Genomic DNA, 114,887 nt, shown 5'->3' with positions numbered 1-114,887 from the left:
GCCGGCCTTCGCCGCGTACTGCTCGTCGATGGCGGCGCTGTTCGGCGGCATCGGCCAGTTCGACTACGCCGCCGCCAACGGCCTGCTGGACGGCTTCGCCCGCCACCGGACCGACGCCGCCGAGACGACCCTGCGCATCGGCATCGACTGGGACATCTGGAGCGAGGTCGGCATGGCGCGGGACGCCTTGCGGACGGACGCCCGCCACCAGGCCCACCTCGCCGTCGGCCTGGCGGTCAAGGAAGGCCAGGAACTCTTCGCCCGCGCCCTGCGGCTCCAGCTTCCGCACCTGCTGGTCTCCACGACACCCCTCCAGGAGGCCCGCGCCTTCTACGAGGCCCCGGCGCACGCCGCCGCGGAACCCGCCCCGGCCCCCTCCGACTCGGCCGCCACCGAACTCGCCGACTGGCTCGGCCGCTGGCTGGGCCTGGACGAGCTGGACCGGGACGCGTCGCTCTACGACCAGGGCGCCGACTCCCTGACCATGCTCGACCTGATCGGCAAGGTGGAGGAGCACTTCGGCGTCGACCTGGAACTGTCCCAGCTCAGCCACCAGGTCAGCCTGAACGAGGTACTGGAGAAGGTGGGCGCGAATCCGGGCGCCGAGGCACCGTACGGGCCGTACGCGGCCACCGGGCAGGCCGATGACGATCCGGTGGTGCTGGAAGTCTGGCAGCAGGGCACCGGACACGACCTGCTGTGCCTGGTCCACCCGGTCGGCGGTGACATCCAGGCTTACCGGGCGCTGGTGTCGGCAGTCGGTCCGCGCTTCACCGTGTGCCTGATCGCGGACCCCGCGCTGCGCCTGCCCGGCCTCCCGGCCTGGTCGCTGACCGAACGCGCCCGCCGCTACCACGCCGCCCTCCAGGCCCGCTTCCCGGACCCCGCGTGGCGACGGCAGCTGGCCGGCTGGTCCTTCGGCGCCTGGGTGGCGCAGGCGATGGCGGCCGAAGCGGAGGCGGCGGGCCGCCCGGCCACCGCGCTCCACCTGCTCGACCCGCCGCCGCCGGACGCCGGGCCGCACTTCAGGGCGTACGACGAGACGCAGCTCGAAGCCGTCTTCGCCCACGAGCTGGGGCAGGGCGGCCCGGGCGCGCCGGCGAGCCGGGAGGCGCAGGCGTACGCCGAGCGGCTGGCGCGCTGCTGCCGGGCCAACGTGGCCGGCATGGCGCACCACGAAGTGCCCCGGCTGGCCGGCACACCCAGCCGCCTGTGGCTGGCGAGCCGGCCGGTCGAGGGGCTGCCGAACCTGGGCTCGCCGGAGGCGCAGCAGCGCGCGTGGCGGGACCGGCTGCCCGACCTGCGCGACTGGCAGAGCCTGGACACCACGCACTACGGCATCGTCCGGTCCCCGTACGTACAGGCGGTGGCCGAAGCGGTCGACGCCGCCGCACCGGCCGAATCCGGGCGCGGCTGATGCCGCACCCGACAGGAGGGGGCATTCCGGGCGCCCCCGCTTCTCCGGACGCCCCCTCCGCCGCCCCGCAACCGCCCGCCCACCGAGCCGAGGCCACGACCATGAACCCGTACCAATCCCTGCCGCCGCGCTCGTTCTGGCGCTCCGCCGTGGCCGAGCCGGACCCGATGGACATCGGCGGACTGTGGACCCCCAAGTTCGCCGTCGGCCAGGACGACGTCGTCCTCACCGCCGGTTCCTGCTTCGCCCGCCACATCGGCCGGGCGCTGCTCGAACGCGGCATGAACTGGCGGGACGCCGAACCCGCCCCGCCGGGGCTGACCGAGGAGGAGCGGCGGGCCCGCCACTACGGGGTGTTCTCGTTCCGTACGGGCAACATCTACACCGCCGCGATGCTGCGGCAGTGGCTGTCCTGGGCCCACGGCGAGACCACGCCGCCCGACGAGGTCTGGAGCGAGGGCGGCCGCTGGTACGACCCGTTCCGCCCCGCCGTCGATCCGGAGGGGCACGCCTCGGCCGACGCCGTACGGGCCGCGCGAGAAGGGACGCTGGCGGCGCTGCGCGGCGCCGTGGCAGAGGCGGACTGCCTCGTCTTCACCCTCGGCCTGACCGAGGCGTGGGTGGACCGCCGCGACGGCACCGTCCAGCCGGTCTGCCCCGGCACGGTACGGGGCACCTTCGACGCCGAGCGGTACGCGTTCCACAACTTCACCTTCGCCGAGGTCCACCGCGACCTGTCCCACGCCATCGGGCTGGCCCGCACCGCCAACCCGGGACTGCGCGTACTGCTCACCGTCTCGCCGGTCCCGCTGACGGCGACGGCCACCGGCGGCCACGCCCTGACCGCCACCACGTACTCGAAGTCCGTACTGCGTGCCGTGGCCGGGCAGCTGGCCCAGGAACACGAGGACGTCGACTACTTCCCCGCATACGAGATCGTCACCGGCTTCCCCTTCAAGGCGAAGTTCTTCGAGCCGAACCTGCGCACCGTCACTCCGGACGGCGTCGCCTTCGTCATGCGGCAGTTCTTCGACGCGCTCGCACAGGTCCCGGACGCGCAGCCGCCCGCCGTTCCTGCCCAGCCCACCACGACCGGAGAGGACTTCTGGTGTGACGACGCCGTACTCGACTACTACAACCAGGCCTGAGCCCGCGACGGCGTCCCCCGCCAGGTTCCTGCTGCTCGGCGACTCGCACGCCGGGCCCGTCGGGCGGGCGGCGAAGGCCGCCGGCATCGCGTTCAGCGGTGGCCCGGTCGGCGCGGGACGCGACTTCAACGCGGGCTTCTTCGACCTGCGCGGCACCGACGTCGCCTTCCGCAAGCCCGAGGCGGACACGTACTACCGCCGCTTCCTGGACGAACTGGGCATCTCCGGCCTGGGCGAGCTCACCGTCCCGCTGGTGTGCACCTTCGGCTTCAGCGCCCACTTCGTCGCGACCACCGAGAACTGGCAGATCTACCGGGTCGGCGGCGGCTTCGCCCCGGGCTTCCTGGCGAGCCGGCTCTTCGACGACCTCGTACGCGCCACGGTCCGCGACGCCCTCGCCTTCTACGAGCACGCGCGCGGTCTGGGCCTGCGGGTGCTGGCCGTGATGCCGCCGCAGCGGGTGCCGGGCCTGTCCGACCCGGACGTCTTCATGGCCGCGCAGGAGTCCGTACGGCGCGCCGTCACCGCGCTCGGCGTCGAGGTCGTGGACCTGCGCGACCGCGTCACCGACGCGTCGGGGCGCCAGCGCCCCGAACTCTGCGAACCCAACGACGTCATCCACGGCAACCTGGCCTTCGGCCGGCTCATCCTGGCCGACCTGCTGGCCCGGGGCCTGTGACATCCCGTTCCCCCGAACCATCCCGTACCACCCCAGGAGGGGCGCAATGGAGCAGCACGCACTGGACGCCATCGAACGCGTCACGACCCGGAAGCCGGAGGTCTACGACACGATCTCGGTGGACCCGATCACCCCGCTCACCGGCGCCGAGATCTCCGGTCTCGACCTGTCGAAGGAGCTGACGGACGGCCAGGTGGACGAGCTGCGGCGCGCCTTCCTCGCCCACCACGTGCTGGTCTTCCGCGACCAGACGATGACGCCCGAGGACCACAAGCGGCTGGCCGCCCACTTCGGTGAGCTGCACCCGGTGGCGGCCCCGGCCGAGGACTCCGACCCGTACGTCCTGGAACTGAGCACCACCAAGGAGTCGCGCGCCGTGGCCGGCAACGGCTGGCACGCCGACGGCACCGCCGACGCCGAGCCCTCGCTCGGCTCGATGCTGCACATCATCCGCCCGCCGGAGGGCGGCAGCGGCGGCGACACCCTCTTCGCCAACATGCACCTGGCGTACGAGCTGCTGTCGCCCGCCATGAAGGAGTTCCTGGACGGGCTGACCGCCGTACACGACGGCATCCTCCCCTGGCAGGGCCAGACACCGCCGGCCGACTACGTCGTCCCCGTGAACGAACACCCCGTCGTGCCCCGCCACCCCGACACGGGCCGCAAGCTGCTGTTCGTCAACGGCGCCTACACCTCGCACATCCCGCAGCTCACGCGCGGCGAGAGCAAGGCCGTACTGGAGATGCTCTTCGACCACATCGCCCGGACACCGCTGCTGAACTGCCGGGTGCGCTGGACCCCCGGGACGCTGGTGTTCTGGGACAACCGCTGCCTCCAGCACCACGCGACGTGGGACTACTACCCGCAGACCCGGTACGGGCGCCGGGTCGCCATCAAGGGGCACCGTCCCCAGGCGTGACGCGCACGGCGACCGCCCCGGGTCCGGGGACCCGGGGCGGTGCGCACCGGCCGAGGTGCGGCGCAGGACCGTTGCGGCTCAGGCCGCTTCCGTCCTGGCCAGGCTGTCCGCCAGCCCGTCCGCGAGCCGCCCGTAGGCGGCCCGGCGCCGCTCGTCCTCCTGCCCGTCGGCCGTCTCCCGGTTGGCCTCGGCAAGGGCGCAGGCGTGGACGTACGCGCCGGGGTACGCCTCGGCGAAGGCCCGCGCGTCCTCCTCCGCGTACGCCGCCGCCACCGCGCGTGAATTCGCGAGCGCATGGGCCTCCGCGAACGACCGGGCATTCGCACCGGTGTTGAGCTTCGCGTAATACTCGGCGAACTCGGCAGTCTTCTCCTCGCCGTAATCATTGGCCGTCGCATAAGCGCGGGCATTGGCCGCCGCCGTGGCGAAGGCGTCGGCGTAGGCATAAGCGAGCCGGTAAATCTCCTTCAGCGCCGGCTCCAGCGCCGCGGCCCACTCGCTTTCCGTGATCCGCTCCCCCGCCGAAGCCCGCTCGTGCAACGACCGTACGGCTGACCATTCCGCGCCCGTACCGCCCCGCCGCGCGCTCGCCGCCACCAGCATCGGCAGCACCGTACGCACCTGCCAGTCGTGCACCGCGCCCAGCGGCACCCGCCCCCCGAGGCGCTCCAGCTCCCCGTGCACCCGCCGCGCCCAGGCCTCCGCGGCCCCGGCGTCCTGACCGTCGCACAGCGCCGCGGCCAGCTGCGCCGGCCACGCGGGCGCGCCCGCCCCGTCCCCGCCCGCCGGGGCGCCGTCCCCCGCACCGGCCCCACCGGCTTCCCATTGCGCGCGAAAACTCGAATACGCCTCAGCGGCGACCGGGGACGAGCTCATCTGCCTCTCCTCTTACCTTCGCAGGGATCTTCACCGTATCCCGGCACGCTGCCGGCGCTTTTCCGGGGATCGTCACAACCCCGCCACAAACACCCGGCTCCCACCGGCAGCGGCCGCCCGGCAATTACCGGCCATGGGATGCTGAAGCGTTGGCAGTTCACGGCAGGGACGGGAGAGTACGACAGCGTGGGGGCAGTGATACGACGGGGCCTGACCGGCGTGTGGGACCGATTCGCGGCATCCGACCCGGGACTGCTGCGGCTGATGGCGGGACTGCGGACGGTGGCGGCCATCGCGCTGACCCTCGTCGTCCTCGCCGTCCTCGGCACCGACGTCACCCACCTGGTCGCGGGTGCCATGACGGCGATGGTCGCCACCTTCGCCATCAAGGAGAAGCAGGTACGCGGCCAGGCGGTCACCCTGGCGCTCGGCCTGCCCGTGGCGCTCGCCGCGGTCTTTCTCGGCGCCCTGCTGCACAGCCAGGTGATCGCGGGTGACATCTTCTTCGTCGCCCTCATCTTCGGCGCCGTCTACTGCCGCCGGTTCGGCGACCGCGGCACCGCCCTCGGCCTGATCGGCTTCCAGACCTACTTCGTCTCCCTGTTCGTCGGCGCGACCGTGTCCGCCCTGCCCGTCCTGGCACTGACCCTGACCATCGCCTTCGCGTGCAGCGCCGTCGTCCGCTTCACCGTCGTACCGGAGACGCCGCAGCGCATCCTGCAATGGCTGCGCGGCGCCTTCCGGGCACGGGTCGCGCAGCTGGTCGCCACCCACATCGAGCTGCTGGACGCCCGTCCCGACCAGCTCGACAAGGTCCTCGACGACCTGCGGCGGCACACCGCCCGGCTGCACGAGTCGGCCCTGATGATCCAGGGACGGCTGGAGGACGGCACCCGCGACCCGGCCACCGCCGCGCTCCTGCAACGCCGGGTCGCGGACGCCGAGATCGCCACCGAACGGCTGGGCGTCCTGCTGCTCAACGCCCGCACCGCCGAGCGGGCCGACACCCTCACCCTCCACCTGCCGCGGGCGCCCCTGCCGACCGCGGAGAACGAGATGCCGGCCGAGGACGCCGCGACCGTCACCCTGCGCCGCGACCTGAACGCCCTGCACCTGCTGGTCTCCCGGCCGGCGTCCGACCACCCGGGCACGGCGGTCGCCCACGTACGCAACCGGCTGCTCGGCTACCGCGACGAGGACAACCTGCCGCGCGCCTCGATCGCCGTCCAGGACGTCTTCCGCGGCATCGGCGAGGCCGCCCGCTCCGTACTGGGCCTGCGGCTCGCGCTGGACGGGCCGCAGGACGAGTCCGACGACACGCCCGCGACGACCCGCTCCCGCGAGGAGTTCGACGCCGAGGACATCGCGCTCGGCGGTGGCGAGGAGCCGGCCGAGGACGAGCGCGCGGGCTTGCGGCGTCCCACCACCCGGGCGGCGTTCCAGATCGCGGTGGGCTCCACCCTCGCCATCGTCGGCGGCGAGTTCCTCTCCGCCCAGCGCTGGTACTGGGCCGTGCTGACCTGCTGGGTCGTCTTCCTCAACACCGCCTCCACGGGCGAGATCATCATCAAGGGCTACCGTCGGCTGCTCGGTACGGTCCTCGGCGTCGTCGCCGGTGTCGCGCTCGCGGGCCTGGTCGGCAACCACACCTGGACGGCGTTCGCGCTGATCCTCCTCTTCGTCTTCGCCATGTTCTTCACGGCGCCGCTCTCCTACGCCCTGATGTCCTTCTTCGTCACGGCGATGCTCGGCCTGCTCTACACCCTTCTGAACACCTACAGTCTCGACGTCCTCGTCCTGCGCATCGAGGAGACCGCCCTCGGCGCCGCCTGCGGCATCATCGCCGCCGTCCTCGTGCTGCCCGTCCACACCGACCGGCGCACCGACGACCTCCTCGGCACGGTCCTGACCAAGCTCGACGACGTCGTGGCGGCCTCCGTCGACCAGCTCAGCGGCGGCCCCGCCACCGACCTGCTGGGCCTGTCCCGCGACCTGGACACCGCCCTGGACGAACTGCGCGCCTCCACCCGCCCGCTGACCCACCCGATCAGCCCGCTCCGCGTCCGCCGCCAGACCGTCCGCTACCTGGTCGCCCTCCTGGAGACCAGCGCGTACCACGCCCGCTCCCTGGCGGCCACCGCCGAACTCGTCCCGTACAGCAAGACCATCGCCGCCGACCCCCGCCTGCAACGCGTCGGACAGCGCATCGCCCACAACATCGAGACCATCACCGCCCACGTACGCGGCGACAAGACCGACGCGAAGGTCAGCTCCGGCGCCACCATCGTCTCCCTCCTGGAGTCCGACGGCTCCGGCGCCCCGCACCCCGGCACGGTGACCTACCGCGTCCTGCGCCACCTCCAGCGCCTCGACGAGGGCATCTCCGGCCTCGCCCGCCCCCTGGACGTCCCCGTGGCCGGACGCCCCGACCCCAGGCCCCAGCGGGCCGGGCGCCCGGAGGCGAAGGCCAGCCGGGGCTGAGACGGGCCGGGGGACGCGCCTGGTTCGCCCGGCGGGCCTTCGCCTCCGGGCAGCCGGGTCACCCCGGAGACCGAGCCGGCCCGCCCGGCTCCCGCTCGCTCCCCTCCGGGCCGCCCCGCACCGTCCACCGCGCGCCGGTGTGCTCGCGGAAGGCGGCGACGGCGGCCTCCACGGTGGGGAAGGAGTGGGCCGGGTCGAGGGGGTGGGTGAGGCCGTAGCGTTCGAGCTTGATTCGGACCGGGGTCTTGAGCTCGGCGAACACCAGGCGGATGCCCCGGGCTTCGAGGGCCTCGTCGAGTTCTTCGAGGATGTCGGAGGCGGTGGTGTCCACGTCCGTCACCGGCTCGGCCGCGATCACGATCCAGGCGGGCGGCGGGTCGTGCCGCGCGAGGCGGCGCACCGCGTCGCGGAAGGTCCTGGCGTTGGCGAAGAACAGCGGGGCGTCGAACCGGTAGAGGACCAGGCCGGGCAGGTGGTCGGCGTCGGGGTGGGTGTGGATGTCGTGGAAGCCCTCCAGCCCGGCGACCCGGCCCAGTTCGGTTTCGTGGGGCCACCACGCCCGGCGGAACACGTTGAGGATGGACAGGCCGACGGCGATCGCGATGCCGGGCAGCACGCCGAGCAGCGCCACGCCGAAGAAGGCGGCGAGCGACAGCAGGCACTCCGCCCGGCGCTGCCGCCACAGCCGTACGGTTCCCGGGATGTCGATCAGTGACAGGGACGCGGTGATGACGACGGCGGCCAGCGCGGGCTGCGGGAGGTCGCGCAGGAGGCCCGGCAGCAGCACGATCATGAGGGTGATCAGGGCGGCGCCGACGAGGCCGGTGAGCTGGGTCCGGGCCCCGGCGCGCTCCGCGACGGCCGTGCGCGATCCGCTCGTACTGACCGGGAAGCCCTGGAACAGGCCCGCGGCCAGGTTCGCCACGCCGATGCCCGCCATCTCCTGGTTCCCCCGGACCTCCTGGCCGGTGCGGGCCGCGAAGGCCGAGGCCGTGGAGATCGTGTCGGCCAGGGACACCAGGGCGATGCCCAGCGCGCCGGCGAACAGCAGCCCGAGGTCGCTCGCCCGGACCTCGGGGATCGTGAGGGGCGGGAAGCCCTCGGGGAGCACGCCGACCGTGTCGACGCCGTGCTCGTCCAGATCGAGGAGCGTCGTCGCGGCGATCGCCAGGACCACCATGACGAGGATCGCCGGGACCTTCGGCAGCCACCGTTGCAGCACCAGTACGAGCGCCACGCCGACGCAGCCGACGGTCGCCGCCGCCGGGACCGCCTCGCCGTCGGCCAGTGCGCCGACGAACCCGGCGGCCTCGTCGATCAGGCCGTCGGCGTCGACACCGAACCCCAGCAGCTTCGGCAGCTGTCCGATCAGGATGGTCAGGGCCAGCCCGTTCATATAGCCGATCATGGTCGGCTTGGAGATCAGGTCGGCGACGAAGCCGAGCTTCGCCACGGACGCCAGGGCCATGACGGCGCCGACCATGAGCGCCAGCATCGACGCGAGCGCGACCGCCCGTTCGGGGTCCCCGCCCGCCGCGACGAGCGGCAGGACGGTGGCGGCGATCATCGGGCCGAGCGAGGAGTCCGGCCCCAGGACCAGGATGCGGGACGGCCCGCACACCGCATAGCCGAGCAGGCACAGGATCGAGGTGTACAGGCCGGTGATCGGCGGCAGTCCGGCCAGCTCCGCGTACGCCATGCCCTGCGGTACCAGCAGCGTCGTCAGGACGACTCCGGCGACCAGGTCCTTGGCGAGCCATCCGCGCCGGTAGGACGAGAGCACGTCGAGCCCGGGTACGGCGCTCCGTACGGCGGCCACGGCTCTCGGCCGCCGACGGTCACCGTCACGTGACATGTCCGCGCCTGCGCGCGACGAGCTTCCCGGTCTCCCACAGGGCCAGCAGGGCGACGGCGGGCACCAGCGCCCACCCGAACTGCCGCAGGTCGAGGTGGGTGGTGCCCAGCAGCCGGTTGAAGACGTCCATCTGCGTGACCAGGACGGCGAGGACGAACTCGCCGAGCATCGCCCGGTTCATGTACTTGCTGTCGAAACTGGCGGTCGTCAGCGCCGTACCGGTCTCGCTGCGGCATTCGAGCGCGGCCACGATCAGGCACAGGGCGAAGGACGTGAACGCCATGGAGTTGCCGATCCGTTCGCTGTCGAACAGCGCCCCGCCGAGCTGGATCATGCAGAGCAGGCCGATGCCGACGGCGAGCCCGGACAGTCCGACGGTGACCAGCACGCCCGTGGTCAGCACGGGCTCGCCGCGGGGCCGGGGCCTGCGGGTCATCAGTCCCGGGCTCTCCCGGTCGAAGCCGAGGGCGAAGCCGAAGGCGGCGTTGACGAAGAAGTGGATCCACAGCACCTGGGGCGCGGTGAACGGCTCGCCGTCGGCGATGTCGAACAGCGCGGCGCCGAGGAACGTCAGGACGAACACGACCAGCAGCACCAGGACGAAGCGGATGTATTTGGTGAGGTTGTCGTAGATCTTCCGGCCCTGTTCGACGGCGAAGACGATGGTGGAGAAGTTGTCGTCGGACAGGATCATCCGGCCCGCGTTCTTGGCCACTTCCGTTCCGGAGCCCATCGCGATGCCGATGTCGGCCGCCTTGATGGCCGGGGCGTCGTTGACGCCGTCCCCGGTCATGGCCACCACGTCGCCCTTCTTCTTCATGGTCTCGGCGAGCAGCACCTTGTGCTCGGGAGCGACCCGGCCGAGCACCCCGATGTCGTCGATCCTGGCCAGCCGGTCGGACTCCGGCAGCTCGGCGAAATCGGCGCCGAGGAGGGCCTCGCCCTCGATGCCGAGCTGCCGGGCGATGGCCGCACCGGTGATGACGTCGTCCCCGGTCACCATTCGCACCCGTATCCGGGCGGCCTGCGCGGCCGCGACCGCGTCCCGGGACTCCTTGCGCGGCGGGTCGACCATGCCCACCAGGCTCGTCATCCGCAGCCGGGTGACGTATCCGAGGAGGTCCCCGGCCGGATCGAACGCGGCCGGGTCCAGGTCACGGACCGCGGCGGCCATCACGCGGTGGCCCTGGCCCTCCATCCGTTCCACGTGGGACTGCGCCCGCTCGCGCAGGTCGTCGTCCCAGGGAATGCCGACGCCGTCGGCGAGCGCCGAGGCCGCGTGGGACATCACGGCGGGCGCCGCGCCCTTCACGAAGCACCGTACGACCGGCTGCCCGGAGGCGTCGGTGGCCGAGTTGAACGTGGCCATCAGCTTGTACGTCGGGTCGAACGGCAGGGTCGCCAGCCGGGGCAGCCGCTCCCGGGTGGCGTCGATGTCCAGTCCGGCCTTGTGGCAGAGCACCACGAGCGCGCCCTCGGTGGGATCGCCGACCACCTTGCCGTCCACGAGCGTCGCGTCCCCGGCGACCAGGTACGGCAGGATCGCCTGCTCGATGCTGTCCGAACTGCCCGCCGCGTGGTGGACCTTGCCCTCCAGGCCGTACCCGGTCCCGGAGACCGTGTACCGGTCCGTCGGCGACACCACCTCGACGGCGGTCATCTGGTTCATGGTGAGCGTGCCGGTCTTGTCGGAGTTGACGGCCGAGGTGAAGCCCAGGGTCTCCACCGAGGGCAGGTCCTTGACGATCGCGTTGTCCTTGGCGAGGTCGACGGCGCCGATCGACAGGATCGTCTGCGTCACCGTGGGCAGCGCCTCGGGGATGGCGGCGATGGCCAGCGCCACGGCGCTCACGAACAGCACGTCCCAGGCCTCGCCCCGGCTGCGCCCCAGGACGAACATCGCGATCATCGTCAGGCCTGCCGCCGCCGCGATCCACAGGGTGAGCCGGTCCAGCTCCTTGGTCAGCGGCGAGGCTTCCCTGGGCGTGGCAAAGAGCATTCCGGAGATGGTGCCGATCTCGGTCCCGGTGCCGGTGGCCGTGATGACGAGGGTGCCGCTGCCGTGGGTGACGGGGGTGTTCATGAACGCCATGTTCGAGCGGTCCGCGGGCCCCACCCGTTCGCCGGTGAGCGTCCGGGCCTCCTTGGCCACGGGCGCGCTCTCCCCCGTCAGCGCCGACTCGTCGATCTGCAGGGCGCTCGCCGCGATGATACGGCCGTCCGCCGGCACCTCGTCCCCGGCGGAGACGAGCACCACATCGCCCGTCACCACCTCCTCCGCCGGGATCTCGGCCTCCCGCCCGTCCCGGCGCACCCTGGCGGACGCCTTCATCATCGACTTGAGGGCGTTCATGGCGCTCTCGGCCTTGCCCGCCTGCCGCATGCCGATCACGGCGTTCAGGACCGTGAGGGCCAGCAGCAGCCCGGCGGTACCCCACTCCTTGACGAGCAGCGACACCACCGCGGCGGCCACCAGGATCACCTGCATGTAGCTGCGGTACTGGGCCAGGTAGCGGCGCCAGCCCGGCTCGGGCTCCTCCTCGGGCAGCGCGTTCGGGCCGTCCTGGCGGAGCGACTCGGCCGCGCGCGCCGCGGACAGTCCGGTGGCCGGGTCCACCGCGAAAGCCGCGGCGACCTCCTCCGGCGAGCGCGCGTACCAGCAGTCGGCCGCCGCTGCCGGGCTGTTGCGGGCATCCGTCTCCGCGGTCATCGTGTCCGCCTCCGATCCGTTCAGGACTGGACCGAACCCTGCTTCCGTTTCCCCTGCCCGCCCTTCTTGGTCCGCTTGCGGTTCCTGTCGGCGAGCGACGCCTCGTAGGGATCGGCCGGCGCGCCCCGGGGCGCCTCCTTCTCCAGGTCCTTCTTGGCCTTGGCGAGGTCGCGGCGGGCCGGTGCGCTCGTCTGCGGGTACCGCGGATCGATGTCGATCAGGGCGTGCGCGAGCACGGCGGCCGCGCAGAGCCGGGCGCGCCACTTGTGGTCGGCCGGGACGACGTACCAGGGAGCCCACCGGGTGCTGGTGGCGTTGAGCATGTGGGAGAAGGCCCGCTGGTAGTCGTCCCAGTACGCGCGTTCGCGCACGTCGGCCGCCGAGAACTTCCAGTTGCGCTCCGGTACGTCGATCCGCCGGAGGAACCGCGTCCGCTGTTCCTCCTTGGACAGGTTCAGGAACAGCTTGACGATGGTGAACCCGTTGTCGCTCAGATACCGTTCCCAGGCGTTGATCTCCCGGTAGCGCCGCTTCCATACGCCGCTGTCCTCGGCCGGGCCGGGGAGCCGCTGCCGGGCGAGGTTCTCCGGGTGCACGCGCACCACGAGCACCTCTTCGTAGTGGGAACGGTTGAAGATGACGATCTCGCCGCGCCGGGGCAGCCGGCGCGCGTAGCGCCAGAGGTAGTCGTGGTCGAGTTCCTCGGCGGACGGCACCTTGAAGTTCGCCACCCGTACGCCCTGCGGGCTCATGCCGCTCATCACGTGCCGGATGGTGCCGTCCTTGCCGCCCGCGTCCAGCGCCTGGAGGCAGACGAGGACTCCCCTGGTCTGCTCGGCGGCCAGCCGCCGCTGGTACTCGTCCAGCAACTCGATTCCCAGCTGGAGCAGTTCGACGCCGTCGGCCTTCTTCGCGACCCCCACACCGTGCCCCGGCGCGAAGTCCTCGGCCAGGTTCACCTGCCCTCCGGGGACGACACGCAGAGGTTTGATGAACGACTCGATACGTCCGGCTCTCACGTCGGTCATCGGCGGCCGGCCTTTCATCAGCGTGTTGCGCTCGACTACCGGAAACGGTGCGGGCGGTGGCGCGGGGGCGCCGGTGCCCGCGAGGTCACGCCGTGACGATGCCGAAGGCCGGCCGCGCCTCGCCCCCCGCCTGCCGACTCGGCGGCGGCGACAGGCCCCGCCGGCACATGGCGCATCACTGTTCACACCGGTCCGTCCCTGCACATGTCATGGGTGACAGAGCCGCCGGGGTCCGGGGCGACGACCACGAAGCGCGCACGCGGCGTCAATTCCGCGTGGGTCTCACCGTACGGCGGACTCCGCACCTCCGGGAGGAGTACGGAACGGGGCGGTTCCGCACCGGCGTCACCCGTCGTCCCCACGGGCATCACGCGCCACGACCACCTCCGTCAGGAGGGCGCCGCCGGGGTCGAGTTGATCCCACGTACCGCGCCAGGTCAGCAAGGCGATCGCGGCGGTCGGGAACTTGTTACGGACCTGTCGGAGCGCGGTGCCGACGCCGTCCCCGGCCGCCTCCAGGATCGCGTCCCGCAGCCCCGGGTTATGCCCGACCAGCAACAACGTGCCGACGTGCAGGGGCACTTCCCGCACGACCGCCAGCAGGTCCAGAACGGGCCCGTGGTAGAGCCGCGGCTCGTACCGGACCGGCGGCAGGCCCGCCAGCTCCCTCGCGGCCAGCTCCCACGTCTGCCTGGTGCGGCGGGCCGTGGAGCACGCCACCAGGTCGGGCAGCCAGTCCGACTCGGCCAGCAGCCGCCCGGCGGCCGACGCGTCGCGCCGTCCACGCGGGGAGAGCGGCCGGTCCTGGTCGGCGGTCCCCTGCGGACGGGCCGCTTTGGCGTGCCGCAGCAGCAACAGCCGCCGCAGCGCCGACGCGGTCATGCCGGGCTACCGGGCGCCGCGGCGCGACCGGCGCGGCCACAGGGCGAGCCGGGAGATCCGCCTCCAGTCCAGCGGCGGCCGGGGCCGCGGGACGCCCGGACGCTCCCGGGGCACGCGTACGCGCAGCGCCAGCGGCCGTACCTCACAGCGGACGGGGACGGGCAGGGTCAGCGCCTCACCGTCGATGCCGACCGGTATCCGCGGCTGGTCGGCGTCGACGGTCACGGTGGTCCCCGCGGCCCGGGTCAGTCCGGCGGAGCGCCCCCCGCGCAGCAGACCGGCGGCCTGCGCCGCGCCCGCCACCTTCACACCGATCACGCCGAGGACGCCGCCGTTCAGATACGGACGGCGGCCCAGGCCGGTGATGTCCCCCATCCCATAAGGGTTGTTGCTCACCAGCACGGCCTGCGGCCCGGCCATGGCGACGTCTCCCACCCGCGCGGTCAGCCGCGCGCCCTGGTGCCCTGCCAGGTAGTCCGGAAGCAGATCCACGATGGTCCGGGCCTTCCCGTCACGGTAGGCGGGGCTCTGCACCACCTCGGCATAGGCCCCGAAAGACACGTTGTTGACGAAGGGACGGCCGCCCGCGCGGCCGAGGTCGATGTGCAGTTCCACACCGTCCCGCAGCGCGTCGAGCGCCTTGGCGGGGTCGTCGCGGTCCAGCCCCAGGTCGAGGGCGAAGTGATTGCGCGTACCGGCCGGGATGACGAGCAGCGGTACGCCGTGCGCGGCGGCGACCTCGGCGACGAGGGCCTGCGTGCCGTCACCGCCGGCCGCCCCCAGCAGATCGGCCCCCTTGCCCACGGCCTCCTGCGCCAGTCCCGCCACGTCCACCGTCTCCGGGCCCTCCAGGAGCACCACGTCCGCCCCCAGTGCCTCGGCCTTCTCGCGCAGCCCGAACCGCCCCACCTTGCCGCCGCCGGAGCGCGGATTCATGATCAGGAAGGGCTGCCGGGGCGGAGCGGCCGGCGACTCGGGCATCGCCGCGGGCCGGTCGACACGCACCAGGGCGGACCGCCCGGCGGCGACGGCGGCCAGCCACAGTACGGCGGACAGCACGAAGATCCACGTCACGTGGTTGCGGATGTAGTGCACCAGCACCAGAACCGGCGCCGCGACGGCCAGCACCAGGGCGAGCACCCGCCAAGCGCCGCGGTGGGTGAGCGCCCACCACACCCCGGCCGCCGTCACCACCAGCCCACCGGCCCCCGCCCCGAGCAACGTCGCGGCCCGCAGCCCCGCGAACACGAGAAGCACCACCACAGCCGCCGCGGCCGTCAGCAACGACGTGCGGGCCAACCACCGTTCCCCCACCACCGAGCGGGCCCGGGCCGACACGGGTCACCCGTCCTGAGCTGCGACAAGCGGCGGTAACGACGCAGTGAGCCAGTGCCGAGCACCCATAATGGCCTCCAACCCGCTCCGGCCCCCAGCTTGGCACGCCACCCGCGCCACGACATCCCTCGGCGAGCACCGCGGCCGGAAGTGTCCGAACCCGCGCCGGTGGCGGTGTGCGGGGGTGTGCGCGACGGTGCGCGCGGGGCGCGCCGCCGGCCGAGGAGGCTCAACCGGACGTCCCGTTCGGGGTTGGCCACGGCGAATCGAGCACTGGCGAAGCGCACATGAGCCGACCGTGTCCGCCATGCCGACAGCACGACATCCTGCCGGACTGCGGCTCAGGATTCGTGGCGCTCGGTCACCACCGTCGTCCCTGCGAGCGCCGTTCCCACGGGCGTCGCGGCCCACTCGGTTCCGGATTCCTTCAGCAAGAGGTCGACCAGTTCCTGGAGGTCGTTCTTCTCGATGAGCTCAGGGATTGTGTCCTTGAAAGCCCGCAACAACAACTTCATCGCCAGGAGATCTCCGTGCCGTGTGGGTGCCTCGGCCGTGAGCGTTTCCAGGCAGTCCAGCAGCGGGTACCACCATTGCCCTCCCACCCGCAGGCTCCGGGACAGACGTTGATAATCCTTGATATCAACCGTTGTCACGTCCTGGGGGTGTCTCTCCAGGTGATCCAGGAGCACCATCTCCGGATCGCTGTAAAGCTGGCTTTTGAGGTACCGCAGCCGGGCCACCCTGTTTCTGTCCGCCCGGTACTGTTCGGCGTCGCACCGGGCCTGGGCGCTCAGCGTCAGACGCACCCGCGCGGAGAGCTTCGACCCTGGTAGATCCGGTATCGGAGCGGCCCTGCCGAGAGCCGCGTTGAGCGCGTCCTCGGCGCCCCGCGCATCGAGCGCCTCCCAGTCCTCGGTGATCGAGCCGGCAAGCCGGACCAGTTCGTTGATCACCAAAGCCTCGGGAGTGTGATGCTCCTCGCCGCCCAGAGACCATTGTGCGGAGAACACCGCCGTGAAGCAGACACCGGGGGTGCCGCTGCGCAGGGATCTCGGCTCGGTGAAGGTGATCTCGGTGAACGCGGGCGGGCGCCGGAACCGGAATATCACGCCGGCGGCTCCCCCAGGCCGAAGCCCCCGAGATCCGGGTCGTCCCCGAGGATGTCCGCCATCCGGTTTCCGGTGCCGCGGCCGTCGGCTGTACGGTCCCTGTTCAATTCATCGATCAGCCTGGCCAGCGCCCGGAACCCGACCCTCTGGGTGACGGCCTCCTGGACCAGGGTGAGGACCTGTTCCCTCATCGCGCCGCTATCGGCCCGGGTCCAACGGGCGATTTCCTCGATCACCCCCGCATTGCGGTCGAGGTCGACGAAGAGCCCGCGCAGCGCGAGGGCCACGTCAAGCGCGGGCGAGGGAGTGGTCAGGAGCCAGGGACGGCCCTCCGCATCAACGGACATCAGGGCCAGCGTCCCCAAGCTCACGGCGTGTGAGCTTTCCTCTCCTGCCTGCTTCTGCCAAGCAGCGACCGTCGTGGCGAACCACTCGGTCAATTCTGCGTTGCAGGCGACTTCCCGGAAAGCGCAGAGGACTTCGGCCGTAACCTTGCGTGCTTCTTCTCCGTCACCGATGTTGTCCGCCACCCGACGCAGCCTCGTCAGTGCGGGCAAGGGCTGATCGCTGATGAGTTCGCGGCACACGGCGACCACCAGTCGCTGCGTATCCGTGTGGTGATCGGCCCAGGAGTACAGCAGTTGCCGGGCCCGTCGGCCGAGATGCTCGTCCCGTGCCGCTCCCGCCAGGACTGCGGCGGCGACCGCACGCTTTCCCTGGGCCGCGCCCTGCTTACGAATCTCCGCGAGTTGTGAGTCGTCCTGGTGATAGGTGAGGACCCCCAGAAGCGCCCGTACGGCCGAGTCGTCGTGAGCCGGGCTTCCGTCCGGGCCTCCGCAGGACATCATCCAGCCGACGAGCCGCTCGTGGAGCGGGTGATACTGGTCCCAGACATAGGCCAGGAGAGCGTCACCGTACTTGGGTGAGACGAACTCCGCATCGCCGAAGCGGACCCTCGCCCCGATGCCTTGAAAACGGGTGCGTAGCCCCACACCACCGAGGATCGTCCTGAGGTCCGTGTTCCCCTTCCGGTCACCGTTCTTCCCACCACTCGGCGCGTTCCCGTCGGCGAGCAGACTGACCAGGCGCTCGGCGTCTTCCTGGATCTGTGTGACGGGCCCGGAGCCCCGCACGGCGAGGGCGAGGGACAGACAGCGATCGTCGATATCGAGCGGTTCGGCGCGCTGGTGGTCCGCCTCCGATGCCCTCGTGGCCCCCTGGCCACGATCGGAGAAGCGTACGTTCAGGACATTGGCCCAGCCCTCGGCCAGCTCACGGGCAGCCGCGAGCAGGTGGCCCTCGCGCTGCGTGGGGTCGGCTCCCTCCTCCGCGGTGGCCCTGGCGTCCGCTTCGGCAAGGGCGATCATCTCATCGACGAGCCATACGGCACGGGCCGGGTTCCAGCCGGTGATGCCGTCCTGCACCTGCGGGTCGTTCAGGTAGCGCATCAGGTCCGCACGCCCGCGGGCCGTCACGTGCCGCTGCACCACCTGGTCGGCCCTCGGGTGGCCGCTCAGCCGCACCACCTCAAGGCCAACGGGCAACTGGCCTGCAACAGAGGACCAGAGTTCGGGCGTGATGGTGATGACGAGGTGTGATCCGACCTTGCTCAGCTTGTGCGCGTGTTTGCCAAGGCCGGTCAGGAACGCGCCGTCGATGCGGTCCCGCTCCGGATCCTGAAAGTCGAGCAGGTATGCGGCATCGGCCTGGACAGGGAGCCTGCTCACCAGCGGACGGTCCCAGCTCGACTCAACCACCTGCAGGGTCGCCGCCGGGTCGGTCTCCTCTGCGAGCAGCCGCAGGGAGAACGTCGTTGCTCCGTACCGGCGCGGCACCACGATGAAAACAACGGATGCCGCACCGAGCGCCTTCGCCCCGCGCCGTCGGGCCTCCCGCCACTCCCCCGCCTCCACATAGGAAGCATCGGTGAGGACCCGCTCACGGGAGACAACCACGGTTTCCAGCAGATCCGCAGTACGGACCTCATGGGTCTGCTGGATGTTCACAGGGCCCGTGGGGCCCGCGATCAGGTTGGCAACGGAGCCGATCGGGGGGAGGTGCCCGGGGTGGGTGAGGGTGGCGATCGGCACATACTGCTGCGTCTCGGGCAACTGCGGTTGCTGCCCTGGGCCCACCGGATCGGTCACTTCCTCACGCGGTTCCTGGTGCGATGTCCGCCAAGGCTCCCTACCCGCTGCACCCTCGGGGCTGTGGGCCACGGTCAAGCGCGTGGGCGTACTTCCCGTCCTCGCGTCGTCCGGCATCTCCGGCTCGGCTTCCGGTCGCGTAGGGGCGGCCGGCTGCGGTGGCACGGGCAGCCCGGGCGCGTTCCCCGTCTCGTCGGGGGACGGGGCACTGCCTGCTGCGGAACTCTCATGCTCAGCGCCATTGGTCACTGGCTCGTTCATGTTCAATGGTCCTCCTCGGAACGCAGAGCGGGGTCTCGGTCACTCACAGGTCGGTACGCCGGAAGTCCTGCGTGAAGGTCAACGGCCCCTGGGGCGCGTCGAAGTAGTTGTTCACGGTGTCGATGGTGTTGGTACGAGGGGCCGGCGCAGCGGGTGGCACGCCCGGCGTGCCGGTGGCTTCCTGCGTCGGCTGCGCGCCTGATGTTGCCGGGGCGTCGAACGCGGACAGGCTGCGCCGGGGCACATGCACCCAGGCGGGTTCGGAGTATTTGTCCTTGACTTCCGCACGCGTGGAAAGGAAGTCGAGCTCGGTCAGCCGGGTCGTCCGCCCCGCACGTACGACGGCCTGGAATACCGCTTCGGAGATCACCAAGGCGACGTAGGAGCCGAGTTGCTCGGCCTTCGCCACCGCGTCACGGGCCGCATCGCTGTCGATCAGTCGGCAGGCGTCGTTGATCGGATCGCCCCGGTACTTCTCGGACACCGGACCGAGGTGCACGCTCATCCGGACCCTGATCTCCGGCACAGAGGCGAACCGTTCCCGATCGTATCGGGCGAGTACGCTGTCGAGAATTTCCGGCAACGGCTCGACGAGTCGCCACATCCGACGGACCGGCATCGCCAGAATGCAGCCGTCACCCCGGTCGTTCCAGTATGCGCAGTGCTTCCATTCTTCTCCCAGGCCGCTTTCCACGAAGGCTGTGGCCAGCATGTTGTCGAGTTCGTCCCGAGTGGTCTCCATGTAGGGGGACGGAACCTTGCTGTACCCCTTCATGTCGAACACGACGAGGGCCTGGTAGTCGGGAATATCCCTTACATCGCCGTCAATTCGGGCTGCCATACGTACACGTCCTTCCGGCGGTGACGCCTGCGGTGGCTGTCAGGTGACGATGATGCGCGCCTGACAGACCCCGTGCTGCCCAGAATTGGGCACTCTACGGATGACCTGGGTCTCACCGGCCTGCTGGGCGCCTCACCGGCTTTCGGCGATCCGACGCAACCTTCCGAGGTCCTCGACCACCAGTCCTCCGCCGGTTGCGGAGCGGATCCACCCTTCGGCGCGCCAAGGCGCGAGACGCTGAACCACGGAGTTGCGTGACACACCGATCAGTTGGGCGAGCTCTTCCTGGGAAAGCCGGATGTGAACCGAGCCGGTCGTGGATTCTCCCGAGACCGCGGCCAGGCGGAGGAGGGCAGCGGCAAGGCGAGCGGCAGCGGGGGCCGTGGCCAACTCCTGGCGGATCTCGTCCCCTTCCCTGATACGTCCCACTGCATGGCGCATCAGCTTGTGCAGCAGGCCGTGGTCGCTGACGAACGAGGTGAAATCGGATGCGGGAACGGTATGCACCCGGCAGGGCTCGGCGGCGATGACGGTGGCACTGCGGACTCCGCCGTCGAGCAACGACAGCTCACCCAGCAGTTCGCCCGCGCCACGCACGGCAAGCAGCGTCCGTTGACCACTCCCGTCACGGCGCGTGATCGCGGCGGAGCCATGGCACAGCAGGAGAACGTGTGTGGCGGGGTCCCCTTGGCGCAGCAGCAGGCTGCGCGTCTCGCGGGTTTTTTCCGGGGCAAGGCTCGCCAAGGCGGCCCACGCTTGTTCACCAAGCAGCGCCCGATGGGACTGATACAACGCGCCCTCCCCGAAGACTGAGCCATGAGGCGCCTGATCCCCACCCGCACCCATATCTCAACGAACTGTGAAGGCACCAGCATATTCGGGGTTCTCACCTACCGGTGAGAGAGCCGAGGAGCACGCACGCGGCACTAAGGCAGGTAGCGGCAAGTCCCAGCTGTGAGAGAAGAGTTGCCCGTCGCAGCATCTTGAACTTGGCTTGCGCCAGGGTCGACAACTCCGTCACGCACCGGCTTTCGGCACGGGCCACCTCCCACGCGGAGAGGCCCACCACAGCGGCCAGCAGTTCATCCGCGGTGGCTTCCGCGCAATCGAGATAGCAATCCGGTCGTCGCCGGTTCCCGGGCCGGAGCGAAGGCCGCATGGCCGAAAGGCACTGCCAGATCGACAGGGCGAAGCAAGCACTCGCGCATCCAGCTCCGACCACGCCCCATAACGGCATGGTCTTGGCGAACGCGGTCACCATCGTGAAGACGGCGCCCAGCCCGGCCCCAGCCGTGGTACCCAGCGTCGCTGTCTTGGCATCGGCGCGCTGCAGCTCGGCAAAGGCCCCCGCGCCCAGAGCACGCAGGCGGTCGGCCGAGACCTCGGATACCAGGCCGCCGGCGCGCGATGCGGCGGATCGGTCGAAGCTCGGTGTGCGGCGTGCCCTGGAATCAAGGCGAAACATGGTCCCTCCCGAGTCGGCTCGGCGCTTTCCGCGCGGTCTGCCCCAGACTGGCTGCGCCTTGGACGGCGCGCTGCTCAAAACTGGGCGTGCAGAAGGAGATCCACAGCACGTGCACCGAGCCCCTGCTCCAGCCGATCGCCCTCCAGATATGGAGCCACCCATCGTGATCGCTCTCGCCCGCTGAGCGATCACAACAGGTATGCGGTCTGCTGAACCTTCTCCGCGGCGAAGGACGTCCCCCTGCGTCCCGGCCTTTCTCCTCGAAGCGGGAGGAGTGCCCCATCGGACGAATCGTGGCCGGACCTGCCATCTACAGTCCGACGTGAGGCGGCCTCCTAGCCCAGGAAGCTCAACCGCACCTGTCGCTCGGGGTTGTCCCGGTTGGTGTCCACGAAACACACCGACTGCCAGGTGCCGAGCGCCAGGCGGCCGTCGACGACGGGGAGGGTGGCGTGGGGCGGGACGAAGGCGGGGAGGACGTGGTCGCGGCCGTGGCCGCGGGAGCCGTGTTGGTGGCGCCAGCGGTCGTCGGCGGGGAGCAGGTCGCCGAGGGCGGCGAGCAGGTCGTCGTCGCTGCCGGCGCCGGTCTCGATGATGGCGATGCCGGCGGTGGCGTGCGGGACGAAGACGTTCAGGAGGCCGTCGCCGCCGTTCGTCACCTCACGGAGGAAGGCCGCGCAGTCGTCGGTGATGTCGGCGACGGTTTCCTTGGTGCCGGTGGCGAGGTTCAGGGTCCGGGTCGTGAATACGGTACTCATGGGTCCATTTTCGTATGGATGAAGCCCAAAGGCGTGCAGGCTGCGTCCGTGGTGCGCGCAATCTCGGCGCAACAATGGTCCAGCAGGCGAGACGCTGTTTGACCCGTCTTCAGGTACGCCGCTACGTTCGGCGACATGTCTACGTCAGCCCGGCTCACCACGCGCGGTCACATCGACCTGTTGCGGGTGGCGTCCGCCGCGTGTCGCCGCGGTTGCTGATGTCGTTGCGTCGTTGATGCCGTTCATTTCGTTGCGTCGTCGCCGTTCGTGCGCCGCTGATTGCTGATGTACGTGCGCCGCTGACGTCTGCGCTTCGCCGGTGCGCTTTCTGTCGCTGATCGGGTCGGCGGCTGTCTGTTTTCTTTTCGGCGCTGGAATCGGGTGGTTCCGGCGCGTTCTTGGCGCGTTCCTTTCCCCGTACGACCGGTTCCGTGCAGCTGTGTGGCGTGTGTCGCGCCGCCGCGCGCCGGGCGCGGCGCGTTGCCGCCCAGTGAGTTGGAGTGTCCATGACTGTTGATCAGGCCGCGCCGCCCGGCGTCCCGCCACCGCGCGTCGAGCGGCCGGCGGCCGGGCCGCGCACCGGGCCGGAGCTCGTCCCCGTCGTACCCGCGTCGGCCCGGCGCCGGACCGTACCGCGGTGGCTGCGCCGGGCCGCCGTGCCGGTGTTCCTGCTCGCGCTGTGGCAGGTGCTCAGTGCGAGCGGGGCGCTGCCGGGCGACATCCTCGCCTCGCCGGGGACCATCGCCCGTACGGCCTGGACGCTGGTGTCCGACGGCACGCTGCCGTCGGCGATGCTCGTGTCGCTGCAACGGGTCGCCGTAGGGCTCGCGGCAGGTGTGGGCGTCGGGGTGGCCCTGGCGCTGGCGTCCGGGCTGTCGCGGCTCGGCGAGGATTTGGTGGACCCCGTCGTGCAGATGCTGCGGTCCGTGCCGTGGGTGGGCGTGATCCCGCTGTTCATCATCTGGCTGGGCATCGGCGAGGCGCCGAAGGTCGCCCTGATCTCGCTCGGTGTGGCCTTCCACCTGTATCTGAACGTGTACGCCGGAATCCGCGGTGTGGACGCGCAGTTGGTGGAGGCCGGAACCTCGCTGGGGCTCGGGCGCTGGGGGCTGATCCGGCACGTCGTCCTGCCGGGCGCGCTGCCGGGCGCCATGACGGGGCTGCGCTACTCGCTCGCCACCGCCTGGCTGGCGCTCGTCTTCGGCGAGCAGATCAACGCCGACGACGGGCTCGGATTCCTGATGAACCAGGCCCGGGAGTTCTTCCGTACCGACGTGATCGTGGTGTGCCTGGTGGTGTACGCGGTCCTCGGGCTGCTCGCCGACTTCATCGTCCGCACTCTGGAAAGGCTGCTGCTGCAATGGCGACCGACGTTCACCGGACAGTGAAGGCAGGGGTAGGGGAAAGGGCAGGCGTAGGGGAAAAAGCGGGGGCGGAGGCTGCGGGGAGGTACGGGCCGGGTGGCGGCGCGTACGAAGGTGGCGCCGTACGGGTGCGGGGGCTCGGCCGGGCCTTCGGGGGCCGGGCCGTCATCGACGGGCTGCGGCTGGACGTGGCGCCCGGGGAGTTCGTCGCGCTGCTCGGGCGCAGCGGTTGCGGCAAATCCACGCTGCTGCGGGTGCTGGCCGGGCTGGACCGGGAGATCGAGGGCGAGGTACTGGTACCACGCCGCAAGGCCGTCGCCTTCCAGGCCCCACGGCTGATGCCGTGGAAGCGGGTGTGGCGCAATGTGCTGCTCGGGCTGCCGGACCGCCCCGGGCGCGGCGCGGCGGAGCGGGCCCTGGCCGAGGTCGGGCTCGGGCACCGCGCCGACGCGTGGCCGAAGACGTTGTCCGGTGGTGAGGCGCAGCGGGCGTCGCTGGCGCGCGCGCTGGTACGCGAACCCGATCTGCTGCTGCTGGACGAGCCGTTCGGCGCGCTGGACGCGCTGACGCGCATCAAGGCGCAGAAGCTGGTCGCCGAACTGTGGCGGGAGCGCGGCTGCGCGGTGCTGCTCGTCACGCACGACGTGGACGAGGCCCTGCTGCTGGCGGACCGCGCGCTGGTGATGGAGAACGGCGTGATCGCGTACGAGAGCGAGGTGGCCCTGCCGCGCCCGCGCGACATCGCCGACCCGCGGTTCGCCGCACTGCGCGCCCGGTTGCTGGACCGCCTGGGGGTGGAGGGGGCGGAGCCGCAGGACGCGGCCGGCGAGGCGGCCCCGAAGGCGGCGGGTGACGCCGTTTGAGCGCAGGCGATCACGGTCGCGGTCACCACCGTCCGCCACCCCCCATCACGGCCCCGCATCGACCGGCGTCCACCGCCGTACGAAGAAACGAAACGGAACCCGCATGAAGCCGCGCAAACGGTCGCACCCACCCACGCCACAGCGCCGCGCCCCGAACCCCCTGCTGCTCCCCCTCCTCCTGCTGCCCCTCCTGCTGTCGCTCACCGCGTGCGGCGGAGCGTCCCGGGCGAACGGTTCGGGAGGCGCCGGCGGGACCCGCGGCGGTACCGACGGCAAGGGATCGGTGACGCTCAACGTCGGTGACCAGAAGGGCGGTTCGGAGGCGGTCCTGCGGGCGGCCGGGGAGCTGAAGAACCTCCCCTACCGGATTCAGTGGTCGACCTTCACCTCCGGTCCGCCGCTGCTGGAAGCGGTCAACGCCGGGGCCGTGGACGTCGGCGGGGTCGGCAACACGCCGCCCGTCTTCGCCGCCGCCGCGAACTCGAAGTTCAAGGTGATAGCGGCGACCCACGGTTCGTCCGCGGGCGAGACGGTCCTCGTGAAGAAGGACTCCCCGATCACGCGGCCCGCGGAGCTGAAGGGCAAGTCGATCGCGGTGGCACAGGGCAGCTCCGCGCACTACCAGATCGTCGCCTCCCTGAAGAAGGCCGGGCTGACGCCGAAGGACGTACGGCTGAACCACCTCCAGCCGGCCGACGCGCTGGCCGCGTTCAGCCGGGGCCGGGTGGACGCCTGGGCGGTGTGGGACCCGTACACCTCGCAGGCCCTCGACCAGACCGACGCCCGCGTCCTGACCACCGGGGAAGGCGTCGTCAACGGCCTCAGCTTCCAGGTCGCCGCGCCCGCCGCCCTGGACGACGGGAAGAAGTCGGCGGCGCTCAAGGACTACGTCGACCGGCTGCGGCGCGCGCAGGACTGGGTCCACCGGCACCCGGACGCCTGGGCGAAGGCGTGGGCCGAGGAGACCGGTCTGCCGCGGGACGTGGCGCTCGCGGCGGTCAAGCGGACCCGTGGCACGGCGGTGACGGTCGCCCTGGACCGGCCCGCCGTCGCGTCCGAGCAGCAGATCGCCGACACCTTCGCCGGCCTCAGGCTGATTCCCGGCCGCTTCGACTTCTCGTCCTTCGTCGACACCCGCTTCAACGGCAGCCTGCCCCCATCGAGCACGGCACCGCGCACCTACGGCACCCAAGGAAAGGCCGGCTGAGCCCCATGACCGTACATCTGCACTGGTTCCTGCCGACCGGCGGCGACGGGCGCACCCTCGTCGACCGGCACGCGTACACCGACGGCGGCGTCCGGCGCGACCGCATCACCCCGGCCGGCGGCGTACGGGCACCCGACATCGACTATCTGGCGCAGATCGCCAAGGCCGCCGAGCAGCTGGGCTTCGAGGCGGTCCTCACGCCGACGGGCACCTGGTGCGAGGACGCCTGGCTGACCACGGCGGCGCTCACCCAGGTCACCGACCGGCTGAAGTTCCTGGTGGCCTTCCGGCCCGGGGTGATCTCGCCGGTGCTGGCGGCGCAGATGGCCGCCACGTACCAGCGGATCTCCGGTGGCCGGCTGCTGCTGAACGTGGTGACCGGCGGCGACTCCACCGAGCAGCGGCGGTTCGGGGACGCGCTGGACCACGACCGGCGCTATGCCCGTACGGACGAGTTCCTGCAGGTGGTACGGGGTGTGTGGGGCGGCGTCCCGTTCGACTTCCGCGGGGAGCACTACCAGGTGGAGGGCGGTCTGACCGCGCTGCCGCCGGACCCGCTCCCGGAGATCTTCTTCGGTGGCTCGTCGGCGGCGGCCGGCCCGGTCGCCGCCCGCAACGTCGATGTGTACCTCACCTGGGGCGAACCTCCCGAGCAGGTCAAACAGAAGATCGACTGGATCTCGGAGCTGGCGGCGCGACAGGGCCGTACGGTCCGCTTCGGCATCCGGCTGCACACCATCTCCCGCGACTCGTCGAAGGAGGCGTGGGGCACGGCGAACCGGCTGCTGGACGACCTGGACCCGGACACCGTGGCCGCCGCGCAGCAGGCGCTGGGCAGGAGCGAGTCGGTGGGCCAGCAGCGGATGCTGGCGCTGCACGGCGGCTCGCGCGACCGGCTGGAGATCGCCCCGAACCTCTGGGCCGGGGTGGGCCTGGTGCGCGGCGGGGCGGGAACGGCGCTGGTCGGCAGCCATGCGGAGGTGGCCGACCGGATCGAGGAGTACCACGCGCTCGGCATCGAGCACTTCGTGCTGTCCGGCTATCCGCATCTGGAGGAGGCGTACTGGTTCGGCGAGGGCGTACGGCCCGAGCTGGCCGCGCGGGGGCTGCTGCCCGCCGGCACCGACCCTCGGTCCGGTGCCCCGGCGGCCGACGGACGCCCGGCTTCCGCGCCGGGCGGGGCGCCGCTGCTGGTGGCGGGCGGTCGCTGAGGGGGCGGCCGGGGCCGCATGGGGGACGGCCGGGGGCTGCTGAGCGGATCGTCGGAGCTTGTCGGGAGGGTGCGGCCGAGGGTCGTGGGGAAGATTCCGGCGATCCCCCCGGTTAGTAGAAGCATGAACTACTCCGGGGTGCGGGAAGCCGAGGTCGTGGTGGTCGGTGCCGGGCAGGCGGGCCTGGCCGCCGCCTTCCACCTGCGGCGGGTGGGGTACGTACCGGACCGGGACTTCTTCGTGCTGGACCACTCGCCGCGGCCGGGCGGCGCGTGGCAGTTCCGCTGGCCCACCCTGACGTACGGCAAGGTCCACGGGATGCACGCACTGCCCGGCATGGAGCTGACCGGCGCCGCCCCGGACCGCCCGTCGTCCGAGGTGATCGGCGCGTACTTCGACACGTACGAGCGCACCTTCGGGCTGCGGGTGCACCGGCCGGTGGACGTCCGGGCGGTGCGCGACGGCGCGGACGGCCGACTCCTGGTGGAGACCTCGGAAGGCACGTACGCCACCCGGGCCCTGGTCAACGCGACCGGCACCTGGGACCGGCCCTTCTGGCCGCGCTTCCCGGGCCAGGAGGTCTTCCGCGGCCGGCAGCTGCACAGCTCCGCATACCGGGGGCCGCGGGACTTCGCGGGACAGCGCGTCATCGTCGTCGGCGGCGGCACCTCGGCCGTCCAGCAGCTGCTGGAGATCGCGGACGTCGCCGCCGCGACCACCTGGGTGACCCGCCGCCCGCCCCTCTTCCGCGAGGGCCCGTTCGACGAGCAGCAGGGCCGGGCGGCGGTCGCGCGGGTCGAGGAGCGGGTACGGGAAGGACTGCCGCCGCAGAGCGTGGTGTCCGTGACGGGCCTGCCGATCATGGCCGTTCGGCACGGCCGTACCGCCCGCACCGGCCCCCTCGCTCCGTCCGAGGCCCTGTGGCCGGCCCGAGAACAGAATGTCCTGGTACGGCACCCGATGTTCGACCGTCTGACCGAAACCGGCGCCCGCTGGCCGGACGGCGCCCGGGACGACGGCGTGACCGGCGTGGACGCCGACGCCATCCTCTACGCCACCGGCTTCCGTCCCGCCCTGGACCACCTGGCCCCACTCCACCTGCGCGAACCGGGCGGCGGCATCCGCCTGGACGGCACCCGGGCCGCCCGGGACCCCCGTATCCACCTCGTCGGCTACGGCCCGTCCGCCAGCACCATCGGCGCCAACCGCGCCGGGCGCGCGGCCGTACGCGACATCCGACAGCTCCTGCAGCCGGACGCCCGGACCGCCGCCCACGCAACCGCCCCGGCTCCGTAGCGGGAGCCGGAGGGTCATGAGGCGGGCGGCACCGGGGCAGCGGAGGCAGCTCCCAATTCGGCCACCCGGAGTTCGTGTATCAGGCACTCCGCGATCCTGCGTCGGGGCCGTCACGATCTCCGGGGGCCGGAATTCGCCCGGAGCATTCCGAGGGTGGGGGCGCGGTCCGGAAGCGGAAATACAGGGAGCGGCTCTTGATAACGTGCGCTGTGTTCCGCGGCGTTGACCGGAGCGCCACTCGTCCGGCCGACATGAGCGCGCTGTTGACATAGCGGGCGGACAACACGTCTTCTCTTTACCCCGGTTCGCCGACCGCCTGGGCACCGGTGAGCGTCCTCCCCCGCGGCGACTCTCCCTGAGCAGGCCCTTATCCGGCATTCACCCAGCACAATGCCCCGCACACCACCGCGTACCGGCCCACCGCCGCGACCCACCTGACGTCGCTTTCCACGGCCCTGATACAAAGCCGTGGGGAGCGGTGTCGCCGCAGGCCACGGCCCCGTGCGGCAGCGGCGGTCCGGCACGGCACATCGCGGTACGTCGCGCCCGCGATCACTGGAGCCGGTGCGGTACCGGCCGGCCGACATCGCTCCCGCGCGCCCGCCGGCCACCAGGTCGCGCGGGCGCTTCCCCCCACCTGAAGCCGGTTGTTCCGGCCTTCTGAAAGGACAGTGAGCGCAATGAGATGGGTTTCCCGTGCCACCACTGCCGCCATGGCGGCGGGGACGGTTGTCGGACTTGTCGCAGCCGCCACGCCGTCCGTCGCGGCATCGAAGAGCGCCGCGCCCCTCGCCTCGGTGGTGCGCTGCACCTCCACGGACCATGGACTGGCCGAGAAGCTGTCGCGCGATGTGACCAAGGCCCTGGCGGGCCGGAAAAGCATGGTGTCGCTGTCCTTCTACGACCGGCCCACCGGGACCAGGTGCGTCTTGGACGACGCCAAGGCCTATGACGCGGCCAGTACCGCAAAAACGATTATTCTCGGCGCCCTGCTATACCACAGGGGCGGCACGCTGCCCGCGGCGGAAGACGCCCTCGCCCGCAAGATGATCATCGACTCGGACAATGCGGCCGCGACCACGCTGTGGAAGCGGCTGTCCGACCTGAAGGACCCCGCCCACCCCAACACCGTCAAGGTCCAGGAATTCCTCGACCGGGCGGAATTGCGGCACACCGTCCCGGACAAGGAAGGCTTCTGGGGCCTCACCCAGATAACCGCCGGGGACCAGGCCGCACTACTGCGCATATTCACCGGCACCGGCGGATCGGTCCTAGGCGGCAAGGCCCGCGCCTACGCGCTCGACCTCATGAAGAACGTCCGGAGCGACCAGCGGTGGGGCGCCACCGCGGGCGCTCCGCTCGACTCCGTGGTCCACGTCAAGAACGGCTGGCTGCAACGGAGCCGCAATCCCGACGTCGACGTTTTCGACCGCGGGGACTGGAAGGTGAACAGTACGGTCGCCCTCACCGGGAACGGCTACGACTCCGGTCTGGTCGTCCTCAGCGAGAACAACAGAGTCCCCGAAGGGCACCCCGAAAACGAGGGATGGGACTACGGAATCGCCACGATAGAAACCGTTTCCCGCGCCATATACCGGGATGTCTACCCTGGCACCGGAGGCTATACCCCCGGCAAGCCGGCTCCTGAGGACGCCGAGCCGCTCACCGCTCCGGGAGTGTGAGGACGGCCGAGTCCCGGCTCCCTCCTCCCCGAGCCGGAGTGCCGTCGAGGAGGGAGCAAGCCCCCGCTCCGGGCTCTCTCTGCACCACGCCCGCGGCGACGTCAACACCCGTCACGGCCAACGTCCGTAGCGTTCAACATCCTCCGCCACCCGCCGTCGTCGACACCCGACGTCACCGGCATCAGCTGTCCCACCGGCATTCGGCCGACGTAAGCACACACTGACGCCCGACGTTAGATCTGCGTTAGACCAGCATCATCCCGCGCTGAGATTCTTCCAACGGCGTACGCATTGCCCAGCGTTCCAGGGGATGCGCTATCACGACCGTCCTCCCCAGGGAGCCTGCCCGGCCAAGACCGCCGTCCGCCCAGCAAGATGGCATCCCGGAAACCGGCGGACGCCGCGGGCCGGGCCGACGGGATTCCGTCGGCCCGGCCCGGTCGTCATGCCCGCGCGAAGCCGGCCGCGGAGGAACGGGCCCGCAGCGCCATGTCGACGATCTCCTTACGAGCCCGTGGCTGACCGGCCAGCCACGTTCCGAGTTTGTGGTCGGCCCCCGCGAGCCGGAGGGCGGAGAAGTCCGCGCGCTTTGCCAGCGCGGCGCGAAGAAGTTCGGTGACGCCCTCCGGAATGACCGCGTCGCGTTCCGGTACGACGAGCAGCGCGCGGCCGTCGAACTGCGCGTAGATGTCCAGGGCCCGACTGTCGCGCCAGCTCTCCGGGCGCCGGATCAACTCGGTGAATCCGCCGCCGAAGGGCACGTCCCAGGCGTCCTTTCCGTAGATTCCGGGCGCGCAGAGGACAAGGGCCGTCACACGTGCGCCGTACAGCTCCACCAGGTCGGCGACGGTCTGGCCGCTCATGCTGAAGCCGACCAGTACGAGAGGGAGTTCGGCGCCGAAGATCTCGTCGATGACGGCCGCGGCCTGGTCCCGGCGCCGCCTGAGGCTGAGGTCGAGCAGCTTTCCCGTGCTTTCGCCGTGTCCCGAGAAGTCCAGCGCGACGGCCGGGTGCCCGTGCGCGGCGAACTCCTCGGCGAGCGGCAGAATCCGCTCCTTGTTTCCGTTGCCGGCACCGTGCATCACGATGACGCCGCGGGCACCGGCGGCCTCTCTCCGCGGTGTCACGGTGCAGAGGCTGAGTTGTTCGCCGTCGACGGCGTGAACGGTCCGCTGGATGACGGCGCTCATGGAATCTCCCCGGGGAATGCGGAGACGGCAGGTGGCAGGTAGTAAGTAACCGGTCACTGGTCACTGGTCATCGGTGACCGGTACGGCGGCGCGGCCGACGTGATTACCGGGACGCGTCACTCCCCACCGACGGCAGATAGCGCGGGGCCCGCCACGCGTGCAGCCGGTCCTCCACCGTAGCCCCGAGCGACAGCAGCCCGGCGTCCTGGTGGTTTCCGGCGATCAGGAGCAGGCCGACGGGCAGTTCGCCCACGGACCCGGCGGGCACCGACAGCGAGGGGTACCCGGCGACGGCCGCGGGGGTGGAGGACGGGATCACGTCGTTGTCGCCCCGCGCGCAGTTGGTCGTCCAGGCGGGCGGGTTCGTCGGCGAGGCGATGGCGTCCAGGTGGTGGGCCGCCATGGTCTCGTCGATGGACCGACGGGAGAGGTCCTTCAGCTCGGCCCGCATCGCCCGGTATGCGGGATCGGTGGTGGGAGGCGCGGCGAGGGCCTGTTCGAACAGTTCCTGACCGGCGAAGCAGGTGCGCTCGGCCGGGTGGGCACGGTTGAACTCGATCAGTTCCGCGAGGTTGCGGGGCCCCTTACGGGTGGCGAGATAGGCGTCGATGTCCCGGTGGAACTCGCTGAGCAGCGCCGGGAACTCAAGCTCGGCCAGCCGCTTCTGGTACGGGGGCGTCACCTCGACGACCTCGGCACCGGCCTTGCGCAGTTTCGCCGCCGTACGGGTCAGCACGGCGTCCACCTCGGCGCCGAGCTCGGGCAGCCGCCACAGGCCGATCCGCTTGCCGCGCAGGTCGCGGGGGTGCTGCTGCGCGACCTCGGTGAGCGCACGGGTGACGTCCGCGTGGCGCGTCTGCCCGCCGCTGAGTACGGACAGGGTGAGTGCGGCGTCGGTGACGTTGCGCGCCATGGGTCCCGCGGTGTCCTGTTCGGCGGAGATCGGCACCACGCCGTCCCCGCTGACCAGGCCGAGGCTGGGTTTGTGGCCGACCACCCCGTTCATCCCGGCCGGGCAGACGATGGAGCCGTCCGTCTCCGTACCGATCGCCACCTGCGACAGCGACGCGGCGAGCGCGGCGGCCGAGCCGGAGGACGACCCGCACGGGTTGCGGTCCAGTACGTACGGGTTGTTGGTCTGCCCGCCGACCGCCGACCACCCCGATGTGGGCTTCGCCGCGCGGAAGTTCGCCCACTCCGACAGGTTGGTCTTGCCGAGGATCACCGCGCCCGCGTCGCGCAGCCGGGTCACCAGGGCGGCGTCGGTGTCCGGCGGGCTGCCGGCCAGGGCGAGCGATCCGGCCGTCGAGAGCAGGCCGCGGGTGTTCACGTTGTCCTTGAGCAGGACGGGTATGCCGTCCAGCGGGCCCAGGGTCCGGCCGCGCCGGTGCCGGGCGTCGCTGGCGGCCGCCTGGCGCAGGGCCGTCGGGTCGGCGCGCAGCACCGCGTGGATCTTGGGATCGACGGCCTTGATGCGCCCCAGGTAGGCCCGGGTCAGTGCCGAGGAGGTCAGCGAACCGTCGGCCATACGGGCCTGCAGCTCGGGGATGGTCACGGTGTCGAGATCGAGGCCCGGGGCCGGGGGCGGTCCGGCCGAGGGCGAGGGACGGCCCGCCGGCGGTTCGGCGGCCTCCGCGCGCGGGTTCGGTGCGCCCGTGGCCAGTGAGCCGGTGACCAGGACGGCGATCAGTGTGGCAATTCTCCGCTTCACCATGAGGGATAGCGCACTACAGGGGGCACTCCCGGCGCAAGGGTTCCGTGCGGCGGCCGCCCGTACGGCCTCGCGGGGCCCGCTACCCGAACCACCCGCCCTCGTCCTGCTTGCGGTGCGGCTCAAGGTCAAACGGCGAAAACGGCTGTCCAGGCCATGCGGGTGGCGAGGAGCAGGATTGCGCTGTTGCCGGTGACGGCCATGGTCAGGCGGCCCCGCTCACCGGTGAGGAAGCGGCCGAGGAGGGCGCCGCCCGAGGCGAGCAGGGTCTGCCAGCTCAGCGACGCGGCGAAGGCCGCCGCCACGAAGACCATGCCGGAGGCGGTCGAGGCCGATGCCGTCTGGCGGCCGATGACCAGCGCGCCGAAGTAGACGATCGTGACCGGGTTGAGGAGCGTCAGCCCGACCAGGCCGGTGTAGGTGCGCAGCGGCGACGCGCCGACGGCCGGCGGTCGTGGTGTCCGGGCCCGGCGGGTGCGCACCGCAGTCACCAGGCCGCGCGCGGCGATGAGTACAAGCACGGCCGCGCCGGCCAGTTGCAGGGGGCGGGTGACGCTGCTGATCAGGTGGGTCAGTGCCGTGCCGCCGAGAACGGCCGCGAGGGCGTACAGTCCGTCGGCGGTGGCGACCCCGAGCGCGGCTGCCAGCCCCTGGCGCGGCGAGACCTGCGCGGCGAGCGTCACGATCAGGACCGACATGGCTCCGACCGGCATGGCGATGCCGTAGCCGGCGAGCAGTCCGGTCAGGAGCGCATCCGTCATCCTGGCAGGTTCCCGCATGGGGTGGCGGCGCCTGCACCGCCCCCGGCGGCAAGTACCTGGTGCGCGACGCGGTGCCGACGACCCTGGCACCGGCCGTGGCCGCGCCGGCGGGCCTTCTGGTGCTGGGGCAGGGGCTGTCGGTGACCCGGTGCGCGGCGATCGCGTCGGTGGTCCTGACGAGTGCCGGCGCGGTCCGTACGGGCAGGCGCTGACCGAAGGGGTCGCGGCGCCGGACCGACGGCCCGCGCCGTGCGGGCTCAGCGCTTCGCGAGGTCCGCGATGCGCTGGATCAGGTCGGGGTAGGTCCAGTCGGCCCCGGTGGCCGCGAGCGGCAACAGGCTCGCCGCCGTCAGGCCCGGAAGCGCGTTCACTTCGAGGCACATCGGCTCGCCGTCGGCGTCGCAGCGGAAGTCGGTACGCGAGTACGCGTCGCCGCCGAATCCCAGGGCGCGGTGGGCGCGCAGGGCCAACTCCCGCAGCCGGGCTTCGAGCTCCTCGGGAATCCGCGCCGGGCACACCTCACTGGCCGCCCCGGGCTGGTACTTGGCCTCGTAGTCGAACACCGGTGTCGTCAGCTCGATCTCGACCACGGGAAGCGCCTGGTCGCCGAGCACGGCCACGGTGAACTCCCGCCCCGGCAGGAACGGCTCCACCAGCAGCTCCACACCGGATCGGTGCACCTCGGCGGCGACCTGCGTCAGCTGCGACAGCGAGTCGACCCGGTGGACCGACACACTCGAACCGTCCGCGACCGGCTTGGCCACCACCGGCCCGGCCCCGGCCAGCCGCCGCACGTCCTGCGGGATCTCACAAGCCCCGGGGCGCCACAGCGCCCGCTCGGGCACCGGCAGGCCGGCCGCGCCCAGCACCGCCTGTGTCCGGCCCTTGTGCCACGCCGCCGCGCAGGTCGCGCTGTCCGCGCCGGTGAACGGCACGCCGGCCATCTCCAGCAGCGCCTGTACGTGCCCGTCCTCGCCCCAGCCGCCGTGCAGCGCCAGGAACACCAGGTCGGCGTCGCGCAGCAGTTCCAGGACCGGGCCGCCGGTCAGGGAGGCGTGCATCTGCGACCGGAGCCGGTGCCGCTCCGAGAGGGACGGCGGCTCCTTGCCGACCGCGACGGCGTCGACCGTGTCACCGGGGCGCAGCGGCCCGGCCAGGACCGGCACCGCGGCGGCCGGGTCGACGAGCACCACCTCGTGTTCCCGTTCCAGCAGGGCCCGGGCGGCCGACCATCCCGAGGCCAGGGAGACGTCCCGCTCCGAACTCTCTCCGCCGCACAGGATCACCACACGCATGCCGGAATTGTGCCGCACCCGCACCGTCAGCACCAACACCCCCGGCCGGCGCTCGGCGGCCGGGGGCGGCGATGGCAGGTCACTGCTGGATGTCGAGTGCCGCCCGGGCAGGGCGGAGGGTGTGGGACGGGTGCGGCAGGCGGACCTCGGCCGAACCGGTGCCCTCGAAGAGCTGCTCGCCGGCCCTGACCGGCGCGGCGCCGAAGGCGCTCTTGAAGGACGCGGCGCCCTGGTTCGTCAGCGTGAAGGCGATGCGCGCCGTGACCTTGCCCGAGGAGACCCGGACCTGCTTGCGGTCCACGGTGAACGCCAGGAACGCCGTCCTGGCGGGCCGGGCGCCCCGGACGTCCCCGGAGATCCGGCCGGTGGCGAAGTCCGCCTTCAGGTGGTCGACCCGCAGGTAGCGCCCGCCGCGGGTGAATTCGAAGCCGCCGTCGAAGTGCATCTCGCCCTTGTTGACCGCGCGGTTGAACGATCCGCCGGTGATCGGTGTCGTGACGCACCGCCGCTCGTGGGTGCCGGTCGTGCGGGCCGGGCGGAGGGCGTTGAGCCGTACGTGCTCCCTGGCGAGGGCCCGGGTGGCCGCGGGGGTCAGACAGAAGGTGCCGCTGCCCTTGCCCATCCGGATCAGATCCGCCTGGGGCGCCGGCACCGGGCGGGGGCCCTCCGGGGCGGAGGCCTGCGAGAGGCTCCCGCCCAGGGGTCCGACGAGGGCGAGCGCGGCGACACAGGCCGTGGTCAACAGGCGGCGTGGTGCGGGCATGGGGACGTCTCCTTCACGTACGGCTGCGGTCGGCCGCGGCGGACCGGCAGCGTTGCTGTGTTTGCTGAAGGTATTGACGCCTCGGGCCCCAGGGTGACGACCCGGCCGTTGAATCACCCGATTGCTCGACATTTCATGGCGTGTCGCACTGAGGTTCACGGGGCGCGAGGGCGTAACGGGGTACGGGCCGGAGCCAGGGGGCGCGGTGCGGCGCGGCCCGGCACCCTAGCAAGCGGAAAGTGCCGCGGCGATTCTTTGTCGGGTTGGCGCCAACAATGCGCCAGCGGCGCGGCACCGCAATAGCGTCCTCTTTCCCGTCCCCCGGAGAAGGAGGGCACTGTGCGAAACGTCGGACGGCGGCGTTCGGTGATCGGCAGCGTCCGGTCGCGGTTCTCGGTCGGCACCGGGCTGGTCGTCGCCGGGCTTTCCCTGACAGCCGTGGCCATTTTGCTGCCGGTGCAGTTGTTCGCGAGCAGCGGCAGTGCCGCGGAGAGTTCCGCTCCCGCAGCGCAGGACGACGGGCTCGGCGTGTGGAACACGCCGTCGGGTCCGCTGTCGCCGCTCGACCGGGAATTCGTCAGGAAAGTACGGCAGGCAGGGCTGTGGGAACTCCCCGCGGGACGCCAGGCCCTGCGACGCGGAATGCGGGACGCCGTCCGGCACGCGGGCCGGCATTTGCTGGAGGGGCACACCGATCTCAACCAGCGTGCCGCCGACACGGCCCGCGCCCTGAACATCACGCTTCCCGGACAGCCGACTCCCGGGCAACAGGGCTGGCTGGCCCAGCTCGACGCGGCCGAAGGGGACATCTACGAGCGGCTGTTCGCGAATCTGGCGCGCCGCGCCCACGGAAAGGTCTTCTCGCTCGTCGCGCACGTGCGGGCGAACACCCGTAATGCCATGATCCGGGATCTGGCCACGCGCGCCAACAGCGTCGTCCTCGATCACATCACGGCCCTGGAACAGACCGGACTGGTCGACTTCGCGGCACTCGCCGACGAAGCGGCGTCCGGCGGCCCCGGCACGGCTACGGTGGCGCCGCCGCCCGCGCGGTAGCCGACGCCACCACCGCCGCCGCGAATCCGGGCCCCCGGGAGGTGGATATCCGCGCTCCCGCGACACCGCATCCCGCATTCCTTGTTCCGCAGAAACCAGTGAACCGCGAAGCAGAGCGAAGTGATGACATGAAACGGCAGAAACAGAATCCGATACCGGCGCGGATGGCGCGTCCGCACAAAAGGACACGCCTTTCGAAGCGGAGCGGGGCGCTGATCGGCACGGCGCTGGCCGCGTGCGCCGGTACGGCGGTGATCGCCGCCCAGGCGCTGGCCGGCCCCGGCGGGCCCGCCACCGGCGGCACCGGCAGCGAGGACACCGCGGCGGGCCGCGGGCCGGGCGCGGCGGCCGGCCGGACGATCAGCTGTCCGGACGTGGGACAGCGGCTGCGCAGCCTCCCGGCGCAGGCGGCGCCCGAGGTGAACCGCGGTCTCGGGCAACTGGAGGCACAGGTCGCCCAGGCGTTCCAGCGGTGGTCGGCCGACCCCGGCGCGCAGGACCGGGTGCTGAGCGCACTGGAGCAGGACCGCAGGGCCACCATCGGCCGTATCACGGACGCCCTGCGCCGGGCCGGTGGCCGGCCCGGCGCGCTCGGTCCGCTGAGTGCCTGCCGGACGACGGCGGATTCCGCCGCCGCGCAGAGCGCGCCCAGAGGCGCGCGGGACGGGAGCAGCGCGGACAACGGGCCTTTCCGCGACGACTTCGTCGACATCACGACCGTACGGCCGAACACCCGGGGCGTCGGGGCCCCGCGCGGGCAGGGCGGTTCCTTCCGGTCGGCATGCGGACGCAACGAGAACGGTCACAACAACCCGGACAATCTGATCGTCGCGCCGGGCGTGCGCAATGGCGCCCACCACATGCACGACTACGTCGGAAACCTGGAAACGGACGCGTTCTCGTCCGACGACGCATTGGCCGGTGCGGGTACGACCTGTGGCAACGGCGACAGGTCCACCTATTACTGGCCGGTGCTGCGACTGCGGGACAACGGGCGGGAGCGGGACGCCGACGCCCCCGGTGGCGGCCGGGACGGCAATGTCGGCACGATCGTGCGCCCCGCCGAGGTGTCACTGACCTTCGACGGCAACGGAGCGCAGAAGGTGACCGCCATGCCGCCTTTTCTGCGCAACCTCACCGGTGACGCGAAAGCGCTGACGAACGGCCCGGCCAATGCGAACGCCTCGTGGAGCTGCACCGGATTCGAGGACCGGCAGTTGAGGAACAAGTACCCGATCTGTCCCCGGGGCAGCGATGTCGTACGGTCGCTGGCGTTCCCCCATTGCTGGGACGGGCGCAACGCGGACAGCGCCAACCACCGTACGCACGTGGTCTTCCCGAGCAGGAACGGGCAGTGCCGCAACGGCTTCCGTGCCATTCCCCGGCTGGTGCAGCGGCTGACCTACGCCATACCGCCGGACACGCTGTACGCGGTCGACAGCTTCCCCGACCAGCTGCACAACCCGGTGACGGACCACGGCGACTTCATCAACCTGATGCCGCGGCGGCTGATGCGTACGGCCGTGGACTGCATCAATTCCGGCCGCGATTGCCGCTGAAAGAAGAGGTCCTGCCATGAGGCTCCTTTCCGGCCCGGCGCTCCCCCTGTTCGTGGCGGGCGGGCTGTCCTGCGCGATCGTCGTGACCGGCTACGCGGACGGCGGCCCCGCGCCCGCCGCGCAGCGCCCCCCGCACAGCGCCCACGCCACGCCTTCCCGCGCGGCGGCGGGCCCGCCCGCCTCCATGGCGCGGATCGCCGCCGCCCTCGGCTGCCGCGCCGATGTCATCGTCGAAGCACAGGAGTTGAGGGAAGGCGGCTGCACCACCGGTGCCGGTGTCTTCCGCATCCTGACCTTCAGCAGCGACGGCAACAAGCGCGCCTGGCTCACCGAGGCCCGGGCGTACGGGGGTACCTACCTCGTCGGCACCCGGTGGTCGGTCACCGGCCCGTCCCGGAGCGCGCTGCTGCCGCTGCGGGACAGCCTGGGCGGCACCCTCGAATCGGGCACGGGACACGGTCACTCCCCCTGACGCGGACGGGGCCCGGACCGGTCCTCCTCCCCCGTCGCGCCGTCCCGCCCGCGCCAGGGCGGGGCGGCGCCCGTGCCGTCCGTCCCGTCCGTTCGCCTGCCCGGGTGCCACATTCCGGTGCCCGTTTTCCGTGTGTGACAGCCTCCCGGCGGTGGTAGTGATCACGGACACGGACGTATGTTCGCGTCCGTAAACTCCGTGCGATCCCCGTACGTCCCCGTATCACCCCCCGCAACGACCTTGGAGGCTTCCCATGGCATCCCCGCACCCCGTCGCGCCGACCGCATCCCCGCTCCCGCTGATGCAGTTAGCCACCGGGTTCTGGGCGTTCAAGACGCTGGCCACCGCCGACGAGCTGGGCCTGTTCGGCCTGCTCGACCGGCTGGGCGGCGGTACGGTCGAGGAGTGCGCCGAGGAGCTGGAGATCGGCGTGCGACCCGCGGGGATGCTGCTGACCGGCTGCGCGGCGCTGGACCTGCTGGAGCGCCGGGGGGACGGCCGCTTCGTCAACTCGGCGCTGACCGACGCCTATCTGGTGCCGGGCCGCCCGTACCACTTCAGCGGCTGGCTGCGGATGCTGGACCAGCGGCTGTATCCGGGCTGGGGCCGGCTCGGCGAGGCGGTCCGTACCAATCGGCCCACCACCTGGGACCCCGACAAGCAGCCGCATCTGTTCGACACCGAGGACCCGGGGCTGCTGTCCGTCTTCTGGGAGGCGATGCACGCGCTGTCGTCGTGGACCGCGCAGCGGCTCGGCGAGGTGGTGGACCTCACCGCCGGGGCGCGGCTGCTGGACCTGGGCGGCGGCTCCGGCGCGTACGCCATCGAGCTGTGCCGGCGGCATCCGGGGCTGAAGGCGACGGTGTACGACTTGCCGAAGGTGTGCCCGGTTGCGGAACGCAACATCGCCGACGCCGGGCTCGACGACCGGATCGGCACCCACCCGGGCGACTTCCTCGCCGAGCCGGATCTGCCCGGTGGGCACGACATCATCGTGCTGTCGATGATCCTGCACGACTGGGACGAGGACACCAACCGCATGCTGCTGGACAAGTGCTGGGCCGCGCTGCCGTCCGGCGGCACGCTGGTGATCAGCGAGCTGATGGTCGACGACGATCTGACCGGGCCCGCGCCGGCCGCTCTGATGAGCCTGAACATGCTGGTCGAGACCGAGGGCGGGCGCAACTACACGGCGGCGGAGTACAGCTCCTGGCTGACCGACGCCGGGTTCACCGAGGTCCGCAAGGTGCCGTTCGAGGCGCCCGGCGCCAACGCGGCGATAGTCGCCCGCAAGTGACCCTCCCGAAGTGACGCGGCGTGCGGGCCGTTCACGGTGTGCGCGCGGACCCTCGGCGGCCCGCGCGCACGGCCGGCTCAGGTGTCCAGGGTGCGCTTGGCGGTCTCCGGCAGGGTCAGGTACACGACGAAGGAGACCAGGCAGAGCGCGGAGACGTACCAGGGAAAGAGGTCCGCGTGCCCGGCCTGCTTGAACCAGGTGCCCACGTACGGCGCGGTGCCGCCGAAGAGGGCCACGGTCAGCGAATACGGGAAGCCGATGCCCGCGGCCCGTACGCGTGCCGGGAAGACCTCGGCGTTCACGGCGGCGGCCACCGCGGTGTACCCGGTCAGCAGCACCATGCCCGCGCACTGCACCAGCAGCAGCGACCAGAACGCGTCGGTCACCAGGTGCAGCAGCGGTACGGCGAGCACCGCGAAGCCCAGCGCGAAGCCCAGCAGCAGCGGCTTGCGGCCGATCCGGTCCGAGAGGAGGCCGCCGAGCGGCTGGAGGAGGGCGAAGAACAGCAGCGACAGGGTGCCGACGGTGAGCGCCTCGCTCTTGTCGAAGCCCGCGTTGACCTGCGCGTAGGTGGGCAGGTAGGTGGTCCAGGTGTAGTACGCGAGGGTGCCGCCCGCGGTGATGCCGCAGATCAGCAGCGACTGACGCGGGTGGCGGCGCAGCGCCTCGAAGAGGCCGGGGCGGGCGGCGGCCTGCTGTTCCTCGCTGCGCGTCTCGCGCGCCCCGCTGCGGATCCACAGTCCGAGCAGGCTGAGCACGGCGCCGATCAGGAACACCACGCGCCAGCCCCACTGCCCCATCTGGCCGTCGGTCAGCAGCCCCGCCAGCAGGGCGGCGGTGCCGGACGCCAGCAGCTGGCCGGCGGTGGTGGAGACGTACTGGAAGCTGGAGAACAGCCCGCGGCGGCCGGGGCCGGCCGATTCGACGAGGAAGGTCGTGGAGGCGGCGAACTCGCCTCCCACGGAGAGCCCCTGTACGAGCCGGGCCACGACGAGCACGAGCGGCGCGAGGACGCCGGTGGCCGCGTAGGTGGGGGTGATGGCGACGAGCAGGCTGCCGCCGCCCATGAGCAGGATCGTCAGGGTCAGCGCGGCCCGGCGGCCCCGGCGGTCGGCGACCGCGCCCATCAGCAGTCCCCCGACCGGGCGCATGAAGAAGCCCACCGCGAACACCGCGAAGGTGGACAGCAGCGGCACCAGCGAGTTGCCGGTGCCCTTGGGGAAGACCCGGTCGGCGATGTAGACGGCCAGGAAGGAGTACGCGTACCAGTCGTACCACTCCACGGCGTTGCCGACGGAGGCCGCGGCCAGCTGCCGCAGCTGCGACACCTTCCGCGGCGTCCTGGCCGGTGTCCCCCGTCCCGTCACGCCCTCGGTCCGCTCCGCACGTGTCATGGTCCTCCGCTCCGGGTCCTTCTCCTTCGCCCGCCGCTGGGGCAGGATGAGCCGACAGGTGATCATGCACCGGTGAGACGGCCCGCCGCCAGCGTTCTCGGCGGCCGAAAGGAGATGGCAACGTGCGCGTAGCACTGTTCGTCACCTGCATCAACGACACGCTCTACCCGGACACCGGCCGGGCAGTGATCACGCTGCTGGAACGCCTGGGTGTCGAGGTGGGATTCCCCGAGCAGCAGAGTTGCTGCGGCCAGCCGCAGTTCAACACCGGCTACCGGCATCTGACGGAGCCGCTGGTGCGCCGGTTCGACCGCGCCTTCGGCGACTACGACTACGTGGTCACCCCCTCCGGGTCGTGTGCGGCGATGGTGCGGGACAACTACCCGCGGATCGCGGCGCGGGCCGCGGCCGAGGGGCGCGCCGGGCGGGAGCTGGCGCGGGCCGCGGCGAGCGCCGTGCCGAAGACGTACGAGCTGACCGAGTTCCTGGTCGACGTGCTGAAGGTGACGGACGTCGGCGCGTACTACCCGCACACCGTCACCTACCACCCCACCTGCCACGGCCTGCGCATGCTGGGCCTCGGCGACCGACCGCGCCGGCTGCTGGAACAGGTGCGGGGGCTGGAGCTGCGGGAGCTGCCGGGCGCCGAGGAGTGCTGCGGCTTCGGCGGCACCTTCGCGGTCAAGAACCCGGCGGTGTCGGCCGCGATGGGCGCCGACAAGGTACGGGCCATCGCGGAGACGGGCGCGGAGGCGGTCTGCACGGTCGACAACTCCTGCCTGCTGCACATCGGCGGCACGCTCAGGCGGCAGGGCGCGGCGGCCCGGCCCGTGCACATCGCGGAGATCCTGGCCGCCACGGAGGCCGACGCACGAGGGCCGGTGCCCGCCACCGTCACGGAAGGGAGCCGACGATGAGCGGCACGTATCTCGGCATGCCCGCGTTCCCCGCGGCCGCCGCGTCCTCCACGCAGGACACCCGGCTGCGCGGCAACCTGCGCCACGCCACCCACACCATCCGCGACAAGCGGGCCAAGGCGGTCGCCGAGCTGGACGACTGGGCGCGGCTGCGGGCCGCGGGCGCCGCCGTCAAGGACCGTACGCTGCGCCACCTCGGCCACTATCTGGAGCGGCTGGAGGAGTCGGTGACGGCGGCCGGCGGGCAGGTGCACTGGGCGGCGGACGCCGCCGAGGCCAACGCCATCGTCGCGCGGCTGGTGCGGGAGACCGGCGAGCGCGAGGTCGTCAAGGTCAAGTCGATGGCGACACAGGAGATCGGGCTGAACCGGGCGCTGGCCGAGGCGGGCATCAGCGCCTACGAGACGGACCTGGCGGAGCTGATCGTGCAGCTCGGCGACGACCTGCCGTCGCACATCCTGGTGCCCGCGATCCACCGCAACCGGGGCGAGATCCGGGACATCTTCCGGGAGCAGATGAGCCGTTGGGGCCGCCCGGCGCCGGAGAACCTGACGGACGCGCCGGCCGAGTTGGCGGAGGCGGCGCGGCTGCACCTGCGCGAGAAGTTCCTGAACGCCAAGGTCGGTGTCTCGGGGGCCAACTTCATGGTGGCCGAGACGGGGACGCTGGTCGTCGTGGAGTCCGAGGGCAACGGCCGGATGTGCCTGACTCTGCCGGAGACGCTGATCTCCGTCGTCGGCATCGAGAAGGTGGTGCCGACCTGGCAGGACCTGGAGATCTTCCTCCAGCTGCTGCCGCGCTCCTCGACCGCCGAGCGGATGAACCCGTACACCTCGATGTGGACCGGCACGACGGACGGCGACGGACCGCGCACCTTCCACCTCGTGCTGCTCGACAACGGGCGCACCGACACCCTCGCCGACACGGTCGGCCGCCAGGCGCTGCGCTGTATCCGCTGCTCGGCCTGTCTGAACGTGTGCCCGGTGTACGAGCGGGCCGGCGGGCACGCGTACGGCTCGGCTTACCCCGGCCCGATCGGCGCGATCCTCACCCCGCAGCTGCGCGGTACGGCGAGCGAGCTGGACGCCTCGCTGCCGTACGCGTCGTCGCTGTGCGGTGCCTGCTACGAGGTGTGCCCGGTGGCCATCGACATCCCGGAGGTGCTGGTGCATCTGCGCGAGCGGGTGGTGCAGGGCGGCCGGGTGACGCGGCGCGGTGTGAAGACCGTGGTCAGACCGGCCAAGGGGCACGCGGCGGAGCGCGCGGCGATGCGTGCGGCGGGGTTCGCCTTCGACCACCCGGGGGTGCTGCGCACGGGCCAGCGGCTGGCCGCGCGCACGCGGCGGCTGCATCCGCGGCGGCTGCCGGGCCCTGGGCACGCCTGGTCGGACACCCGGGACCTGCCACCGGTGCCGGCCGAGTCCTTCCGTGACTGGTGGCGGCGTACGCGTGGAGAGGAGCGGACGAAGTGAGCAGCCGGGATGTGGTGCTGGCGCGGGTGCGCCGGGCGCTGGCGGACGTGCCGCACGGCGAGGGGTACGAGGATCCGCCGGTCCCGCGCGACTATCTGCGCGCCCACGGCTCCCGTACGCCGAAGGAGCGGGTGGCGCTGCTGGCGGAGAATCTGGCGGATTACCGGGCGGTGGTGCACCACTGTGCGGCGGACGGGCTGCCGGGGCTGGTCGCGCGCCTGCTGGGCGAGCACGGCGCGCGGACGGTGCTCGTGCCGCCGGGCCTGGACCCGCAGTGGACGGCCGCCGCGGACGTCACCCACGTCACGGACCGGGCGGCGAGCACCGCCCGTGAACTCGACACGGTCGACAGCGTCGTCACCGGCTGCGCGGTGGCCGTCGCCGAGACCGGGACGATCGTGCTGGACGGCTCGCCCGACCAGGGCCGCCGCCGGATCACGCTCGTTCCCGACCACCACATCTGTGTCGTCCGCGTGCCGGACCAGGTCGTCGACTCGGTGCCGCAGGCGCTCGAACGGCTGGACCCGACGGCGCCGTTGACGTGGATCTCGGGTCCGTCGGCAACCAGCGACATCGAGCTGGACCGGGTCGAGGGGGTGCACGGGCCGCGGAAGCTGGAGGTCGTGCTGCTGTCGGAGTGAGGGACGCGGCCGGGGCCCGGCGGCGGGAAGTGGCGCGCGGAAGTCTCGTCCTGCGCGTGGCGACTGTTCGCAGCGCCTCGCTCACCGCTCCGGGCGGTGTGCGCGGAGCGGGGGCCCGGGAGGCCGCGTGTCACTCGTACATGACGTACTCGGGCCTCGGGCGCAGTGCCAGGACCTCCTGGTGGGTCATCAGGCGGCCGCTGCCTTCGGTGTCCTCGTCGTAGAACAGCTTGAAGCCGGTGTGCGTCCCGTGGGGCAGATTCCTGACCAGGTTGTTCCAGGTGTCGCGCTTCAGCCCGGGTGCGCCGATGCCGTCGGCACACTTGATGGCGGCGACACCGGGCTGCGGCCGGAACGCCTGCTGGTCCTCGACCACGGAGGTCGCCACCTGGTGGAAGACGAAGGGCTTCTCGGGCAGGTCGTGCTCGCGGACCAGGCCGGAGAGGTAGCGGGCGATCTCGGTGAGTTCGCCGCCGTCGGTGCTGCCGTACGTGTCGCCCGGCTTCTCGCCCGGACCCATCTCCCACTCGGGGTCCAGGGCGACGCCCACGTCCGGGTGCACCAGCCATTCGCGCAGCGCCTTGACCTCCCCCAGGGCAGCGGCGCGGCCGGGCTGGATGTTCAGGAGCAGCAGCGCGCGGTGCTTCCGAGCCGCCTCGTGGAAGCGGCGGACGGTGTCGGCGGAGGTGCGGGAGCGGTAGGTCCCGTCGGGGCCGGCGCTGGAGTTGGCGACCACGGCCAGCAGTTCCAGGACGGGCAGCGGCTCGCGGTCGGCAGCGTAGGTCTGCGCGAGCTTCTCGATCTCGCGGGCCCGCTTGTCGAGGTCGCCGATGCCGAGGCGGCCGAGCGCGGCGGCGCCGGGCAGGCCGCAGTAGCCGGCGAGCTGGTGACGGGGGAACAGTTCCCGACCGCCGCGCGGCAGCTGGGGCCGCTTCCTGGTCGGCTTGGGCGAGGGGCTGCCGGTCCGCCCGGGGGTGCCCGAGGTCCGGGGCGGCGCCGCGCCGGGCGGTGCCGCGTCGCTGTCCGCGGACCCGGCGCAGGCGGTGAGGAGGCCGAGGCCGGCCGCGGCGGTCGCGGCCAGGGCGCTGCGGCGGCCCGGTGCGGGTGTGCTGTCGAGCACGTCGCCTCCGTGTGTCCGTAGGGGGTTGAAGGTCAGGGTGTTGTCCGGGGAGGTGTGTGTGCCGTTCGCCTTGCCGGGTCTGATCGGGCGAAACTCCACCTGGAGCGCTTCCTGACACGAAACGATCAAGATTGCGCCAACTTCGACCGCCGGACGGCCGGCCCGCCAGGACGGTCCCGGCCGGCCCCGCAGGGTGACCCTCGCGTTGGTAGGCACCGGATACGTACGCATCCCGGAGGGCTGGGTGCCCGCGCGCCCTCGCAGCAGACTCGTGATCACGCAACGACGAGAGAAGAAGAGCGAGTGGTCACCATGAGCGGCAACACCGTGTGGAACGCCGGCTGGAGCACCTCCGTACAGCGTCCCAGCACCGGATTCGACGAGAACTGGGCCGAGGAGGGCTTCGCGGACCAGACGGTGCGCCAGGTCGTCCGGGTCACCGGCTCCGGCACGGCGGCCCGCGTCCGCCTCTCCAACCGCTTCGGCGACGCGCCCCTGGAAGTCCGCGGCGCCGCCCTCGCCCGCACGGACCGGGGCGCCGCCGTCCAGGACGGGAGCACGCGCAGACTGACCTTCGCGGGCGCCGGATCGGTCCGGATTCCGGCGGGCGGCGAGGTCTGGAGCGACGCGGCCGAGGTGTCCGTGGCGCCCTTCGAGAAGCTGACGGTGAGCCTGTACTTCGCGCGGCCGACCGGCCCCGCGACCTTCCACGCCCAGGCGTTCACCACGGCCTACCGCGCGGCGGGCGACCAGTCGGCCGCCGCCGATGCGGCGGTCTTCACCGAGACCACGGTCTCCTGGTACTTCCTCGCCGACGTCGAGCTGTCCGGCGGCCCGGCCCGGCAGGACACCGTGGTGACGTTCGGCGACTCGATCACCGACGGCTTCGCCTCGACCGCCGACGCCGACCACCGCTATCCGGACGCCCTCGCCGAGCGGCTGGCGGACGCGGGCCTGGGCCGCCCGGTGCTCAACGCCGGGATCGGCGGAAACCTGCTGCTCAACGATGCGCCCTGGTACGGCGAACGGGCCGGCGCGCGCTTTCGCCGGGACGTCCTGGACCAGCCCGGCGTACGGACGGTGATCATCCTCGTCGGCCTCAACGACATCGGGTTCAGCGAGGCGGACGAGGCCGAATTCCCCACGTTCCGGCCGAACCCGGAACTGTCCGCGGCCGAGATCATCGACGGCTACCGCGACCTGATCGAGCAGGCGCACGCGGCCGGGGTACGGATCGTGGGCGGCACCATCATGCCGTTCAGGGGCGCCGAGTACCACACGCCGGACGCCGAGGCCAAGCGTCGGGAGATCAACGCATGGGTGCGCACCTCCGGTGCCTTCGACGCGGTCGCCGACTTCGCGGCGGCACTGGCCGATCCTTCGGACCCCGAGGTACTACGGGCCGCCTACGACAGCGGCGACCACAAGCACCCTGGCGACGCCGGGTACCGGGCGATGGCCGCGGCGGTCGACCTGGCGTCGCTCTGACCGCGACGCGATGCCCCGCCCCGCCGCCTACGGCAGCTCGACGACCCGGAAGCGCTCGGCCACGACCCGGGTGTCGTCGTCGACGCGGAACTCCGGGTCGCCGAGCGCCTCGCGCATCTTTGGGCCGTGCCAGAAGCGCTCATGGTCGGCCCGCCAGCCGGACACCGTCTCGTGGCCCTCGCCCTCGTCCACGGCGTGCCGCAGGTCCACATCGGCCAGCCGCAGCACCCGTACCTCGGTCATCTCGATGACGGCGACGGTACGGCCGTCGGAGTCGGGGACCTGGAAGCGGTCGCCTGCACCGGGCAGCGGGTCGCCCTCGTGCTCGTAGTCCGCCAGCAGGCCCGTCGTGGTGGTCTTGGCGCCGGACAGGACGGCGGCGACGAGCTGGTCCCGCAGCGGGCCCGGGAAGGCGAACTCGAAGGGCGGCAGGTCTTCGTGGGCAGGCATGCGGCTCACCCTAGAGGGGCGGTGGCGCGGCGCGCCCGCGCATTTCAGGAGCGGTCGCCCCGCCCGGCGGCGCGTGCCGTGTGCAGCGCCCAGGCCACCATGGGCACTTGGAGCGGCAGGCGGCCGTAGGCGATGGCCTTGAGGGGCGCCGGGCGGTGGCGCCAGTCGCGGGCCATCTTGATGTTGGCGGGGAAGACGGCGGCGAACAGGCCTGCGGCGGCCAGCGCCCCGGCCCGGCGGGTGCGCGGCAGGGCGACCGCGGCGGCCACCGCCAGCTCCGCGGCGCCGCTGGCGTACGTCCAGGTGCGCGGGGAGCCCGGCAGTGCACGGGGCACGATCGCGTCGAACGGCTTGGGGGCGAGGAAGTGCAGCGCCCCCATACCGCCGAGCATCCGGGCCATGGCCAGGGCGGAACGGTCGGCGGTGCGGTCGGCGGCTGCCACGGGCGCTCCCAGGGTCGGTCCGGTGCGGTCGGAGCAGACCTTACCCGCGGGTCAGGTCGGCGGACAGGGGCTGATCACCGTTGGGGACGAGGTGTGCGTCACGCTTCACCAGGGCCGCGTAGCGGCCGCCGGCGGCGAGAAGTTCGCCGTGGGTGCCCCGTTCGGCGATCCGGCCCGCGTCGAGGACGACGATCTGGTCGGCGTCGCGGATGGTGGACAGGCGGTGCGCGATGGTGATCGTCGTACGGCCCTTGGAGAGCGCGTCGATGGCCTGCTGCACCGCGTGTTCCGTACGGGTGTCCAGCGCGCTGGTGGCCTCGTCGAGGACGAGGACGGGCGGGTCGCGCAGGATGGTCCGGGCGATCGCCAGCCGCTGCTTCTCGCCGCCGGAGAAACGGTGCCCCCGTTCGCCCACGAGGGTCTCGTAGCCGTCGGGCAAGCCCGCGATGTGGTCGTGGATCTGGGCCGCGCGGGCGGCGCGTTCGATTTCCTCGTCGGTGGCGTCCGGCTTGGCGAAGCGGAGGTTGTCCGCGACGGAGGCGTGGAAGAGGTACGTCTCCTGGGAGACCACGCCGACGGCGCGGGCGAGGGAGTCGAAGTCCAGGTCGCGGACGTCGGTGCCGTCCAGGGTGACGCGGCCCGCCGTGACGTCGTACAGCCGCGGGACCAGGTAGCTCAGGGTGCTCTTGCCGCTGCCGGTCGGCCCGACGACGGCCAGGCTGCTCCCGGCCGGGACGGCCAGCTCGATGTCGCGCAGGGTCGCCGGGACGGGCGCGGCGCCGGGCTCGCGCTCCGGATTGTCGTACGCGAACGTCACGTGCTCGAAGCAGACCTCGCCGCGCGGCTCGGCCAGGCGCACCGGGTGCGCCGGTTCGGTGATGGTCACCGGCAGGTCGAGGTATTCGAAGATGCGCTGGAAGAGCGCGACCGAGGTCTGCATCTGCACGCCGGTGGACAGCAGCGAGACGGTGGGGCGCAGCAGGCCCTGCTGGAGGGTGACGAAGGCGACGAGGGTGCCGATGGAGAAGGCGGGGCCGCCGAGCTGGAGGACGAGTCCGGCCGACCAGTAGATGACGGCGGGCATCGCGGCCATGACGATGCCGATGGTGGCCATCCGCCAGCGGCCGGCCATGTTGGCGCGGACCTCCAGGCCGACCAGCCGCTCGGACTCGGTGGCGAAGTTCGCCGTGAGGGAGTCGGCGCGGCCCATCGTGCGGCCGAGCAGGATGCCGCTGACCGACAGCGACTCGGTGACCATCGCGGACATCGCGGCCATCTGCTTCTGGCGGGCGGTGGTGATCCGCTTGCGCTCGTTGCCGACCCGGCGGCTGATCCACACGAAGAGCGGGAGCAGCAGCAGGGAGACCAGGGTCAGCCGCCAGTCGAGGGCGAGCATGGCGACGACGGTGGCGACCACGGAGGTGAGGTTGGAGACCAGGGAGGTCGCGGTGGAGGTGACGGTGGCCTGCATACCGCCGATGTCGTTGGCGATGCGGGACTGCACCTCGCCGGTGCGGGTGCGGGTGAAGAAGGCCAGCGGCATCCGCTGGAGCTTGGCGTAGACGGCGGTCCGCAGGTCGTGCATGACGCGCTGGCCGACGGTGGTCGAGATCAGGGTCTGCAGGACGCCGAAGACGCTGGTCAGGACCGCAGTGACGATCATGCCGGCGGCGAGCAGGGTCAGCAGGCCGGTACGGCCCTGGGGGATCGCCACGTCCAGGACGGCGCGGAGCAGGAAGGGGGAGGCGACCGAGACCAGGGAGGAGGCGGCCACCAGCAGGCCCACCGTGGCCAGCCGGCCGCGGTAGGGGCGGAAGAGGGCGAGGATGCGTCGCACCTGGGCCGGCTGGTCCGGGTCCTTGGGCGGCGGGGTCCACTCGGGTTGTTCGGGGCGCATGGGCTCCTTCGTAGGCTTGGGATGCTGCGTCCCGCCGAGCATAACCAATTGTTACCTATACTCACAATGAACATGGTCCTGATATCCTCCGGCCATGTCCTCCCCCGACCCGGCCACCGTCGGCCCCACGGCCCCGGCCCCCGCCACCGCCGACCCCGACCTCGCGGAACAGCTGGTGCGGCTCACCCGCCGGATGCACCGCGCCCAGAAGCGGCACCTGGACTCGCTCGACATCGCGCTGACCCCCGCGCAGACCCGGCTGCTGCGCATCGTGGACCACTACCGCGACACGCCACCGCCCCGCATGGCCGACCTGGCCGCGCGCCTGGAGGTCGTACCGCGCGCCGTGACGACGCTGGTCGACGCGCTGGAGGCGAAGGACGCGGTCCGCCGGGTGCCCGACCCCGCCAACCGCCGGGTGGTACGGATCGAGCTGACCGACACCGGCCGTTCGACGCTGCGCGCGTTGCGCGGCGCGCGCCGGGCCGCGGCACAGGAGATCCTGGCGCCACTGACCGCCGAACAGCGGGACGTGCTCGGCGGCCTGTTGTCCACCCTGGTCGACGGGGCGGCCACCCGCTGCTGAAACACTGGCCCGGGTGGCCGCGCCGGACGCCGGGCGCCGCCGGAGCGAGCCCGAGCAGACCGGAGGAACGTCGTCATGCCCCTGCTGGAACCGAAGCCCGGGACCCTGCGGCCGGCCACCACCGAAGGCCCGTACCACGACCGGGTGACCGACCGGCGGGCGTCCGGCACCCCGGAGCGGCTGCGCGACGACCTGACGGCGCTGCTCGGCCCGGACAAGGTGCTGCACACCATCTCCGACCTGGTCCGCTACGCCTCGGACGCCAGCCCGTACCGCTTCGTCCCGCAGGTCGTCGTGCTGGCCGAGGACGTCGACGACATCTCCGCGGTCTTCTCCTACGCGCACGGCAAGGGCCGCGACGTCGTCTTCCGGGCCGCCGGCACCTCGCTCAACGGGCAGGCGCAGGGCGAGGACATCCTCGTGGACGTGCGCCGGCACTGGGCGGGCGTCGAGGTGCTGGACGACGGCGCCCGCGCCCGTATCCGGCCCGGCACCACGGTCGTACGGGCCAACGCCGCGCTCGCCCGGTACGGCAGGCTGCTCGGCCCGGACCCGGCCAGCGCCATCGCCTGCACGCTCGGCGGGGTGGTCGCCAACAACGCGTCCGGCATGACGGCGGGCACCACCCGCAACTCCTACCGGACGCTGGCCTCGGTCACGCTCGTGCTGCCCTCCGGGACGATCGTGGACACCGGCGACCCGGCCGCGGACGAGGAGTTGGCGCACGCCGAACCCGTCCTGTGCCGGGAGCTGATGGCGCTGAAGGCGGAGATCGAGGCGGACCGGGAGCTGGTGTCCCGTATCCGCGCCAAGTACGAGATCAAGAACACCAACGGCTACCGCCTGGACGCCTTCCTGGACGGCGCCACGCCGGTCGAGATCCTGCGCGGGCTGACGGTGGGCTCCGAGGGAACCCTCGGCTTCATCGCGGAGACCGTCTTCGAGACGCTGCCCCTGAACCGGTACACCTCGACCGCCCTGCTGTTCTTCCCGACGCTCGGCGCCGCGGCGGCCGCCGTACCGCTGTTCAACGAGGCGGGCGCGATCGCCGTCGAGCTGATGGACGGCAACACGCTGCGCGCCTCGGTGAGCGTGTCCGGGGCGCCCGCCGACTGGGCGGAGCTGCCCAAGTCGACGGCCGCGCTGCTGGTCGAGTTCCGGGCGCCCGACGAGGCGGCGCGGGAGGCCCAGGAGGAGGCGGCGCGCACGGTGCTGACGGGGCTGGAGCTGGTCGCCCCGGTCGCGTCCGTCACCAACGCCTTCACCCGTGACGCGGCCGTCATCGCCGGGTACTGGAAGGCCCGCAAGGCGTTCGTCACCGCGGTCGGCGGCTCCCGCCCTTCCGGCACGACGCTGATCACCGAGGACTTCGCCGTGCCGCCGTCCCGGCTCGCCGAGGCGTGCGTGGCGCTGCTGGAACTCCAGGACCGGCACGGCTTCGACGCGGCGGTGGCGGGCCACGCCGCCCACGGCAACCTGCACTTCCTGCTCGCCTTCGACGCCGCCCGGCCCGCGGACGTGGAGCGCTACGCCGCCTTCATGGACGAGTTCTGCGCGCTGACCGTGGAGCGCTTCGACGGCTCCCTGAAGGCCGAGCACGCCACCGGCCGCAACATCGCCCCGTTCCTGGAACTCGAATGGGGCCCGCGCGCCACGGAGCTGATGTGGCGCGTCAAGCAGACCGTGGACCCGCACGGCATCCTGGCCCCGCGCGTCCTGCTCGACCGCGACCCGAAGGCGCACCTGCGCGGCCTGAAGACCATTCCGCAGGTCGAGGCGGTCGCCGACCCGTGCATCGAGTGCGGCTTCTGCGAACCGACCTGCCCCAGCCAGGACCTGACCACGACGCCGCGCCAGCGCATCGTGCTGCGCCGCGAGATGATGCGCCAGACGCCGGTGTCGCCGGTCACGGGCGCCCTGCTGGACTCCTACGGCTACGACGCGGTCGACACCTGCGCGGGCGACTCGACATGCAAGCTGGCCTGCCCGGTCGGCATCGACACCGGCGCGATGATGAAGGACTTCCGGCACCGGCGCCACTCCCCCAAGGAGGAACGCGCGGCGGCCCTGACCGCCCGGCACTTCAAGGCGGTGGAGCGGTCGGCGCGGCTCGCGGTGGCCGCCGCCGCGAAGATCGGCGACCGGCTCGGCGAGGCGCGGGGCGACCGGCTGCTGAAGTCCCTGACGGGCGCGGCCCGCAAGGCCGTACGGCCCGATCTCGTACCGGAATGGCTGCCGCAGATCCCCGGCGCGGCGGCCCGGAAACTGCCCGCCACCCGGCGCGTGGGCGCCGCCGCCGTCTACTACCCGGCCTGCGTGAACCGCATCTTCGGCGAACCGGACGGCTTCGACGGACCGTCGCTGCCCGAGGCGGTCGTGGCGGTGTCCGCGCGCGCGGGCAAGCCGGTGTGGATTCCTTCCGACGTGACCGGCACCTGCTGCGCCACCATCTGGCACTCCAAGGGCTACGACGACGGCAACGCGGTGATGGCCAACCGGATCGTCGAGGCGGCGTGGGGCTGGACCGCCGGCGGGCGGCTGCCGCTGGTCGTGGACGCCTCGTCCTGCACGCTGGGCATCGCCCACGAGGTCGTGCCGTACCTGACCCCGGACAACCGGGAACTGCACGGCGAGCTGACCTTCGTCGACTCGGTGGTCTGGGCCGCCGAGGAACTGCTGCCCCACCTGGAGGTCCTGCGGACGGTCGGTTCCGCCGTGCTCCACCCGACCTGCTCCATGCGGCACCTGGGCGACGAGGCGCAGCTGCGCGCGGTCGCCGAGGCGTGCGCGACGGAGGTGGTCGTCCCGGACGACGCGGGGTGCTGCGCCTTCGCGGGCGACCGCGGCATGCTGCACAAGGAACTGACCGAGGCGGCGACCGCCAAGGAAGCGGCCGAGGTGACGTCCCGGCACTTCGACGCGCACCTGTCGGCGAACCGGATGTGCGAGGTGGGAATGGACCACGCGACCGGCGGCCGGGGGTACTACTCGGCGCTCCTCGCCCTGGAGCGGGCGACGCGGCCGGTGGGGTGACAGGCCGGCCCGCCCGGTCCCTTGAGAACCGGGCGGGCCCCGACCGTACGGCACCCCGGTGGGCGCACGGCGCCTCGGCGGGGGCCCAGCGCTCCAGTGGGGGCGCAGCGCCTCAGTTGCGGCGGTCCGGCGCTCAGTTCCGGACGTGCAGCGCCACCGCGCCCTTCGCCGGGACCGACATCCGTGCCGTCCCGTCGTCCCCGACGGTGACGGTGTGCCCGTCGCAGGCGTCGGGTGCGGCCCGCACGACATCGCAGTACGTGCCCGCGGGCAGGGACGTCGCGAACGTACGGTCCAGCGCCGCGTCGCCGTTGTTGAGCGCGACGAAGCCCTTGCCGCCGCGCGCGAAGGCGATCGCGCCGGCGCCGTCGTCCCACCAGTCGGTGAGCGGGGCGGAGCCGACCGCGTTGCGGAAGCCGACCATGCCGGTGATCTCCCGCTTGGTGTGCGTGTCGGTCCAGCCGTCGGTCCCGGCGGGCGGGCCCGCGTCCTTGTCCGTCCACGCGTATCCGGAGTGGACGTTCGGTGAGCCGTAGGGCGAGGCCAGCATGAAGACGTTGGCGAGGAGGTAGGAGGCGCCGTCCTTGTAGGTGAGCGTCGAACCGTTGCGCTCGGTGTCCCAGTTGTCGACGAACGTACGGGCCCGCTCGCCGCTCAGCTTGCCGTCGGCGACGGACTTCAGCTGCGCCAGGTCTCCGCCCTGGAACGCGGCCTTGAGATGCGTGCCGTACCGGAACTCGTCGACGTCGCCGGTGCCGGTGTACTCCTCCGGCCGCACCGCCTCTCCCCCGCCGTACACGACCTCCTGGACCCAGAAGCCCGGGTCCTTCATCTTGCCCTTGACGGCGGCCAGGTCGTCGGCGGCCATGTGTTTGGCGGCGTCCACGCGGAAGCCGTCCACGCCGAGCGACCGCAGATCGTCCAGGTATCCGGCGATGGCGGTCCGTACGTGGTCGCTGCCGGTGTCCAGGTCGGCCAGGCCGACGAGTTCGCAGTTCTGGACGTCGCCGCGGTCGTTGTAGTCGGAGATGTCCTTGCGGCACGGGTGGAAGTCCCGGTCGCCGTAGAGGCCGGGATAGCCGTACTTGGTGTACGCCGTCCCGCCGGTACCCGTCCCGGACCCGGCGGCCATGTGGTTCACGACGGCGTCGGCGATCACCTTCACCCCGGCCGTGTGGCACGCGTCGACCATCTTCTTGAAGGCCGTACGGTCGCCGAGCCGCCCGGCGATCCGGAAGCCGACGGGTTGGTACGACGTCCACCACTGCCCGCCCTGTATGTGTTCGGTGGCCGGTGACACCTCGACGTAGCCGTATCCGGCCGGGCCGAGCTGGTCCGTACAGGCCTCGGCGACCTGCGCGAACGGGCGCTCGAAGAGCGTGGCCGTGACGGTCTTCGGCCCGGGCGGGACCGCCTGTGACGTCCAGGGGGCGTAGGCGGCGAGGCCGGCGGCGGCCAGCACACCGCCGATGACACGGGAACGACGCTGCATGGTGCGGCTCCTTCGACAGGCGAAGACGGCCGTCCGGTGTGCGGTGGTGGGGCACCGCGGGCCGCCTTCGCGCGGGCAGCCGCGTACCGGCTGCCGTGGGGGGATGTCCGACGGAGCCTGCCGCTCCGCTCGTTGACCCGTCAAGGGTTCTCGCAAGAAATTCCAGGAACTTGCGCAAGCACGGGTCGCCGTCCGCCGCAGGTCCGTACCGGGCAGGTCCCGGGCCCGCGCACGCGAAATCAGTCCGAGCGGCCCTCTTGTGCCTCGTGGCACTCAACCGCCAGGGTCCTCTGCGAGGTTCACGCTTCCGCCACGCACCATCCGCTCCTATGGAGGACCGATGAACGAGGCACCATCGCAGAGCCACGAGCCCCACGACGACGCCCCCCACCAGGAGGGCGCCGGGCCCGACGGAACCGGGCCCACCAGGCGCTCCGTTCTGTGGACCGCCGGAGCGGCGGGAGCCGGGCTCGGGGTCGGCGGGCTGGGTACGGGAAGCGCCGCCGCGGCCGGCACCGGCCAGGGAGCGGGCGCGGCGGCAGCGGCCGGACAGGCGGCGGCAGGGGACCCGAAGCGCAAGCACAAGACCATGATCGGCGTACCGTTCGAAAGACGGAGCACGGTACGGATCGGCATCATCGGCCTGGGCAACCGCGGCATGGGGATGCTGCCGCTCTACCTCGCCATCCCGGGCGTGCGGGTGGTGGCGGTCTGCGACCCGGTCAAGGACAAGGCGGCGAAGGCCGTACAGCTGGTCACCGCGGCCGGACAGCCCGCACCGGCCGTCTATGCCAAGGGCGACCACGACTTCGAGAACCTCTGCGAGCGCGGCGACCTCGACTTCGTGTACATCGCCACCCCGTGGGACTGGCACTTCGAGATGGCCAAGGCCACGCTGCTGGGCGGCAAGCACGCCGGCGTGGAATGTCCGGTCTCCATGCGCATGGACCAGCTCTGGGAGCTGGTCGACCTCTCCGAACGCACCCGCCGCCACTGTATGCAGGTCGAGAACTGCTGCTACGGCCGCAACGAGATGCGCGTCCTGCGGATGGCGCACGCGGGCCGCTTCGGCCATCTGCTGCACGCCGCGGGCGCGTACAACCACGACCTGCGCCAGCTGATGTTCGACCCGACGTACTACCAGGGCCCGTGGCGGCGGCTGTGGCACACCCGGCTGCGCGGCGACCTCTACCCGACCCACGGCTTCGGTCCGATCGCCAACTACATGGACGTCAACCGCGGCGACCGGGTACTGCGCATCTCCAGCTTCGGCACGCCCGCACTGGGGCTCGCCGAGTACCGCGAGGCGCACATGCCGCCCGGCGACCCGAGCTGGAAGGAGTCGTACATCGAGAGCGACCGCACCTTCAGTCTCATCCAGACCGCCAAGGGCCGGGTGCTGCGGCTGGAGCACGACGTGTCCACGCCGCACCCCTACAGCCGCATCAACAGCCTCGGCGGCACCAAGGGCGTCTTCGAGGACTACCCGGAGCGGATCTACATCGAGCCCGACCAGAGCAACGACCAGTGGGGCGACTTCAGCCAGTACGCGGAGTGGGACCACTGGCTGTGGAAGGAGCACGCCAACCCGCCCGGCGGCCACGGCGGCATGGACTACATCATGCTGTTCCGGCTCATGCAGTGCTTCCAGCTCGGGCTGGTACCGGACTTCGACGTCTACGACGCGGCGACCTGGAGCGCGCCCGTACCGCTGAGCCACGCCTCGATCAAGGCGAAGGGCGAACCGCAGGACATCCCGGACTTCACCCGGGGTCTGTGGCGCAAGCCGCGGCAGGGTGTGGACTCCCCGAAGCCGACGGAGTGACGCGGCGGGGCCGGGCGGGCCCGAGGCCCCGTCCGGCCCCCGTGCCCGGTTCGGCCCCGATGCCCTGTTCGGCCGCGATGCTCCGTCAGGCCCCGATGCTCTGTCAGGCCCCGGCGCGGCGCGCGGTTTCAGGCCGAGAGGTGTGCGGTGTCCCCCATGACGACGACGGGGTGCCGCTGCGGGTCGAGCGTGCGCAGCAGCGCGACCATCCCCGCCTTGGAGATGCTCACACAGCCGGACGTGCCGCTGCCGTGGTCCAGGTGGAGCCAGATGCCGCCGCCCTTCTTCTGTCCCTGCGGCCGGGTCGGGTCCAGGGGTGAGGTGCCCGGGACGCGGTTGTAGTCGACGGCGATGACGTGGTCGAAATCGTGCCGGGTCTTCTTCTCCCAGTACGGGGGCGGGGTGAAGGCCGACGCGTGGGTGTACGGCAGCTTCGCGCCCGGGTCGGGCAGCACGCCGCCCGCGTCGGACAGGCCGAAGACGCCGACCGGGCTGCGCAGGTCGCCCTCGTGGTGGTCGGTGGTCCAGCCCTTCCTGCCGTTGTGCGCGGGCCAGGACGCGGTGCGCTCCCATCCCGCGGCCGCCTTCGTGTACAGGGCCAGTGTGGCGTCGGGCGAGTCGGCGCCCTTGCCGTACACGGCCACGACCTGCCGGGTGTCCTTGGGAAGGCGCGCGCGCAGCTTCGCGCCCACGCCGGGGACGGTCTTCGCGTATCCGGCCGCCTCGGTGGCCCGGCCGCCGCCGCCCTTGCCCTCGGCCGTTTCGTCGTTCGCTCCGCAACCCGCCAGCAGGGACAGCCCCACCGCGGCCAGCGCCGCCTTTCGTACCGTGCAGCCCGCAGTTCGCATGGCCCCCATGGTCGCACCCGCACGGGGCGTACGAGGTGTACGACCGTGTCCCGTCGGGTGCGCCCCGCGTGGAAAACCGGTTGAACCAGGCCACCGTGACGCGCCAGTCTTCCATGGCTCTCCCGCGGCAGAGCCCTGCCTTCCGCCCTCTCCCGCCCGCGCGCCCGTACGGCGTCCGGGGCGCCGTCCCACCACCAACCGGGCCGATCACCAGGCCTCCTGAACCACGGCCACCCGGCCGGCCGCCCGGCCCCGCGCAGACCCGAACCACCACCACCCGACCCCGAACCTTGGGACATCATGCACATTCGCGACCTTCCCCATACCGACCCAGGGGTCCCGGACGTCCGCTCCGGTGGCCGACTGCTCCTGTGGCTGTACCGGCGTCAGCTCGGCGGACAGACCAAGGCGCTGTGCTGGGGGCTGGTGCACACCGGTGCCGTGGCGTCCTTCCCCGTCCCGGTGGGACTCGCGGTGCAGGCCGTCGTGGACCGCTCCGGCTCCCGGCTGCTGCTCGCGGGCGGCGTGTTGCTGGTGCTCGGTGTCCTGGTCGCGGTCGGTGACGTGATGCTGCACCGGGCCGCGATCACCAACTGGATCACGTCGGTGGCCCGCGTCCAGCAGCTGCTCGCGCGCAAGACCACGGAGTTGGGGTCCGCCATGACCCGGCGGGTCGCCGCCGGTGAGATCGTCGCGGTGAGCACCGGCGACCTGGAGAAGATCGGCTGGTTCGTCGAGGCGATCTCCCGGTTCGGTGCCGCGGCGCTGACCTCCGTCGGCGTCTGCGTGGCCCTGGTGGTCTACCAGCCCGCGCTGGGCGTGGTGGTCGCCGTCGGCGTGCCCGTACTGGCCCTCGCCGTACTGCCGCTGCTGCCGCCGGCGACCCGGCGCGCCGACGAGCAGCGCGACAAGGCGGGACGGGCGACCGAACTGGCCTCCGACACCGTCGCGGGCCTGCGCGTGCTGCGCGGCATCGGCGGCGAGGAACTCTTCCTCGGCCGCTACCGGAGCGCTTCCCAGGACGTCCGCCGGGCCGCCGTGCGCAGCGCCCGCATGTGGTCCCTGATCTCCGCCGTTCAAGTCGTCCTCCCGGGGATGCTGCTGATCGCGGTGGTCTGGTACGGCGTCGGGCTCGCGCTCGACGGCCGGGTACAGGTCGGTGAACTGGTGACCGTCTACAGCGCGGTGACCTTCCTGCTCTATCCGCTGCGGCACTTCGAAGAGATCGCCATGGCCTATTCCTTCTCCAGACCCTCGGCCAAGCGCGCGGCGCGCGTACTGGCGTTGCGCCGGCCCGCCGACGGGCGGATCGCCGCGCCGGAGACGCTCGGCGGCGATCTGTACGACCCCGTCACCGGGTTGTGCGCGCCGAGCGGGCAGCTGACGGCCGTGGTCTGCGGTGACCCGGACGCGGCCGGGCGGCTCGCCGACCGGCTCGGCGGCCACCCCGCCGACGCCCCGGACGGCACGCCGTCGGTGCTGCTGGGCGGCACGGCCCTGGACGACGTGCCCCGCGCCGCCGCCCGCACCGCCGTACTCGTCCAGGACAAGGACCCCGTCCTGCTCTCCGGAACACTCGGCGAACTGCTGGACATCCCGTCCTCCGGAGCCGTACGGGCCGAGGAGGCATTGGCCGCGGCCCAGTGCGGTGACGTGCTGACCGCACTGGCACAGGGCTCGGCCGACGACTCCGGTGACCCGATGCGTACGCACATCACCGAGCGCGGCCGGTCCCTGTCGGGCGGGCAGCGGCAACGGCTGGCACTGGCCAGGTCGCTGGTCACCGACCCCGAGGTGCTGGTCCTGGACGAGCCGACCAGCGCCGTCGACTCGCACACCGAGGCCCGGATCGCGGACGGGCTGCGCGCCCTGCGCGCGGGCCGCACGACCGTGGTCCTGACCTCCAGCCCGCTGCTCCTGGACCGCGCCGAACGCGTGGTGCTCCTCGGCGCGGACGGGGTCGCGGGCATCGGCACCCACCGCGAACTCCTGCGCACCGACGCCGCGTACCGCGCCGTGGTCACCCGGGAAACCGAGGACGAGGCCGGGGCGGGGTCCGGCTCCGTGGCCGGCCCGGCGGGCTCCGGCCGGCAGTTCGCCCGCACCGCCACCGACCAGATCGAGGAGAACGCATGATCGGCCTGGCGCCACCGGAGCACGATCCGGACGCCCCGCGGACGGCCACGACCCTGCCGGTCGGCTCGCCCGCGACCGTACGCGCCTACGTGGGCGGGCTGATCCGCCGCCACCGGCGGGCCTTCCTCCTGCTGCTGACCGTGAACGCCGTCGCCGTGCTCGCCTCCATGGTCGGGCCCTTCCTGCTCGGCGGCCTGGTGGAGGACCTGGACAACGGCGCGCGGGACCTGCATCTGACGAGCACGATCGGGCTGTTCGTCCTCGCGCTGGCCGTCCAGGCCGTGTTCGTACGGCTGGTACGGCTGCGCGGCGCGATGCTCGGCGAACAGATGCTGGCGGACCTGCGCGAGGACTTCCTCGTACGGTCCGTCGCCCTGCCACCGGGTGTGCTGGAGCGGGCCGGTACCGGCGACCTGCTGTCCCGCATCACGACGGACATCGACCGGCTGTCCGAGGCGATGCGCGAGGCCGTGCCGCAGCTGACGATCGGCGTGGTCTGGATCGCGCTGCTGATCGGCGGCATGACCGTCACCGCGCCGCCGCTGGCCCTGTCCGTGCTCGTCGCACTGCCCGTGCTGGTCGTCGGCTGCCGCTGGTACTTCAAGCGGGCCCCGCACGCCTATCGCTCGGAGGCGGCCGGATACGCCGCGGTCTCGGCGGCGCTGACCGAGTCGGTGGACGCGGGCCGGACCATCGAGGCGCACCGGCTGGGCGCGCGCCGCGTCCGGCTGTCCGAGCGCCGCGTCCGGGAGTGGACCCAGTGGGAGCGCTACACGCTCTACCTGCGCTCGGTGCTCTTCCCCGTCGTGAACGTGACGCACGTGCTGATCCTGGGCTCGGTGCTGCTGCTCGGCGGACTGTTCGTGCTGCGCGGCTGGCTCACGCCCGGCCAGCTGACGACGGGAGCACTGCTCGCGCAGATGATGAGCGAGCCCGTGTCGATGATCCTGCGCTGGTACGACGAGCTGCAGGTGGCCCAGGTCTCCATCGCGCGGCTGGTGGGCGTACGGGAGATCGAACCCGACGCCGCCGACGAGCGGGCGGAGCCCGCGGGCCGGGACGTCCGGGCGGACGACGTGCGGTTCGGCTACCACGCGGGCGTCGACGTGCTGCACGAGGTCTCGCTGCGGGTGCGTCCCGGCACACGGATGGCGCTGGTCGGGCCGTCCGGGGCGGGCAAGTCGACACTCGGCCGGCTGCTCGCCGGGATCTACGCCCCGCGCACCGGCGAGATCACGCTCGGCGGCGCCGAGCTGTCCCGGATGCCCGCGGAGCGGGTGCGCGCGCATGTGGCGCTGGTCAACCAGGAGCACCACGTCTTCGTGGGCTCGCTGCGCGACAACCTGCTGCTGGCCCGCACGGACGCCGAGGACACCGAGCTGTGGACCGCGCTCGGCGCGGTGGACGCGGACGGCTGGGCGCGGGCCCTGGATGCGGGCCTGGACACCGAGGTCGGCTCGGGCGGCCACCCCCTCACCCCGGCGCAGGCCCAGCAGATCGCACTGGCCCGGCTGGTGCTGGCCGACCCGCACACCCTCGTCCTCGACGAGGCGACCTCGCTGTTGGACCCCCGGGCGGCCCGGCACCTGGAACGCTCGCTGGGCCGGGTACTGGACGGCCGTACGGTCGTCGCGATCGCGCACCGGCTGCACACCGCGCACGACGCGGACGTGATCGCGGTGGTCGAGGACGGCCGGATCAGCGAACTCGGCAGCCACCACGACCTGGTCGCGGCGGATGGCGCGTACGCGGCGCTGTGGCGGTCCTGGCACGGGTAGGCGGGAGTAGGAAACCGCTGCGCGATCGGTGGACGTGGCGCCGGTCGTGGGCCTGGAGCCGGTCGTGGGGCTGGCGCTGTTCGTGGGGCCGGCGCTGCTCGCCGGCGTGGTGCCGGAGCCGGGGCCGGTGCGCGGCCGGGGGCGCGTGGCTGTGTGCGGCCGTCCGGAGGGTTTCCGCCGGGCGGCCGCTGTCGTGCTTCGGGGCGCGGCCCGCCCGGTCAGCCCTGCGCGGTCTGCGCCCCGGTCCCGGGTGCCCGTCAGATATAGCCCAGGGCTCCCAGCCCGCCGATACCGCCCAGCAGCATGAACGCGGGCATCAGCACCTTCAGCTCCACCCAGCTGCCCGCGCGGAACCGCATGGCCTTCGGCGGGCCGAGGGGGTACCAGCGCTTGCGGCCGATCGGAATGGGCCACAGGACCGGGCAGCCCGAGACGGTCAGCGCGTCGCCGATGTCGTGGACCAGTGCGCCCAGCACGATCGGCAGGCCCAGCCACAGGTACTCCTGGCCCGGGTCGGTGAACAGCCAGCCCGCTCCGTTGCCCGGCTGGTCCAGGACGCCGGCGAGGATCCAGGCCGTGGCGGCGCCCAGCAGCCACACCAGGACGTCGCTGGAGACCCGGGCGGCCCGCCACAGCAGGCCCTCGATCGCCAGCACCATGTGGACGAAGAGGATGCCGAGCACCGCCCAGCGGCCGCCCTGCACCGCCAGGAGTGACATACCGGCGCCGACCAGGACCGCCCACACCCACGTATGGGTGAGGGTGCGGTGGCCGCCGGAGCGGTGGGAGTCGCCGTGCATCTTGGTGGCCTTGTAGACGGCGTGCGAGATGCTGTCGACAACGCCGCACAGCGACCGTGACAGCGGCCCGAAGGCGCGCGATATGGTGGCCGACTTGTGGTCCAGGTCGGGGGCGAGCGCAGCGCCCGCGCTGATCAGCGCGCCGACGACGAGCACGGGCCAGGGCATCGGATAGCCCGCGGCCGCCGTCGCCGCACCCACCCCCAGCCAGGCCGCAGCCCCGGAGAGCGAGTGCGCCGGTCCCATCATGGTCGTTCCCCATCCCGGATTGACTGGATACAAAGCTCGAAGACCCGGTTTCTGACGCCGGGTCGGCGACACAGCGTAGCGTCCGATGATCTAGGTCCGACCCGCCGGTTGTCTGTTCCGGACCTGGGGAAGGCAGTATGGGGACGTGACCCTCATCGATCATCTCCCGAACGACGCCGACCCCGATGCCCTCTTCGAAGCCTTTTCGAGCTGGGCCGAACAGCAGGGCATCGCGCTCTACCCTGCCCAGGAGGAGGCGCTGATCGAGGTGGTCTCGGGGGCGAACGTCATCCTGTCCACCCCCACCGGCTCGGGAAAAAGCCTGGTCGCCGCGGGTGCGCACTTCACCGCGCTGGCCCGTGACGAGGTCACCTTCTACACCGCGCCGATCAAGGCGCTGGTGTCGGAGAAGTTCTTCGACCTGTGCAAGCTCTTCGGCACCGAGAACGTCGGAATGCTCACCGGCGACGCCTCCGTCAACGCGGACGCGCCGGTGATCTGCTGCACGGCGGAGGTGCTCGCCTCCATAGCGCTGCGGGACGGCAAGGACGCCGACATCGGCCAGGTCGTCATGGACGAGTTCCACTTCTACGCCGAGCCGGACCGCGGCTGGGCCTGGCAGATCCCGCTGCTGGAACTGCCGCAGGCGCAGTTCGTACTGATGTCGGCGACGCTCGGCGACATGTCGCGCTTCGAGGAGGACCTGACCCGGCGCACCGGCAAGCCGACCTCGGTCGTCCGGTCCGCGACCCGGCCCGTACCGCTGTCGTACGAATACCGGGCGACCCCGCTCACGGAGACCCTGACCGAGCTGCTGGAGACCCGGCAGGCCCCGGTCTACATCGTGCACTTCACGCAGGCCGCGGCCGTGGAGCGGGCGCAGGCGCTGATGAGCATCAACATGTGCACCCGCGCGGAGAAGGACGAGATCGCGGCGCTGATCGGGAACTTCCGCTTCACGACCAAGTTCGGGCGCAACCTGTCGCGCTACGTCCGGCACGGCATCGGCGTCCACCACGCCGGCATGCTGCCCAAGTACCGCCGGCTGGTCGAGAAGCTCGCCCAGGCGGGCCTGCTGAAGGTCATCTGCGGTACGGACACCCTCGGCGTCGGCGTCAACGTCCCGATCCGTACCGTGCTGTTCACGGCGCTGACCAAGTACGACGGGACGCGTGTGCGCACGCTGCGGGCCCGGGAGTTCCACCAGATCGCGGGCCGCGCGGGGCGGGCCGGGTTCGACACCGCCGGGTTCGTCGTGGCCCAGGCGCCCGAGCACGTCGTGGAGAACGAGAAGGCGCTCGCCAAGGCCGGCGACGACCCGAAGAAGCGCCGCAAGGTCGTGCGCAAGAAGGCGCCGGAGGGCTTCGTCAACTGGGGCCAGAACACGTTCGAGAAGCTGATCGCCGCCGAGCCTGAGCCGCTGACCTCGCGTTTCCGGGTCACCCACGCGATGCTGCTGTCGGTGATCGCGCGGCCGGGCAACGCCTTCGAGGCGATGCGCGGGCTGCTGGAGGACAACCACGAGCCGCGCCGCAACCAGCTGCGGCACATCCGCCGCGCCATCGCCATCTACCGCTCGCTGCTGGACGGCGGAATCGTCGAGCGCCTCGACGAGCCGGACGCCGAGGGACGGATCGTCCGTCTGACCGTCGACCTCCAGCAGGACTTCGCGCTCAACCAGCCGCTGTCCACGTTCGCGCTGGCGGCGTTCGACCTGCTGGACCCGGAGTCGCCCTCCTACGCCCTGGACATGGTCTCGGTGGTGGAGTCCACCCTCGACGATCCGCGGCAGATCCTCGCGGCCCAGCAGAACAAGGCCAAGGGCGAGGCGGTGGCCCAGATGAAGGCCGACGGCGTCGAGTACGAGGACCGCATGGAGCGCCTCATGGACGTCGAGTACCCGAAGCCCTTGGAAGAGCTGCTGCTGCACGCGTACAACCTGTACCGCAAGAGCCACCCGTGGGTCGGTGACCACCCGCTGTCGCCGAAGTCGGTCATCCGCGACATGTACGAGCGCGCGATGACCTTCACCGAGTTCACCTCGTTCTACGAGCTCGCGCGCACCGAGGGCATCGTGCTGCGCTACCTGGCGAGCGCGTACAAGGCCCTCGACCACACCGTGCCGGACGATCTGAAGTCCGAGGACTTCGAGGACATCATCGCCTGGCTGGGCGAGATGGTCCGCCAGGTGGACTCCAGCCTGCTGGACGAGTGGGAACAGCTGGCCAACCCCGCGGAGGAGACGGCAGAGGAGGCCGCGGAGCGGGCGGACCAGGTCAAGCCGGTCACCGCGAACGCGCGGGCCTTCCGGGTGCTGGTACGCAATGCCCTGTTCCGGCGGGTGGAGCTGGCCGCGCTGGACAAGGTCGAGGAGCTCGGCGAGATGGACGCCGAGTCCGGGTGGGACGCGGACGCCTGGGGCGAGGCGATGGACGCGTACTGGGACGAGTACGACGAGCTGGGCACCGGTCCGGATGCGCGCGGGCCCAAGCTGTTGCAGATTCAGGAGGAACCCGAGCACGGGCTGTGGAAGGTACGGCAGACTTTCGCCGACCCCAACGGCGATCACGACTGGGGCATCTCCGCCGAGGTGGACCTGACGGCCTCCGACGAGGAGGGGCGCGCGGTCGTGCGCGTCACCGCCGTGGGCCAGCTGTGACCGGATGGTGCGCCCTTCGCGGGGCGCACCGCTCAGCAAGGGCGTCGAGACACCCGACGGAGGACGTACGGCCATGACCAATCCCGCCGAGCGCCTGGTGGATCTGCTGGATCTGGAGCAGATCGAGGTGAACATCTTCCGCGGCCGCAGCCCGCGGGAAAGCCTCCAGCGCGTCTTCGGCGGGCAGGTGGCCGGGCAGGCGCTGGTGGCGGCCGGCCGGACCACGGAGGGTGACCGGCCTGTGCATTCGCTGCACGCGTACTTCCTGCGCCCGGGGCGGCCCGGGGTGCCGATCGTGTACATGGTCGAGCGGGTGCGGGACGGCCGGTCCTTCACCACCCGCCGGGTCGTCGCCGTCCAGCAGGGCCGTACGATCTTCAATCTCACCGCCTCCTTCCACAAGCCCGAACCGGGCTTCGAACATCAGTTGCCGATGCGCCGTGTGGTCCCCGCCCCCGAGGAGCTGCCGACCGTCGCGGACGAGGTGCGCGAGCACCTGGGCGGGCTGCCCGAGGCCCTGGAGCGGATGGCCCGCCGGCAGCCCTTCGACATCCGCTACGTCGACCGGCTGCGCTGGAAGCCGGAGGAGATCGAGGGCGCGGAGCCGCGCAGCGCGGTCTGGATGCGGGCGGTCGGTCCCCTGGGGGACGATCCGCTGGTCCACACCTGCGCACTGACCTACGCCAGCGACATGACCCTGCTGGACGCCGTCCGCATCCCGATCGAGCCACTCTGGGGCCCGCGCGGCTTCGACATGGCCTCCCTCGACCACGCGATGTGGTTTCACCGCCCCTTTCGCGCGGACGAGTGGTTCCTCTACGACCAGGAGTCCCCGATCGCCACCGGCGGCCGAGGTCTGGCCCGCGGCCGCATCTACGACCGCGCGGGCAACCTCCTGGTCTCCGTGGTGCAGGAAGGCCTGCTACGCCCCCACACCACAGGCCAGAGCCTGGAACGTCCGTACGGGGAGCAGTCATGAACGGTCGGCCGTGAAGAGTGAGCAGGCGCATCTGGAATGGTGGGCCAACAGCGCAACCTGTCTGGCCCGCATCCCCGTCCGGATCGAGCCCCCGGCCGAGACCGCCACCGGCACCGCCGTCGGCGCTGGCTCGTGGAACGCCGCCCTCTCGCCCCCGCTCGACCGTGACGTACGCAGAGACCTACGGCAGCTGATCGATGCTGACCCCGTCGCCACCCTGCGCTCCGTGGACGGCGCGGCCACCCTGGTCACGGTGGAGCAGCCGGAAGACGCCCACCGGCTACGGCTGAGCTGTCTCCCGGAGACGTGAGGCGCCGCCGCGCCTCAGGGCACGTGGTGGCGCAGACGGCCCGTCGCCGGCTGGTGACGGCGGGCGCGGTCCAGGGAGCGGGAGAGGTTGACGCGATACCAGAGCACCTCGTCGAACTCCTCGGCCGTCGTCGCCCGCTCGACCGCTTCCCTGGCCGCCGGGCTCACCGCGGGCAGGGCCAGGCAGGGGCGCAGCCGCCGTAGGACGGAGCGCTCCACCGGGTCGTCCGCGACCGAGGCCAGCTCTTCCGGTGGCAGTACCGCCGCGATCACCGCGGCCGACTCCCAGTCGTCCGTCGCCCGGGCCATCAGCTGGGCGACCCGGCGGCTGCGCCACTTCCGGCCACGCCAGTCCTGGCCGCCGTCGAGCATCACCCGCAGCACCGCGGGGATGTGGCCCCGCAGCAGCTCCGGCTCGCGGGCGGCGAAGTCCGCCGTCTCCGCCGCGAGGTAGAGCCAGACCAGGGCGCCGTAGCGGTTCACGTAGAAGCGGACCGGGGCGATGCAGCCCGCGCGGGCCAGCCGCAGGAAGCGGCTCGCGCCGATGCCCAGCGACTCGGCGGCCTCGGCCGTGCCGACCGTCCGAAGACGGTCACGCAGTGTGTCGGGAAAACCCTCTTCGGCGCGCAGCCGCCGGACCTCCTCCGCCGGCACCCGGCGCCGCGCCCACGGGCCGGCCGGTCCGGACCGGGCCTCGAAATCCGGCGGGACCACGAGGATCTCCCCCAGCTGGGCCGCCAGCTCGAACTCTCCGCCGCGCAGACCCAGTTCGCGGGCCGCCCGCCCTGGAGTCAGCGTCTCCCCCGCGGTGAACCGCTCCTCCGCCGTGAGCGTCGCGAGCGCCTGCCGCCTGTCGCACGTCACCGTCATGTCGCACTCCCCCGTCATTGCCTCCGTCGCGGAATCCGGTGCGGATTCCCGTCGGCCCGTTACCGACAGTGACGACAATAGCCGTGGGGTGTGACAGTCGGTCAACCCCCGACCTCAGGGCTGTGGACAACCTTCCGGCTGCCGGGCCGCGACGCCCAGGTGTTCCCCCACACGGTTGACCAACAGCGCCATTTCGTAGGCAATTTGTCCCATATCAGCCTCGGGGCCCGCCAGTACACACAGACAGCTGCCGTCCCCAGCCGCCGTCACGAACAGCACGCCGTCGTCGAACTCGACCATCGTCTGCCGCACCCGCCCGGCTCCGAAGTGCCGCCCGGAGCCCTTGGCGAGGCTGTGCAGCGCCGACGCGACCGCCGCCAGGTGCTCGGCGTCCTCGCGCGCCAGCCGCTCACTCGCGCTCGTCACCAGCCCGTCGTTGGACAGCACCAGGGCGTGCCGCACCTGGTCCATCCGCTCGGTCAGATCGTCCAGCAGCCAGTCGAGTCCGCTGCTCAGTGCCATACCGCTTCCTCCCCGGTCCCCGTGGGCAACTGCCGTGCCAGCCTGGACCACCGGTGCCGTCCCGGCAAGCGGCCCGGCGGCGTCGGCGCGCTTGGAGCGGCCCGTTCGCGCCGTATGGCGCAGGATGGCGGTATGGCACGCAAAATGAGCAAGGACGAGTGGCACAGTTTCCTGTCCGAGGGCACCCGCACGGGCAAGCTCTCGACCGTACGGGCCGACGGCAGCCCGCACATCGCACCGGTGTGGTTCCTGCTGGACGGCGACGACCTCGTCTTCAACACCGGAGCGGACACGGTCAAGGGACGCAACATCGCCCGGGACGGCCGGGTCGCGCTCTGCGTGGACGACGAACGGCCGCCGTTCGGCTTCGCCATCGTCGAGGGCCGGGCCGAGACCAGCGACGAGCTCTCCGAGGTACGCGACTGGGCCACCCGCATCGCGGCCCGCTACATGGGCGAGGGGCGCGCCGAGGAGTACGGGGCGCGCAACGGCGTCCCGGGGGAGCTGCTGGTGCGGGTCCGGATCGACAAGGTCGTCGCCATCGCCGAACTCGCCGACTGACGCCCGTCCGCGCCCCGGCGGAGCCCGCGGTGTACGGAGCGCGGTCAGCTGACCGAGTCGAGCAGCCGGGCGGTGTACACCCGCCCGGCGTGCTCGACCAGACGTATCAGCACTTCCTTGCCCGAGTCGCGGTCCCGCGCGTCGCACAGCACCACCGGTGTGCCCCGGTCCAGGTCGAGCGCCCGCGCCACCTCTCCGGCCCCGTAGGCGCGCGCTTCGGCGAAGCAGTTGACGGCCACCAGGAAGGGGATCGCGCGGTTCTCGAAGTAGTCCACGGCGGGGAAGCAGTCCTCCAGCCTGCGCGTGTCGGCGAGGACGACGGCGCCCAGCGCGCCCCGCGCCAGGTCGTCCCACAGGAACCAGAAGCGGTCCTGCCCCGGCGTCCCGAAGAGGTACAGGGACAGCCCGTCCCTGATGGTGATGCGGCCGAAGTCCATCGCCACGGTGGTGGTGGTCTTGCGCACCACGTCCCCGGCGTCGTCCAGCGCCGTGCCCGCCTCGCTGAGCTGTTCTTCCGTGCGCAGCGGCCGGATCTCGCTCACGGCACCGACCAGCGTCGTCTTGCCGACCCCGAAACCGCCCGCCACCAGGATTTTCAGAGCCATCACGTCGTCGTCCGGGGTGTCCGCACTCCCGTCGGCAGCCGCTACGGGTATGTCGTGGGCTGGGTCGCGCGACTCGAAAACCATGGCGAGGACCGTACTCCTTCCGCTACACAGCGTGGCACGGAGTTGACAAGTTCGTACGCTTCGGGAGAAAGCCTCGGCCACCGTCCGGCCGGGCGACACCAGCGGGAAGCCCGCGCCGCGAGCCGGCCGACGCACCGGCGGGGCGCGAGAGAGAAGGCTGATGATGTCCACTCATGAGGCCACCGATACCGGCGCGGACATCGCGGCCGTTCCCGCAGCGGGCGACAACGAGGCCGGCCCCTGGCACAACGTCTGCCGCATCTGCCATCCGCGGGAGTCGCCCGTCCGGCCGCTGGTCGCCATCTGCGGCGAGCCGCTGCTCGGCATCCGGGCCGCCCGGGACGCGCCGCGGTGCGAACTGTGCGACTACCTGACGCCGCTGCACGAGCGGGGCCACCGGGCATAAGGGGCGGCCGGGCCCGGCGCCGGCTGTCGTGCGCGGATCACCCCGACAGGCGTACGCGCCCCTGCTATTTTGATTAGCGAATCTAACTAGACAGGCAAAGGGGCCGTATGTCTCAGCAGCAGTGGAACACTGTCGACGACTACCTCAACTCCCTGCTCGTCCCGGCCGACGACGCGCTGCACGCCGCGTTGCGCGACAGCGAGGCGGCCGGCCTCCCCCACATCAGCGTGACGCCCACTCAGGGCAAACTGCTCCACCTTCTGGCTCAGATACAGGGCGCGCGGCGCATTCTGGAGATCGGCACGCTCGGCGGCTACAGCACCATCTGGCTCGGCCGCGCCCTGCCCGCCGACGGCCGCCTGATCTCCTTGGAGGCCAACGCCTCGCACGCCGCCGTCGCCCGCGCCAACCTGGCCCGCGCCGGGCTCGCGGAACGTACCGAGATCCGCGTGGCCCCGGCGCTCGACAGCCTCGCGCGGCTGGTCGACGAGGGCGCCGAGCCGTTCGACCTGGTCTTCATCGACGCGGACAAGACGAACAATCCGCACTACCTGGAGCGGGCCCTCGAACTCACCCGTCCCGGCAGCCTGATCATCGGCGACAACGTCGTACGCAACGGGGAGGTCGCCGACGCCGGCAGCACGGACCCGTCGATCCGTGGCATCCGCCGGTTCCTGGAACTCACCGCCGAGCATCCCAAACTGACCGCCACCGCGGTGCAGACCGTGGGCAGCAAGGGTTACGACGGGTTCTCCCTGGCCCGGGTGACCGGGTGACCGTATTCACCGTAGCGGCCCCATCCACCGTATCGGCCGCGTTCACCGCAGACTGATCCGGTTTCCGGCGGAGACCTCGGCGCCGACTATGCCCGAACCGGCATAGCGGATGTTGTTTCCGGTGGCCGTGCCGCCGGAACAGGAGGTGAACAGTATCGCGGTACCGTCGCCGCCCCGGCTGTATTTCACGACGTTTCCGGTGACCACACCTTCGTGGACGTACTGCAGGGCGATACCGTTCGAACTTGCCCAGTCGCGGATGATGTTCCCGGTGACGACGACGTTCTCCATCGGCGTGTCCGACATTCCGTACACGCCGATGGTGGCGTAACGGGGGCCTTGACCCGGCTGTATCTGCACACCCGTGTGCGACAGGACGTTGTGGGAAATGACGATGTCCTCGGTCTGCGACCAGAACCACGACTGGTATTGCGCGGAGGGGTCCACCTGCACCTGGATTCCGCTGTTGCAGTCCTCGATGATGTTGTTCGCGATGACCGCGTGGCGCCAGTTCTGGGCGCGTACGGCATAGTTCCTGGCGTTGGTGATCCGGTTGTTCACCACGCGCAGACCGCTGTGGAAACGCCCGGGGAAGGTCGCCGTGTGCGTGCCCACCAGGGCTCCGTACCCGTCGGCCGAGCAGCCGTCCACGACGATGTCGGTGCTGTGGGTGCCGTCCGGTGCTTCCTGGACCTCGATCGCCTCGGAGAAGAACCGGGTCGGTGTGGTGGCCTTGAAACGCCGGAAGGTGCAGTTGCGTGCCGTACCGTTGCGGACGCCGTGGAACTCGATCGCGTGCCAGTCCGGAATGTTCTCCACCACCAGGTCCTCGTAGCGGATGTTCTCCGCGGAGCAGAAGGCGAACATGTCCAGGTGCAGGGGATTGTTCGCGCCACCGTCCCACAGGCCGCCACGGATGCTGATGTTGGAGGCGCCGTTGTAGCCGTCGTGGGAGAAACCGCCGCCCCAGAGGGTGTCGATGGTGGAGGTGTCGCTGCGGACGATGTGGGCGCCGTACGCGATCACGGTCAGGTTGCCCGGGTCCGGTACGACCGTTCCCGTGCTGTGCATGAGGTAGCGGCCGGGGGGAATGACCAGTGTTCCGCCGCCGGCACCGCAGATGGTGGTCACCGCGTTCTGCAGGAGAGCCGCCGCATCGGCGCGGCCGCTGGGGTCGGCGCCGAAATGGTCGACGAAATTCCACTTCCCCGTTTCCGTCATGCCTGCATGATTACGCCGGGCGGCCGGGAACGTAAGTCACCGAAAGGAAACGGTTGCGGCGCCGACCACCGCCGCCCCGGCACCAGGACACGGCGCCCGCACCATCAGCCCGATCGGCACGATCTACAGTTCCCGTATGGACGGTTCCCTTATGGACGACGACACCGCCGGGACGGCTCGGCACACCGGTCAGGGACATGACGTGCGGGAGTTCTTCGCCTCCCGCGCGCACGACTGGGACGCGCGGTTCCCCGACGACGGCCCCGCCTATGAGGCAGGCGTCGCCGCGATGGAGCTGCGCGCGGGCGACCGGGTCCTGGACGCCGGCTGCGGCACGGGACGGGCGCTGCCCGCCCTGCGGGCCGCCGTCGGGGCGGGCGGGGCGGTGCTCGGTGCCGATCTGACCCCCGAGATGCTGGCGGCGGCCGTACGGGCCGGGCGCGGACGTCTGGCGTCCCTCGTGCTCGCCGACGTGCACCGGCTCCCGCTGCCGGACGCCGCACTCGACGCGGTCTTCGCCGCCGGCCTGCTGTCCCACCTGTCCGAGCCCGGGGCGGGCCTCGCCGAGCTGGCCAGGACCGTACGGCCCGGGGGCCGGCTGGCGCTGTTCCACCCGGTGGGTCGCGCGGCGCTCGCGGCGCGGAAGGGGCGCCCGCTCACTCCCGACGACCTACGGGCCGAGCCCAATTTGCGTCCGTTGTTGGCGCGTTCCGGGTGGGATCTGGTGCGTTACGTGGACGAGGACGCGCGCTATCTGGCGATGGCCGTGCGCCAGGGCGCCTGAGGACGTCAGGGCACCCGGGAGGCGCCCGGCGCGCGAGGCCGGAAGCTGTTCTGGTCGGCCGGGTGCCTCAGTGCGGTACGGGGCAGCCGCCCGTGGGGCGTCCCTGGGGGAAGGTGCCGAGTTCGGCGACGGTGTAGCCGTTCGGGTAGCCCTTGATCTCCGGGTTCTGGCGGGCGTAGTGCGGGCGGCGGCGCGGCGGCAGCAGGCGGACGGACCTGGCGCGCAGCCGCAGTGCGCCGCGCACCGCGGCGCGGACGGCGGGCTTGGGGCGCTCGTACCGGAAGGTGTCCAGCAGGGAGTCGTCCAGCAAGGCCTTGCTCGCGCCGCGCACCACCGGGGCCAGCGGGCCGTACCAGCCCGCCATCAGGCCGAGCGTGGCGTCGGAGACCCGCCGCCCGCCCTCGTCCCAGGCGAAGTGCGCGCGCTCGTAGTCGTCCAGGCAGCGTTCGAACTCCTGGAAGTTCCGGGGGATGTCGGTGATGCCCATGTGGCGCCCGAGGGTGCGGTAGTACACGGCCGAGGCGTGCTTCTCGATCTCGCTCAGCCGCCGCCACCCGTACAGGTCCAGCCAGCGCTTGGGCACGACCACGAAGGTGCACAGCACGTACCGCATGTCCTCGTTGGAGATGTCGTAACTGCGGTGCATCTGATTGATGCGGCGGATCGCGGTCCGGCCGTCGTCGGTGTCGAAGCCGTGCTCCATCACCGTGTCCAGGAGGAGCGCGGTGTCGTCGTAGCGCTTTTGCGTACGGTCCGTCAGCTCGGCGGTTTCGTCGAGCAGTCGGCCGATGCTGGGAACGGCGTAGGTGCGGTAGAGCGCCAGCTCCAGGGCGCGGGCGACGTCCCACGGGAATTCGTACGTCGTGGTGATGCGGTGGATGCGCAGGAAGTCCCGCTCCGGATCCAGCCGCTGAATCTGCCTCAGCCAGTCGTAGCGCCGCACCGAGCACCCGTCCTTTCGTCGTCGAAGTTCCAATCGTAAGCACTCAGGGCAGACTGGAACGACCGGAACGGGAACCGGGAATGGGGGACACGATGACCGGATTCTTGCGTGGGCTCTCCGGATTGTTCCGCGGTCTTCGGGAGTTCTTCGCCCGTGTCCGCACCGCCGTACACCTGCCGGGCGGGGGCGAGCCGCGGGCCCCCGGCGCGAAGAGGCCGCACAATATTTTCGAGGCCGCGGCGGCCCATGTGGCGGCGTGTGCCGAGGACGACGACGAACGCAGCGCCGAGACGGCGGAGTGGGTCTCCCCCGAGGCGCTCGCCTTCGGCATCAACGAACTGGCCTGCCGGGCGGTGATCGCACTCGCCCGGGAGCGCAGCGAGTCGCCGCAGACGGTGGCCCGGGATCTGCTCAATCTGCCGGTGGCCTGAGGGCGGGGAGGGCTTGACGGCACCACCGCCTCCGGGTGCCGGCGCGGCGGCGGAAACCTCCGGGGCTGTGGCGTACGCCTGGTGACAACCGGCGCCCCCGCCAACTATGGTGCGCCGACGACTGATCGGAACGATCGGGCCGCTTCGGGTCCGGCGCGGACGGCCCGGGGCACGGGCCCGGTGGCGGCGGGCCGGGGCCGGCCGGAGCAGAGCGCATCGGATGGGGAGGCCCAGGTGTCGACCGAGAGCGCCGGTACGTCCACGGCCGAGAACGCCGGCGAAGCCGCGCCCGAGAGCGACGACGACCAGTTGCTCGTGCTGACGGCGGTGCTGCTGACGCCCGCGCAGTTCCCGAGCGTGCTCGGCGACGACTATCCCGAGGTGTGCGCGGGGCTCGGTCTCGAACCGTACGAGGACGGGTACGGGCTGGTGCTCGGCCAGGACGGGCGGGGCGCGCGCTGGACGGTGGTGACGGACGACGCCTCGCTCGTCGCGTGCGCCGTCGCCGCCTGGGACTGCGGGATGGAGTACGACCTCTCGCCGGGCGAGGGCAGCGTGGTGGAGGCGCTGCCCGGCTGGCCGCTCGCGCTCGCCGTCGCGGCACCGGGGGTGCCGGCGCCGCACGACCCCGAACCGGAGGAGGGCGGTCCGGCCGTGCTCAGGCCGCCGGACGCCGAACAGTGGGGGCCCGCGCAGCGGCGGCTCGGCGCGGACGAGATCGCGCTGCGGTGGGCGGCCTGGCGCGAGCAGGTCGACGGCGAGGTCACGTTCGTCGATCCGGGGGCCCGGCCGCACGCCGGGGTGCAGCGGGCACTGGCCGAAGCGCGCGGTTACCTGACGCAGCCTCCGCCGCCGGGGCGGATCCGCTCGTCCTTCGCCGCCGGTGCGGCCCGTACGCTGCGCGTGGACGGGCCGGGCTGGAGCATGGTGGCCCGCACCGACGACATCGCGTTCGTCCTCCTGGACGAGCAGCCGGGCGAGATCCTGCCCGTGGGGCGGGGCCCCGAGCTGCCGGGACTGCTGAGCGCTCTGGACGCGCTGGCCGTCCGGCCCACTTGAGCGCGGACGCGGCGGCGCCCCACCCGTGGACCGACTGCCCACGGGTCCGCTGGCGGGGGCGTCGTCGCGGCCCGGCCGCCCGGCTCACCCGTGCGGGCGCCCGGACACCGGCCACCCGGTCAGCGCCCGATCTCCTTGCGGGTCACGCGGCGCAGCCGGCGCCGCTGGGAGGGGTCCAGCGTCAGATACGCCACGGCCGGCACACCGACCATGACCAGCACCGCCGCCCAGAACGGCAGCAGCCACAGCAGGATCACTCCCACCGCCACGCCACCGATGGCGACCTTTGCGTTCGTGGACATCCTTCACGTCCCTTCCGCGGCGGGTGCCGCGCTCTCTGTATCCCATGGAACGCCTTTCCGGCCTCATGGGTTCCATCCGTGACGACCGGGAAGCTGTGCCCTGCCTCCTGATCGGTGACTGTCTGTGACAGGAGGCGGGTCCGTTCACCAGTGGGCCGTGGTGGACGGGTGTTCGAGCAGAGGCGGCCTGGTTCGGCTGCGAAGGGGAGAACTTTCGGTCGGCTCAGGACCGGCGTCAGCCGCAGATGGCGTCGTCCAGCACTTTGTCGATGGGGCCGCCGATGTGCGGGTCGGCGGGCCAGTCGGCGAGGTTCGCGGACAGGACGACCCGGCGTGACCGGTCGGGCGCCGTGAAGGCGAGCGTCGCGTAGCCCGGGATGCCGCCGGTGTGACCGACGGCCAGGCGGCCGCAGCTCAGCCGCAGCCGCTTGAGACCGAGCCCGTACCGGGTCCGGGGGTCGTCCGTGGCCACCGTGCGGTTCATTTCCTTCCACTCGGCCGGGCGCAGGAGCTTGCCGGAGGTGAGTGAGGTGAGGAAGGTGTCCAGGTCGCCCGTGGTCGTGATGATCTCGCCGGAGGGGCCTGCCATCGAGGGGTTCAGCTCCGTGATGTCCACCTGGTGTGCGGGGGCCTGCCGAGTGCCCGACCCGTGGAGTGTGAGGTAGCCGTGGGCATGCGGTCCCGGGAGAGATGTCCGGTCCTCGGGCACGGAGGTGTGCTCAAGGTGCAGGGGTTCGAAGATCCGGCTCCGTACCTCCTCGGCGTACGAATGCCGCGTCACGCGTTCGATGATGAGGCCGATGAGGTGGTAATTGGTGTTGGAGTACGCGTAATCCGTGCCGGGTGGGAATTCGGCGGGATGGGCTACGGCCTCGCGTACTAGTGCCGCCTTGTCGTAGTGGCGGAAACGCGTGCGGACCAGGTCCTCGCCCTGCGGCAGATCGCGCGCGATGTCGTGGAGGCCGCTGGTGTGCTGCAGGAGCATCCGCACCGTGATGTGCCCGGCTCCGGGGACCAGGTCCGAGGGCAGGTAGCGGTCCAGCGGGGCGTCAAGCGACACCTCGCCCCTTTCGACCAGTTGCAGCAGAACGACGGCTGTGAACATCTTGGTGGCGCTTCCGGCGCGGAAACGGCCCTGCCACGGCACGGGGGTGTCACTGTCCGCTCGGGCTTTGCCCGCCCGTGCCGTCCAGGTGCCGTTCTGGTCCGTCACCTGCACCTGGGCGCCCACGGCGCCGCTGCGCGTGAGGTCCTGGAGATGCCGGTGAATCCGTTCGCGGCCGCTGCCGCTGCTTTCGGATCTGCCCTTCGCCGGCGCGGCGTATGCCGGAAGGGCCGGCGCGCAGACCGCGAGGGTGAGAAGGGAGGTGAGTAAAGGCCGCACGATGCGCATGATGCTCCACGAGCGATGGGAGGCGGTATGTATGCGGTATTCCACTGCACGTGGCTTCCCGGAGCACTGGGACAGACTCCCGATCTCGGGTGGGGCCAACCGGGGACCGCAGGCGGGGGTTGTCCCCAGCACCTGGCGAGTGGTCCGGCCCTCCTGCCCTTCGGTGCTCCGCCGGTGACGGTTCTGCCCGACGGCGACGGCGGTCCGCGCAATCCCCGATCATGCTGTATCCTCGGGCGCCCCGGTCACCAGTAGTCAAACTTGAGGAGTTCACTGCACGTGGCATTCCTTCCCGCGGCACCATCCGCTCCGCCGTCCACGCTCGCGCAGTGGGCGCCGGTCTTCCTGCCCGCCGACCCGCCCCGCACCGGACGGATCGCGTTCTGGCGTCCGGACGGCACGGCAGGGGACGAGGCGGACGGTGCCGGGTGGCCGACACAGCCGCTGGCCGTGGCCGTGCCGGGCGACGGTGATAGCGACGGCGACGGAATCGTGCTCGTCGACGTACCGGCCGTCGTGCTGCCCGTCGCCGACGCCCTTCCCGTCCTCACCCGCGCCCGTACGGCCCGTACCGCCGATCCGGCCGCGGCCTTCTGGGGCGCCGCTGCCGTACTGGCCCTGCAACTCGTCGCCCGCGGGCGGCTGCTGCCCGGAGTGAGCCGTTGCGGTCATGACGCGTGGCGCGTGGGTCCGCTCGACCCCGCCGACATCGAGCAGCTGCGCGAACTGGCCGCGGCGATGCCGCCGCAGGCGCACGCCGTTCCCCTGCCCGGCACCACCGGCCCCGTACTGCTGCCGGAACCCGAGCGTCTGGTACGGAACTTCCTGGACGCGGTGGCCGACGGACTGCCCCGCTCCCCCGCCGCCGCATCGGCCCTCGGCGGACCGGCCTTCGCCGCGCCCGAACCACAGCACATTCCGGAGCAGCGCGCCTGGGCGGCCGATGTGGCGGCCGGGCACGACGCAGGCGTACGGATCTCCTTGCGGATCGAGGTCACGGGGCTGCCGAAAACGCCGGAAACGGACACCGGCCCGATCGGGCTCGCCGAGACCACCACCCCCAACCGCCCCCGCTTCACCGCCGTCCTCCAGCTCCACGACCTCGCCACCCCCGCCCTGGTCGCCGACGCGTCCGAAGTGTGGGCGGGCACCTCCCCCGGCGGGCAGGCGTTCGGTCCGCGCGCCCGGATGGACACCCTGCTCACGCTGCGCCGCGCCGCCGCGGTCTGGGCGCCCCTCGCGCCCCTGCTGTCCGCCGCCGTACCGGACGCCGTGGACCTCGCGGACGAGGAGATCGCCGAGCTGCTCGGCCCCGCCTCCCAGGCGCTGGCCGCCGCGGGCGTACAGGTGCACTGGCCCCAGGACCTGGTACGCGGCCTCAGCACCCGGGCCGTGGTCGGGCCGCCGCCCGGCCCGGACGACGCGCCACCGTACGCGCCGGACGGCGGGGACCACCCGGCCGGCCAGGGCCGTATCGCGTCCGACCTGCCGTCCTTCCTCTCCGCCGACGCGCTGCTCGCGTTCAGCTGGCGTTTCGCGATCGGCGGCCAGGAGGTCGGCAGGGCGGAGCTGGACCGGCTGGCCGAGGCGGGGCGTCCGCTCGTACGGCTGCGCGATCAGTGGGTGCTCGTCGATCCGGAGGCCCTGCGGACGGCCCGTGACCGCCGGGACCGCAAGGTGACGCCCATCGACGCGCTCGGCGCGGCGCTCACCGGGACGGTGGAGTCCGAGGACGGCGAGCGCGTGGCGGTGCAGGCGTCCGGCTGGCCGGCCCGCCTCCGCGACCGGCTCACCGCCCCGGACACCGAATCCTCCGTCGCCCAGCCCGCCGCCCTCACCGCCACCCTGCGCGACTACCAGCTGCGCGGTCTCGGCTGGCTGCACCGGATGACCTCGCTCGGCCTGGGCGGGTGTCTGGCCGACGACATGGGCCTGGGCAAGACCGTCACGCTCATCGCGCTGCACCTGCACCGCCGGGACGACCCCGCCACGGCCGGTCCCACACTGGTCGTCTGTCCGGCCTCCCTGATGGGCAACTGGCAGCGGGAGATAGGGAAGTTCGCGCCCGGCACGCCGGTCCGGCGTTTCCACGCGGACCGGCGCAGCCTCACGGATCTGGCGGACGGCGAGTTCGTGCTCACCACGTACGGCACGATGCGGCGGGACGCGCCGAAGCTGGCGGATGTCCGCTGGGGGCTGGTCGTCGCCGACGAGGCCCAGCACGTCAAGAACCCGTTCTCGGCGACGGCCAAGGCGCTGCGCACCCTTCCGGCGGGCGCGCGGGTGGCGCTCACCGGCACGCCGGTCGAGAACAACCTGTCGGAGCTGTGGGCCGTCCTCGACTGGACCACGCCCGGTCTGCTCGGCCCGCTGGGCCGCTTCCGGGAGCGCTACGCGACGGCCGTCGAGGGCGGCACGGACCCGGCCGCCGCCGACCGGCTGGCCCGGCTCGTCCGCCCCTTCCTGCTGCGCCGCCGCAAGTCCGACCCGGGTATCGCGCCCGAACTGCCGCCGAAGACGGAGACCGACCGCGCGGTGGCGCTGACCAAGGAGCAGGCCGGGCTGTACGAGGCGGTGGTGCGCGAGGGGCTCGGCGAGATCGCGGAGGCGGACGGGCTCGCGCGCCGCGGCCTGGTCGTCAAGCTGCTGACCGCCCTCAAGCAGATCTGCAACCACCCGGCGCAGTTCCTGAAGGAGGACCGGCCGCGGCTCGCGGGCCGTTCCGGGAAGCTGGAGCTGCTGGACGAGCTGCTGGAGACGATCCTCGCCGAGGACGACGCGGGCGTGCTGGTGTTCACGCAGTACGTCCACATGGCGCGGCTGCTCGAAACGCACCTGGCGGGGCGCGGGGTGCCGACGCAACTGCTGCACGGCGGGACGCCGGTTCCGCGGCGCGAGGAGATGGTGCGCCGCTTCCAGGAGGGGGAGGTGCCGGTGTTCCTGCTGTCGCTGAAGGCGGCGGGTACGGGCCTGAACCTGACCAGGGCCGCCCACGTCGTGCACTTCGACCGCTGGTGGAACCCGGCGGTCGAGGCGCAGGCCACCGACCGCGCGTACCGCATCGGCCAGACCCGGCCGGTGCAGGTCCACCGGATGGTCACCGAGGGCACGGTCGAGGACCGGATCGCCGACATGCTCGCGCGCAAACAGCGGCTGGCGGACGCGGTGCTCGGCTCCGGCGAGGCCGCGCTGACCGAACTCACCGACGCCGAACTGGCGGATCTGGTCGCACTGCGAGGGAGCGAGCGATGACCGACGCCCAGGAGAACGCCCGAGAGGCGAGGTACGAGGCTTTCCGTGCCGACGGCGGCGCAACGCGTCCCGAGGACGAGCGCCTGCCGGGTCCGGGCGGGGAACGTGTCTTCGCCGCCCTGCCGCCGGCGCACGGCCGCGGGTTCGCGCGGACCTGGTGGGGCCTGGCCTGGCTGAAGGCGCTGGCGGACAGTGCACTCGACAACGCGCAGGTCAAGCAGGGCCGCCGGCACGCGCGGGCGGGTGCGGTGGGCGCGGTGTCCGTACGGCCGGGGCGGATCACCGCGGTGGTCCAGGACCGTGACGGCACGCCGTACCGCTGCGACGTGCTGCTGCAGGAACTGGACGCGGCGGACTGGGACCGCTTCCTGGAACTGGTCGCGGACCGGGCCGGGCACATCGCGGCGCTGCTGGACCACGACATGCCGCCACACCTGGTGGAGGACGCGTCCGCCGTCGGCATCGAACTGCTCCCCGGGATCGGCGACCTGGAGGCGGAGTGCGGCTGCGGGGCGTGGGACCACTGTTCCCACACCGCCGCGCTCTGCCACCAGACGGCACGGCTGCTGGACGAGGACCCGTTCGTGCTGCTGCTGATGCGCGGGCGGGGCGAGCAGGAGCTGCTGGACGACCTGCAGGCCCGTACAGTCTCGCGCGCGCGGGAGGCCGCAGAGCAACTCGCTTCCACTGCACCGGCGGTGGAGCCGGAGGCCGAGGGCATACCGGCGGCCGAGGCGTACGCGGCGCGCGGCATCCTGCCGCCGTTGCCCGCGCCCCCGTCGGCCGTGGACCGGCCGGGCACCGCGCCGGTGCTCGGTGGCGGGACGGACCCGGCGCCCGGAGTGGACGTGACAGCTCTGGAGTTCCTGATGGACGCCACGGCGGCGCACGCCCGGCGGCTGCTGACCGACGCGCTGGCTCCCGGCCATGCCGACAGCCCTCCGCGGACGCCGCTTACCTGCACACAGGACGCGGTACGGCTCGCAGCGGCCGGGCCGGGCCCCCGGATCGCGGGACGGCTTGCGGCCGGTTCGGGACGCACGGCCAAAGCGCTGGCCCTGGCCGTACGGGCGTGGGCGTACGGCGGTGCTCCGGCGCTCGCGGCCCTGGAGGAGGAGTGGGCGCCGGAGCCGACGGCCCTGGCCCGCGCCACGGCCCAGCTCGCCGCCGCCTGGGACGAGGACGAGCCGCCGCCACGGCTTCGCCACGGCGGCAACCGGTGGACCGTGGTCGGCAGCGACACCCAGCTCCGCTACGGGCGGGACGGGCGGTGGTGGCCGTACCGGAAGGAACGCGGGCAGTGGGCTCCCGCGGGGCCGGCGGCCGAGGACCCGGCAACGGCTCTGGCGGCGCTGCGCGGCGGGAGCGGCGTAAACAGGGAGGGCAGTGGGAGCGGTGAGACGGGGGTGGGTGCCGGGTAAGGGGGCGGCGGTTCGCGTCCGGGCGGCGGGCCGGCGGCAGTTCGCGGGCCGCCCGCCGTACCCGTACTGACCACGCCCGGCACAGCGCTACTCTGCTCGGCGTCAGGGGGCCGGCGCGCGGACCGCCCGGCCCGGCGTCCGGCCGATCGGAGGGACCGTGCCTGCTGTGAGCCCCTTGGACGTCCTCGAACAGCGACGCGCCGCGGTCACGGCGTGCGACGCGGACGCCTTCGCGGACCTGTTCGCACCGGACGGTGTGATCGAGCTGCCCTTCGCGGGCGCGGACGTCCCCGACCGCATCGAGGGCCGGGAGGCGATACGGACGTTCGCGCGGGCGGCGATGTCCGCGATGCGCGTCGACACGCTCGCGACGCTCGCCGTCCACCGCACCGACGACCCGGAGGTCGTCGTCGCGGAGGTGCTCACCCGGGGTGTGGGGCGCGGCGACGCGTTCGAAGGGCGTTCGGTGCAGGTGTTCCGCATCCGGGACGGCAGGATTGTGCTGTTCCGGGACTACACGGGACCGCTGCGCAAGCCGTTCTGAGCCCTGCCCCCCACCGGGCTGTGCGGCTGCTCGGTCACGCGCCCCAGACGCGGGCGACGAAGAAGGCCGCCACGAGGACGACCACGACGGCGAGCGCCAGCACCGGGCCCTTGGACCAGCCCCGGGTGGGGTTGTGGGTGTCCGACGGCCCGGCGTCCGGGGTGCTGCCCTCGGCGGGCGGCGTCTCACCCGGTGGCACCCCGCCGCCCGGCTCCAGGCCGGTGGTGCGCTCCGGTACCGGGTCCGGGTTCTTCGGTGAATCGTTCATGCTGCCTGGGTGCCCCGAAACCCGGCGCACGAACAGGGGCACTCGGCACATTCGCGACACCGGATGAATGCTTAAGCGGTCAATCATTCATATGTGGTCGCGGCGCGCCGCCGCGCGTGGTTCGCTGGCTTGATCCCCCACGCCCCTGCCGTGTCCCCGCAGCGAGGAGGACCCTTGCCCCGGCCCGACGCCGAGCACGCCGCCCCCGGAGACCGCCCCGCCCCCGTATTACCCGTCCCCCGCCCCCCGCGGCGCCTCCCGTACTACGAGGACGTGTCCCCCGGCAGCGGCTGCCGCCCGCCCCGCGCCTGGTTCGCCCGCTCGGACGCCCGGCGGCTGTCGCTGCACGGGACGTGGCGCTTCCGGCTCTCCCCCACCGCGCGCTGCGCGGACGCCTCGTTCGCCCGGCCGGACTTCGACGACGCGCACTGGTCCGACCTGCGCGTACCGGGCCACTGGGTGCTCATGGGCCACGGCGCGCCCGCCTACACCAACACCCGCTACCCGTTCCCCGTCGATCCGCCGCGGCTGCCCGACGAGAACCCGACCGGGGACCACCGGCACGCCTTCGACCTGCCCGCCGACTGGGCGCCCGGGCCCGCGCTGCTGCGTTTCGAAGGGGTGGAGTCCTGCGCCCGGGTATGGCTCAACGGGCGGGAACTGGGCCACTTCAAGGGCAGCCGGCTGCCCCACGAGTTCGAGGTGGGGCACCTGCTGCGGGCCCGCCGCAACGTGCTCGCGGTCCGCGTCCACCAGTGGTCCTCGGGCAGCTATCTGGAGGACCAGGACCAGTGGTGGCTGCCCGGCGTCTTCCGCGACGTCACGCTGCACCACCGGCCCGCGGGCGCGGTCCTGGACCACTTCGTGCACGCCTCCTACGACCACCGCACCGGCCTGGGCACCCTGCGGGTGGACTGCGCGCCGGCGGGCCGGGTCGCCGTACCCGCGCTCGGAATCGACCTGGCCACGGGGGAGAGCGCGACGGTCCCGGTGACGCCGTGGACGGCGGAGACGCCGCGGCTGTACGACGCCGAGCTGCGCACGCCCGGCGAGTGCGTCCCGCTGCGCGTCGGCTTCCGTACCGTACGCGTCGAGGACGGCCTGCTGAAGGTCAACGGGCGCCGCGTCCTCTTCCGCGGCGTCAACCGCCATGAATTCGACCCGCGTTACGGGCGCGCGCTGGGCCCCGAGGCGATGCGCCGCGACCTGCTGCTGATGAAACGGCACAACGTCAACGCGGTCCGTACGAGCCACTACCCGCCGCACCCGGCCTTCCTCGACCTGTGCGACGAGCTGGGCCTGTGGGTCGTCGAGGAGTGCGACCTGGAGACGCACGGTTTCAAGCAGCAGGGCTGGCGGGGCAACCCGGTCGACGACGACGCCTGGACGCCGGCACTGCTGGACCGCGCGCGCCGGATGGTCGAGCGCGACAAGAACCACCCCAGCGTGATCATGTGGTCGCTGGGCAACGAGTGCGGCACCGGCCGCGGCCTGTCCGCCATGGCCGCCTGGACGCGCGACCGCGACCCGTCCCGCCCGCTGCACTACGAAGGCGACCCGGTATGCGCCGACACCGACGTGTACTCCCGGATGTACGCGGACCACGCGGAGGTCGACCGCATCGGCCGCCGGGAGGAGGAGCCGCTCGCCGACCCGGCAGCGGACGCGCGGCGCCGCGCCCTGCCGTTCGTCCTGTGCGAGTACGCGCACGCGATGGGCAACGGGCCCGGCGGGCTGAGCGAGTACCAGCGGCTGTTCGAGACGTACGAGCGCTGCCAGGGCGGCTTCGTGTGGGAGTGGATCGACCACGGGCTGCGGCAGCGCACCGCGCTCGGCGAGGTGTTCCACGCGTACGGGGGCGACTTCGGCGAGGAGCTGCACGACGGCAACTTCGTCTGTGACGGGCTGGTCTTCCCCGACCGGGTGCCGTCGCCGGGCCTGGCCGAGTTCAAGAAGGTCGTCGAACCGGTGCGCGTCGGCGCCACCGGCGACGGGCCCGGCGGCGCGGTGCGGATCACCAACCTGCACGACTTCGCGGGCCTCGACCACCTCGTCTTCCGCTGGTCCTACGAGGCCGAGGGCGAGGTGCTCGCCGAGGGGCCGCTGACCGTGCCGCCGCTCGCCCCCGGCGCGAGCGCCGAAGTGGCACTGCCTCCGGAGCCCGCCGGGCGGCGCGGGCGCGCGGCCCTGTGGACCGTACGGGCGTTGCTGGCCGGGGACACCGCGTGGGCCGCGGCGGGCCACGAGGTCGCCTGGGGGCAGCTGCCCGCCACGCCCGCCACGCCCCGGCCCGTCCCCCGCTCCCCCGCCCGCGCGGCGCCGCGGCACGGCGAGGGCAACCTCATCCTCCTCGGACCGGGCGCCTTCGACGCCACGACCGGCGTGCTCCGCTATCTCGACGGCGTGCAACTGGAGGGGCCGCGGCTGGATGTGTGGCGGGCGCCGACGGACAACGACGAGGGCGCGCCGTGGCAGCCCGGTCCGGGCCCCGCCGAGCAGTGGCGCCGGATCGGGCTGCACCGTATGCGCCACCGGGTGGCGTCCGTGGAGTGCGAGAGTGACGCGCTGGTGGTGCGGACCCGGGTCGCGCCGGCCGGCTCCGGCCTGGCCCTGGACACGGACTACCGCTGGAGCGCGGACGGCCGGCGGCTGCGGCTGGAGGTGTCGGTACGGCCGTACGGCGAGTGGCCCTGCCCGCTGCCCCGCCTCGGCGTACGGATGGGCCTGTGCGGCAGTCTCACGACGGCGCGGTGGTACGGCGGCGGGCCGGGCGAGGCGTATCCGGACACCCGGGCCGCGGCGCGGACGGGGCTGTGGCGGATGCCGGTGGACACGTTGCAGACGCCGTACGTGCGGCCCCAGGAGAACGGGGCGCGGGCCGATGTGCGGTGGGTGGAGCTGGCGCGCAGCGACGGTTCGGGGCTGCGGGCCGAGGGCGAGCCGGCGTTCTGGTTCACCGCGCGCCGCTGGACGAGTGAGCAGCTGGACGCCGCCCGGCACACCACGGACCTGACGCCCGGCGACCGGGTGTGGCTGCATCTCGACCACGCCCAGCACGGTATCGGCAGCCGGTCGTGCGGTCCGGGTGTGCTGCCGCAGCACGTGCTGGAGGCGGGTCCCGCCCGGTTCGCCGTCATCTTGTACTCACTGCGATGAATTTCACGTTTGCACGGCTATTGACAGGTGTCGTCCTCGGCGGTCTAAACCAATGACAGGATGGAGATGCACCTTTTTCGACGCAACTGACCGAGAGGCCCCGTCCTGCCATGGCGCTCGCCATCCTCACCCGCCTTCGTGACCGCTCCGCCCGCAGTGCCCCCGTCCCGGCCCCGATCCCGCGAGGTGCCGGGGCACTGGACCTCAGCGTCCAGGACCCCGTCGGGCTGCCGATGGCGGGGGCGGGGATATCGGTGCGCGACACCGACGGCACCGAGGTCACCCGTGGCCAGACGGACCCCAACGGCATGTTCACCGCGACACTGACGCCCGCCGCGTACCACGTGGTGGTCACCTGTGACGGCTTCCGCCCGGAGCGGTTCGACAGCCAGGTCGCCGCGGGCGAGCGCACCGCGCCCCGGACGCTGCAGCTGGAGCCGGCCCCGGCGGTGCCGATGCCCACGCCGGGGCAGTGGCGGCTGGACCCCGACCACTCCTCGATCCGCTTCACCGCCCGGCACATCGGGCTGGCCGAGATCCACGGCCGGTTCAACCACTTCGAGGGCGGCCTGTGGATCGCGCCGGACATGCGGGACTCGCGGGTGGAGGTGACCATCGACGCGGCGAGCATCGACTCCGGTGTGAAGATGCGCGACGACCATCTGCGCTCGGCCGAATTCCTGGACGTGGCGCGCTATCCGTACCTCCAGTTCGCCGGGGAACGGTTCGTGCACAAGGGCGGCTCCCGCTGGGCCGTGCAGGGAGTGCTGCACCTGCACGGCGTCAGCAGGTCGGTGCAGCTGGACACCCGCTACCTGGGCCTCGGCACCGGCATGGGCGGCGAGACGCGTACGGCGTGCACCGCGGTGACCGAGCTGCACCGCGAGGACTTCACGCTGGACTGGCGCAAGATGCTGGCGCGGGGCATCGCGGCCATCGGCGCCACGATCCGCATCGAGCTGGACATCCAGGCCGTCCAGGCACAGTGACGCGGGGCGCCGCGGTCCTGGGTGAGAGGCTGGGTGCCATGAGCACCGCCGCCGTTCCGCCGTTCACCGCCGCCCTCGCCGCGGGCCCGCTCGTCCTGGACGGCGGGCTGTCCAACCAGCTGGAGTCCGCCGGGCACGACCTGGGCGACGCGCTGTGGTCGGCGCGGCTGCTCGCCGAGGACCCGGACGCCGTGGTCGCGGCGCACCGCGCGTACTACGAAGCGGGCGCGCGGGTGGCGATCACGTCCAGCTACCAGGCGACGTTCGAGGGGTTCGCCGAGCGGGGCATCGGCAAGGCGGAGGCCGCCGGGCTGCTGCGGCGCAGTGTGGAGCTGGCGCGCGAGGCAGCGCGGCAGGCGACGGCGGCCGGGACGGCCACCGGGCCGCTGTACGTCGCCGCCTCGGCCGGTCCGTACGGCGCGATGCTCGCGGACGGCTCCGAATACCGGGGCGCCTACGGGCTGTCGGTGGCCGAACTGGAGCGTTTCCACCGTCCGCGGCTGGAGGTGCTGGCCGCCGCCGGGCCCGACGTGCTGGCGCTGGAGACCGTGCCCGACGCGGACGAGGCACGGGCCCTGCTGCGGGCCGTACGCGGCCTGGGCGTGCCGGCCTGGCTGTCCTTCAGCGCGGCCGGTGGGCGCACCCGCGCCGGACAGCCGCTGGCGGACGCCTTCGCGCTCGCCGCCGACGTCCCGGAGGTGGTCGCCGTGGGCGTGAACTGCTGCACCCCCGAGGACGCGGACCGGGCGGTGGCCGTGGCGGCCCGCGCGGCCGGCAAGCCGGTGGTCGTCTATCCGAACAGCGGCGAGAGCTGGGACGCGCGGGCACGCGCCTGGTGCGGCACGCCCGCCTTCAGCGCGGACCGGGTCGCGGCCTGGACCGCCGCCGGGGCCCGGCTCGTCGGCGGCTGCTGCCGGGTGGGGCCGGACGCGGTGGCGGCGCTGGCCCGGCAGCTGGCGGGCTGACTCCGGGCCGCTTACGGCGCCGTACGCGGCACACAACGGGACCGGGTCGTTACGCGGTCGCAACGCCGGCGGCGGCGACAGCGGCCCCGGCCGGTGGCAGGATGCAGCCAACTCACCTCCGACCGGTAGGTGTCGGGCTGCATCCTGATCCGGAGGACCCGTGTCCGTTCGTTCATCGATGTCCGCCACGGCCGCCCTTGTCGCGGCCGCCGCCCTCCTCGCCACGGGGTGCACCAGCACCAAGGCCGACAAGGTGTCCGACGGGAAGTCGGCGTCGGGCGTCCAGCTCGTCTCCCCCGGCACGCTCAAGACCTGCACCCACCTGCCCTACGCGCCGTTCCAGGTGAAGAAGGGCGGCGAGATCGTCGGGTTCGACGTGGACCTGGTCGATCTGGTCGCCAAGGAGCTGAAGGTGCCGCAGGAGATCGTCAACACGCCCTTCGAGGGCATCGAGACGGGGCAGGACTTCAACATCCGCAAGTGCGACCTGGCCGCGGCGGGTATGACGATCACCGACAAGCGCGAGAAGGTCATGGACTTCTCCGACCCGTACTTCAACGCCACCCAGGCGCTGATCACCAAGAAGGGCAAGCCGTACAAGAAGGTCGAGGACCTCAAGGGCAGGAAGCTGGGCTACCAGAAGGCCACCACCGGCGCCGAGTACGCCAAGAAGCACGGCCAGGGCGTCGAGCTGGTCGAGTTCGAGGATCTCGGGCTGCTGCTGACCGCCGTGAAGTCCGGGCAGGTGGACGCGGGCATCAACGACAACGGGGTGCTGTTCGACTACGTCAAGCAGAACCAGGACACCGCGGTGACCGCGGAGTTCGACACCGGTGAGCACTACGGGATCGGCGTGCGCACCGGCAACGACGCGCTGCGCAAGAAGATCAACGAAGTGCTCAAGAAGATCCGCTCCGACGGCAGTTACGACCGGATCTACAAGAAGTGGTTCGGCACCGCGCCCCAGCAGGGCTGAGATCGCGGCCGGCGAGAGGAACCGCCCACCGATGCCCCTGTCCCGACGCAAGCGGGCCCGCCTCCTGCGGGGCGTCCAGTACGCCGTGCTGGCCGCCGCCGTGCTCGTGCTCGCCCTGGTCGCCGACTGGGGGACGCTGCGCCACGCGTTCTTCGACGTGGCGGTCGCCAAGGCGCTGTTCCCCGACATCATCACCACCGCGCTGGTCAACACCGTCAAGTACACACTGCTCGGCTTCGGTTTCGGGCTGGGGCTGGGACTGGTGCTGGCGCTGATGCGGCTGTCGCAGGTGCCGCCGTACCGGTGGCTCGCCGTCACCTACATCGAGTTCTTCCGCGGAGTGCCGGCACTGCTGGTGTTCATCGCGCTGGGCTTCGGCGTGCCGCTCGCCTTCGAGGTCGCACTCGACATGAACATCACCGTGATGCTCTCGCTCGGCCTGGTGGGAGCCGCGTACATGGCGGAAACGATCCGGGCGGGCATCCAGGCGGTGCCCAAGGGGCAGACGGAGGCGGCCCGTTCGCTGGGCATGTCGCCGGGCCGGGCGATGCGCTCGATCGTCATACCGCAGGCGTTCCGGATCGTACTGCCGCCGCTGACCAACGAGCTGATCCTGCTCACCAAGGACTCCTCCCTGGTCTATCTGCTCGGCCTGTCGCTCGGCCAGTTCGAGCTGGCCAACTTCGGCCGGGACGCCCTCAACGAGCACAAGAGCCTGACGCCGATCCTCATCGCCGGCCTGCTCTACCTCGTCATCACCCTCCCCCTGGGCCAGCTGGTCCGGCGGCTGGAGGCCCGTACCGCGAAGGCGAGGTGAGTGCCGTGGAGGCCGATCGGGAACCGGTGGCGGCAGACCGGGCGATCGAGGTCGAAGGGCTGCACAAGTCCTTCGGCGCGCTGGAGGTGCTCAAGGGCATCGACTTCTCCGTGGAGCGGGGCGAGGTGGTGTGCGTCATCGGCCCTTCCGGGTCGGGCAAGTCGACACTGCTGCGCTGTGTGAACCTGCTGGAGGAGCCGACCGCGGGCCGGGTCACCGTGGCGGGCACCGAGGTCACCGACCCGGACGTGGACATCGACCGGGTCCGGCGCCGGATCGGGATGGTCTTCCAGTCCTTCAACCTCTTCCCGCACCTGACCGCCCTGGAGAACCTGACGATCGCCCAGCGGCGGGTGCTGCGGCGCGGCCGGACGGCGGCGGAACGGGTCGCGCGCGCCAACCTCGCGCGGGTCGGCCTGAGCGACAAGGAGTCCGCGTATCCGGCGCAGCTGTCGGGCGGCCAGCAGCAGCGGGTGGCCATCGCCCGCGCGCTGTCCATGGACCCGGAGCTGATGCTCTTCGACGAGCCGACCTCGGCGCTCGACCCGGAGCTGGTCGGCGACGTGCTGGCGGTGATGCGGACGCTCGCCCAGGACGGCATGACGATGCTCGTCGTCACCCATGAGATGAGTTTCGCGCGGGAGGTCGCCGACCGGGTGGTGTTCATGGACGGCGGCGTCATCGTCGAGGAGGGGCCACCCGAGCGGGTGGTGGCCGACCCGCAGCACGAGCGGACCCGCACGTTCCTGGCCCGGGTGCTCGATCCGGCGGCTGCCGGGCTCAGCGAGGTGGCGGAGTCCGGGGCGCCGGCGCCGGGCGAGGAGCGGCCGCGGCCGTGACCGCGCGGGCGGCGGTGCCGGCCTGGTAGGTTGCGCGCCCGGTACGCGGCGGGCGGTTCCGCTGCCCGCCGCCCGCTCCCCTGGAGGCACCGCTTGTTCGTCGACCTGCCCCTGGACCAGTTGCGCGGCTACCGCCCGCCGCTCCCCGAACCCGACGGCTTCGACGCGTTCTGGCGGCGCACGCTGGACGAGGCCGCCGCGTACGACCTCGACGCGCGCTTCGTGGAAACCGACGACGGCCTGTCGCTGCTGCACACCTATGACGTGGAGTTCTCCGGCTACGCCGGGCACCGCATCCGCGGCTGGTTCCTGGTGCCCCGGGAGGCGAGCCGGCCGGTGCCGTGCGTCGTGCAGTTCCTCGGGTACGGCGGTGGCCGGCTGCGTCCGCAGGACTGGCTGCTGTGGCCGGCGTCGGGCTATGCGGCGCTGGTCATGGACACCCGTGGGCAGAGCGGTCCGAACCGGCCGGGCGACACTCCGGACCCGGTCGGCGCCGCCCACCCCGGAGTGCCCGGCAAGATGACGCAGGGGCTGCTCGACCCGGACGACTACTACTACCGCCGGGTCTACACCGACGGCGTACGGGCGGTCGCGGCGGCGCGGGGCCATGCGGCGGTGGACGCCGAGCGGGTCGTGGTGGCGGGCGGCAGCCAGGGCGGCGCCATCGCGCTGGCCGTGGCCGGGCTGGTGCCCGGACTCGCCGCCGCGCTGATCGACGTACCGTTCCTGGTGCACATCCGGCGCGCCGTCGAGATCACCGACGAGGGGCCGTACGGCGAGCTGTCCCGCTATTTCGCGGGCGCCCGGACCCAGGTGGACGCCGCCCTGCACACCCTCGACCACTTCGACGGCCTGAACTTCGCGGCCCGCGCGAGCGCCCCCGCCCTCTTCGGGACCGCGCTGCGCGACCCGGTCACACCGGCCTCCACCGGCTTCGCCGCGTACCACCACTACGCGGGCACCAAGGAGCTGCGGCTGTGGCGGTTCAACGGGCACGAGGGCGGCGGCGGGCACCAGCGGACGGAGGAGATGCGCTTCCTGGGCAAGCTGTTCAGGTGAGCCCGCGGGTCAGCGCGCCCGCAGCAGGTGGTCCATGGCGAGCTGGTCGAGCCGTTCGAAGGCCATGCCGCGGGCGGCGGCGGCCGCGGTGTCGAACGTTTCGTACGCCGTACGGTCCGCGAGGAGGGCGGCGAGGCCGTCCTCGGCGGTGGGCCGGGCCAGTTCGTCCAGTCGGGAGGCGCGCAGTGCCTCCTGGACGGCCGGGTCGGCGCGGAAGGCCGCGGCGCGCTCTTTGAGGATCAGGTAGGTACGCATACAGCCGGCCGCCGAGTCCCACACCCCGTCCAGGTCCTCGGTGCGCGGCGGCTTGAAGTCGAAGTGCCGGGGGCCTTCGTAGCCCGCCGTCTCCAGCAGGTCCACCAGCCAGAAGGCGGCCCGCAGATCCCCGGCACCGAAGCGCAGGTCCTGGTCGTACTTGACGCCGGACTGCCCGTTCAGGTCGATGTGGAACAGCTTGCCTGCCCACAGGGCCTGGGCGACGCCGTGCGGGACGTTGAGACCGGCCATCTGCTCGTGGCCGACCTCCGGGTTGACGCCGTACAGCTCGGGCCGCTCCAGCCGTTCGATGAACGCGAGCGCGTGGCCGACGGTGGGCAGCAGGATGTCGCCGCGCGGCTCGTTGGGCTTCGGCTCGATGGCGAACCGCAGGTCGTGGCCCTGTTCGACGACGTACTGGCCGAGCAGGTCGAACGCTTCCCGCAGCCGGTCCAGGGCCGCGCGCACGTCCTTGGCCGCGCCGGACTCCGCGCCCTCGCGCCCGCCCCACGCCACATACGTACGGGCGCCCAGCCCGGCCGCCAGGTCGATGTTCCGCAGGGTCTTGCGCAGCGCGAAACGCCGCACGTCACGGTCGTTGGCGGTGAAGGCACCGTCCTTGAAGACGGGGTGGGTGAAGAGGTTGGTCGTCACCATCGGCACGGCCAGACCGGTGGTGTCCAGCGCCTGGCGGAAGCGCTTGACCGCCGCCTCGCGCGCGACGTCGCCGGAGCCGAAGGGGAACAGGTCGTCGTCGTGGAAGGTGACGCCGTACGCGCCCAGTTCCGCCAGCCGGTGGACGGACTCGACCGGGTCCAGCGGGCGGCGGGTGGCGTCCCCGAAGGGATCGCGGCCCTGCCAGCCGACCGTCCACAGACCGAAGCTGAACCTGTCCTCGGGCACGGGCCGGTAGCTCATCGTGTACTCCCTCGGCCAATTCGTCATGGCGCTTTACAAATTGCGGCGCGGTCAAACTAATATTCCGGCAGCACGCCGGGGAAGCCCTTCGACGGGCGTGGTGTCCGGCATCCGGCGGGGCGTTCCCCCGCGGTCCGGAGGGAGAACGCGATGGGCACTCAGGCAGCGGGACCACTCGTCGTCGGTGTGGACAGCTCCACCCAGTCCACCAAGGCGCTCGTGGTGGACGCCGCGACCGGCGAGGTCGTCGCCCGTGGCCAGGCCCCGCACGTGGTCACCGCGGGGACGGCCACCGGAGCGGCGGACGCCGGCGGCGCGGGCAAGGAGAGCGACCCCGAGCAGTGGTGGCGCGCGCTCGGCGAGGCGCTGGCGCAGTGCGGTGACGCCGCGCGGCAGGCGGCGGCCGTATCCGTCGGCGGCCAGCAGCACGGGCTGGTCACCCTGGACGCGTCGGGCCGGCCGGTGCGTCCGGCGCTGCTGTGGAACGACGTACGGTCGGCGCCCCAGCAGCAGCGCCTGCTGGAGGAGTTCGGCGGGCCGCACGCATGGGCGCGGCGGGTGGGCAGCGTGCCGCCGCCCGCTTTCACGGTGACCAAGTGGGCCTGGCTGCGCGAGACCGAACCCGCGGCGGCCGACGCGACGGCCGCGGTACGGCTGCCGCACGACTACCTCACCGAGCGTCTGACCGGCGAGGCGGTCACCGACCGCGGCGACGCCTCCGGGACCGGCTGGTGGTCACCGGCCGACGAGACGTACGACGAGGAGATCCTCCGGCACGTCGGCCTGGACCCGAAGGCGCTGCCGCGGGTGGCGCGGCCGGGCGAGGCGGCGGGCACCGTACGGACCGGTGAGCTGCCGCTGCCGCACGGCGCGCTGGTCGCCGCGGGCACCGGCGACAACATGGCGGCGGCGCTGGGGCTCGGGCTGCGCCCCGGTCAGCCCGTACTGAGCCTGGGCACCTCGGGCACGGTCTACGCGGTGTCCGCCCGACGCCCGGCCGGCGACCCGACGGGCACGGTCGCCGGGTTCGCCGACGCGCGCGGCGACTGGCTGCCGCTGGCCTGCACCCTGAACTGCACGCTGGCCGTCGACCGGATCGCCGCCCTGCTCGGACTGGACCGGGAGGGCGTCGAGCCGGGCGGGTCGGCGGTGCTGCTGCCCTTCCTCGACGGCGAGCGCACACCGGACCTGCCGCAGGCGACGGGGCTGCTGCACGGCCTGCGGCATGACACGACACGCGGCCAGGTGCTGCAAGCGGCTTACGACGGTGCCGTGTTCGCGCTGCTTCAGGCGCTGGACCGGATCGTGGACGAGGACGTACCGGCCGACGCTCCGCTGCTGCTGATCGGCGGCGGCGCGCGCGGACAGGCCTGGCGCGATACCGTACGCCGTCTCTCGGGGCGGCCCGTGGTGGTGCCCGAGGCCCGTGAACTGGTCGCGCTGGGGGCGGCGGCGCAGGCCGCGGGGCTGCTGCTGGGCGAGGACCCGGCGGCGGTGGCACGGCGGTGGGGGACGGCGCGCGGCGCCGAGTACGCGGCGGTGGCGTGTGACACGGCGGCGCGGGAGCGGCTGGCGCACACACTCGCGGCAGGCGGGCCACTGCTGGGGAGCTGACGGGGACACGCTCCCGCCCGGGTGGCATCGGCCGGAAAACCGAATCCGGAAAACGGATTCGGACTCCGCCGTACCGCGGGCGCGGGAGTTGTGATGGGGTGCCGGGCATGAGCATCTTGGTTCGTGCCCGGTTCGACGTCCGCGACCGTCAGGACGGCACCGAGCGGAGTGCCACCGCACTGCACGAGGCGGCCGGGCCGGAACCGGTCGGCCCGATCTACCGCTGGTTCACACTGCCCGAGCCCGGCGCCTACCTGGTGCTGGAGGAGTACGCCGACCCGTCGGCGGCCGGGGCGCAGCAGGAGTGCGCCGCCGGGCTGCTGACGAGCCTGGGACGGTGTGCCGACATGGCGTTCGCCGAGATGTACGGGCCGCTGGGCCCCGGCCGGCCGGACGCCGCCGGCTGAGGTCCCGGCCGAACGGCCGCAGGTGTCCGTACGCACGCACCACCGACGAGATCCGGAGTTCCGCGACCCGTATGGCCACCCCGTCCGCCACGCCCGCCACGGGTACCCCGTGACCTCGGCCGGTGCCGCTGATCCCGCTGGTATCGCCGGTTTCTCCGGTGCAGCCGGTACCGCAGGTGCAGCCGGTTCCGACACGCAGCACGGCATCCGCCGCCGCAACCTGGCGCGTGTCCTCGGGGCCGTGGCCGCCGACGGGCCCGTGTCACGCGCGGGGATCGCCGCGCGCGTCGGGCTGACCCGGGCGGCCGTCTCCACGCTCGTCGACGCGCTGCTGCGGGCCGGTCTGCTGGTCGAGAGGGGACCGGCCGCGCCCAGCGGACGCGGGCGGCCGGGCAGTGAACTGGCCGTCAGCGACACCGGGCCCGCGGGGATCGGCGCCGAGATCGGTGTCGACCACCTCGCGGTGTGCGCCGTCGACCTGCGCGGGCGGGTGCGTGCGCGGGTGGCGGCCGACGCGGTCAACCGTGACAGCGCGCCCGGCCCGGTCCTGCGCCGGCTGGCCGGAATGATCACAGACGTCACGGGCCGGATCGCGCCGCTGGATCTGCGGCCCGTGGGGCTGACGGTCGCGGTCCCCGGGCTGGTGGCGCGCGGCACGACGACCGTGGTGCGCGCGCCCAACCTCGGCTGGCGCAACGTCGATCCGGCACCGGTGCTCCGCGCGCTGACCGGCACGCCGGGCTCGCCGGCCGTCGAGAACGAGGCGAACCTCGGCGCGCTGGCCGAGATGCGGCTCGGCGCGGGCCCGGACGGCGAGGGGGCGCCCCCGCCCGACTTCCTCCACGTCTCGGCCGAGGTGGGGATCGGCGCCGCGGTCGTCGTGGACGGGCAACTGCTGTGCGGTGTGCGGGGGTTCGCGGGCGAGCTGGGCCACGTGCCGGTGTATCCGGGCGGGCGCCCGTGCGGCTGCGGCGGGCGGGGCTGCCTGGAGCAGTACGCGGGAGAAGCGGCCGTACTGCGGGCGGCGGGCCTCGATCCCGTACGGGCGGCGGCCGGTCATCCCGGGCCGCGGGGGCGGGTCGAACTGCTCGCCCGCCGCGCCGCCGCCGGGGACCGGGCCACATCGGCCGCGCTGCGGGACGCGGGGTCGGCACTGGGCATCGCGCTCGCCGGGGCCGTGCACCTCCTCGACCCCGGGGCGGTGCTGCTCGGCGGGGCACTGGCCCGGCTGGCGCCCTGGCTGCTGCCGTCGCTGGTGCGGGAGTTGGCGGCCCGTACCGCCGTCGGGCCGTACGCGGGGGCCGCGCCGCGTACGCGGGTGGCCGTCTCGCGCGTCGGTGCCGACGGACCGCTGCTCGGCGCGGCGCACGCCGCCCTGCGGGCCGTGCTCGACGACCCGCTGGGCCGCTCCCGCGCGGCCGCCGCTCCCCGGCGGCGACCCGGGGAATAACCCGCTCCGCCCCCTCCGCGCCTTTTCGCCGGCACCGCGCCGTACATCGCCGCTTTGCCGGAATCACCACGGCACTCTTTCCAACGATGGATTCCGCTAAACCTATCCATCTCAATTATTTTTCATGCCACTCTTTTGAGTGATTGCCCAGATTAAAACAACCCGTCTATGTTCAGTGCGGCGAGCGGCACGGACCTCGCCTTACGGAACGGCCGTGGCTCCTGCCGCCGTCCGATGTCCAACTTCCCTAGATTGGTGGCGAAGCAGTGACGGTTACGGACGAGACAATTTCCGGCCCCGGGGGCGAGACGCCGAATTCCAGCCTGACGACGGCCGCGGCACGCAAGCTGGCCACGACCACCAAGACCGTCCCCCAGATGCAGGGCGTCACCTCGCGCTGGCTGCTGCGGCTGCTGCCCTGGGTGCAGGTCTCGGGCGGCACGTACCGCGTCAACCGGCGCCTGACCTACACCGTCGGCGACGGCCGGGTGGACTTCGCCGTCTCCGGCACCGAGGTCTCGGTCATCCCCGACGAGCTGCGCGAGCTGCCCGCGCTGCGCGACTTCACCGACGGCGCGGTGCTCGGCGCGCTCGGCGAGCGCTTCGTCCAGCACGAGTACGCGCCCGGCGACGTGATCGCCGCGGCCGGCACGCCGGCCGACCGCCTGATCCTGATCGCGCACGGCCGGGTCGACCGGATCGGCACCGGCAAGTACGGTGACGAAACGGTTTTGGGCGCGCTGGCCGGCGGCGACCACCTCGGCGACAAGCCGCTCACCGACGCCGCCGCCTCGTGGGAGTACACCTACCGCGCGGTGACCCGGGTGACCGTCATGGCGCTGCCCCGGCAGGCCGCGCAGGAGATCACGGACCGCTCGCAGGAGCTGCGCGACCACCTCGCGACAGCCGGTACGGGCACCGCGCCGGCGCGCAACGCCAGTGGCGAGTCGGCCATCGAGGTCGCCTCCGGCCACCACGGCGAACCGCGGGTGCCCGGCACCTTCGTCGACTACGAGCTGACGCCGCGCGAGTACGAGCTGAGCGTCGCGCAGACCGTGCTGCGGGCCCACACCCGGGTCGGCGACCTCTACAGCGACCCGATGAACCAGGTCGAGGAGCAGTTGCGGCTGACCATCCAGGCGCTGCGCGAGCGCCAGGAACACGAGATGGTCAACAACCGCGAGTTCGGCCTGCTGCACAACGCCGACCTCACACAGCGCGTCCGTACCCGCAGCGGCCCGCCCACCCCCGACGACCTGGACGAGCTGCTCGCCACCGTGTGGAAGGACCCGGGCTTCCTGCTCGCCCACCCCAAGGCGATCTCCGCGTTCGGCCGCCAGTGCAGCGCCCGCGGCCTGTACCCGACCGCGGTCGACTTCATGGGGCACTCGCTGCCCTCCTGGCGCGGCGTGCCCATCTTCCCGTGCAACAAGATTCCGGTCACCGCGGACGGCACCAGCTCCTTTCTGGTCATGCGCACGGGCGAGGAGAAGCAGGGCGTCGTCGGTCTGCACCAGACGGGAATTCCCGACGAATACGAACCGGGTCTGTCGGTCCGGTTCATGGGGGTCAACGACCAGGCGGTCGCCAACTACCTCGTCAGCACCTACTACTCCGCCGCGGTCCTCGTGCCGGACGCACTCGGAATTCTGGAGGACGTGCAGACCGGCCAATGAACCGCCGAATTCCAGCCATGGCAAACGGTTGAGGAACCGTTTACCGAGCAATGACGCACGACGCCGAACGACCGACAGGAACAGGTGAAACCCCCCATGACCACACCGGCGGACCCGACATCCGGACCCGGCGCCACCCCGGACACCGAGCAGGCACGCACCAGCCTGGCCACGGCCGCGGCACGCAATCTGGCCACCACGACCAAGACCGTGCCGCAGATGCAGGGGATCTCCTCCCGCTGGCTGCTGCGCGTGCTGCCCTGGACCCAGGTCTCCGGCGGTACGTACCGAGTCAACCGGCGTCTGACCCACACCCTCGGGGACGGCCGGGTCGAGTTCACCAGCACCGGTTCCGAGGTCCGGGTCATCCCCGCGGAACTGCGGGAACTGCCGCCGCTGCGCGACTTCGACGACGCGTCGGCGCTGGAGGCGCTGGCCGGCCGGTTCGTACAGGAAGAGCACGCGCCCGGCGACGTCCTGGTGGAGCAGGGCGCGCCGGCCGACCGGGTCATCCTCGTCGCGCACGGCAAGCTGAACCGTATCGGCACCGGAAAATACGGGGACGACACGGTCCTCGGCGTGCTCGCGGACGGCGATCACCTGGGCGAGGCGGCGCTGCTGTCGCCGGACGCCACCTGGGAGCACTCCGTACGGGCCGTGACGCGGGTGACCGTACTGACGCTGCCCCGCGCCGAGTACGAACAGCTCGCGGACCGCTCCCCCGCCCTGCGCGACCACCTGGAGCACTACCGCACGGCGCAGGTCCCGCCGCAGAACAAGCACGGCGAGGCGGCCATCGACGTGACCTCGGGCCATGTCGGCGAGCCCGCGCTGCCGGGCACCTTCGTGGACTACGAACTCGCGCCGCGCGAGTACGAACTGAGCGTCGCGCAGACCGTACTGAAGATCCACAGCCGGGTCGCCGACCTCTACAACGACCCGATGAACCAGCTGGACCAGCAGCTGCGGCTGACCATCGAGGCGCTGCGCGAGCGCCAGGAACACGAGATGGTCAACAACCGCGAGTTCGGGCTGCTGCACAACGCCGACCTCAAGCAGCGCATCCACACCCGCAGCGGCCCGCCCACCCCTGACGACCTGGACGAGCTGATCTCGCGGCGCCGCAAGACGCAGTTCCTGCTGGCGCACCCGCGCACCATCGCGGCGATCGGCCGGGAGTGGAACGCCCGCGGCATCTACCCGACCGGCGCGGAGATCGGCGGCACGGCGGTCCGGGCGTGGCGCGGCATCCCGCTGCTGCCCTGCAACAAGATCCCCATCAACCCCGACCAGACCAGCTCGGTCATCGCCATGCGGGTCGGCGAGGAGAACCAGGGCGTGGTGGGGCTGCACCAGACGGGCATCCCCGACGAGTACCAGCCGGGCCTGTCGGTCCGCTTCATGGGCATCAACGAGCAGGCGGTCATCAACTACCTGGTCAGTGCCTACTATTCGGCGGCCGTGCTGGTGCCGGACGCGCTGGGCGTCCTGGAGGACGTGGAGATCGGGCACTAGCCCGCTCCCCCGGCCGGTCCCGGGCCGTACCAACGGTGTCTCCGCCCGCTGTCCCCGCCCATGGCGCCGGGGCAGCGGGCGGACCGTTTGCACGCTCCGGCGGGCCGGGGGCCGGGCGGCGGGCGCGGATACGCGTCTCCCGCCCTCCCGGGGGCGGTGGCTTTACGCCAGGCCGTATGGCGGCGGAGGCGTACCGGAACCCGGACACCGCCCGGCCCGCAGCGTCACGTCGGCACGGTCCGGTGCCCCCGCGGCCCCTGGAGACGGTGCCACGGGCGGCGCCGCCGGGCCGCCGCGTACCGCCTCACGCACCCGCCACCGCCTGCCATTCCGTGCACCACGCCCAACACTTTCGTCACAGCTGTCACGGCGTTCCCACACCACCTGGGAAATCCCCTTTCCCCCACGGCTCCGCCCCGTGGCACCCCGCCCCACCACTGCCGTCCTTGCGCAACGCCTTACGGGGCGCGGCGGGCCGTAGACCGGGTCCGGCGGTGATCGCGCGGCAGCGCGGAACCCGGCATCCGTATTCGGCCGCTTCGTGGAAATCCAGCCGCCACCTTGGCTTTTGCGGCGTGGCCAGACCTTTTCGGTCGAAAAAACAGGTTCTCCCGGAACCGCCCCAAAGAGCGGATCACGCCTTACGCTCCCTGGTCATGCGCAGAACAATGAGCAGATTCAGCAGGGCCGGCTTCGCCGCCCTCCTCGCCCTCGTCGTCTCCGTCCTCGGCCTGGCCGGCGCCTCCCCGGCGTCCGCCGCCGACACCCCGGCGCTCGCGTTCACGGTGGACAAGGCGCAGGCCACCCCCGGTTCCGACGTGACCGTGACCATGACGTTCACCAACACCGGCACCGCCGACGTGCGGTTCGTGTGGCAGTCCTTCCAGCCCACCTGGGAGACCTCCACCGCGAGCGGCCTGAAGTACACCTGGAAGACCTGTACCGCGGACCCCGGCGTGACCTGCACCGCGGGCCAGGGCGCCTCGTACTCCGTCCCGATCGCTCCCGGCGCCACCCGTAAGGTCACGATGACCTACACCATCGGCGCCGACTCCTCCTGCGGCTACCCCGACGTCGCCTTCTACTCGTACATCTACTACGAGTTCGCCGGCGGCCAGCCCGCCAAGGACGGCACCTTCACCACCCCCGCCACCCGCGTGATCTGCGCGACCACTCCCCCGGCGGGCGCGCAGGCCTGACGCAGGGCCGCGGCTCCCGCGCGTTCCGCACGGTCGGACCGCCCATACCCCACCGGCACCGCACCGGCGCGGCCCCCCGCACGCGTTCCGTCCCCGTCCATCAGCTTTCGCTCCTCCGGTCCAGGGCCGTGGCCACGCCCCTGGACCGGAGGAGCGGTCCGTGTGGGCGCAGGGGGCGGGCGCACCGCCTCGGCAGGGGGGACGGAAGCGACACGTCGACCGTACGGCGGTTGTACGGATTCCTGTCATCTCCGGGACATAGTGGGCCTCTCGCACCCATGGGACAGTTACCGGGACGTCTGGGGGAATCGTGAAGAATCGATTCGTTCGTGTACGGGCGGTACTGACGGCGCTGACGGCATGGGGCGTACTGGCCGGGAGCGGCGTGGCCGCCGGGGCCACCGCGGACGGCGACACCCTGCGACTGGGGCGGCCGGTCCGCGTCGCGCCGGGGGTGACATACCGCGCCTTCGACATCGTGGTGGGGCGGGGCACCGCACACGGGCACCTGCTGACGGCTGATCTGGCCGACCGCAGGGTCTCGGTGGACCTGCTCTATCCGGGTGCGGTCGGCGCCCGCTCCCCGGTCTCCCGGCTGGCCGACGCGCGCTCCGCGGTGGGCGCCGTCAACGCGGACTTCTTCAACATCACCGAGACCCAGCACCCCGGCGTGGAGGCGACCGGCGCCCCGGTGGGCCCGGCCATCGCCTCCGGGCGGCACCTGAAGGCGGCCGTGCCCGACGGGCAGCGCTTCGGCCCGGCCCTGCCGCCCGGTACAACCGCCAAGGACGTCATCGGCGTCGGCCTCGACCGCCGCGCGCGGCTGGACCGGCTGTCCCTGCGCGGGGCCGCGCTCACTCCCGGCGGCGCGCTTCCCCTGAAGGGCCTGAACCAGTACGCGCTGCCGGTGAACGGCATCGGCGCGTTCACCTCCCTGTGGGGAACCACCTCACGCGTCCGCGCCACCTGCGGCACGGACACCGACCGGGCCGCGCCGTGCAGTGCGCAGACGTACGAGGTCACGGTCCGGCGCGGCCGGGTCACGGAGGTCGCGCAGGTGCCCGGCCGGGGCGGCATCACGCGCGGCACGACGACACTCGTCGGCCGGGAGGAGGGCGCCCGGCAGCTGCGCAAGCTGCACGTCGGCGACGCGGTCCGGATCGGCCACGCGCTGACCGGACGGCAGCCCGTACCGCTGCGCTTCGCCGTCGGCGGCTTCCCGATCGTCCGCGACGAGGAGCCGCTGAGCGGCCTGGACACCGTCACCCCGGCCGTGCGGACCTCCGCCGGCGTCGGCGCGGGCGGGCACCGGCTGCTGCTGCTCGCGCTGGACGGCGCGCCGGGACGGGCCGGCATGACGGTACGTGAACTGGCGGACCTGATGGACCGGCTGGGCGCGCGGGACGCGGTCAACCTGGACGGGGGCGGCTCCTCCACGCTCGTCACCCGTGAGCCGGGCAGCCCGGGATCGACCGTGCGCAACCATCCCTCGGGCGGCGCGGAGCGGCCGGTGCCGAACGCCATCGGTGTCTTCGCGCGGGGCTGAGCCCCGCGCGGTCACGGCCGGACGCTGCTGACCACGTCGGCCGCGCCGGACAGCCCGTTCTGGATGTCCGGTGCCAGGCTGCTGCCGGCCAGGTAGAAGCCGAGCAGCATACAGACGAGGGCGTGCGAGAATTTCAGCCGCCCGCTGCGCAGAAAGACGATGGTCAATACGACGAGCAGCACGACGACCGAGATCGAAACAGCCACGACAAACCTCCTCACCGGCCGCCCGAACGGACGACAACGGGCGCCAGTTTGGCTTATTCCGTCCCTTCTCCCGTGGTTACACCGGTGCGCCATCCAGGTGATCACTGGCAGTCACCGGGCGACGCCGGTCGTCACCTCGCGTATTTCCCGCACCGGACGGAGTGCGCCCATCCGCCGGCGACCGGGGAGAAAATCTCATCACCCCGCGTATTGCGGGCCTTTGGTCCCGGACCATCGGCCGCCCGGACCGGCTTGCGGACCGCTTATATTCATGAGATGAGCACTTCGCGCGGGCGGCGTGTACTGCGCCGCTGGATACCGAACCAGCACGGCGCCTGGGCCATGCTCGTCGTGCCGTTCCTGGCGGGTGCGCTGCTGGGCGGGTTCGTCGGGTGGCACGCCGCGCTGCTGCCCGCGTGGCTGCTGGCCTACTGCGCGGCGTTCCACGCCCAGCAATTCCTGCGGCTGCGCCGCCTTTCCCGCAATCCGCGGGCGCCCCGCCGCCATCTCGCGCCGCTCGCCGGATTCGGCGCGGCCTTCGCCGTATGTGCCGTACCGCTCGCGGTGGCGCATCCCTGGCTGCTGCTCGCGGCGCTCTGCGCGGCGCCGTTCTTCGCCGTCAATATCGTGTACGCGTACCGCAACGAGGAACGCGCCACGGTCAACGGAATCGCGGCGGTCGTGCCCGCCTGCGGAATGCTGCTCGTCGCGGACCGGCTGGGCGGCGGCACGATCGATTCCGGCGCCTGGCCGGCCGCCGCGGCCTGTCTGCTGTATTTCACCGGGACCGTGCTCTATGTGAAGACGATGATCCGGGAACGCGGCAGCGAGGCGTTCCGGATGGCGTCGGCCGTGTACCACGGGCTGGCGGTGGTGGCCGCCGTCTCGCTCGACCCGTGGCTGGCGGTGCCCTTCGTCCTCTTCTTCCTGCGGGCCGTGGCGATGCCCACGCGCAAGGTGCGGATCGCGGTGGTCGGTGCCGTGGAGGTGCTGTGCTCGTTGTTGCTGCTGGTCTTCATCGTGTACGGCCGTCTGCTTTCGGGCTGAGGTCCCGCGGGCCGGCACCGGGCTCCCCCTCCGGCCAGGCCGCCGCCCGGCCCTTCGCGTGCCTGATCTGCGCGTACACGTGGGCGCGCAGCTCGGCGAAGCGCGGGGCGGAGCGGGTGGTGATCTGGTCCCGTGCGGCCGGCAGGTCGACGGCGAGGTCCTCCTGGACGACGGTGGGCGCCGACGACAGCACGATGACCCGCCGCCCCAGGTAGACCGCCTCGTCGATGTCGTGGGTGACCAGCAGCGTCGTCACGCCGAGCCGGCGCCACAGGGTGAGCAGCAGGTCCTCCAGCTCGGCGCGGGTCTGCGCGTCCACGGCGGCGAAGGGCTCGTCCATCAGGAGCACCTGGGGCTCGTACGCGATGGCACGGGCGATGGCGACGCGCTGCTGCATACCGCCGGAGAGCTGCCACGGATGGGCCGCCGCGGCGTCGGCGAGGCCGACGGCGGACAGCGCCTCCTCGACCAGTTCGCGGCGGCGCTGCGCGGGAACTCTCTTCTCGCGCAGCGGGAGTTCGACGTTCTTGCGCACGGTCATCCAGGGGAAGAGGCTGCGGCCGTACTCCTGGAAGACGACGGCCATGCCCGGCGGCGGGCCGGTGACCCGGCGGCCCGCGACGCGTACCTCGCCCGATGTCGGTGACAGCAGTCCGGCGAGGCACTTGAGCAGGGTGGTCTTGCCGCAGCCCGAGGGGCCCACGACGCACACCAGGTCGCCGTCGGCCACCCGGAAGTCGATCTTCCGTAGCGCCTCGACGCCGCCGCGCCCCTCGTACACCTTGCCCAGGCCGGTGATTTCAAGCATGTCGTCCCCGCTCCTCGCCGCGCGCCAAGTGCCAGGCCAGTATGCGGCGTTCGACGGCCCGGAAGGCGACCGAGAGGCCGAAACCCAGCAGCCCGAGGACGACGATGCCGCTCCACATCTCGGGTATGGCGAACCCGCGCTGGAAGAGGACGACGGTGTGGCCGATACCGGAGGTGCTGGCGAACATCTCGCCGATGACCATGAGGATGATGCCGATGGACAGGGCCTGCCGCAGGCCCGCCATGATCTGCGGGCTCGCGGCGGGCAGCACGAGGTGGCGCAGGCGGGCGGGCCCGCGCAGCCCGAAGCAGCGGCCGGTGTCGTCCAGGACCTCGTCGACGGCGCGTACGCCCTCGACGGTGTTCAGCAGGACGGGCCACACGCAGCCGGAGACGATGACCAGCACCTTCATCGCCGTGTCCAGACCCGCGAGCAGCATGATCAGGGGCACCAGGACCGGTGGCGGCACGGCGCGGAAGAACTCCAGGACGGGTTCGGCGGCGGCGCGCAGGGTGCGCGAGGAGCCGATGGCGACGCCGAGACCGACGCCGAGCAGGCCCGCGAGGACGTAGCCGGTGAGCAGCCGGCCGACGCTGGGCAGGACGTCCCCGGTGATCCGGGCGGAGAACCAGACCTCGGTGAAGGCGGTGGCGACCCGGCCCGGCGTCGGCAGGTAGAAGGTGGGGCTCGCGGAGCTGTAGGCCCACCAGCCGAGGATCAGCAGGACCGGCACGCCCAGGACGCGCAGCGCGCGCAGCCCCGCGCGGCGCAGCAGTCCGGCGGCGCGCCGCGCGGGGCGCCCGCCCGCCGCTCTCACCGCGCCACCTCGCCCCGTACGGACGGGTGCCAGGCCAGCACCCGGCGCTCCACGGCCCGCACGGCCGCGTTCACGGCGACCCCGACCAGTCCGGCCAGCACGATCAGCGCGTAGACCTCGGTGACCGCGCCGCCGGACTGGGCGAGCTGGATGCGCAGTCCCAGCCCGGGGCTGCCGATGACCAGTTCGGCGGTGACGGCCAGGATGAACGCCACCGCGGCGGCCAGCCGCAGGCCCGTCATCACGTACGGCAGGGCCGTCGGCCACACGAGGTGGCGCAGGCGGGCCCAGGGGCCGAGGCGGTAGCTGCGGGCGGTCTCCCGGGCGACCGGGTCCACGTCGGCCACGCCGTACAGCACCTGGATGAGCACCTGCCAGAAGGACGCGTAGACCACCAGGAGCAGGGTGGAGCCGGTCTCCGCGCCGAAGAGCAGGGTGGCGAGGGGTATCAGCGCCACGGACGGGATGGGGCGCAGGAACTCGATGGTGGAGGCGGTGGCGGCGCGCAGGCCCGGTACGGCGTCGATGAGTACGCCGAGGGCGACGGCCAGGCAGCAGGCGATGGCGAGCCCGAGCGCCCAGGAGCGCAGGGTCTCGCCGAGCGCCGTCCACAGGGTCGCGTCGCCCAGTTCGCCGGCGAGGCGGCGCACGATGGCGGTGGCGGGCGGCAGGTGGCGCGGGTCGACGAGGCCGAGCCGGGGCACCGCCTCGGCGACGGCGAAGAGGCACGCCAGGCCCGCGAGTCCGAGGGCGGCGGCGCGCGGGGTGCTCATCGGCGCCCCGGCGCGCGCCCCGCGGCGGGTCACGGCAGCAGTGCGCCGACGTCGGCGGGCTTCTTGAGGACGCCGTCCTTACGGGCGAAGTCGGCGACGGTCTGCACGGACGCGCGGTTGATCTCGGTGGGCCACTTCGGCAGCACGATCCGCCGGATGACCTCCGGCGGGATCTTGGTGTACGTGCCGAGTTCCTTGCGTACCTCGTCGGGGTGGGTGCGGGCGTAGGCCAGGGCCTGGTCGATGGCGGTCTTGAAGCGCTTGACCAGGTCCGGGTTCTCGTGGAGCAGTTTCTCGCTGGTGAAGTACAGGGACACGGTCAGGTTGCCGGTGGCCTCGGCGAAGGGCCAGCACACCTCGTGGGCGCCCTGGTCGATGGCCTGGGTCTGGAAGGGCTCCACGGTCCAGATGGCGTCCACCCGCCCGGCGGCGAGGGCGGCGGGCATGTCGGGGAGCGGGATCTCGGTGAATTCCAGCTTCTCGGGGTCCCCGCCGGCCCGGCGCACGGCGGCCCGGATGGTGGTGTCGCCGATGTTCTTCAGCTGGTTGACGGCGATCTTGTGGCCGGGCAGGTCCTCGGCCGACTTGATGGCGCTGCCCTTGGGTACGAGGACGGCGCTGTAGTCCTTGCCCGCTCCGGCCTGCCCGGTGGAGGCCACGCCGTTGGCCACGGCCTTGAGGGGCAGTCCCTGTTCGCGGGCGGTGAGCAGGGTGGTGGTGTTGCTGAAGCCGAAGTCGAACTGGCCGCTGACGACGCCGGAGGAGCTGTAAGCGCCGCCCTGGACCGGCGTGATCTTCGCGTCGATGCCCTGCTTGGCGAAGAATCCGCGGGACCGGGCCAGGTGGACCGGTGCGGTGTCGACGATGGCGAGCGCGCCGATCTCGACGCTGTCCGGCCCGTCGCCACCCGAACCGGAACTGCCGCTTCCGCACGCCGTGAAGGTGAGGAGGAGTACTGCTGCCGCCACGGCGGCCCGTAAGCGATACACGCGGGAACCGTAGGGGTGGGAGGGAGCGTCGTCAACGGTGCGGGAACGACGGGCCGGGAGGCCGGAAGGGAGCGGGCGGAGCGGCACACCGGGCACGCGGAGTACGAACCACGCCACCACGCGAGCACATCGCACCTGGTGGCGCGGTGTGGCGTGGATCACGTCACGCAACGCAACGAAACGCAAGTGGTTCGCGTCTTAGCGGCCGACATCCGCCGGACCGCTCACCGAAAGCACCCAGATGAGTCCTGCCCCCGCCCCGCACCGGCACCGTCCGCCGCGCCCCGCGCGGATCGCGCTGGCCCTGGTGCCGCTCCTCGGCATCGGCGCGCTGACCGCCTGCGGGGGCCCCGCCGCGTCCGCGTCGAAGGGCCCTGCGGTGCGGGTGTCGCTGAGCGCGGCGAACGGCGTCAAGACCGTACAGGCAGGGGACAAACTTCAGGTCAGCGCGTCCGGCGGCACACTGACCAAGGTCGTGGTGACGGACCCGAGGGGCCGCCGGCTGTCCGGCGGGCTGGGCGACGGCGGCCGGGTGTGGACCTCCCACGAGAAGACCGCGCCGGACACCAAGTACTCCGTCGTGGCCGAGGCCAGAAACCCGCAGGGCGGCACGAACGAGGTCAAGGAGTCGCTGACCACCGCCAAGGCCGACAAGCTCAACAAGCTCGTGCTGAGCCCCGGCTCGCAGGGCGCCACCGTCGGCGTGGCCCAGCCCGTCTCCGTCACCTTCGACTTCCCGGTGACCGACCGGGCCGCCGTCGAGCGGCACCTGAAGGTCACCACCGACAACCACACGACGGGTTCGTGGGGCTGGGTCAAGGACTGGTCCGGCAAGGACCGGGTGGACTGGCGGCCGAAGGAGTACTGGAAGTCGGGCACCAAGGTCGGGCTGCGGGCCGACCTCAACGGCGTGGACTCCGGCGGCGGACGCTACTTCGCCAAGGACTACGACCTGAACTTCACCATCGGCGCGAGCCATGTGATCAAGGTCGATCTGGACAGCAAGCACCTGACGTTCATCGAGAACGGAGAGGAGGTGAAAAACATCCCCTTCTCCGCCGGCCGGCCGGACGCACAGCATTCCACCTGGACGGGCGTCTTCCCTCTGATGGCGAAGGAGGGCACGATCACCATGAACTCCGAGACCGTGGGGCTGGGTGACGCGTACGACAAGACCGTCCGTGACTCCATGAAGCTCACCGACTCCGGCACCTACGCGCACGCGGCGCCGTGGAACGCCGGCAAGGTGGGCCGCGTCAACGACAGCTCCGGCTGTATCGGGCTGACCGACGCCGATGCCGACTGGCTCTACGCCAAGGTCCGCGTCGGTGACCCGTTCGAGGTCACCGGTTCCTCCGTACGAGGGAAGGCGGCCGAGAACAACGGTCTCGGGGACTGGATGGTCGACTGGCCCCAGTGGCAGAAGAAGAGCGCCCTCCCATCGAGCAGCTGACCCCCTACAGAGCCTAGTGTGACGGAATGAGCACCGTGCAGGACCAGGACCAAATAACGGCGTGGGCGCGTTTTCGCCGCCGCGTGCCCAACGGCTTTGCCATCTTCTTCAGCCTTCTGGGGCTGTTCTGCGCCGTCACGGCGCTGATCGGGCCGCTGCGACGCGGCCTGAAACCGGTCATCTACTGGCTGGACACCCTGACCATCGCGGTCGAACCGAACTTCGCGTACGCGGCCTTCCTCTTCCTGCTGGCCGCGGCCATGACCGCACGCAAACGGGTCGCCCTGTGGGTCGCCGTCGTCTACATGGTGCTGGTGACGCTGACCGACGCGATCCTCGTGGTCGACGGCTACCGGGAGTATCTGTTCTCCCTGGTGCTGTGCGCGGCGGCGCTGGTGCTGCTGCTGGTCTCGCACCGCGAGTTCTACGCGATCACCCGCCGCGGCGCGTTCTGGCGCGCCGCCGGGGTGCTGGCCGCCGGCCTGGTGGCGGCGATCCTCGTCGGCTGGGGCCTGGTGTCCCTCTTCCCCGGCAGCCTGGAGCACGGCGGCGGCAACCGCCTGCTGTGGGTAGCCGACCGGGTCTGCGGCGGTCTGGTCAGCGGCCGGCAGTTCGACGGCCATCCGCCGCACTGGCTGATCAGCCTGCTCGGCCTGTTCGGCGCCGTGGCGCTGCTGAACGCGGCCCTGACGCTCTTCCGGTCGCAGCGCATGGAGGCCGCGCTGCACGGCGACGAGGAGACCCGTATCCGGGCGCTGCTCGCCCGCTACGGCGGCCGCGACTCGCTGGGCTACTTCGCCACCCGCCGCGACAAGGCCGTGGTCTTCTCCCCCAGCGGCAAGGCCGCCGTCACCTACCGCGTGGAGGCCGGCGTCTGCCTGGCCAGCGGTGACCCGGTCGGCGACCGCGAGGCGTGGGGCCCGGCCATCGAGGAGTGGCTGAAGGTCGCCGGGCGCTACGGCTGGCAGCCCGCCGTCATGGGCGCGAGCGAGGACGGCGCCAAGGCGTTCGCGCGCAGCGGCCTGAGCGCGCTGCAGCTCGGTGACGAGGCGATCCTGTACGTCAAGGACTTCGACCTGGACGGCCGCGAGATGCGGGTGACCCGCCAGGCCGTCAACCGCGTCGAGCGCACCGGCGCCACCTTCCGCGTCCGCCGCCACAAGGAGCTGTCGGACGAGGAGATGCAGGAGGTCATCCACCGGGCGGACGCCTGGCGCGACACCGAGACCGAGCGCGGCTTCTCGATGGCGCTGGACCGGCTCGGCGACCCCGAGGACGGGGACTGCCTGCTGGCCGAGGCGTTCGACGGCGACGGCAACATGATCGCCCTGCTGTCGTTCGTGCCGTGGGGCAAGGACGGCATCTCGCTGGACGTGATGCGCCGTGACCGCAGCGCGCCGAACGGCGTGATGGAGTACATGGTCGCCCAGCTGTGCGCGCACGCCGGGCAGATCGGCGTGCGCCGCATCTCGCTGAACTTCGCGGTCTTCCGGTCCGCCTTCGAGGAGGGCGCCCGCATCGGCGCCGGCCCGGTGCTGAAGGTGTGGCGCAAGCTGCTGCTGTTCTTCTCGAAGTGGTGGCAGCTGGAGGCGCTGTACCGCTCCAACGCGAAGTACGCGCCCGAGTGGTACCCGCGCTTCCTGTGCTACGCGGACACCGGCGCCCTGGCCCGCATCGGCCTGGCCTCCGGCATCGCCGAGGGCTTCGTGGCCGTACCGAGCCTGGGCAAGCTGTGGGGCAAGGGCCGCAAGAAGCGGGTGCTGACCCCGGCCACCACCGCCCACCTGCCGTCCCTGGACGAGCTGGGCCTGGCGGAGCAGCCCCCGGCGAGCGAGGAGGAGCTGCGCGAGCGGGAGCTGGCGGCGCTGCCGGAGCAGGTCCGGGTGCGGCACCGCAAGCTGGAGCGGCTGCGCGAGGAGGGCGTCGACCCGTACCCCGTCGGTGTGCAGCGCACCCACACGCTCGGCGACGTCCGCGACGAGCACCCGGACCTGGAGTCCGGTACGCACACCGGCAAGGTCGTCCGTATCGCCGGCCGGGTGCTGCTCACCCGCGACCACGGCGGTGTGCTGTTCGCCGTGCTGCGCGACTGGTCGGGTGACCTCCAGGTGGCGCTGACCCGCGAGGCCACGGGCGCCGAGGAGCTGGCGCGGTTCGCCGCCGACATCGACCTGGGCGACCACATCGAGGCGGAGGGCGAGGTCGGCGCGAGCGACCGCGGTGAGCTGACGGTGTTCGTCACGCACTGGCGGCTGACGGCCAAGTGCCTGCGCCCGCTGCCCGACAAGCGGCGCGGTCTGACCGACCCGGAGGCCAAGGTCCGCCAGCGTTACGTGGACCTGGTCGTCTCGCCGGACTCGCGGGAGAACCTGCGGGCGCGCAGCACCGCGGTGCAGGCGCTGCGCCAGGGTCTGATCGAGCGCGGCTACCTGGAGGTCGAGACACCGATGCTCCAGCAGATCCACGGCGGCGCCAACGCGCGTCCGTTCCAGACCCACATCAACGCCTACGACCTCGACCTGTACCTGCGCATCGCGCCGGAGCTGTACCTCAAGCGGCTGTGCGTGGGCGGCATGGAGAAGGTCTTCGAGATGGGACGCACGTTCCGTAACGAGGGCATCTCCTACAAGCACAACCCCGAGTTCACGATGCTGGAGGCGTACCAGGCGTTCGCCGACTACGACGTGATGCTCGACCTGACCCGGGAGCTGATCCAGGGTGCGGCCGTCTCCGCGTTCGGCAGCGCCACCGCGCGCAAGGCGGACGCGAACGGCCGGCTCGTCGAGCACGACATCTCGGGCATCTGGCCGGTCAAGACGGTGTACGGCGCGATCTCCGAGGCCCTGGGCGAGGAGGTCGACGCGGACACGAACCCGGATGTGCTGCGCCGTCTGTGCGGGCGTTCCGGGGTGCCGGTGAAGCCGGAGATGGGCCGCGGCGACATCGTCCTGGAGATGTACGAGCGGCTGGTCGAGGAGAAGACCACGCTGCCCACCTTCTACAAGGACTTCCCCACCGATGTCTCGCCGCTGACCCGCCAGCACCGCAAGGACCCGCGGCTCGCCGAGCGCTGGGACCTGGTGGCGTTCGGTACGGAGCTGGGCACCGCCTATTCGGAGCTGACCGACCCGGTCGAGCAGCGGCGCCGGCTGACCGCCCAGTCGCTGCTGGCGGCGGGCGGCGACCCGGAGGCCATGGAGCTGGACGAGGACTTCCTGCAGGCCCTCGAATACGCGATGCCGCCGACCGGTGGTCTGGGCATCGGCGTGGACCGGCTGGTCATGTTCCTCACCGGTCTGTCGATCCGCGAGACGCTGCCGTTCCCGCTGGTGCGGCGCCGGTAGGAGCGCTGATACGCGCGAAGGGCCGTCCCCTGGGGGCGGCCCTTTCGGCGTACCGGGGTCAGTTTCCCAGGACTTCCGGGTTGGCGCAGTGCGCGAGCGGCTCGCCACGCAGGAAGCGGGCGGCCTCGGCGGCGACGATCCGGGCGGCCTTGTGCGCGACCTGGCGGCTGCCGCCAGCGATGTGCGGGGTCAGTACGACGCCGGGCGCGGCCAGCAGGCGCGAGCCCGCCGGGACCGGCTCCTCGGGGAAGACGTCGAAACCGGCGGCGCGCAGCTGCCCGGAGTCCAGCGCGTCGCAGACCGCGTCGTAGTCGACGAGCGCGCCGCGCGCGCAGTTGACCAGGACGGAGCCGTGCGGCATCGCGGCGAGCTGGGCGCGGCCGATCATGCCGCGGGTCTCGTCGGTGAGGCGGGCGTGCAGGGAGACGATGCGCGAGCGGCTCAGCAGCTCGTCCAGGCCGACCTGATCGGCGACACCGGCCAACGCCTCGGGGGCCGCGTACGGGTCGTGGACGAGGACGTGGGCGCCCATGGCGGCCAGCACCTTGGCGACGCGGCTGCCGATCGCCCCGTACCCGATCAGGCCGACGGTGGTGCCCTCGATCTCGATGCCGCACTTGTCGTAGTCGTAGTAGTCGCCGCGCCACACGCCCCGGCGCAGGTTGGTGTGGGTGTCGCCGACACCGCGGGCGGCGGCGAGGATCAGGGTCAGGGTGTGTTCGGCGGTGGCGGTGGCGTTGCGGCCGGGGGCGTAGCAGACGGCGACGCCGTGCCGGGTGGCGGCGTCCAGGTTGGCGTTGACCGGGCCGCCGCGGCCGACGCAGAACAGTTCCAGGTCGGGGCAGTGGGCGAGGATGCGCTCGGTGAGCGCGGCGTGTTCGGTGACGCAGATCCGTACGCCCTGGAGGGCCTCGATGAGCTGGTCCTCCGTGCCGGACGCCTCGTCGACCTCGGCGACCTTGCCGAGCGGGGTGTGCGGCCAGGGCAGTTGCAGCTCCCGGATCTGCCCGGCGGTCACCGTGCCGCCGGTGGCCTCGTGGACCGCCTCGGTCAGCAGGCCCGGGAGGATGAAGTGGTTGCCGGCGGCGAGGACGGTGGGGCTGCTCATGGGGGTGTTTCTCCTGGGGTGTGCGGGGGCGGTGAGGGTCAGTGCAGCGGCGTGGTGACCGGCGCGGGGGTGGCGGGAACGTTCAGCCGCAGCAGCGCCGCCCGGCCGTCGCGGACGCGCAGTTCGGTCAGCGCGCCGTTGAGGAGCTGGGGGAAGACGCGCCGGTAGTCGGCGAGCGGGATGCCCAGCAGGTGGCAGAGCAGGACCCGGACGAGGGTGGAGTGGGCGACGATCAGGATGCGGCCGTCCGGGTGGGCGCGCTCGATGTCGGCGAGGCACTCGGCGGCGCGTCGGGCGGCGGCGCGGGGGTCCTCGCCGCCGGGCAGGTGGTGGCCGACCGGGTCGGCGAGGAACGCTGCCAGCTCCTCGGGGAAGCGGTCGCGCATCTCGGCCCTGGTCAGGCCCTCGCCGCGGCCGAAGTCGATCTCGTAGAGGCGTTCGTCGACGTGCGGGGTCAGGCCACAGGCCGCGGCGGCGGGGGCCGCGGTGCGGCGGGCGCGGGACAGCGGGGAGCACCAGACGGCGTCCGGGCGGGCGGTGGCGGCCCAGTCGGCGAGGGCCGCCGCCTGTTCCTCACCGCGGCGGGTCAGCGCCACGTCGGTGAGTCCGGCGTAGCGGTTCTCGGCGTGCCATTCGGTCTCGCCGTGGCGTACGAGGATGAAGTCGGTCATGGTGCGGCCCTCCTGCGGGCGTGGTCGGCCACGGTCTGGTCGAGCCAGCCACGGCGGGTCAGTTCGTCGAGGAAGCGGAGGTAGACGGGGAGCAGGCGGGCGGTGCGGGCCGGGTTGGGGCTGACGGGGGTGCCGGTGCGGACCATGGCCGCGGCGGCCTCCTGGAGGGTGACGCCGCCCGAGGTGGCGGCGAGCACGGCCATGCCGAGGGCGCCTTCGGCTTGTTCGGGCAGATGGACGGAGCGCCCGAGCAGGTCGGCGCGCAGCTGCGACCAGTACGCGTTGCGGGCGCCGCCGCCGGTGAAGGTGAGCGGTCCGTCGACGGGGGCGCCGAGGTGGTCGAGGTAGTCGAAGCAGAGCCGTTCGACGCAGGCGACGCCGAGCAGGCAGGCGTGGAACTCCTGGGCGCGGGTGGGCACGTCGCCGAGGGTGAAGGGTTCGGCGTCGGGGGCGCGGAAGGGGAAGCGTTCGCCGCCTGCCGGTACGAGGGGGTAGGTGACGGCGTCCCAGTCGCGGCCGTCGCGTGCGGCCTGCGCGGTGAGCGCGTCGAGGTCGTCACCCTTGAAGTGCTGCGCGAGGACGCCCGCGCCGGAGCTGGAGGCGCCGCCGGGCAGCCAGTTGCCGTCCGGTCCGCGGTGGCAGTAGACGACGCCGTGCGGGTCGCGGATCAGGTGCGGGCTGGTGCCCTTGAGGACGAGGGTGGTGCCCAGCACCGAGTTCCAGGCGCCGGGCGCCAGGGCGCCGGCGCCGATCTGGGCGGCGCAGCCGTCGGTCATCCCGGCGACGACGGTGACGCCTTCGGGGATGCCGGTGGCCTCGGACGCCGTCGGGCACACCGTACCGAGGACGGTTCCGGGCCGTACGACCTGCGGCAGGACGCGTTCGGGCACGCCGAGCCGGGACAGCTCCGCGGACGGCCAGCGCTCGTCGGCGAGGTGGTAGCCGGTCTTGAGGGCGTGGCTGGCGTCGGAGGGGACCTGATGGCCGGTGAGCCGCCAGGTGATGAGGTCGGGCTGGTGCAGCAGCCTGGCCCGGTCGCCGAGTCCGGGGTCGTGTTGCAGCAGCCGGAGCAGTTTGGGCAGGGCCCAGGAGGGTTGCATGGTGCGGTAGCCGAGGTCCTGCCACACCGCTCCCCCGGCCTCGTTGACGGCCTCGGCCTGTTCGGCGGCGCGTCCGTCGTCGTACATCAGGCCGGGGGTGAGGGGGGTGCCGTCGGTGTCGGCGAGGAGGATCGTGCCGGAGGTGGCGTCGAGGGCCAGGCCGCGCACCCGGGCCGGGTCGATGCCGTCCAGGGCCGTGCGGCAGGCGGCGGTGAGCGCGGTCCACCACTGTTCGGGCCGCTGTTCGTGGCGCCTGCCGTCGCGGTGGCTCGTCAGCGGCCGGGAGGCGGCGGCGAGCAGCTGTCCGGTCCCGTCGACGGCGACGCAGCGGGCGCTCTGCGTACCGAGGTCGAGGCCGAGCCAGACGGCGTCGGCGGTCAGGGCGTCAGACACGGTGGGGGGCTCCTTGGGCGCTGGGGTCGGGTGGTGCGGGTATCTGCCGCGGCAGGGCCGGTGGCCGGTCGGGGGCTTCGGCAGCGGCGTCCGCACCCCGGCGGGCTCCGGGCCGCCAGCCCGCTTCGCGGGCGAGGCCGCGCCAGTGCAGGAAGTCCTCGTACAGCTCCGCGTACTGGGCGGTGCGCTCCGGGTCGGGCTCCCAGCTGGAGCGCATCCGTACGTATGTGGTGGCGGCGCTGTGCATGCTGGACTCGGCTCCGGACAGCACCAGGCCGGTCAGGAAGGCGCCTTTGGCGCCGAGTTCGGTGTCGCCGGAGCGGGCGGTGGGCACGCCCGTCGCGTCCGCGATGAGCGCGCACCACGCGTCGCTGTTGGCGCCGCCGCCGCACAGGCGCAGTTCGCCGACGTGTGTGCGGGAGGCGGCCAGCGAGTCGCGCAGGACGAGCGAGAGGCCGTCGAAGACCGCGCGGGCCATGTCGGCGCGGGTGTGTTCCAGGGACAGGCCCCAGAACCCGCCGCGGGCGTGCCCGTCGAGGAACGGCGCCCGCTCCCCCGCCGGGGAGAGGTACGGCAGGAACATCAGGCCGCGCGCTCCCGGCTGCGACGCGAAGGCGAGCCGGGCCAGTTCGGGCGGTCCGGGCAGGTCCAGTGTGCGCGCGGCCCAGCCGAGCACCTCGGCGCCGTTGAGGGTCGGGAAGGCGCGCAGGACGCGCTCCCGGCCGCGGTAGGCGATGGTGATGCCGGACGGTTCGCCGGTGGTGTCCACGGTCGTACGGACGATCTCCGTGCACAGGGTGGTGCCGAGGATGCTGCACGCCTGGCCGGGGTTGACCACGCCGACGCCGCGCGCCGTTGCGGCGATGTCGTACGGGGCCATGACGACCGGCAGTCCGGCGGGCAGTCCGAGCCGGCCGGCGGCCTCGGACGTCATCTCGGCGATCCGCTCGTGCTCGCCCAGCACCTTCGGCAGCAGCCGCTCGTATCCGGTCAGGCCGAAGAGGTCGAGGAGGTACGGGTCGTACGCGCCGGTGGCGTGGTCGAGGAAGGGCGCCGAGGCGTCCGACTCGTCGACGGCGGTGACACCGGTCAGCCGCAGGAAGAGCCAGCCGGCGGCGGTGAGCGAGGCGTGCGAGCGGGCGAGCCGGTCCGGGTCGTGCCGGGCCAGCCAGGCGAAGATCGCGTTGGGCATTCCGGCGCA

Annotated in this window: 98 protein-coding genes (2 of these 98 only partly in view); 55 read left to right on the top strand and 43 right to left on the bottom strand. The window is 72.3% G+C overall.

Annotation, left to right across the window (positions count from 1 at the left end; translation table 11 throughout):
- The 4 genes from ACFV57_RS08875 to ACFV57_RS08860 form a co-directional block, all read left to right on the top strand.
- A protein-coding gene (locus tag ACFV57_RS08875) for an amino acid adenylation domain-containing protein (protein WP_385227418.1) crosses the window boundary here: on the top strand, positions 1-1,417 show its end. It extends 7,838 nt beyond the left edge of the window; 1,417 of the gene's 9,255 nt are visible here — the last part of the coding sequence; its start codon lies beyond the left edge, outside the window; its stop codon occupies positions 1,415-1,417.
- Between the two features lie 101 nt (positions 1,418-1,518).
- Positions 1,519-2,565 carry a GSCFA domain-containing protein gene (locus ACFV57_RS08870; RefSeq protein ID WP_385227415.1) on the top strand — a complete coding sequence of 349 codons (1,047 nt, stop codon included), beginning with the start codon at positions 1,519-1,521 and terminating at the stop codon, positions 2,563-2,565.
- On the top strand, positions 2,528-3,244 hold the full coding sequence (locus ACFV57_RS08865; RefSeq protein ID WP_385227412.1) for a hypothetical protein: 717 nt from the start codon (positions 2,528-2,530) through the stop codon (positions 3,242-3,244). The genes ACFV57_RS08870 and ACFV57_RS08865 overlap by 38 nt, the downstream gene beginning before the upstream one ends.
- Before the next feature lie 46 nt (positions 3,245-3,290).
- Positions 3,291-4,163, top strand: a complete 873-nt coding sequence (locus ACFV57_RS08860) for a TauD/TfdA dioxygenase family protein (RefSeq protein WP_385227409.1) — start codon at positions 3,291-3,293, stop codon at positions 4,161-4,163.
- A 78-nt stretch (positions 4,164-4,241) separates the two neighbouring features.
- Here the strand turns inward: ACFV57_RS08860 and ACFV57_RS08855 are convergent, their stop codons facing one another.
- On the bottom strand, positions 4,242-5,039 hold the full coding sequence (locus ACFV57_RS08855) for a SpcZ (RefSeq protein ID WP_385227406.1): 798 nt from the start codon (positions 5,037-5,039) through the stop codon (positions 4,242-4,244).
- 138 nt (positions 5,040-5,177) lie between these two features.
- Here ACFV57_RS08855 and ACFV57_RS08850 point away from each other — a divergent pair, with 138 nt between their 5' ends.
- Positions 5,178-7,520, top strand: coding sequence for an FUSC family protein (locus ACFV57_RS08850; protein ID WP_385227403.1), 2,343 nt, complete (start codon positions 5,178-5,180; stop codon positions 7,518-7,520).
- Between the two features lie 58 nt (positions 7,521-7,578).
- Here ACFV57_RS08850 and ACFV57_RS08845 read toward each other — a convergent pair whose 3' ends face one another.
- The 11 genes from ACFV57_RS08845 to ACFV57_RS08795 all read right to left on the bottom strand — a co-directional run bounded on the left by ACFV57_RS08845 (position 7,579) and on the right by ACFV57_RS08795 (position 21,911).
- Complete coding sequence (locus tag ACFV57_RS08845) at positions 7,579-9,375, bottom strand: SulP family inorganic anion transporter (protein WP_385227400.1); 1,797 nt, start codon at positions 9,373-9,375, stop codon at positions 7,579-7,581.
- Complete coding sequence (locus ACFV57_RS08840; protein WP_385227397.1) at positions 9,365-12,085, bottom strand: cation-translocating P-type ATPase; 2,721 nt, start codon at positions 12,083-12,085, stop codon at positions 9,365-9,367. The genes ACFV57_RS08845 and ACFV57_RS08840 overlap by 11 nt, the downstream gene beginning before the upstream one ends.
- Before the next feature lie 20 nt (positions 12,086-12,105).
- Positions 12,106-13,113 carry a polyphosphate kinase 2 family protein gene (locus ACFV57_RS08835; protein WP_385227394.1) on the bottom strand — a complete coding sequence of 336 codons (1,008 nt, stop codon included), beginning with the start codon at positions 13,111-13,113 and terminating at the stop codon, positions 12,106-12,108.
- A 345-nt stretch (positions 13,114-13,458) separates the two neighbouring features.
- Positions 13,459-13,995, bottom strand: coding sequence for a SixA phosphatase family protein (locus ACFV57_RS08830; RefSeq protein ID WP_385227392.1), 537 nt, complete (start codon positions 13,993-13,995; stop codon positions 13,459-13,461).
- A 6-nt stretch (positions 13,996-14,001) separates the two neighbouring features.
- Positions 14,002-15,294, bottom strand: coding sequence for a diacylglycerol/lipid kinase family protein (locus ACFV57_RS08825; RefSeq protein ID WP_385227389.1), 1,293 nt, complete (start codon positions 15,292-15,294; stop codon positions 14,002-14,004).
- 377 nt (positions 15,295-15,671) lie between these two features.
- Entirely contained in the window at positions 15,672-16,439 is a 768-nt protein-coding gene (locus ACFV57_RS08820; protein ID WP_385227386.1) for a hypothetical protein, read from the bottom strand.
- Positions 16,436-18,586 carry a hypothetical protein gene (locus ACFV57_RS08815; protein WP_385227383.1) on the bottom strand — a complete coding sequence of 717 codons (2,151 nt, stop codon included), beginning with the start codon at positions 18,584-18,586 and terminating at the stop codon, positions 16,436-16,438. Before ACFV57_RS08815 ends, ACFV57_RS08820 begins: the two co-directional genes overlap by 4 nt.
- Positions 18,587-18,890: 304 nt before the next feature.
- Positions 18,891-19,688 carry a hypothetical protein gene (locus ACFV57_RS08810; protein ID WP_385227380.1) on the bottom strand — a complete coding sequence of 266 codons (798 nt, stop codon included), beginning with the start codon at positions 19,686-19,688 and terminating at the stop codon, positions 18,891-18,893.
- Between the two features lie 132 nt (positions 19,689-19,820).
- Positions 19,821-20,480 carry a Crp/Fnr family transcriptional regulator gene (locus ACFV57_RS08805; protein ID WP_385227377.1) on the bottom strand — a complete coding sequence of 220 codons (660 nt, stop codon included), beginning with the start codon at positions 20,478-20,480 and terminating at the stop codon, positions 19,821-19,823.
- 94 nt (positions 20,481-20,574) lie between these two features.
- Positions 20,575-21,153 (bottom strand): Pycsar system effector family protein, encoded by a 579-nt coding sequence (locus ACFV57_RS08800; protein ID WP_385227374.1) that lies wholly within the window; start codon positions 21,151-21,153, stop codon positions 20,575-20,577.
- Between the two features lie 335 nt (positions 21,154-21,488).
- Positions 21,489-21,911: a secondary thiamine-phosphate synthase enzyme YjbQ gene (locus ACFV57_RS08795; RefSeq protein ID WP_385227371.1), complete on the bottom strand. Its 423-nt coding sequence runs from the start codon at positions 21,909-21,911 to the stop codon at positions 21,489-21,491.
- A gap of 135 nt (positions 21,912-22,046) precedes the next feature.
- Here ACFV57_RS08795 and ACFV57_RS08790 point away from each other — a divergent pair, with 135 nt between their 5' ends.
- The 7 genes from ACFV57_RS08790 (at position 22,047) to ACFV57_RS08760 (ending at position 29,534) form a co-directional block, all read left to right on the top strand.
- Complete coding sequence (locus ACFV57_RS08790) at positions 22,047-22,130, top strand: putative leader peptide (protein ID WP_385227559.1); 84 nt, start codon at positions 22,047-22,049, stop codon at positions 22,128-22,130.
- A gap of 287 nt (positions 22,131-22,417) precedes the next feature.
- Complete coding sequence (locus ACFV57_RS08785; RefSeq protein ID WP_385227368.1) at positions 22,418-23,299, top strand: ABC transporter permease; 882 nt, start codon at positions 22,418-22,420, stop codon at positions 23,297-23,299.
- Positions 23,272-24,138 (top strand): ABC transporter ATP-binding protein, encoded by an 867-nt coding sequence (locus ACFV57_RS08780; RefSeq protein WP_385227365.1) that lies wholly within the window; start codon positions 23,272-23,274, stop codon positions 24,136-24,138. Before ACFV57_RS08785 ends, ACFV57_RS08780 begins: the two co-directional genes overlap by 28 nt.
- A gap of 103 nt (positions 24,139-24,241) precedes the next feature.
- On the top strand, positions 24,242-25,345 hold the full coding sequence (locus tag ACFV57_RS08775) for an ABC transporter substrate-binding protein (RefSeq protein WP_385227362.1): 1,104 nt from the start codon (positions 24,242-24,244) through the stop codon (positions 25,343-25,345).
- A 5-nt stretch (positions 25,346-25,350) separates the two neighbouring features.
- Entirely contained in the window at positions 25,351-26,556 is a 1,206-nt protein-coding gene (locus ACFV57_RS08770; RefSeq protein ID WP_385227359.1) for an LLM class flavin-dependent oxidoreductase, read from the top strand.
- A gap of 123 nt (positions 26,557-26,679) precedes the next feature.
- Positions 26,680-27,852: an NAD(P)-binding domain-containing protein gene (locus ACFV57_RS08765; protein WP_385227356.1), complete on the top strand. Its 1,173-nt coding sequence runs from the start codon at positions 26,680-26,682 to the stop codon at positions 27,850-27,852.
- A 680-nt stretch (positions 27,853-28,532) separates the two neighbouring features.
- Positions 28,533-29,534, top strand: coding sequence for a serine hydrolase (locus ACFV57_RS08760; RefSeq protein ID WP_385227353.1), 1,002 nt, complete (start codon positions 28,533-28,535; stop codon positions 29,532-29,534).
- Between the two features lie 443 nt (positions 29,535-29,977).
- On the opposite strand, the gene ACFV57_RS08755 is transcribed toward ACFV57_RS08760, so the two are convergent.
- From ACFV57_RS08755 to ACFV57_RS08745, 3 genes are all read right to left on the bottom strand, one after another.
- Positions 29,978-30,724, bottom strand: a complete 747-nt coding sequence (locus ACFV57_RS08755) for an alpha/beta hydrolase (protein ID WP_385227350.1) — start codon at positions 30,722-30,724, stop codon at positions 29,978-29,980.
- A gap of 103 nt (positions 30,725-30,827) precedes the next feature.
- The gene (locus ACFV57_RS08750) at positions 30,828-32,438 is read right to left on the bottom strand and encodes an amidase (RefSeq protein ID WP_385227348.1); all 1,611 of its coding nucleotides are present in this window, start codon (positions 32,436-32,438) and stop codon (positions 30,828-30,830) included.
- A 125-nt stretch (positions 32,439-32,563) separates the two neighbouring features.
- On the bottom strand, positions 32,564-33,196 hold the full coding sequence (locus ACFV57_RS08745; protein WP_385227345.1) for a LysE family transporter: 633 nt from the start codon (positions 33,194-33,196) through the stop codon (positions 32,564-32,566).
- Between the two features lie 71 nt (positions 33,197-33,267).
- On the opposite strand from ACFV57_RS08745, the gene ACFV57_RS08740 reads away from it, so the two are divergent.
- Entirely contained in the window at positions 33,268-33,408 is a 141-nt protein-coding gene (locus ACFV57_RS08740; protein ID WP_385227342.1) for a hypothetical protein, read from the top strand.
- 45 nt (positions 33,409-33,453) lie between these two features.
- Here the strand turns inward: ACFV57_RS08740 and ACFV57_RS08735 are convergent, their stop codons facing one another.
- The gene (locus tag ACFV57_RS08735) at positions 33,454-34,491 is read right to left on the bottom strand and encodes a D-alanine--D-alanine ligase (RefSeq protein WP_385227339.1); all 1,038 of its coding nucleotides are present in this window, start codon (positions 34,489-34,491) and stop codon (positions 33,454-33,456) included.
- A gap of 79 nt (positions 34,492-34,570) precedes the next feature.
- Positions 34,571-35,254: a hypothetical protein gene (locus ACFV57_RS08730; protein ID WP_385227336.1), complete on the bottom strand. Its 684-nt coding sequence runs from the start codon at positions 35,252-35,254 to the stop codon at positions 34,571-34,573.
- Between the two features lie 339 nt (positions 35,255-35,593).
- Between ACFV57_RS08730 and ACFV57_RS08725 the strand changes: the two genes are divergently transcribed.
- The 4 genes from ACFV57_RS08725 (at position 35,594) to ACFV57_RS08710 (ending at position 39,638) form a co-directional block, all read left to right on the top strand.
- Positions 35,594-36,310: a DUF4142 domain-containing protein gene (locus ACFV57_RS08725; RefSeq protein WP_385227333.1), complete on the top strand. Its 717-nt coding sequence runs from the start codon at positions 35,594-35,596 to the stop codon at positions 36,308-36,310.
- Positions 36,311-36,438: 128 nt separating this feature from the next.
- Positions 36,439-37,869 carry a DUF1996 domain-containing protein gene (locus tag ACFV57_RS08720; protein ID WP_385227330.1) on the top strand — a complete coding sequence of 477 codons (1,431 nt, stop codon included), beginning with the start codon at positions 36,439-36,441 and terminating at the stop codon, positions 37,867-37,869.
- A gap of 16 nt (positions 37,870-37,885) precedes the next feature.
- Positions 37,886-38,341 (top strand): hypothetical protein, encoded by a 456-nt coding sequence (locus ACFV57_RS08715; protein WP_385227327.1) that lies wholly within the window; start codon positions 37,886-37,888, stop codon positions 38,339-38,341.
- 253 nt (positions 38,342-38,594) lie between these two features.
- Complete coding sequence (locus tag ACFV57_RS08710) at positions 38,595-39,638, top strand: methyltransferase (protein ID WP_385227324.1); 1,044 nt, start codon at positions 38,595-38,597, stop codon at positions 39,636-39,638.
- Positions 39,639-39,715: 77 nt separating this feature from the next.
- Here the strand turns inward: ACFV57_RS08710 and ACFV57_RS08705 are convergent, their stop codons facing one another.
- The gene (locus ACFV57_RS08705) at positions 39,716-41,032 is read right to left on the bottom strand and encodes an MFS transporter (protein WP_385227321.1); all 1,317 of its coding nucleotides are present in this window, start codon (positions 41,030-41,032) and stop codon (positions 39,716-39,718) included.
- Positions 41,033-41,154: 122 nt separating this feature from the next.
- On the opposite strand from ACFV57_RS08705, the gene ACFV57_RS08700 reads away from it, so the two are divergent.
- From ACFV57_RS08700 to ACFV57_RS08690, 3 genes are read left to right on the top strand one after another with little or no spacing between them, the layout of a single operon-like run.
- On the top strand, positions 41,155-41,949 hold the full coding sequence (locus tag ACFV57_RS08700; RefSeq protein ID WP_385227319.1) for a (Fe-S)-binding protein: 795 nt from the start codon (positions 41,155-41,157) through the stop codon (positions 41,947-41,949).
- Positions 41,946-43,421 (top strand): lactate utilization protein B, encoded by a 1,476-nt coding sequence (locus ACFV57_RS08695; RefSeq protein WP_385227316.1) that lies wholly within the window; start codon positions 41,946-41,948, stop codon positions 43,419-43,421. The genes ACFV57_RS08700 and ACFV57_RS08695 overlap by 4 nt, the downstream gene beginning before the upstream one ends.
- The gene (locus ACFV57_RS08690) at positions 43,418-44,062 is read left to right on the top strand and encodes a lactate utilization protein C (protein WP_385227313.1); all 645 of its coding nucleotides are present in this window, start codon (positions 43,418-43,420) and stop codon (positions 44,060-44,062) included. Before ACFV57_RS08695 ends, ACFV57_RS08690 begins: the two co-directional genes overlap by 4 nt.
- Positions 44,063-44,192: 130 nt before the next feature.
- Here the strand turns inward: ACFV57_RS08690 and ACFV57_RS08685 are convergent, their stop codons facing one another.
- Entirely contained in the window at positions 44,193-45,281 is a 1,089-nt protein-coding gene (locus ACFV57_RS08685; RefSeq protein WP_385227310.1) for a hypothetical protein, read from the bottom strand.
- A 213-nt stretch (positions 45,282-45,494) separates the two neighbouring features.
- On the opposite strand from ACFV57_RS08685, the gene ACFV57_RS08680 reads away from it, so the two are divergent.
- Positions 45,495-46,670 carry an SGNH/GDSL hydrolase family protein gene (locus ACFV57_RS08680; protein WP_385227307.1) on the top strand — a complete coding sequence of 392 codons (1,176 nt, stop codon included), beginning with the start codon at positions 45,495-45,497 and terminating at the stop codon, positions 46,668-46,670.
- Between the two features lie 27 nt (positions 46,671-46,697).
- Here the strand turns inward: ACFV57_RS08680 and ACFV57_RS08675 are convergent, their stop codons facing one another.
- Genes ACFV57_RS08675 through ACFV57_RS08665 form a run of 3 tightly spaced genes read right to left on the bottom strand, consistent with a single transcriptional unit; the run spans position 46,698 to position 49,460 of the window.
- Positions 46,698-47,120 carry an ASCH domain-containing protein gene (locus ACFV57_RS08675; RefSeq protein WP_385227304.1) on the bottom strand — a complete coding sequence of 141 codons (423 nt, stop codon included), beginning with the start codon at positions 47,118-47,120 and terminating at the stop codon, positions 46,698-46,700.
- 44 nt (positions 47,121-47,164) lie between these two features.
- Positions 47,165-47,563 (bottom strand): hypothetical protein, encoded by a 399-nt coding sequence (locus tag ACFV57_RS08670; protein WP_385227301.1) that lies wholly within the window; start codon positions 47,561-47,563, stop codon positions 47,165-47,167.
- 40 nt (positions 47,564-47,603) lie between these two features.
- Positions 47,604-49,460, bottom strand: coding sequence for an ABC transporter ATP-binding protein (locus ACFV57_RS08665; RefSeq protein ID WP_385227298.1), 1,857 nt, complete (start codon positions 49,458-49,460; stop codon positions 47,604-47,606).
- 94 nt (positions 49,461-49,554) lie between these two features.
- Here ACFV57_RS08665 and ACFV57_RS08660 point away from each other — a divergent pair, with 94 nt between their 5' ends.
- Both ACFV57_RS08660 and ACFV57_RS08655 read left to right on the top strand, forming a co-directional pair.
- Entirely contained in the window at positions 49,555-50,046 is a 492-nt protein-coding gene (locus ACFV57_RS08660; RefSeq protein WP_385227295.1) for a MarR family winged helix-turn-helix transcriptional regulator, read from the top strand.
- Positions 50,047-50,121: 75 nt separating this feature from the next.
- Positions 50,122-53,079: an FAD-binding and (Fe-S)-binding domain-containing protein gene (locus ACFV57_RS08655; protein WP_385227292.1), complete on the top strand. Its 2,958-nt coding sequence runs from the start codon at positions 50,122-50,124 to the stop codon at positions 53,077-53,079.
- A gap of 133 nt (positions 53,080-53,212) precedes the next feature.
- On the opposite strand, the gene ACFV57_RS08650 is transcribed toward ACFV57_RS08655, so the two are convergent.
- Positions 53,213-54,571 (bottom strand): alpha-amylase family protein, encoded by a 1,359-nt coding sequence (locus ACFV57_RS08650; protein ID WP_385227289.1) that lies wholly within the window; start codon positions 54,569-54,571, stop codon positions 53,213-53,215.
- Positions 54,572-54,911: 340 nt separating this feature from the next.
- On the opposite strand from ACFV57_RS08650, the gene ACFV57_RS08645 reads away from it, so the two are divergent.
- A complete protein-coding gene (locus ACFV57_RS08645; RefSeq protein WP_385227286.1) occupies positions 54,912-56,396 on the top strand; it encodes a Gfo/Idh/MocA family protein in 1,485 nt (494 codons plus the stop codon).
- A gap of 128 nt (positions 56,397-56,524) precedes the next feature.
- On the opposite strand, the gene ACFV57_RS08640 is transcribed toward ACFV57_RS08645, so the two are convergent.
- Entirely contained in the window at positions 56,525-57,253 is a 729-nt protein-coding gene (locus tag ACFV57_RS08640; protein WP_385227283.1) for a L,D-transpeptidase family protein, read from the bottom strand.
- A gap of 291 nt (positions 57,254-57,544) precedes the next feature.
- On the opposite strand from ACFV57_RS08640, the gene ACFV57_RS08635 reads away from it, so the two are divergent.
- The gene (locus tag ACFV57_RS08635; RefSeq protein WP_385227280.1) at positions 57,545-59,380 is read left to right on the top strand and encodes an ABC transporter transmembrane domain-containing protein; all 1,836 of its coding nucleotides are present in this window, start codon (positions 57,545-57,547) and stop codon (positions 59,378-59,380) included.
- Entirely contained in the window at positions 59,377-61,158 is a 1,782-nt protein-coding gene (locus ACFV57_RS08630) for an ABC transporter ATP-binding protein (protein WP_385227277.1), read from the top strand. The genes ACFV57_RS08635 and ACFV57_RS08630 overlap by 4 nt, the downstream gene beginning before the upstream one ends.
- 257 nt (positions 61,159-61,415) lie before the next feature.
- Here the strand turns inward: ACFV57_RS08630 and ACFV57_RS08625 are convergent, their stop codons facing one another.
- Positions 61,416-62,207, bottom strand: coding sequence for a metal-dependent hydrolase (locus ACFV57_RS08625; RefSeq protein ID WP_385227274.1), 792 nt, complete (start codon positions 62,205-62,207; stop codon positions 61,416-61,418).
- 145 nt (positions 62,208-62,352) lie between these two features.
- Here ACFV57_RS08625 and ACFV57_RS08620 point away from each other — a divergent pair, with 145 nt between their 5' ends.
- The 3 genes from ACFV57_RS08620 (at position 62,353) to ACFV57_RS08610 (ending at position 66,155) form a co-directional block, all read left to right on the top strand.
- Positions 62,353-64,866 carry a DEAD/DEAH box helicase gene (locus ACFV57_RS08620; protein ID WP_385227271.1) on the top strand — a complete coding sequence of 838 codons (2,514 nt, stop codon included), beginning with the start codon at positions 62,353-62,355 and terminating at the stop codon, positions 64,864-64,866.
- 73 nt (positions 64,867-64,939) lie between these two features.
- Complete coding sequence (locus ACFV57_RS08615; protein WP_385227268.1) at positions 64,940-65,845, top strand: acyl-CoA thioesterase; 906 nt, start codon at positions 64,940-64,942, stop codon at positions 65,843-65,845.
- 10 nt (positions 65,846-65,855) lie between these two features.
- Positions 65,856-66,155: a hypothetical protein gene (locus tag ACFV57_RS08610; protein WP_385227265.1), complete on the top strand. Its 300-nt coding sequence runs from the start codon at positions 65,856-65,858 to the stop codon at positions 66,153-66,155.
- A 14-nt stretch (positions 66,156-66,169) separates the two neighbouring features.
- Here ACFV57_RS08610 and ACFV57_RS08605 read toward each other — a convergent pair whose 3' ends face one another.
- Positions 66,170-67,024 carry a DUF6397 family protein gene (locus ACFV57_RS08605; protein WP_385227263.1) on the bottom strand — a complete coding sequence of 285 codons (855 nt, stop codon included), beginning with the start codon at positions 67,022-67,024 and terminating at the stop codon, positions 66,170-66,172.
- A gap of 114 nt (positions 67,025-67,138) precedes the next feature.
- Positions 67,139-67,546, bottom strand: coding sequence for a roadblock/LC7 domain-containing protein (locus tag ACFV57_RS08600; RefSeq protein WP_385227260.1), 408 nt, complete (start codon positions 67,544-67,546; stop codon positions 67,139-67,141).
- A 132-nt stretch (positions 67,547-67,678) separates the two neighbouring features.
- Between ACFV57_RS08600 and ACFV57_RS08595 the strand changes: the two genes are divergently transcribed.
- Positions 67,679-68,107, top strand: a complete 429-nt coding sequence (locus tag ACFV57_RS08595) for a PPOX class F420-dependent oxidoreductase (protein ID WP_385227257.1) — start codon at positions 67,679-67,681, stop codon at positions 68,105-68,107.
- 44 nt (positions 68,108-68,151) lie between these two features.
- Here the strand turns inward: ACFV57_RS08595 and ACFV57_RS08590 are convergent, their stop codons facing one another.
- Positions 68,152-68,712 (bottom strand): ATP/GTP-binding protein, encoded by a 561-nt coding sequence (locus ACFV57_RS08590; protein WP_385227556.1) that lies wholly within the window; start codon positions 68,710-68,712, stop codon positions 68,152-68,154.
- A gap of 244 nt (positions 68,713-68,956) precedes the next feature.
- On the opposite strand from ACFV57_RS08590, the gene ACFV57_RS08585 reads away from it, so the two are divergent.
- Both ACFV57_RS08585 and ACFV57_RS08580 read left to right on the top strand, forming a co-directional pair.
- Positions 68,957-69,202 (top strand): hypothetical protein, encoded by a 246-nt coding sequence (locus ACFV57_RS08585; protein WP_385227254.1) that lies wholly within the window; start codon positions 68,957-68,959, stop codon positions 69,200-69,202.
- Positions 69,203-69,309: 107 nt separating this feature from the next.
- Complete coding sequence (locus tag ACFV57_RS08580) at positions 69,310-69,978, top strand: O-methyltransferase (RefSeq protein WP_385227251.1); 669 nt, start codon at positions 69,310-69,312, stop codon at positions 69,976-69,978.
- A 42-nt stretch (positions 69,979-70,020) separates the two neighbouring features.
- On the opposite strand, the gene ACFV57_RS08575 is transcribed toward ACFV57_RS08580, so the two are convergent.
- A complete protein-coding gene (locus ACFV57_RS08575; protein WP_385227248.1) occupies positions 70,021-71,199 on the bottom strand; it encodes a right-handed parallel beta-helix repeat-containing protein in 1,179 nt (392 codons plus the stop codon).
- Between the two features lie 151 nt (positions 71,200-71,350).
- Between ACFV57_RS08575 and ACFV57_RS08570 the strand changes: the two genes are divergently transcribed.
- Positions 71,351-71,983, top strand: coding sequence for a class I SAM-dependent methyltransferase (locus tag ACFV57_RS08570; RefSeq protein WP_385227553.1), 633 nt, complete (start codon positions 71,351-71,353; stop codon positions 71,981-71,983).
- Between the two features lie 67 nt (positions 71,984-72,050).
- On the opposite strand, the gene ACFV57_RS08565 is transcribed toward ACFV57_RS08570, so the two are convergent.
- On the bottom strand, positions 72,051-72,926 hold the full coding sequence (locus ACFV57_RS08565; protein WP_385227245.1) for an oxygenase MpaB family protein: 876 nt from the start codon (positions 72,924-72,926) through the stop codon (positions 72,051-72,053).
- Between the two features lie 92 nt (positions 72,927-73,018).
- Here ACFV57_RS08565 and ACFV57_RS08560 point away from each other — a divergent pair, with 92 nt between their 5' ends.
- Both ACFV57_RS08560 and ACFV57_RS08555 read left to right on the top strand, forming a co-directional pair.
- A complete protein-coding gene (locus tag ACFV57_RS08560) occupies positions 73,019-73,357 on the top strand; it encodes a hypothetical protein (RefSeq protein WP_385227242.1) in 339 nt (112 codons plus the stop codon).
- A gap of 234 nt (positions 73,358-73,591) precedes the next feature.
- Entirely contained in the window at positions 73,592-74,416 is an 825-nt protein-coding gene (locus ACFV57_RS08555; RefSeq protein ID WP_385227240.1) for a hypothetical protein, read from the top strand.
- Between the two features lie 119 nt (positions 74,417-74,535).
- Here the strand turns inward: ACFV57_RS08555 and ACFV57_RS08550 are convergent, their stop codons facing one another.
- Together ACFV57_RS08550 and ACFV57_RS08545 are read right to left on the bottom strand one after the other, a co-directional pair.
- Positions 74,536-74,718, bottom strand: a complete 183-nt coding sequence (locus ACFV57_RS08550) for a hypothetical protein (RefSeq protein ID WP_385227237.1) — start codon at positions 74,716-74,718, stop codon at positions 74,536-74,538.
- A gap of 235 nt (positions 74,719-74,953) precedes the next feature.
- Positions 74,954-76,102: a serine hydrolase domain-containing protein gene (locus ACFV57_RS08545; protein WP_385227234.1), complete on the bottom strand. Its 1,149-nt coding sequence runs from the start codon at positions 76,100-76,102 to the stop codon at positions 74,954-74,956.
- A gap of 288 nt (positions 76,103-76,390) precedes the next feature.
- Between ACFV57_RS08545 and ACFV57_RS08540 the strand changes: the two genes are divergently transcribed.
- The 3 genes from ACFV57_RS08540 (at position 76,391) to ACFV57_RS08530 (ending at position 81,328) form a co-directional block, all read left to right on the top strand.
- Positions 76,391-79,363: a DEAD/DEAH box helicase gene (locus ACFV57_RS08540; RefSeq protein ID WP_385227231.1), complete on the top strand. Its 2,973-nt coding sequence runs from the start codon at positions 76,391-76,393 to the stop codon at positions 79,361-79,363.
- Entirely contained in the window at positions 79,360-80,784 is a 1,425-nt protein-coding gene (locus ACFV57_RS08535) for an SWF or SNF family helicase (protein WP_385227228.1), read from the top strand. The genes ACFV57_RS08540 and ACFV57_RS08535 overlap by 4 nt, the downstream gene beginning before the upstream one ends.
- A 166-nt stretch (positions 80,785-80,950) precedes the next feature.
- Complete coding sequence (locus ACFV57_RS08530) at positions 80,951-81,328, top strand: nuclear transport factor 2 family protein (protein WP_385227225.1); 378 nt, start codon at positions 80,951-80,953, stop codon at positions 81,326-81,328.
- A gap of 34 nt (positions 81,329-81,362) precedes the next feature.
- Here ACFV57_RS08530 and ACFV57_RS08525 read toward each other — a convergent pair whose 3' ends face one another.
- On the bottom strand, positions 81,363-81,596 hold the full coding sequence (locus ACFV57_RS08525; protein WP_385227222.1) for a DUF6480 family protein: 234 nt from the start codon (positions 81,594-81,596) through the stop codon (positions 81,363-81,365).
- 174 nt (positions 81,597-81,770) lie between these two features.
- On the opposite strand from ACFV57_RS08525, the gene ACFV57_RS08520 reads away from it, so the two are divergent.
- From ACFV57_RS08520 to ACFV57_RS08490, 7 genes are all read left to right on the top strand, one after another.
- A complete protein-coding gene (locus tag ACFV57_RS08520) occupies positions 81,771-84,752 on the top strand; it encodes a glycoside hydrolase family 2 TIM barrel-domain containing protein (protein ID WP_385227219.1) in 2,982 nt (993 codons plus the stop codon).
- A 110-nt stretch (positions 84,753-84,862) separates the two neighbouring features.
- A complete protein-coding gene (locus tag ACFV57_RS08515) occupies positions 84,863-85,741 on the top strand; it encodes a YceI family protein (protein ID WP_385227216.1) in 879 nt (292 codons plus the stop codon).
- 38 nt (positions 85,742-85,779) lie between these two features.
- Positions 85,780-86,706: a homocysteine S-methyltransferase gene (mmuM, locus tag ACFV57_RS08510; RefSeq protein ID WP_385227213.1), complete on the top strand. Its 927-nt coding sequence runs from the start codon at positions 85,780-85,782 to the stop codon at positions 86,704-86,706.
- A gap of 178 nt (positions 86,707-86,884) precedes the next feature.
- Positions 86,885-87,682: an ABC transporter substrate-binding protein gene (locus ACFV57_RS08505; RefSeq protein WP_385227550.1), complete on the top strand. Its 798-nt coding sequence runs from the start codon at positions 86,885-86,887 to the stop codon at positions 87,680-87,682.
- A gap of 31 nt (positions 87,683-87,713) precedes the next feature.
- The gene (locus ACFV57_RS08500; RefSeq protein WP_385227210.1) at positions 87,714-88,499 is read left to right on the top strand and encodes an amino acid ABC transporter permease; all 786 of its coding nucleotides are present in this window, start codon (positions 87,714-87,716) and stop codon (positions 88,497-88,499) included.
- Between the two features lie 5 nt (positions 88,500-88,504).
- Positions 88,505-89,338, top strand: coding sequence for an amino acid ABC transporter ATP-binding protein (locus tag ACFV57_RS08495; RefSeq protein ID WP_385227207.1), 834 nt, complete (start codon positions 88,505-88,507; stop codon positions 89,336-89,338).
- Between the two features lie 93 nt (positions 89,339-89,431).
- Entirely contained in the window at positions 89,432-90,397 is a 966-nt protein-coding gene (locus tag ACFV57_RS08490) for an acetylxylan esterase (RefSeq protein WP_385227204.1), read from the top strand.
- Between the two features lie 9 nt (positions 90,398-90,406).
- Here ACFV57_RS08490 and xylA read toward each other — a convergent pair whose 3' ends face one another.
- A complete protein-coding gene (xylA, locus tag ACFV57_RS08485) occupies positions 90,407-91,570 on the bottom strand; it encodes a xylose isomerase (protein WP_385227202.1) in 1,164 nt (387 codons plus the stop codon).
- 150 nt (positions 91,571-91,720) lie between these two features.
- On the opposite strand from xylA, the gene xylB reads away from it, so the two are divergent.
- From xylB to ACFV57_RS08450, 7 genes are all read left to right on the top strand, one after another.
- Positions 91,721-93,184 carry a xylulokinase gene (xylB, locus tag ACFV57_RS08480; protein ID WP_385227199.1) on the top strand — a complete coding sequence of 488 codons (1,464 nt, stop codon included), beginning with the start codon at positions 91,721-91,723 and terminating at the stop codon, positions 93,182-93,184.
- Between the two features lie 107 nt (positions 93,185-93,291).
- Positions 93,292-93,591 carry a hypothetical protein gene (locus ACFV57_RS08475; RefSeq protein WP_385227196.1) on the top strand — a complete coding sequence of 100 codons (300 nt, stop codon included), beginning with the start codon at positions 93,292-93,294 and terminating at the stop codon, positions 93,589-93,591.
- A gap of 142 nt (positions 93,592-93,733) precedes the next feature.
- Positions 93,734-95,041, top strand: a complete 1,308-nt coding sequence (locus ACFV57_RS08470) for an ROK family protein (protein WP_385227547.1) — start codon at positions 93,734-93,736, stop codon at positions 95,039-95,041.
- A gap of 266 nt (positions 95,042-95,307) precedes the next feature.
- Entirely contained in the window at positions 95,308-96,717 is a 1,410-nt protein-coding gene (locus ACFV57_RS08465; RefSeq protein WP_385227193.1) for a family 2B encapsulin nanocompartment shell protein, read from the top strand.
- A gap of 96 nt (positions 96,718-96,813) precedes the next feature.
- Positions 96,814-98,232, top strand: a complete 1,419-nt coding sequence (locus ACFV57_RS08460; protein WP_385227190.1) for a family 2B encapsulin nanocompartment shell protein — start codon at positions 96,814-96,816, stop codon at positions 98,230-98,232.
- 656 nt (positions 98,233-98,888) lie between these two features.
- Positions 98,889-99,431, top strand: coding sequence for a hypothetical protein (locus ACFV57_RS08455; RefSeq protein ID WP_385227187.1), 543 nt, complete (start codon positions 98,889-98,891; stop codon positions 99,429-99,431).
- A 310-nt stretch (positions 99,432-99,741) separates the two neighbouring features.
- Positions 99,742-100,977, top strand: coding sequence for a phosphodiester glycosidase family protein (locus tag ACFV57_RS08450; protein ID WP_385227184.1), 1,236 nt, complete (start codon positions 99,742-99,744; stop codon positions 100,975-100,977).
- An 11-nt stretch (positions 100,978-100,988) separates the two neighbouring features.
- Here ACFV57_RS08450 and ACFV57_RS08445 read toward each other — a convergent pair whose 3' ends face one another.
- Positions 100,989-101,183, bottom strand: a complete 195-nt coding sequence (locus tag ACFV57_RS08445) for a hypothetical protein (protein ID WP_385227181.1) — start codon at positions 101,181-101,183, stop codon at positions 100,989-100,991.
- Between the two features lie 276 nt (positions 101,184-101,459).
- Here ACFV57_RS08445 and ACFV57_RS08440 point away from each other — a divergent pair, with 276 nt between their 5' ends.
- Entirely contained in the window at positions 101,460-102,230 is a 771-nt protein-coding gene (locus tag ACFV57_RS08440) for a YwiC-like family protein (RefSeq protein WP_385227178.1), read from the top strand.
- Here ACFV57_RS08440 and ACFV57_RS08435 read toward each other — a convergent pair.
- The 4 genes from ACFV57_RS08435 to ACFV57_RS08420 are packed head-to-tail and all read right to left on the bottom strand — an operon-like array spanning position 102,199 to position 105,617.
- On the bottom strand, positions 102,199-103,038 hold the full coding sequence (locus tag ACFV57_RS08435; RefSeq protein ID WP_385227175.1) for an ABC transporter ATP-binding protein: 840 nt from the start codon (positions 103,036-103,038) through the stop codon (positions 102,199-102,201). The two genes, ACFV57_RS08440 and ACFV57_RS08435, sit on opposite strands and share 32 nt — an antisense overlap.
- Positions 103,031-103,855 (bottom strand): ABC transporter permease, encoded by an 825-nt coding sequence (locus ACFV57_RS08430; RefSeq protein WP_385227172.1) that lies wholly within the window; start codon positions 103,853-103,855, stop codon positions 103,031-103,033. The genes ACFV57_RS08435 and ACFV57_RS08430 overlap by 8 nt, the downstream gene beginning before the upstream one ends.
- A complete protein-coding gene (locus ACFV57_RS08425; RefSeq protein WP_385227169.1) occupies positions 103,852-104,628 on the bottom strand; it encodes an ABC transporter permease in 777 nt (258 codons plus the stop codon). Before ACFV57_RS08425 ends, ACFV57_RS08430 begins: the two co-directional genes overlap by 4 nt.
- 29 nt (positions 104,629-104,657) lie before the next feature.
- Positions 104,658-105,617 carry an ABC transporter substrate-binding protein gene (locus tag ACFV57_RS08420; protein WP_385227166.1) on the bottom strand — a complete coding sequence of 320 codons (960 nt, stop codon included), beginning with the start codon at positions 105,615-105,617 and terminating at the stop codon, positions 104,658-104,660.
- Between the two features lie 241 nt (positions 105,618-105,858).
- On the opposite strand from ACFV57_RS08420, the gene ACFV57_RS08415 reads away from it, so the two are divergent.
- Together ACFV57_RS08415 and lysX are read left to right on the top strand one after the other, a co-directional pair.
- Positions 105,859-107,070, top strand: coding sequence for an Ig-like domain-containing protein (locus tag ACFV57_RS08415; RefSeq protein WP_385227163.1), 1,212 nt, complete (start codon positions 105,859-105,861; stop codon positions 107,068-107,070).
- A gap of 26 nt (positions 107,071-107,096) precedes the next feature.
- On the top strand, positions 107,097-110,414 hold the full coding sequence (lysX, locus tag ACFV57_RS08410) for a bifunctional lysylphosphatidylglycerol synthetase/lysine--tRNA ligase LysX (RefSeq protein ID WP_385227160.1): 3,318 nt from the start codon (positions 107,097-107,099) through the stop codon (positions 110,412-110,414).
- 58 nt (positions 110,415-110,472) lie between these two features.
- Here the strand turns inward: lysX and ACFV57_RS08405 are convergent, their stop codons facing one another.
- The 4 genes in view from ACFV57_RS08405 to ACFV57_RS08390 are tightly spaced (at most 38 nt apart) and all read right to left on the bottom strand, a layout consistent with a single transcriptional unit that may run on beyond the window.
- Positions 110,473-111,522, bottom strand: coding sequence for a 2-hydroxyacid dehydrogenase (locus ACFV57_RS08405; protein ID WP_385227157.1), 1,050 nt, complete (start codon positions 111,520-111,522; stop codon positions 110,473-110,475).
- Between the two features lie 38 nt (positions 111,523-111,560).
- The gene (locus tag ACFV57_RS08400) at positions 111,561-112,193 is read right to left on the bottom strand and encodes a histidine phosphatase family protein (protein WP_385227154.1); all 633 of its coding nucleotides are present in this window, start codon (positions 112,191-112,193) and stop codon (positions 111,561-111,563) included.
- Positions 112,190-113,686 (bottom strand): FGGY-family carbohydrate kinase, encoded by a 1,497-nt coding sequence (locus tag ACFV57_RS08395; RefSeq protein WP_385227151.1) that lies wholly within the window; start codon positions 113,684-113,686, stop codon positions 112,190-112,192. Before ACFV57_RS08395 ends, ACFV57_RS08400 begins: the two co-directional genes overlap by 4 nt.
- On the bottom strand, positions 113,679-114,887 hold the 3' portion of the coding sequence (locus ACFV57_RS08390) for an FGGY family carbohydrate kinase (protein WP_385227148.1). Its footprint extends 393 nt past the window's final position; only the last 1,209 of its 1,602 coding nucleotides appear in the window; the start codon falls outside the window, past its right edge — the gene reads right to left on this strand; it ends in the stop codon at positions 113,679-113,681. Before ACFV57_RS08390 ends, ACFV57_RS08395 begins: the two co-directional genes overlap by 8 nt.

Origin of the sequence: Streptomyces sp. NPDC059788, from assembly GCF_042732265.1 — a bacterium.
In the GTDB taxonomy this organism is placed as follows: domain Bacteria; phylum Actinomycetota; class Actinomycetes; order Streptomycetales; family Streptomycetaceae; genus Streptomyces.
Note: the sequence above shows the minus strand (reverse complement) of the source record. Positions and strands in the feature narration are given on the sequence as shown.

Excerpts from the sequence above, each read along its gene's own strand:
- ACFV57_RS08870 (WP_385227415.1), top strand. The coding sequence starts at position 1,519 with ATGAACCCGTACCAATCCCTGCCGCCGCGCTCGTTCTGGCGCTCCGCC.
- ACFV57_RS08860 (WP_385227409.1), top strand. The coding sequence starts at position 3,291 with ATGGAGCAGCACGCACTGGACGCCATCGAACGCGTCACGACCCGGAAG.
- ACFV57_RS08855 (WP_385227406.1), bottom strand. The coding sequence starts at position 5,039 with ATGAGCTCGTCCCCGGTCGCCGCTGAGGCGTATTCGAGTTTTCGCGCG.
- ACFV57_RS08850 (WP_385227403.1), top strand. The coding sequence starts at position 5,178 with ATGCTGAAGCGTTGGCAGTTCACGGCAGGGACGGGAGAGTACGACAGC.
- ACFV57_RS08845 (WP_385227400.1), bottom strand. The coding sequence starts at position 9,375 with ATGTCACGTGACGGTGACCGTCGGCGGCCGAGAGCCGTGGCCGCCGTA.
- ACFV57_RS08840 (WP_385227397.1), bottom strand. The coding sequence starts at position 12,085 with ATGACCGCGGAGACGGATGCCCGCAACAGCCCGGCAGCGGCGGCCGAC.
- ACFV57_RS08835 (WP_385227394.1), bottom strand. The coding sequence starts at position 13,113 with ATGACCGACGTGAGAGCCGGACGTATCGAGTCGTTCATCAAACCTCTG.
- ACFV57_RS08830 (WP_385227392.1), bottom strand. The coding sequence starts at position 13,995 with ATGACCGCGTCGGCGCTGCGGCGGCTGTTGCTGCTGCGGCACGCCAAA.
- ACFV57_RS08810 (WP_385227380.1), bottom strand. The coding sequence starts at position 19,688 with ATGGCAGCCCGAATTGACGGCGATGTAAGGGATATTCCCGACTACCAG.
- ACFV57_RS08800 (WP_385227374.1), bottom strand. The coding sequence starts at position 21,153 with ATGTTTCGCCTTGATTCCAGGGCACGCCGCACACCGAGCTTCGACCGA.
- ACFV57_RS08795 (WP_385227371.1), bottom strand. The coding sequence starts at position 21,911 with ATGAGTACCGTATTCACGACCCGGACCCTGAACCTCGCCACCGGCACC.
- ACFV57_RS08790 (WP_385227559.1), top strand. The coding sequence starts at position 22,047 with ATGTCTACGTCAGCCCGGCTCACCACGCGCGGTCACATCGACCTGTTG.
- ACFV57_RS08785 (WP_385227368.1), top strand. The coding sequence starts at position 22,418 with ATGACTGTTGATCAGGCCGCGCCGCCCGGCGTCCCGCCACCGCGCGTC.
- ACFV57_RS08780 (WP_385227365.1), top strand. The coding sequence starts at position 23,272 with ATGGCGACCGACGTTCACCGGACAGTGAAGGCAGGGGTAGGGGAAAGG.
- ACFV57_RS08775 (WP_385227362.1), top strand. The coding sequence starts at position 24,242 with ATGAAGCCGCGCAAACGGTCGCACCCACCCACGCCACAGCGCCGCGCC.
- ACFV57_RS08770 (WP_385227359.1), top strand. The coding sequence starts at position 25,351 with ATGACCGTACATCTGCACTGGTTCCTGCCGACCGGCGGCGACGGGCGC.
- ACFV57_RS08765 (WP_385227356.1), top strand. The coding sequence starts at position 26,680 with ATGAACTACTCCGGGGTGCGGGAAGCCGAGGTCGTGGTGGTCGGTGCC.
- ACFV57_RS08760 (WP_385227353.1), top strand. The coding sequence starts at position 28,533 with ATGAGATGGGTTTCCCGTGCCACCACTGCCGCCATGGCGGCGGGGACG.
- ACFV57_RS08755 (WP_385227350.1), bottom strand. The coding sequence starts at position 30,724 with ATGAGCGCCGTCATCCAGCGGACCGTTCACGCCGTCGACGGCGAACAA.
- ACFV57_RS08750 (WP_385227348.1), bottom strand. The coding sequence starts at position 32,438 with ATGGTGAAGCGGAGAATTGCCACACTGATCGCCGTCCTGGTCACCGGC.
- ACFV57_RS08745 (WP_385227345.1), bottom strand. The coding sequence starts at position 33,196 with ATGACGGATGCGCTCCTGACCGGACTGCTCGCCGGCTACGGCATCGCC.
- ACFV57_RS08735 (WP_385227339.1), bottom strand. The coding sequence starts at position 34,491 with ATGCGTGTGGTGATCCTGTGCGGCGGAGAGAGTTCGGAGCGGGACGTC.
- ACFV57_RS08730 (WP_385227336.1), bottom strand. The coding sequence starts at position 35,254 with ATGCCCGCACCACGCCGCCTGTTGACCACGGCCTGTGTCGCCGCGCTC.
- ACFV57_RS08720 (WP_385227330.1), top strand. The coding sequence starts at position 36,439 with ATGAAACGGCAGAAACAGAATCCGATACCGGCGCGGATGGCGCGTCCG.
- ACFV57_RS08715 (WP_385227327.1), top strand. The coding sequence starts at position 37,886 with ATGAGGCTCCTTTCCGGCCCGGCGCTCCCCCTGTTCGTGGCGGGCGGG.
- ACFV57_RS08710 (WP_385227324.1), top strand. The coding sequence starts at position 38,595 with ATGGCATCCCCGCACCCCGTCGCGCCGACCGCATCCCCGCTCCCGCTG.
- ACFV57_RS08705 (WP_385227321.1), bottom strand. The coding sequence starts at position 41,032 with ATGACACGTGCGGAGCGGACCGAGGGCGTGACGGGACGGGGGACACCG.
- ACFV57_RS08695 (WP_385227316.1), top strand. The coding sequence starts at position 41,946 with ATGAGCGGCACGTATCTCGGCATGCCCGCGTTCCCCGCGGCCGCCGCG.
- ACFV57_RS08680 (WP_385227307.1), top strand. The coding sequence starts at position 45,495 with ATGAGCGGCAACACCGTGTGGAACGCCGGCTGGAGCACCTCCGTACAG.
- ACFV57_RS08675 (WP_385227304.1), bottom strand. The coding sequence starts at position 47,120 with ATGCCTGCCCACGAAGACCTGCCGCCCTTCGAGTTCGCCTTCCCGGGC.
- ACFV57_RS08665 (WP_385227298.1), bottom strand. The coding sequence starts at position 49,460 with ATGCGCCCCGAACAACCCGAGTGGACCCCGCCGCCCAAGGACCCGGAC.
- ACFV57_RS08660 (WP_385227295.1), top strand. The coding sequence starts at position 49,555 with ATGTCCTCCCCCGACCCGGCCACCGTCGGCCCCACGGCCCCGGCCCCC.
- ACFV57_RS08655 (WP_385227292.1), top strand. The coding sequence starts at position 50,122 with ATGCCCCTGCTGGAACCGAAGCCCGGGACCCTGCGGCCGGCCACCACC.
- ACFV57_RS08650 (WP_385227289.1), bottom strand. The coding sequence starts at position 54,571 with ATGCAGCGTCGTTCCCGTGTCATCGGCGGTGTGCTGGCCGCCGCCGGC.
- ACFV57_RS08645 (WP_385227286.1), top strand. The coding sequence starts at position 54,912 with ATGAACGAGGCACCATCGCAGAGCCACGAGCCCCACGACGACGCCCCC.
- ACFV57_RS08640 (WP_385227283.1), bottom strand. The coding sequence starts at position 57,253 with ATGGGGGCCATGCGAACTGCGGGCTGCACGGTACGAAAGGCGGCGCTG.
- ACFV57_RS08635 (WP_385227280.1), top strand. The coding sequence starts at position 57,545 with ATGCACATTCGCGACCTTCCCCATACCGACCCAGGGGTCCCGGACGTC.
- ACFV57_RS08630 (WP_385227277.1), top strand. The coding sequence starts at position 59,377 with ATGATCGGCCTGGCGCCACCGGAGCACGATCCGGACGCCCCGCGGACG.
- ACFV57_RS08625 (WP_385227274.1), bottom strand. The coding sequence starts at position 62,207 with ATGATGGGACCGGCGCACTCGCTCTCCGGGGCTGCGGCCTGGCTGGGG.
- ACFV57_RS08615 (WP_385227268.1), top strand. The coding sequence starts at position 64,940 with ATGACCAATCCCGCCGAGCGCCTGGTGGATCTGCTGGATCTGGAGCAG.
- ACFV57_RS08605 (WP_385227263.1), bottom strand. The coding sequence starts at position 67,024 with ATGACGGTGACGTGCGACAGGCGGCAGGCGCTCGCGACGCTCACGGCG.
- ACFV57_RS08600 (WP_385227260.1), bottom strand. The coding sequence starts at position 67,546 with ATGGCACTGAGCAGCGGACTCGACTGGCTGCTGGACGATCTGACCGAG.
- ACFV57_RS08595 (WP_385227257.1), top strand. The coding sequence starts at position 67,679 with ATGGCACGCAAAATGAGCAAGGACGAGTGGCACAGTTTCCTGTCCGAG.
- ACFV57_RS08590 (WP_385227556.1), bottom strand. The coding sequence starts at position 68,712 with ATGGCTCTGAAAATCCTGGTGGCGGGCGGTTTCGGGGTCGGCAAGACG.
- ACFV57_RS08585 (WP_385227254.1), top strand. The coding sequence starts at position 68,957 with ATGATGTCCACTCATGAGGCCACCGATACCGGCGCGGACATCGCGGCC.
- ACFV57_RS08580 (WP_385227251.1), top strand. The coding sequence starts at position 69,310 with ATGTCTCAGCAGCAGTGGAACACTGTCGACGACTACCTCAACTCCCTG.
- ACFV57_RS08575 (WP_385227248.1), bottom strand. The coding sequence starts at position 71,199 with ATGACGGAAACGGGGAAGTGGAATTTCGTCGACCATTTCGGCGCCGAC.
- ACFV57_RS08570 (WP_385227553.1), top strand. The coding sequence starts at position 71,351 with ATGGACGACGACACCGCCGGGACGGCTCGGCACACCGGTCAGGGACAT.
- ACFV57_RS08560 (WP_385227242.1), top strand. The coding sequence starts at position 73,019 with ATGACCGGATTCTTGCGTGGGCTCTCCGGATTGTTCCGCGGTCTTCGG.
- ACFV57_RS08550 (WP_385227237.1), bottom strand. The coding sequence starts at position 74,718 with ATGTCCACGAACGCAAAGGTCGCCATCGGTGGCGTGGCGGTGGGAGTG.
- ACFV57_RS08535 (WP_385227228.1), top strand. The coding sequence starts at position 79,360 with ATGACCGACGCCCAGGAGAACGCCCGAGAGGCGAGGTACGAGGCTTTC.
- ACFV57_RS08525 (WP_385227222.1), bottom strand. The coding sequence starts at position 81,596 with ATGAACGATTCACCGAAGAACCCGGACCCGGTACCGGAGCGCACCACC.
- ACFV57_RS08515 (WP_385227216.1), top strand. The coding sequence starts at position 84,863 with ATGGCGCTCGCCATCCTCACCCGCCTTCGTGACCGCTCCGCCCGCAGT.
- mmuM (WP_385227213.1), top strand. The coding sequence starts at position 85,780 with ATGAGCACCGCCGCCGTTCCGCCGTTCACCGCCGCCCTCGCCGCGGGC.
- ACFV57_RS08505 (WP_385227550.1), top strand. The coding sequence starts at position 86,885 with ATGTCCGCCACGGCCGCCCTTGTCGCGGCCGCCGCCCTCCTCGCCACG.
- ACFV57_RS08500 (WP_385227210.1), top strand. The coding sequence starts at position 87,714 with ATGCCCCTGTCCCGACGCAAGCGGGCCCGCCTCCTGCGGGGCGTCCAG.
- xylA (WP_385227202.1), bottom strand. The coding sequence starts at position 91,570 with ATGAGCTACCGGCCCGTGCCCGAGGACAGGTTCAGCTTCGGTCTGTGG.
- xylB (WP_385227199.1), top strand. The coding sequence starts at position 91,721 with ATGGGCACTCAGGCAGCGGGACCACTCGTCGTCGGTGTGGACAGCTCC.
- ACFV57_RS08475 (WP_385227196.1), top strand. The coding sequence starts at position 93,292 with ATGAGCATCTTGGTTCGTGCCCGGTTCGACGTCCGCGACCGTCAGGAC.
- ACFV57_RS08460 (WP_385227190.1), top strand. The coding sequence starts at position 96,814 with ATGACCACACCGGCGGACCCGACATCCGGACCCGGCGCCACCCCGGAC.
- ACFV57_RS08455 (WP_385227187.1), top strand. The coding sequence starts at position 98,889 with ATGCGCAGAACAATGAGCAGATTCAGCAGGGCCGGCTTCGCCGCCCTC.
- ACFV57_RS08440 (WP_385227178.1), top strand. The coding sequence starts at position 101,460 with ATGAGCACTTCGCGCGGGCGGCGTGTACTGCGCCGCTGGATACCGAAC.
- ACFV57_RS08435 (WP_385227175.1), bottom strand. The coding sequence starts at position 103,038 with ATGCTTGAAATCACCGGCCTGGGCAAGGTGTACGAGGGGCGCGGCGGC.
- ACFV57_RS08425 (WP_385227169.1), bottom strand. The coding sequence starts at position 104,628 with ATGAGCACCCCGCGCGCCGCCGCCCTCGGACTCGCGGGCCTGGCGTGC.
- ACFV57_RS08415 (WP_385227163.1), top strand. The coding sequence starts at position 105,859 with ATGAGTCCTGCCCCCGCCCCGCACCGGCACCGTCCGCCGCGCCCCGCG.
- lysX (WP_385227160.1), top strand. The coding sequence starts at position 107,097 with ATGAGCACCGTGCAGGACCAGGACCAAATAACGGCGTGGGCGCGTTTT.
- ACFV57_RS08405 (WP_385227157.1), bottom strand. The coding sequence starts at position 111,522 with ATGAGCAGCCCCACCGTCCTCGCCGCCGGCAACCACTTCATCCTCCCG.
- ACFV57_RS08400 (WP_385227154.1), bottom strand. The coding sequence starts at position 112,193 with ATGACCGACTTCATCCTCGTACGCCACGGCGAGACCGAATGGCACGCC.